At 65.6% G+C, this 111,961-nt stretch carries 102 protein-coding genes (1 of these 102 running past the window's edge); 58 read left to right on the top strand and 44 right to left on the bottom strand.

Going from position 1 to position 111,961, the window contains the following annotated elements:
* The first annotated feature begins 15 nt into the window (after positions 1-15).
* On the top strand, positions 16-207 hold the full coding sequence (locus ACNJYA_RS31985; RefSeq protein WP_036013862.1) for a hypothetical protein: 192 nt from the start codon (positions 16-18) through the stop codon (positions 205-207).
* Between the two features lie 226 nt (positions 208-433).
* On the opposite strand, the gene ACNJYA_RS31980 is transcribed toward ACNJYA_RS31985, so the two are convergent.
* Positions 434-886 carry a nuclear transport factor 2 family protein gene (locus ACNJYA_RS31980; protein WP_172785960.1) on the bottom strand — a complete coding sequence of 151 codons (453 nt, stop codon included), beginning with the start codon at positions 884-886 and terminating at the stop codon, positions 434-436.
* A gap of 154 nt (positions 887-1,040) precedes the next feature.
* Here ACNJYA_RS31980 and ACNJYA_RS31975 point away from each other — a divergent pair, with 154 nt between their 5' ends.
* Together ACNJYA_RS31975 and ACNJYA_RS31970 are read left to right on the top strand one after the other, a co-directional pair.
* Entirely contained in the window at positions 1,041-1,727 is a 687-nt protein-coding gene (locus ACNJYA_RS31975; protein ID WP_439401312.1) for an HAD family hydrolase, read from the top strand.
* A 106-nt stretch (positions 1,728-1,833) separates the two neighbouring features.
* Positions 1,834-2,679 carry a DeoR/GlpR family DNA-binding transcription regulator gene (locus ACNJYA_RS31970; protein WP_172785859.1) on the top strand — a complete coding sequence of 282 codons (846 nt, stop codon included), beginning with the start codon at positions 1,834-1,836 and terminating at the stop codon, positions 2,677-2,679.
* Between the two features lie 3 nt (positions 2,680-2,682).
* Here ACNJYA_RS31970 and ACNJYA_RS31965 read toward each other — a convergent pair whose 3' ends face one another.
* Complete coding sequence (locus ACNJYA_RS31965; protein WP_260380364.1) at positions 2,683-3,099, bottom strand: type II toxin-antitoxin system VapC family toxin; 417 nt, start codon at positions 3,097-3,099, stop codon at positions 2,683-2,685.
* On the bottom strand, positions 3,099-3,350 hold the full coding sequence (locus ACNJYA_RS31960; RefSeq protein WP_197949300.1) for a type II toxin-antitoxin system prevent-host-death family antitoxin: 252 nt from the start codon (positions 3,348-3,350) through the stop codon (positions 3,099-3,101). The genes ACNJYA_RS31965 and ACNJYA_RS31960 overlap by 1 nt, the downstream gene beginning before the upstream one ends.
* A gap of 288 nt (positions 3,351-3,638) precedes the next feature.
* Between ACNJYA_RS31960 and glpD the strand changes: the two genes are divergently transcribed.
* The 15 genes from glpD (at position 3,639) to amaB (ending at position 21,819) form a co-directional block, all read left to right on the top strand.
* A complete protein-coding gene (gene glpD / locus ACNJYA_RS31955; protein ID WP_212259019.1) occupies positions 3,639-5,189 on the top strand; it encodes a glycerol-3-phosphate dehydrogenase in 1,551 nt (516 codons plus the stop codon).
* The gene (locus ACNJYA_RS31950) at positions 5,186-6,262 is read left to right on the top strand and encodes an ABC transporter ATP-binding protein (RefSeq protein ID WP_212259020.1); all 1,077 of its coding nucleotides are present in this window, start codon (positions 5,186-5,188) and stop codon (positions 6,260-6,262) included. The genes glpD and ACNJYA_RS31950 overlap by 4 nt, the downstream gene beginning before the upstream one ends.
* Before the next feature lie 14 nt (positions 6,263-6,276).
* Positions 6,277-7,362: an ABC transporter ATP-binding protein gene (locus tag ACNJYA_RS31945; RefSeq protein ID WP_439401311.1), complete on the top strand. Its 1,086-nt coding sequence runs from the start codon at positions 6,277-6,279 to the stop codon at positions 7,360-7,362.
* Entirely contained in the window at positions 7,362-8,336 is a 975-nt protein-coding gene (locus tag ACNJYA_RS31940; RefSeq protein ID WP_212259022.1) for a carbohydrate ABC transporter permease, read from the top strand. The genes ACNJYA_RS31945 and ACNJYA_RS31940 overlap by 1 nt, the downstream gene beginning before the upstream one ends.
* Entirely contained in the window at positions 8,336-9,142 is an 807-nt protein-coding gene (locus tag ACNJYA_RS31935; RefSeq protein ID WP_172785866.1) for a carbohydrate ABC transporter permease, read from the top strand. Before ACNJYA_RS31940 ends, ACNJYA_RS31935 begins: the two co-directional genes overlap by 1 nt.
* A 9-nt stretch (positions 9,143-9,151) precedes the next feature.
* Positions 9,152-9,481 carry a DUF2160 domain-containing protein gene (locus ACNJYA_RS31930; RefSeq protein ID WP_439401310.1) on the top strand — a complete coding sequence of 110 codons (330 nt, stop codon included), beginning with the start codon at positions 9,152-9,154 and terminating at the stop codon, positions 9,479-9,481.
* 130 nt (positions 9,482-9,611) lie between these two features.
* A complete protein-coding gene (locus tag ACNJYA_RS31925) occupies positions 9,612-11,354 on the top strand; it encodes an ABC transporter substrate-binding protein (RefSeq protein ID WP_260383734.1) in 1,743 nt (580 codons plus the stop codon).
* 406 nt (positions 11,355-11,760) lie between these two features.
* A complete protein-coding gene (locus ACNJYA_RS31920; protein WP_439401309.1) occupies positions 11,761-13,227 on the top strand; it encodes an FAD-binding oxidoreductase in 1,467 nt (488 codons plus the stop codon).
* 13 nt (positions 13,228-13,240) lie between these two features.
* Positions 13,241-14,326, top strand: a complete 1,086-nt coding sequence (locus tag ACNJYA_RS31915; protein WP_172785869.1) for an ABC transporter substrate-binding protein — start codon at positions 13,241-13,243, stop codon at positions 14,324-14,326.
* Between the two features lie 35 nt (positions 14,327-14,361).
* On the top strand, positions 14,362-15,450 hold the full coding sequence (locus ACNJYA_RS31910) for an ABC transporter ATP-binding protein (RefSeq protein ID WP_439401308.1): 1,089 nt from the start codon (positions 14,362-14,364) through the stop codon (positions 15,448-15,450).
* An 11-nt stretch (positions 15,451-15,461) separates the two neighbouring features.
* Positions 15,462-17,219 carry an ABC transporter permease subunit gene (locus tag ACNJYA_RS31905; protein WP_439401307.1) on the top strand — a complete coding sequence of 586 codons (1,758 nt, stop codon included), beginning with the start codon at positions 15,462-15,464 and terminating at the stop codon, positions 17,217-17,219.
* A 33-nt stretch (positions 17,220-17,252) separates the two neighbouring features.
* Positions 17,253-18,158: a 4-hydroxy-tetrahydrodipicolinate synthase gene (gene dapA / locus ACNJYA_RS31900; RefSeq protein ID WP_439401306.1), complete on the top strand. Its 906-nt coding sequence runs from the start codon at positions 17,253-17,255 to the stop codon at positions 18,156-18,158.
* 12 nt (positions 18,159-18,170) lie between these two features.
* Complete coding sequence (locus ACNJYA_RS31895) at positions 18,171-19,061, top strand: IclR family transcriptional regulator (protein WP_172785873.1); 891 nt, start codon at positions 18,171-18,173, stop codon at positions 19,059-19,061.
* A 6-nt stretch (positions 19,062-19,067) separates the two neighbouring features.
* On the top strand, positions 19,068-20,225 hold the full coding sequence (locus ACNJYA_RS31890) for an alpha-hydroxy acid oxidase (RefSeq protein WP_439401305.1): 1,158 nt from the start codon (positions 19,068-19,070) through the stop codon (positions 20,223-20,225).
* A 28-nt stretch (positions 20,226-20,253) separates the two neighbouring features.
* On the top strand, positions 20,254-21,819 hold the full coding sequence (gene amaB, locus ACNJYA_RS31885; protein ID WP_439401304.1) for an L-piperidine-6-carboxylate dehydrogenase: 1,566 nt from the start codon (positions 20,254-20,256) through the stop codon (positions 21,817-21,819).
* A 109-nt stretch (positions 21,820-21,928) separates the two neighbouring features.
* On the opposite strand, the gene ACNJYA_RS31880 is transcribed toward amaB, so the two are convergent.
* From ACNJYA_RS31880 to ACNJYA_RS31860, 5 genes are all read right to left on the bottom strand, one after another.
* Positions 21,929-23,029, bottom strand: coding sequence for an alkene reductase (locus ACNJYA_RS31880; RefSeq protein ID WP_439401303.1), 1,101 nt, complete (start codon positions 23,027-23,029; stop codon positions 21,929-21,931).
* Positions 23,030-23,209: 180 nt separating this feature from the next.
* Positions 23,210-23,713 (bottom strand): DUF1993 domain-containing protein, encoded by a 504-nt coding sequence (locus ACNJYA_RS31875; RefSeq protein ID WP_439401302.1) that lies wholly within the window; start codon positions 23,711-23,713, stop codon positions 23,210-23,212.
* A 109-nt stretch (positions 23,714-23,822) separates the two neighbouring features.
* Entirely contained in the window at positions 23,823-25,124 is a 1,302-nt protein-coding gene (locus ACNJYA_RS31870) for a lytic murein transglycosylase (protein WP_439401301.1), read from the bottom strand.
* A gap of 92 nt (positions 25,125-25,216) precedes the next feature.
* Positions 25,217-27,157 (bottom strand): glycosyltransferase, encoded by a 1,941-nt coding sequence (locus ACNJYA_RS31865; protein WP_439401300.1) that lies wholly within the window; start codon positions 27,155-27,157, stop codon positions 25,217-25,219.
* Positions 27,154-28,500, bottom strand: a complete 1,347-nt coding sequence (locus ACNJYA_RS31860) for an HlyD family secretion protein (RefSeq protein WP_439401299.1) — start codon at positions 28,498-28,500, stop codon at positions 27,154-27,156. The genes ACNJYA_RS31865 and ACNJYA_RS31860 overlap by 4 nt, the downstream gene beginning before the upstream one ends.
* Positions 28,501-28,789: 289 nt before the next feature.
* Between ACNJYA_RS31860 and htpX the strand changes: the two genes are divergently transcribed.
* From htpX to ACNJYA_RS31845, 3 genes are all read left to right on the top strand, one after another.
* Positions 28,790-29,737: a zinc metalloprotease HtpX gene (htpX, locus tag ACNJYA_RS31855; protein ID WP_439401298.1), complete on the top strand. Its 948-nt coding sequence runs from the start codon at positions 28,790-28,792 to the stop codon at positions 29,735-29,737.
* Between the two features lie 135 nt (positions 29,738-29,872).
* Entirely contained in the window at positions 29,873-30,514 is a 642-nt protein-coding gene (locus ACNJYA_RS31850) for a tetratricopeptide repeat protein (RefSeq protein WP_212259037.1), read from the top strand.
* A gap of 293 nt (positions 30,515-30,807) precedes the next feature.
* The gene (locus ACNJYA_RS31845) at positions 30,808-31,200 is read left to right on the top strand and encodes a DUF3551 domain-containing protein (RefSeq protein ID WP_212259038.1); all 393 of its coding nucleotides are present in this window, start codon (positions 30,808-30,810) and stop codon (positions 31,198-31,200) included.
* Between the two features lie 312 nt (positions 31,201-31,512).
* Here the strand turns inward: ACNJYA_RS31845 and ACNJYA_RS31840 are convergent, their stop codons facing one another.
* Together ACNJYA_RS31840 and ACNJYA_RS31835 are read right to left on the bottom strand one after the other, a co-directional pair.
* Positions 31,513-31,863 carry a hypothetical protein gene (locus tag ACNJYA_RS31840; RefSeq protein ID WP_260380352.1) on the bottom strand — a complete coding sequence of 117 codons (351 nt, stop codon included), beginning with the start codon at positions 31,861-31,863 and terminating at the stop codon, positions 31,513-31,515.
* A 164-nt stretch (positions 31,864-32,027) separates the two neighbouring features.
* The gene (locus ACNJYA_RS31835) at positions 32,028-32,828 is read right to left on the bottom strand and encodes a hypothetical protein (RefSeq protein WP_260380351.1); all 801 of its coding nucleotides are present in this window, start codon (positions 32,826-32,828) and stop codon (positions 32,028-32,030) included.
* Positions 32,829-33,060: 232 nt separating this feature from the next.
* Between ACNJYA_RS31835 and ACNJYA_RS31830 the strand changes: the two genes are divergently transcribed.
* Positions 33,061-33,354, top strand: a complete 294-nt coding sequence (locus tag ACNJYA_RS31830) for an antibiotic biosynthesis monooxygenase (protein ID WP_018648871.1) — start codon at positions 33,061-33,063, stop codon at positions 33,352-33,354.
* Positions 33,355-33,493: 139 nt separating this feature from the next.
* On the opposite strand, the gene ACNJYA_RS31825 is transcribed toward ACNJYA_RS31830, so the two are convergent.
* Complete coding sequence (locus ACNJYA_RS31825) at positions 33,494-34,939, bottom strand: helix-turn-helix domain-containing protein (protein WP_172785886.1); 1,446 nt, start codon at positions 34,937-34,939, stop codon at positions 33,494-33,496.
* A gap of 228 nt (positions 34,940-35,167) precedes the next feature.
* Here ACNJYA_RS31825 and ACNJYA_RS31820 point away from each other — a divergent pair, with 228 nt between their 5' ends.
* The 3 genes from ACNJYA_RS31820 to ACNJYA_RS31810 all read left to right on the top strand — a co-directional run bounded on the left by ACNJYA_RS31820 (position 35,168) and on the right by ACNJYA_RS31810 (position 37,848).
* Positions 35,168-36,802, top strand: a complete 1,635-nt coding sequence (locus ACNJYA_RS31820) for an isocitrate lyase (RefSeq protein ID WP_172785887.1) — start codon at positions 35,168-35,170, stop codon at positions 36,800-36,802.
* A gap of 71 nt (positions 36,803-36,873) precedes the next feature.
* Positions 36,874-37,086, top strand: coding sequence for a DUF4170 domain-containing protein (locus tag ACNJYA_RS31815; protein WP_024341447.1), 213 nt, complete (start codon positions 36,874-36,876; stop codon positions 37,084-37,086).
* A gap of 207 nt (positions 37,087-37,293) precedes the next feature.
* Positions 37,294-37,848 (top strand): hypothetical protein, encoded by a 555-nt coding sequence (locus tag ACNJYA_RS31810; RefSeq protein WP_212259041.1) that lies wholly within the window; start codon positions 37,294-37,296, stop codon positions 37,846-37,848.
* A gap of 121 nt (positions 37,849-37,969) precedes the next feature.
* Here ACNJYA_RS31810 and ACNJYA_RS31805 read toward each other — a convergent pair whose 3' ends face one another.
* The gene (locus ACNJYA_RS31805; protein ID WP_439364355.1) at positions 37,970-38,854 is read right to left on the bottom strand and encodes a metallophosphoesterase family protein; all 885 of its coding nucleotides are present in this window, start codon (positions 38,852-38,854) and stop codon (positions 37,970-37,972) included.
* Positions 38,855-38,946: 92 nt separating this feature from the next.
* Between ACNJYA_RS31805 and ACNJYA_RS31800 the strand changes: the two genes are divergently transcribed.
* From ACNJYA_RS31800 to ACNJYA_RS31785, 4 genes are all read left to right on the top strand, one after another.
* Positions 38,947-39,438 carry an NUDIX domain-containing protein gene (locus ACNJYA_RS31800; RefSeq protein ID WP_172785889.1) on the top strand — a complete coding sequence of 164 codons (492 nt, stop codon included), beginning with the start codon at positions 38,947-38,949 and terminating at the stop codon, positions 39,436-39,438.
* A 48-nt stretch (positions 39,439-39,486) separates the two neighbouring features.
* Complete coding sequence (locus ACNJYA_RS31795; RefSeq protein WP_439364354.1) at positions 39,487-40,638, top strand: hypothetical protein; 1,152 nt, start codon at positions 39,487-39,489, stop codon at positions 40,636-40,638.
* Complete coding sequence (locus ACNJYA_RS31790; RefSeq protein WP_439364353.1) at positions 40,635-41,576, top strand: glycosyltransferase family 2 protein; 942 nt, start codon at positions 40,635-40,637, stop codon at positions 41,574-41,576. The genes ACNJYA_RS31795 and ACNJYA_RS31790 overlap by 4 nt, the downstream gene beginning before the upstream one ends.
* A gap of 97 nt (positions 41,577-41,673) precedes the next feature.
* On the top strand, positions 41,674-42,189 hold the full coding sequence (locus tag ACNJYA_RS31785) for a GNAT family N-acetyltransferase (protein WP_439364352.1): 516 nt from the start codon (positions 41,674-41,676) through the stop codon (positions 42,187-42,189).
* Between the two features lie 167 nt (positions 42,190-42,356).
* Here ACNJYA_RS31785 and ACNJYA_RS31780 read toward each other — a convergent pair whose 3' ends face one another.
* The 6 genes from ACNJYA_RS31780 to ACNJYA_RS31755 all read right to left on the bottom strand — a co-directional run bounded on the left by ACNJYA_RS31780 (position 42,357) and on the right by ACNJYA_RS31755 (position 52,249).
* Positions 42,357-44,735 carry a TonB-dependent receptor gene (locus ACNJYA_RS31780; RefSeq protein ID WP_439364351.1) on the bottom strand — a complete coding sequence of 793 codons (2,379 nt, stop codon included), beginning with the start codon at positions 44,733-44,735 and terminating at the stop codon, positions 42,357-42,359.
* A 145-nt stretch (positions 44,736-44,880) separates the two neighbouring features.
* Positions 44,881-45,285, bottom strand: coding sequence for a DUF2946 family protein (locus tag ACNJYA_RS31775; protein ID WP_439364350.1), 405 nt, complete (start codon positions 45,283-45,285; stop codon positions 44,881-44,883).
* Between the two features lie 143 nt (positions 45,286-45,428).
* A complete protein-coding gene (locus ACNJYA_RS31770) occupies positions 45,429-47,492 on the bottom strand; it encodes a hypothetical protein (RefSeq protein WP_439364349.1) in 2,064 nt (687 codons plus the stop codon).
* Between the two features lie 7 nt (positions 47,493-47,499).
* Complete coding sequence (locus ACNJYA_RS31765; protein WP_439364348.1) at positions 47,500-50,310, bottom strand: DUF4159 domain-containing protein; 2,811 nt, start codon at positions 50,308-50,310, stop codon at positions 47,500-47,502.
* Positions 50,307-51,251 carry a DUF58 domain-containing protein gene (locus ACNJYA_RS31760; protein WP_439364347.1) on the bottom strand — a complete coding sequence of 315 codons (945 nt, stop codon included), beginning with the start codon at positions 51,249-51,251 and terminating at the stop codon, positions 50,307-50,309. Before ACNJYA_RS31760 ends, ACNJYA_RS31765 begins: the two co-directional genes overlap by 4 nt.
* Positions 51,251-52,249, bottom strand: a complete 999-nt coding sequence (locus ACNJYA_RS31755; RefSeq protein ID WP_025038173.1) for an AAA family ATPase — start codon at positions 52,247-52,249, stop codon at positions 51,251-51,253. Before ACNJYA_RS31755 ends, ACNJYA_RS31760 begins: the two co-directional genes overlap by 1 nt.
* Before the next feature lie 266 nt (positions 52,250-52,515).
* On the opposite strand from ACNJYA_RS31755, the gene ACNJYA_RS31750 reads away from it, so the two are divergent.
* The 7 genes from ACNJYA_RS31750 (at position 52,516) to ACNJYA_RS31720 (ending at position 57,777) form a co-directional block, all read left to right on the top strand.
* Positions 52,516-53,127 carry a DUF1285 domain-containing protein gene (locus ACNJYA_RS31750; RefSeq protein ID WP_439364346.1) on the top strand — a complete coding sequence of 204 codons (612 nt, stop codon included), beginning with the start codon at positions 52,516-52,518 and terminating at the stop codon, positions 53,125-53,127.
* 2 nt (positions 53,128-53,129) lie between these two features.
* Entirely contained in the window at positions 53,130-53,801 is a 672-nt protein-coding gene (locus ACNJYA_RS31745; protein WP_212259048.1) for a CoA pyrophosphatase, read from the top strand.
* A complete protein-coding gene (locus ACNJYA_RS31740) occupies positions 53,798-54,061 on the top strand; it encodes a DUF6111 family protein (protein ID WP_172785901.1) in 264 nt (87 codons plus the stop codon). Before ACNJYA_RS31745 ends, ACNJYA_RS31740 begins: the two co-directional genes overlap by 4 nt.
* A 10-nt stretch (positions 54,062-54,071) precedes the next feature.
* The gene (locus ACNJYA_RS31735; protein WP_439364345.1) at positions 54,072-55,328 is read left to right on the top strand and encodes a CCA tRNA nucleotidyltransferase; all 1,257 of its coding nucleotides are present in this window, start codon (positions 54,072-54,074) and stop codon (positions 55,326-55,328) included.
* Positions 55,325-56,095 carry a TSUP family transporter gene (locus ACNJYA_RS31730; protein ID WP_439364344.1) on the top strand — a complete coding sequence of 257 codons (771 nt, stop codon included), beginning with the start codon at positions 55,325-55,327 and terminating at the stop codon, positions 56,093-56,095. Before ACNJYA_RS31735 ends, ACNJYA_RS31730 begins: the two co-directional genes overlap by 4 nt.
* Before the next feature lie 234 nt (positions 56,096-56,329).
* Positions 56,330-57,160, top strand: coding sequence for an outer membrane protein (locus tag ACNJYA_RS31725; RefSeq protein ID WP_439364343.1), 831 nt, complete (start codon positions 56,330-56,332; stop codon positions 57,158-57,160).
* 263 nt (positions 57,161-57,423) lie between these two features.
* A complete protein-coding gene (locus ACNJYA_RS31720; protein WP_025038166.1) occupies positions 57,424-57,777 on the top strand; it encodes a cupin domain-containing protein in 354 nt (117 codons plus the stop codon).
* Positions 57,778-57,840: 63 nt separating this feature from the next.
* Here ACNJYA_RS31720 and ACNJYA_RS31715 read toward each other — a convergent pair whose 3' ends face one another.
* Both ACNJYA_RS31715 and ACNJYA_RS31710 read right to left on the bottom strand, forming a co-directional pair.
* Positions 57,841-58,044 (bottom strand): YodC family protein, encoded by a 204-nt coding sequence (locus ACNJYA_RS31715; RefSeq protein WP_172785906.1) that lies wholly within the window; start codon positions 58,042-58,044, stop codon positions 57,841-57,843.
* A 113-nt stretch (positions 58,045-58,157) separates the two neighbouring features.
* Positions 58,158-59,204, bottom strand: a complete 1,047-nt coding sequence (locus ACNJYA_RS31710) for a hypothetical protein (protein WP_439364342.1) — start codon at positions 59,202-59,204, stop codon at positions 58,158-58,160.
* A gap of 268 nt (positions 59,205-59,472) precedes the next feature.
* On the opposite strand from ACNJYA_RS31710, the gene ACNJYA_RS31705 reads away from it, so the two are divergent.
* Genes ACNJYA_RS31705 through ACNJYA_RS31690 form a run of 4 tightly spaced genes read left to right on the top strand, consistent with a single transcriptional unit; the run spans position 59,473 to position 65,136 of the window.
* Positions 59,473-59,856 carry a hypothetical protein gene (locus tag ACNJYA_RS31705; RefSeq protein WP_172785908.1) on the top strand — a complete coding sequence of 128 codons (384 nt, stop codon included), beginning with the start codon at positions 59,473-59,475 and terminating at the stop codon, positions 59,854-59,856.
* A 51-nt stretch (positions 59,857-59,907) separates the two neighbouring features.
* Entirely contained in the window at positions 59,908-61,608 is a 1,701-nt protein-coding gene (locus tag ACNJYA_RS31700) for an efflux RND transporter periplasmic adaptor subunit (RefSeq protein ID WP_439364341.1), read from the top strand.
* Between the two features lie 6 nt (positions 61,609-61,614).
* Complete coding sequence (locus ACNJYA_RS31695) at positions 61,615-64,734, top strand: efflux RND transporter permease subunit (protein ID WP_439364340.1); 3,120 nt, start codon at positions 61,615-61,617, stop codon at positions 64,732-64,734.
* 30 nt (positions 64,735-64,764) lie between these two features.
* Positions 64,765-65,136, top strand: a complete 372-nt coding sequence (locus ACNJYA_RS31690; protein WP_439364339.1) for a hypothetical protein — start codon at positions 64,765-64,767, stop codon at positions 65,134-65,136.
* Between the two features lie 180 nt (positions 65,137-65,316).
* On the opposite strand, the gene ACNJYA_RS31685 is transcribed toward ACNJYA_RS31690, so the two are convergent.
* The 4 genes from ACNJYA_RS31685 to ACNJYA_RS31670 form a co-directional block, all read right to left on the bottom strand.
* The gene (locus tag ACNJYA_RS31685; protein ID WP_172785965.1) at positions 65,317-66,060 is read right to left on the bottom strand and encodes an HAD family hydrolase; all 744 of its coding nucleotides are present in this window, start codon (positions 66,058-66,060) and stop codon (positions 65,317-65,319) included.
* On the bottom strand, positions 66,057-66,944 hold the full coding sequence (gene hemF, locus ACNJYA_RS31680) for an oxygen-dependent coproporphyrinogen oxidase (RefSeq protein ID WP_439401297.1): 888 nt from the start codon (positions 66,942-66,944) through the stop codon (positions 66,057-66,059). The genes ACNJYA_RS31685 and hemF overlap by 4 nt, the downstream gene beginning before the upstream one ends.
* Before the next feature lie 134 nt (positions 66,945-67,078).
* Positions 67,079-67,711, bottom strand: a complete 633-nt coding sequence (gene queE / locus ACNJYA_RS31675; RefSeq protein WP_172785911.1) for a 7-carboxy-7-deazaguanine synthase — start codon at positions 67,709-67,711, stop codon at positions 67,079-67,081.
* 18 nt (positions 67,712-67,729) lie between these two features.
* A complete protein-coding gene (locus tag ACNJYA_RS31670) occupies positions 67,730-68,188 on the bottom strand; it encodes a tRNA (cytidine(34)-2'-O)-methyltransferase (protein WP_172785912.1) in 459 nt (152 codons plus the stop codon).
* Between the two features lie 279 nt (positions 68,189-68,467).
* On the opposite strand from ACNJYA_RS31670, the gene petA reads away from it, so the two are divergent.
* The 6 genes from petA to ACNJYA_RS31640 all read left to right on the top strand — a co-directional run bounded on the left by petA (position 68,468) and on the right by ACNJYA_RS31640 (position 76,476).
* Entirely contained in the window at positions 68,468-68,998 is a 531-nt protein-coding gene (gene petA / locus ACNJYA_RS31665) for a ubiquinol-cytochrome c reductase iron-sulfur subunit (RefSeq protein WP_172785913.1), read from the top strand.
* Between the two features lie 62 nt (positions 68,999-69,060).
* A complete protein-coding gene (gene fbcH, locus ACNJYA_RS31660; RefSeq protein ID WP_172785914.1) occupies positions 69,061-71,133 on the top strand; it encodes a cytochrome b/c1 in 2,073 nt (690 codons plus the stop codon).
* 242 nt (positions 71,134-71,375) lie between these two features.
* Complete coding sequence (locus tag ACNJYA_RS31655; protein WP_025038157.1) at positions 71,376-72,050, top strand: dienelactone hydrolase family protein; 675 nt, start codon at positions 71,376-71,378, stop codon at positions 72,048-72,050.
* A gap of 116 nt (positions 72,051-72,166) precedes the next feature.
* Positions 72,167-73,369 (top strand): DMP19 family protein, encoded by a 1,203-nt coding sequence (locus ACNJYA_RS31650; protein WP_439401296.1) that lies wholly within the window; start codon positions 72,167-72,169, stop codon positions 73,367-73,369.
* Positions 73,370-73,623: 254 nt separating this feature from the next.
* Complete coding sequence (locus tag ACNJYA_RS31645) at positions 73,624-75,789, top strand: anthranilate synthase component I (protein WP_439401295.1); 2,166 nt, start codon at positions 73,624-73,626, stop codon at positions 75,787-75,789.
* 147 nt (positions 75,790-75,936) lie between these two features.
* Entirely contained in the window at positions 75,937-76,476 is a 540-nt protein-coding gene (locus ACNJYA_RS31640; RefSeq protein WP_011085277.1) for an adenine phosphoribosyltransferase, read from the top strand.
* A gap of 46 nt (positions 76,477-76,522) precedes the next feature.
* On the opposite strand, the gene ACNJYA_RS31635 is transcribed toward ACNJYA_RS31640, so the two are convergent.
* The 11 genes from ACNJYA_RS31635 to ACNJYA_RS31585 form a co-directional block, all read right to left on the bottom strand.
* Positions 76,523-77,557: an RNA polymerase subunit sigma-70 gene (locus ACNJYA_RS31635; protein WP_439401294.1), complete on the bottom strand. Its 1,035-nt coding sequence runs from the start codon at positions 77,555-77,557 to the stop codon at positions 76,523-76,525.
* Positions 77,558-77,599: 42 nt separating this feature from the next.
* Positions 77,600-78,346 (bottom strand): SDR family oxidoreductase, encoded by a 747-nt coding sequence (locus tag ACNJYA_RS31630; RefSeq protein ID WP_439401293.1) that lies wholly within the window; start codon positions 78,344-78,346, stop codon positions 77,600-77,602.
* 164 nt (positions 78,347-78,510) lie between these two features.
* On the bottom strand, positions 78,511-78,843 hold the full coding sequence (locus ACNJYA_RS31625) for a GIY-YIG nuclease family protein (protein WP_212259063.1): 333 nt from the start codon (positions 78,841-78,843) through the stop codon (positions 78,511-78,513).
* Between the two features lie 83 nt (positions 78,844-78,926).
* On the bottom strand, positions 78,927-79,595 hold the full coding sequence (locus ACNJYA_RS31620) for a hypothetical protein (RefSeq protein ID WP_439401292.1): 669 nt from the start codon (positions 79,593-79,595) through the stop codon (positions 78,927-78,929).
* Between the two features lie 62 nt (positions 79,596-79,657).
* The gene (locus tag ACNJYA_RS31615) at positions 79,658-80,410 is read right to left on the bottom strand and encodes a hypothetical protein (RefSeq protein ID WP_172785921.1); all 753 of its coding nucleotides are present in this window, start codon (positions 80,408-80,410) and stop codon (positions 79,658-79,660) included.
* Between the two features lie 208 nt (positions 80,411-80,618).
* Complete coding sequence (locus ACNJYA_RS31610) at positions 80,619-81,833, bottom strand: M48 family metallopeptidase (RefSeq protein ID WP_439401291.1); 1,215 nt, start codon at positions 81,831-81,833, stop codon at positions 80,619-80,621.
* 33 nt (positions 81,834-81,866) lie between these two features.
* A complete protein-coding gene (locus ACNJYA_RS31605; protein WP_212259065.1) occupies positions 81,867-82,427 on the bottom strand; it encodes a LemA family protein in 561 nt (186 codons plus the stop codon).
* A gap of 138 nt (positions 82,428-82,565) precedes the next feature.
* Complete coding sequence (locus ACNJYA_RS31600; protein ID WP_439401290.1) at positions 82,566-83,546, bottom strand: small ribosomal subunit Rsm22 family protein; 981 nt, start codon at positions 83,544-83,546, stop codon at positions 82,566-82,568.
* Positions 83,547-83,692: 146 nt separating this feature from the next.
* Positions 83,693-87,157 carry a chromosome segregation protein SMC gene (gene smc, locus ACNJYA_RS31595; RefSeq protein ID WP_439401289.1) on the bottom strand — a complete coding sequence of 1,155 codons (3,465 nt, stop codon included), beginning with the start codon at positions 87,155-87,157 and terminating at the stop codon, positions 83,693-83,695.
* A gap of 217 nt (positions 87,158-87,374) precedes the next feature.
* Positions 87,375-88,031 (bottom strand): DsbA family protein, encoded by a 657-nt coding sequence (locus ACNJYA_RS31590; protein WP_439401288.1) that lies wholly within the window; start codon positions 88,029-88,031, stop codon positions 87,375-87,377.
* Positions 88,032-88,158: 127 nt separating this feature from the next.
* Positions 88,159-88,656: a DUF721 domain-containing protein gene (locus ACNJYA_RS31585; RefSeq protein WP_212259069.1), complete on the bottom strand. Its 498-nt coding sequence runs from the start codon at positions 88,654-88,656 to the stop codon at positions 88,159-88,161.
* A 174-nt stretch (positions 88,657-88,830) separates the two neighbouring features.
* On the opposite strand from ACNJYA_RS31585, the gene mutY reads away from it, so the two are divergent.
* On the top strand, positions 88,831-89,931 hold the full coding sequence (gene mutY / locus ACNJYA_RS31580; protein ID WP_439401287.1) for an A/G-specific adenine glycosylase: 1,101 nt from the start codon (positions 88,831-88,833) through the stop codon (positions 89,929-89,931).
* Positions 89,932-89,996: 65 nt separating this feature from the next.
* Positions 89,997-90,419 carry a PaaI family thioesterase gene (locus ACNJYA_RS31575; RefSeq protein WP_439401286.1) on the top strand — a complete coding sequence of 141 codons (423 nt, stop codon included), beginning with the start codon at positions 89,997-89,999 and terminating at the stop codon, positions 90,417-90,419.
* 205 nt (positions 90,420-90,624) lie between these two features.
* On the opposite strand, the gene ACNJYA_RS31570 is transcribed toward ACNJYA_RS31575, so the two are convergent.
* Positions 90,625-91,902, bottom strand: a complete 1,278-nt coding sequence (locus ACNJYA_RS31570) for a flavin-dependent oxidoreductase (protein ID WP_439401285.1) — start codon at positions 91,900-91,902, stop codon at positions 90,625-90,627.
* A 126-nt stretch (positions 91,903-92,028) separates the two neighbouring features.
* Here ACNJYA_RS31570 and ACNJYA_RS31565 point away from each other — a divergent pair, with 126 nt between their 5' ends.
* A complete protein-coding gene (locus tag ACNJYA_RS31565; RefSeq protein WP_172785933.1) occupies positions 92,029-92,649 on the top strand; it encodes a glutathione S-transferase family protein in 621 nt (206 codons plus the stop codon).
* 110 nt (positions 92,650-92,759) lie between these two features.
* Here the strand turns inward: ACNJYA_RS31565 and ACNJYA_RS31560 are convergent, their stop codons facing one another.
* Complete coding sequence (locus ACNJYA_RS31560) at positions 92,760-93,683, bottom strand: LysR family transcriptional regulator (protein WP_439401284.1); 924 nt, start codon at positions 93,681-93,683, stop codon at positions 92,760-92,762.
* A gap of 92 nt (positions 93,684-93,775) precedes the next feature.
* On the opposite strand from ACNJYA_RS31560, the gene ACNJYA_RS31555 reads away from it, so the two are divergent.
* The 3 genes from ACNJYA_RS31555 to ACNJYA_RS31545 all read left to right on the top strand — a co-directional run bounded on the left by ACNJYA_RS31555 (position 93,776) and on the right by ACNJYA_RS31545 (position 96,771).
* Positions 93,776-94,219, top strand: a complete 444-nt coding sequence (locus ACNJYA_RS31555) for a nuclear transport factor 2 family protein (protein ID WP_212259074.1) — start codon at positions 93,776-93,778, stop codon at positions 94,217-94,219.
* Between the two features lie 89 nt (positions 94,220-94,308).
* Positions 94,309-94,440 (top strand): DUF1127 domain-containing protein, encoded by a 132-nt coding sequence (locus ACNJYA_RS31550; RefSeq protein ID WP_172785936.1) that lies wholly within the window; start codon positions 94,309-94,311, stop codon positions 94,438-94,440.
* Between the two features lie 321 nt (positions 94,441-94,761).
* Entirely contained in the window at positions 94,762-96,771 is a 2,010-nt protein-coding gene (locus tag ACNJYA_RS31545; RefSeq protein WP_439401283.1) for a HAMP domain-containing methyl-accepting chemotaxis protein, read from the top strand.
* Positions 96,772-96,829: 58 nt separating this feature from the next.
* Here the strand turns inward: ACNJYA_RS31545 and ACNJYA_RS31540 are convergent, their stop codons facing one another.
* From ACNJYA_RS31540 to ACNJYA_RS31530, 3 genes are all read right to left on the bottom strand, one after another.
* Complete coding sequence (locus ACNJYA_RS31540; protein ID WP_439401282.1) at positions 96,830-97,510, bottom strand: glutathione S-transferase family protein; 681 nt, start codon at positions 97,508-97,510, stop codon at positions 96,830-96,832.
* A 126-nt stretch (positions 97,511-97,636) separates the two neighbouring features.
* Positions 97,637-97,963, bottom strand: coding sequence for a hypothetical protein (locus ACNJYA_RS31535; protein WP_439401281.1), 327 nt, complete (start codon positions 97,961-97,963; stop codon positions 97,637-97,639).
* A 103-nt stretch (positions 97,964-98,066) separates the two neighbouring features.
* Positions 98,067-99,197 (bottom strand): site-specific DNA-methyltransferase, encoded by a 1,131-nt coding sequence (locus ACNJYA_RS31530; protein WP_172785940.1) that lies wholly within the window; start codon positions 99,195-99,197, stop codon positions 98,067-98,069.
* 418 nt (positions 99,198-99,615) lie between these two features.
* Here ACNJYA_RS31530 and ypfJ point away from each other — a divergent pair, with 418 nt between their 5' ends.
* Together ypfJ and moaB are read left to right on the top strand one after the other, a co-directional pair.
* A complete protein-coding gene (gene ypfJ, locus ACNJYA_RS31525; RefSeq protein ID WP_260380313.1) occupies positions 99,616-100,554 on the top strand; it encodes a KPN_02809 family neutral zinc metallopeptidase in 939 nt (312 codons plus the stop codon).
* A gap of 153 nt (positions 100,555-100,707) precedes the next feature.
* Positions 100,708-101,271, top strand: coding sequence for a molybdenum cofactor biosynthesis protein B (moaB, locus tag ACNJYA_RS31520; RefSeq protein WP_212259079.1), 564 nt, complete (start codon positions 100,708-100,710; stop codon positions 101,269-101,271).
* Between the two features lie 199 nt (positions 101,272-101,470).
* Here moaB and ACNJYA_RS31515 read toward each other — a convergent pair whose 3' ends face one another.
* Both ACNJYA_RS31515 and ACNJYA_RS31510 read right to left on the bottom strand, forming a co-directional pair.
* Entirely contained in the window at positions 101,471-102,430 is a 960-nt protein-coding gene (locus tag ACNJYA_RS31515; protein WP_212259080.1) for a bifunctional helix-turn-helix transcriptional regulator/GNAT family N-acetyltransferase, read from the bottom strand.
* Positions 102,431-102,493: 63 nt separating this feature from the next.
* Entirely contained in the window at positions 102,494-103,069 is a 576-nt protein-coding gene (locus ACNJYA_RS31510; protein WP_172787523.1) for a glycosyl transferase, read from the bottom strand.
* A 320-nt stretch (positions 103,070-103,389) separates the two neighbouring features.
* Here ACNJYA_RS31510 and ACNJYA_RS31505 point away from each other — a divergent pair, with 320 nt between their 5' ends.
* Positions 103,390-104,229: an RMD1 family protein gene (locus tag ACNJYA_RS31505; RefSeq protein WP_439401280.1), complete on the top strand. Its 840-nt coding sequence runs from the start codon at positions 103,390-103,392 to the stop codon at positions 104,227-104,229.
* Positions 104,230-104,522: 293 nt separating this feature from the next.
* Here ACNJYA_RS31505 and ACNJYA_RS31500 read toward each other — a convergent pair whose 3' ends face one another.
* Both ACNJYA_RS31500 and ACNJYA_RS31495 read right to left on the bottom strand, forming a co-directional pair.
* Positions 104,523-105,704 (bottom strand): acetate/propionate family kinase, encoded by a 1,182-nt coding sequence (locus ACNJYA_RS31500; protein WP_212259082.1) that lies wholly within the window; start codon positions 105,702-105,704, stop codon positions 104,523-104,525.
* A gap of 2 nt (positions 105,705-105,706) precedes the next feature.
* Positions 105,707-108,121, bottom strand: coding sequence for a phosphoketolase family protein (locus tag ACNJYA_RS31495; protein ID WP_439401279.1), 2,415 nt, complete (start codon positions 108,119-108,121; stop codon positions 105,707-105,709).
* Between the two features lie 210 nt (positions 108,122-108,331).
* Between ACNJYA_RS31495 and ACNJYA_RS31490 the strand changes: the two genes are divergently transcribed.
* The 3 genes from ACNJYA_RS31490 to ACNJYA_RS31480 form a co-directional block, all read left to right on the top strand.
* Positions 108,332-109,495, top strand: coding sequence for a PA0069 family radical SAM protein (locus ACNJYA_RS31490; protein WP_439364329.1), 1,164 nt, complete (start codon positions 108,332-108,334; stop codon positions 109,493-109,495).
* A 93-nt stretch (positions 109,496-109,588) separates the two neighbouring features.
* Complete coding sequence (locus ACNJYA_RS31485; RefSeq protein WP_439364328.1) at positions 109,589-110,479, top strand: ribonuclease HII; 891 nt, start codon at positions 109,589-109,591, stop codon at positions 110,477-110,479.
* Between the two features lie 159 nt (positions 110,480-110,638).
* On the top strand, positions 110,639-111,961 hold the 5' portion of the coding sequence (locus ACNJYA_RS31480) for a glycosyltransferase family 39 protein (protein WP_212259086.1). It continues 186 nt past the right edge of the window; 1,323 of the gene's 1,509 nt are visible here — the first part of the coding sequence; the start codon lies at positions 110,639-110,641; its stop codon lies beyond the right edge, outside the window.

Raw genomic sequence — 111,961 nt, 5'->3', positions numbered from 1 at the left:
AGGAATCCACGGACTATGCCGGACAGCTACATCATCGAAGTCGATTCGCAGACCGCAGGTATCGTCGTTCGTTCTTCTGGAGGCTATTGCTTCTTCGCCTCGTCGCACCGCTTCAACCGTCTCGAAGGCCAGCTCTTCCGCAACGCCCGCGAAGCCGAGCGCGCCGCGCGCAGGCTGGTGAACGGCGATGTGAAGGAGGCGGCGTAAGCACCTACCGCCGGTGATTTCGACGCGCGAGGCGTGGTCGGAATTTTTTGCCGAGCGCACCGCTGCCCCTTCTCCCCTTGTGGGAGAAGGTGGCGCAAAGCGCCGGATGAGGGGTTGCTTCAGCAAGCTCACATGTGAAGGGTGGCTCGCGGAGAGAGACCCCTCACCCGTCTCGCCGCTGCGCGGCGAGCCACCCTCTCCCACAAGGGGAGAGGGTAATAAGTCATCACAACTTCGTCGCCGCCCGCGACAACAGCTTCCACTCGTCGCCCTGCTTCTGCCAGTTCATCAGGATGTGAAGGTTGGTCGATACTTTTTTCCCATCGGCCGCCATCTCCTGCTCGCCCAGCCAGTGGAAACGCACGATCGCTGCGGGGCCGACGACCTTGATGGTGGGATCCTTGTATTCGATCGACAGAAACTTGGACTTGCCGTCGGTCGCGTTGGCGATGAATGTCGCCTTGTCCTCGACCTTGCCGCTGGAATGGCTGTAGCTCAGCTCCTCCGCGCACAGCGCGCCGAGCGCCTTGGGATCGGCCGCGATCTGGGCGAGACGGAAGGCATCGACCCTCTTCGCCACGGCTTCCTCGTCTGCCGAAGCGGCGAGCGCCGGCGTCGCGAACGCAAGCGCGGAGACGGCGAGAGTCGAGAGAGCCAGATCGCGTCGGTTGATCGTCATCGTTTCCTCCTTTTTGATCTTGTGGCCAGTGTTGCAGTCGCGCGCGGCTTTGTCGAGCGTCACCTGCTGGTCATGTGGATGCGTCATTGCGCGATCGAGGCCGTATTGATACGCCTTCCGCATCGATGCGTCGCGCATTTGGGAAAGTACGGAAATGATCGAGACCAAACACGATGGAACGGGCCGGGCGTTGTTGTTCGACATCGACGGCACGCTCGCCGACACCGACCCGTTGCACTTGAAGGCTTTCAACCAGGTGCTCGGCCCGCACGGACACGTCTTCGATCACGCACGTTTCTCCCGCGAGCTGCAGGGCTTCGCCAATGTCGCGATCGGCGATCGCTTTCTGCCCCACGAGGCGCCGGAGCGGCGCGCCTTGATCCTCGAAGAGAAGGAGGAGGTCTTCCGCACCCTGGTAGCCGGGCAGATCGCACCGCTGCCGGGCCTGATGGCGCTGCTCGACCGCGCCGATGGCGCCGGCATTCCCATGGTCGCCGTGACCAACGCGCCGCGTCTCAATGCCGAGCTGCTGCTCTCCGGCCTTGGCATCACGCATCGTTTCAGGGCGCTCGTGATCGGCGCCGAGCTGCCGCATGGCAAGCCGCATCCGCTACCGTACCAGGAAGGGCTGCGTTTCGTCGGCGCGAGGCCGGAAAGCTCGATCGCATTCGAGGACTCCCGTACCGGCGTGCAGTCCGCGACGGCCGCCGGCATTCCGACCGTCGGCATCCGCACCAGCCTCAGCCATGCTGACCTGATTGGAGCAGGCGTGGTCGCCTCCGCCAGCGCGTTCGACGATCCGGATCTGATCGCACGTCTTGCAAGCGTCATGGCGTGGTAGGAAATGGCGTCGTGAGAACCTCCATCCGTTAACCGTGATCGGCATCCGCATTGACCGCAGGCGCGAACCGCCGCACCATGCATCATCCTGATGTGAGGCCTTTGCCGTGACCGGACTGACCCATCGCCAAGCCGAAATCCTCAACATCGCGCGCGCCTCCGGCCGCGTCATGGTCGAGGAGCTCGCGCGCCGCTTCGAGGTGTCGGCGCAGACCATCCGCAAGGATCTCAACGATCTCTGTGAGCGGCGTTCGCTGACCCGCATCCATGGCGGCGCCATCATCGCCTCGGGCGTGGAAAACCTCGCCTATGAGGCGCGCCGCTTCGTCGCCGCCGACGAGAAGAAGGCGATCGGGGCGGCCGCCGCCTCGCTGATCCCGAACGGCTGCTCGCTGTTCATCAACATCGGCACCACGACGGAGGAGGTCGCGAGCGCGCTGACCTCGCATGAGGACCTGCTCGTCATCACCAACAACCTCAACGTCGCGATGCTGCTCTACCGCCATCCGCGCATCGAGGTGGTGGTCGCCGGCGGCACGGTGCGGCGCGCCGACGGCGCGGTGGTCGGCTCGACCGCGACGCAGCTGATCGGCCAGTTCAAGGTCGACTACGCCATCATCGGCGCGTCCGCGATTGACGAAGAGGGCGCGCTACTCGACTTCGACTATCGCGAGGTGCAGGTGGCGCAGGCCATCATCGCCAATGCCCGCAGCGTCATGTTGGTCGCCGATTCCACAAAACTTCGCCGCAGCGCGCCGGTGCGCATCGCCCACATCACCCAGATCCAGACCTTTGTCACCGACCAGGAGCTGCCCGAGCGCCTCGCCACCATCTGCCACAGCAAGGGCATCGAGGTGGTCGAGGCGATGCCGAAGGGCGCGGATATCGACGATGCGCCGACCGACGGCCAGGACGCCGCACCGGAAGCCGCGCCAGTGGTGCGGCTGAGATAGCGGCTAAGCGTCGTCCGACGGGTTGAGCAGCGCAACGCCCGTCGGTTTGAAATCCTCTACATTGCGCGTAACAACCGTCAAACCATGAACTAGCGCGGTTGCAGCAATGAGCGCGTCGCGTTCGGCGCGCGGGTTGGGAACGTGAAGTTGTGCGCAACGCCGCGCGACAGCCGTATCGATAGGCAGGATCCGACCCTCGAAGCGAGCCAGAATCTGGCTGTTGATCCAGCTGCGCAAGATGGCACCTTGCGCTGCGTCCCTGCGTTCGATCAGGCGTGCGCCAAGTTCGATCTCGAGAATCGAAATGACTGAGATGAAGAAGTTTGCTGCCGGAATTGCGCCTGCCCAGGCAACGACGTGCCGATCGGCCTTGTCCGGTCGCCTCAATTCGGAAATGACATTGGTGTCCAGCAGGAACATCAGTCGAGATCAGCAGCCCTGAAGATGCCCTCGTCCACGCGAGGCGGATCGAAATCAAAATCCGCGTTCGTCTGCGCCAGAGCTTCCGCAAGGCTCATGTGTCCGCCGGTCAGGCGCAAGTAGTCCTCGATGGTCAGCAGGACATGGGCTGGACGGCCGCGGTCTGTAATGAAAACGGGTCCTTGCGATGCCGCTTTCTTGGCGCCGCTGGTGTCTTGATTGAATTCTCGGCTGGTCAGGGTGGTCACCATCGTCTGAGCCTCCAAGCCGTGGCCATGCTCCGCTTGGGAAGCTATGTAGGAATGTTGCTACATACAAGTGCAAAGACGTGCCGGCCCACTGGCCCGTGCCTGGATGCCGTTCGGTCGAGCTACTTGCCCCAAAATCTGTCCGTCCACCTGCCGATTTCGCTGCCTCAATGCCCACCAAAAAGTTCCGCTTTCGCTTCCTTTCGCCTCTCTTTCATCTTGCTTTCGTTTTCCGGTGTGATCTAATCAAAAGCGAAAGTAACCGCTCGACGAACGGGCGGTCGCCGGGGGATGCGTCTGTTGGAGCGTATTTTCGATCTCGCCATCATTGGAGGCGGTGTTAACGGCTGCGGCATCGCGCGGGACGCGGTGGGCCGCGGTAACACGGTTTTCCTGTGCGAAATGAACGATCTGGCGAGCGGGACATCGTCCTGGTCGACCAAGCTCGTGCACGGTGGCCTGCGCTATCTCGAATATTACGAGTTCCGGCTGGTCCGCGAGGCGCTGATCGAGCGCGAGATCCTCTGGGGCATCGCGCCCCACATCATCCGACCCCTGCGTTTCGTTTTGCCGCATCACGCCGGCCTGCGCCCGGCCTGGCTGCTGCGCCTTGGCCTCTTTCTCTATGATCACATCGGCGGCCGTCACCTGCTGCCGGCGACCCGCTCGGTCGATCTCAAGCGCGATGAGGTCGGTAAGCCACTGATCCCGAATCGCTACAGCCGCGCCTTCGAATATTCGGACTGCTTCGTCGACGACGCCCGCCTCGTCGTGCTCAATGCGCGCGATGCCGCCGACAAGGGGGCCGAGATCCGCACCCGCACCCGCGCCACCGAGATTCGCCAGTCGGACGGCCTCTGGACCGTCAGCATGGTCGACACGCTGACTGGCGCGCGCTCGCAGATCCGGGCCAAGGCGCTGATCAATGCCGGCGGCCCCTGGGTCGAGGACGTGCTCGGCCGCGGCGCCGGCGTGAATGCGAAGGCCAAGGTGCGCCTGGTGCAGGGCTCGCACATCGTCGTGAAGAAGCTCTACGACCACGACCGCGCCTACATGTTCCAGAACGCCGACGGCCGCATCATCTTCGTGATCCCGTACCAGGACGACTTCACGTTGATCGGCACCACCGACCGCGACTATGACGGCGATCCCGCCAAGGTGAAGGCGACGACTGAGGAGATCGAATATCTCTGCAAGGCGGCGAGCGAATATCTGGCCAAGCCGGTCGCGCCCGCCGACGTGGTCTGGACCTATTCCGGCGTGCGCCCGCTCTATGACGACGGCGCCAGCGAGGCCAAGGCCGCCACGCGCGACTACGTGTTCGAGCTCGACACGCCCGGCGGCGTGCCGCTGCTGTCGATCTATGGCGGCAAGATCACGACCTATCGCAGGCTCGCCGAGGAGGCGCTAGAGCGCCTTGCGCCCTATCTGCGCAGCGCGAAGGCGCGCGAGGGCTGGACCGGCAAATGGCCGCTGCCGGGCGGCGACATGAATGTATCCGACATCGACGGCCTGATCGCCGAGCTGCAGCGCGGCTATCCCTTCCTCAGCCATGCGCATGCGCGGCGCCTGGCGCGCGCCTATGGCACCCGCGCCATCAAGCTGCTCGGCGATGCGAAATCGGCAGCGGATCTCGGCCAGGCCTTTGGCGCCACGCTGACCGAGCGCGAGGTCCGCTATCTCATGGCCAACGAATGGGCCGTCACCGCCGAGGACGTGGTCTGGCGCCGTTCCAAGCTCGGCCTGCGACTATCTGCCGACGAGATCGCGGCCCTCGACGACTGGATCAGGAGCCACGCGGTGGCGCAAAGTCCCCTGCTGGAAGCGGGAGGACGTTCATGACCGTGACACTCGATCACGTGACCCGGACCGTCGAGGGCGTGCCGCACATTCGCGACGTCTCGCTGACGCTCGAGAGCGGCACGCTCAACGTGCTGCTCGGGCCGACGCTGTCGGGCAAGACCTCGATCATGCGGTTGCTCGCCGGCCTCGACAAGCCGACCACGGGCAAGGTGTTCGTCAACGGCAAGGACGTCACCGGCGCCGACGTGCGCCAGCGCTCGGTCGCCATGGTCTATCAGCAGTTCATCAACTACCCCTCGCTGACGGTCTACGAGAACATCGCCTCGCCGCTGCGCGTGCAGGGCAAGCCGCGCGACGAAATCGAGGCGCGCGTGGCGGAGGCGGCAAAGCTGCTGCGGCTCGAGCCGTTCCTGAAGCGCACGCCGCTCCAGCTCTCCGGCGGTCAGCAGCAGCGCACCGCGATCGCGCGCGCGCTGGTCAAGGGCGCCGATCTCGTGCTGCTCGACGAGCCGCTCGCCAATCTCGACTACAAGCTGCGCGAGGAGCTGCGGGCCGAGCTGCCGCGCATTTTCGAGGCCTCGGGCGCGATCTTCGTCTATGCCACCACCGAGCCGACCGAGGCGCTGCTGCTCGGCGGCAACACGGTGTGCATGTGGGAGGGCCAGGCACTGCAGATGGGCGAGACGTCGAACGTCTATCGCCGCCCGCGGACTCTGCGTGTCGCCCAGGTGTTCTCCGATCCGCCGCTCAACCTGGTGGGCCTCGAGAAGGGGGATGGCATGGTTCAATATGCCGGTGGCAGCGCTGCACCGGCGTCCGGACTTTATGCCGGACTTCCCGACGGCTTCTATCGCGTCGGCTTCCGCGCCCATCAGCTCGGGCTTGCCAATGGCGAGGCCGACCGTCACGCCTTTCACGCCACTGTCACGGTGACCGAGATCACCGGTTCGGAGAGCTTCGTGCATTTGACCCGCGACGGATCGAACTGGGTTGCGGTGCTGCACGGCGTGCATGAGTTCGAGCCCGGCCAGATGCTCGATGCCGTGCTCGATCCCAATGATGTCTTCGTCTTCGATGCCGCCGACCGGTTGGTCGCGGCGCCGGGCTCTTAACGGGGAGATGCGCCATGGCCCGCATTGACCTCGTCGATCTCGCCCATTCCTACGGCGGCAACGATGCGCCGCAGGAAAGCTTTGCGCTCAAGCCTGTCACGATGACCTGGCGGCAGGGCGGCGCCTATGCGCTGCTGGGCCCTTCCGGCTGCGGCAAGACCACGCTGCTCAACGTCATCTCCGGCATCATCACGCCGTCGCGGGGGAAAATCCTGTTCGACGGCAAGGACATCACACCGCTGTCAACCCAGAAGCGCAACATCGCCCAGGTGTTCCAGTTTCCGGTGATCTACGACACCATGACGGTCGGACAGAACCTGGCGTTCCCGCTGAAGAACCGCGGCGTGCCGAAGGCCGACATCGAAAGGCGCGTCGCCGAGATCGGCCGCCTGCTCGACCTCGAGCCTTATTTGAACCGCAAGGCCACGCGCCTGACCGCCGACGCCAAGCAGAAGATCTCGCTCGGCCGCGGTCTCGTGCGTAACGACGTTGCCGCCGTGCTGTTCGACGAACCGCTGACGGTGATCGATCCCGAGCTGAAATGGCAGCTCCGCTCCAAGCTGAAGGCGCTGCATCGCGAGCTCGATCTCACGATGATCTACGTCACCCACGACCAGACCGAGGCGTTGACCTTCGCCGACACCGTGGTCGTCATGCATGACGGCCGCGTGGTGCAGAGCGGCACGCCGGCCGAGCTGTTCGACAAGCCGGCGCACACCTTCGTCGGCTATTTCATCGGCTCGCCCGGTATGAACATCCTGCCGGCGGAGGTGAGGGGGCGCGAGGCGCTGATCGACGGCCACGTCATCGCGCTGAACCGCAGCTACGACAACCTGCCCGCGGGGGCGACGATCGAAATCGGCGTCCGTCCCGAATTCGTCGAGGTGGTCGCGCCCGCGCCCGGCCTGCTCACCGCCAGGATCGAGCGCATCGACGATCTCGGCCGCATCCGCTTCGCGCGCGTGCGCGTCGGCGACGCCAAGCTCGCGGCGCGTGCCCCCAGCAGCTTCACCAGCGCGGACGGCACCGCCGGGCTGAGATTCGATCCGTCGCACGTCCACGTCTATGCCGACAGCCTTCTGGTGGAGGGAGCCGCCTGATGGACAAGACCGTCAACCAAAAAGCCTGGTTCCTGGTGCTGCCGGTGTTCCTGGTCGTCGCCTTCTCGGCGGTGCTGCCGCTGATGACGGTGGTGAACTATTCGATGCAGGACACCTTCGGCAACAACCAGTTCTTCTGGAACGGCGTCGGCTGGTTCAAGGAGCTGCTCGATCCCTCCACCGATCTCGGCGGCCGCTTCCTCGCCTCGCTCGGCCGCAACCTGTTCTTCTCGCTCGTCATCCTCGCCATCGAGGTGCCGCTCGGCATCGTCGTCGCGTTGTCGATGCCGCGCGAGGGCTGGACCGTCGCGGCCTGCCTCGTCATCCTCGCGCTGCCGCTGCTGATCCCCTGGAACGTGGTCGGCACCATCTGGCAGATCTTCGGGCGTCCCGACATCGGCCTGCTCGGCTACGTCCTCAACGCCATGGGCTTCGACTACAATTACGTCTCCAACGACGTCGATGCCTGGGTCACCGTCATCGTGATGGACGTCTGGCACTGGACCAGCCTGGTCGCGCTGCTCTGCTACGCCGGCCTGAAGTCGATCCCCGAAGCCTATTACCAGGCCGCGCAGATCGACGGCGCCTCGCGCTGGGCCGTGTTCAAGGCGATCCAGCTGCCGAAGATGAACCGCGTGCTGTTGATCGCGGTGCTGCTGCGCTTCATGGACAGCTTCATGATTTACACCGAGCCGTTCGTCGTCACCGGCGGCGGGCCCGGCAATTCCACCACCTTCGTCTCGATCGAGCTGGTCAAGATCGCACTCGGCCAGTTCGATCTCGGCAAGGCCGCCGCGCTGTCGCTGGTCTACAACCTCATCATCCTGATCGTCTGCTGGATCTTCTACACCGTCATGACCAACGCCGGTGTGGAACGCAAAGTCCAGGCGGAAAGCGAGCCGGCGGTGGAGCCCAAACCTTCGGCCGCGCTCAAGCCCGTGCCCGCCCTCAAGCCTAGGGAAGGAGTGGCCTGATGCATTCGATCCCCGGCCGCCGCCTCATCATGGGGCTGTTCCTGGTCTTCCTGCTGCTGCCGATCTACTGGCTCGTCAACATGAGCTTCAAGACCAACAGCGAGATCGTCTCGACGATGACGCTGTGGCCGCACACCCCGACGCTGCAGCATTACAAGCGCATCTTCACCGACGAGAGCTGGTATTCGGGCTACATCAATTCGCTCGAATACGTCGTCCTCAACACCGTCATCTCGATCGCCGTGGCGCTGCCGGCGGCTTACGCCTTCTCGCGCTACCGCTTCCTCGGCGACAAGCACCTGTTCTTCTGGCTGCTGTCGAACCGCATGGCGCCGGCCGCGGTCTATGCGCTGCCGTTCTTCAATCTCTATTCGGCGATCGGGCTGTTCGACACACCCTGGGCGGTCGCGCTCGCGCACTGCATCTTCAACGTGCCGCTGGCGGTGTGGATCCTCGAAGGCTTCGTCTCCGGCGTGCCGCGCGAGATCGACGAGACCGCCTTCCTCGACGGCTATTCCTTCCCGCGCTTCTTCATCAAGATCCTGGTGCCGCTGATTGCGAGCGGCATCGGCGTCGCCGCCTTCTTCTGCTTCATGTTCTCCTGGGTCGAGCTGCTGCTGGCGCGCACGCTGACCTCGGTGCACGCGAAGCCCATTGCCGCGATCATGACGCGCACGGTCTCGGCCGCCGGCATGGATTGGGGCCTGCTCGCCGCCGCCGGCGTGCTCACCATCATTCCGGGCGCGCTGGTGATCTGGTTCGTCCGCAACTACATCGCGCGCGGCTTCGCGCTCGGCCGCGTGTAGGAGGCATCAATGGAATCCATCGCATGGATGGCCTGGACGCTGCCGACGGCGATCTTCTTCGCCGCGCTGGCCTCGACGCTTGCCGTGATGACGTGGCTTGCCGCGGTCTATCCCGAGGCCGAGCGTGTCGGCGTGCTGCGCATCCCGACCACGCGCGGCGACCGCCTGTTCATCTCGCTGATCGCGGCCGCCGTCATCCACCTCGCGTGGATCGGCCTCGTCGGCACCGACGCGATCGCCACGCTGCCGGTCGGCGAGGAGGGGTTTGAGATCTCGAGCCTGTGGCTCGCATCAGGAATTTCGCTGGTCACGGCCGCGCTCATTTTCCGCACGGTCTGAAGCTTGCGAAAGGGACGGCCAGATCCGGGACCAACCCGGGCCTGTATAAAAGTTTGTCGCTGCAACGGAGGAAAACATGCGACAGTTTAGGAGAAGGAAAGGTCCATTGACCAAGAATAGCTTTCTGACCATGTCCAGCGCCGCTGCGATCATCGCAGTGTCGCTCGCCGTCTCGGCGCCGGTTCGCGCCGCCGACGACGCCGTGATCCAGAAGTGGATCGCGGAATTCACGCCTTCGACGCTGTCGAAGGAGGACCAGAAGAAGGAGCTGGAGTGGTTCGCCAAGGCGGCCGAACCGTTCAAGGGCATGGAGATCAACGTCGTCTCCGAGACGATCACGACTCATGAATACGAGGCGCAGACGCTCGCCAAGGCATTCTCCGAGCTCACCGGCATCAAGCTCAAGCACGATCTCATCCAGGAAGGTGACGTCGTCGAGAAGCTGCAGACCCAGATGCAGTCGGGCAAGAACGTCTATGACGGCTGGATCAACGACTCCGACCTGATCGGCACGCATTTCCGCTACGGCCAGACCATTGCGCTGTCGGACTACATGACCGGCGAGGGCAAGGACGTCACCAACCCCATGCTCGACGTCAACGACTTCATCGGCAAGTCGTTCGGCACCGGGCCGGACGGCAAGCTCTACCAGCTGCCCGACCAGCAGTTCGCGAACCTCTACTGGTTCCGCTACGACTGGTTCACCAATGCCGACTACAAGGCCAAGTTCAAGGCCAAGTATGGCTACGAGCTCGGCGTGCCCGTGAACTGGTCGGCCTATGAGGACATCGCCGAGTTCTTCACCAACGACATCAAGGAGATCAACGGCGTCAAGGTCTACGGCCATATGGACTATGGCAAGAAGGACCCCTCGCTCGGATGGCGCTTCACCGACGCCTGGCTGTCGATGGCCGGCAACGGTGACAAGGGCATTCCGAACGGTCTGCCGGTCGACGAATGGGGCATCCGCATGGAGGGCTGCCGCCCGGTCGGCTCTTCGGTGGAGCGTGGCGGCGACACCAATGGTCCGGCCGCAGTCTACTCGATCACGAAGTATCTCGAGTGGATGAAGAAGTATGCGCCGCCGCAGGCGCAGGGCATGACCTTCTCCGAGTCCGGCCCCGTGCCGTCGCAGGGTAACATCGCCCAGCAGATGTTCTGGTACACCGCCTTCACCGCCGACATGGTGAAGCCGGGTCTGCCGGTGGTGAATGCGGACGGTACGCCGAAATGGCGTATGGCTCCGTCGCCGCACGGCTCCTACTGGAAGGAAGGCATGAAGCTCGGCTACCAGGACGCCGGCTCCGCCACGCTGCTGAAGTCGACCCCGCCGGATCGCCGCAAGGCAGCCTGGCTCTATCTCCAGTTCATCGTCTCCAAGTCGGTGAGCTTGAAGAAGAGCCATGTCGGTCTCACCTTCATCCGTGAATCCGACATCTGGGACAAGTCGTTCACCGAGCGTGCGCCGAAGCTCGGCGGCCTGATCGAGTTCTACCGCTCGCCCGCGCGCGTGCAGTGGACCCCGACCGGCAACAACGTGCCCGACTATCCGAAGCTCGCGCAGCTGTGGTGGCAGAACATCGGCGATGCGTCGTCCGGTGCGAAGACGCCGCAGCAGGCGATGGATGCTCTCGCGGCGGCCCAGGACTCCGTGTTGGAGCGCTTGGAGAAGTCCGGTGTGCAGGGCGCCTGCGGTCCGAAGCTGCACAAGAAGGAGTCGGCCGAATTCTGGTTCGCCAAGGCCCAGAAGGACGGCACCATCGCGCCGCAGCGCAAGCTCGCCAACGAGAAGCCGAAGGGCGAGACGGTGGACTACGACACCCTGATCAAGTCGTGGCCCGCCACTCCGCCCAAGCGCGCATCGCTGCAGTAAGCGACGTCTCATAACCACGAAAGGCCGGGAGCAATCCCGGCCTTTTTGTTTTGGTGGTGTGTTGCTTCCACACCCGTCACTGCAAGCGCAGTTCCCAACGACGCGTCTGTTGAGGAAGGCGCCCACCACAACCACGGTGTGGTCCTGGCGAAGGCCACGACCCATAACCACCGAACTTTGTTGTGGCGAACAATGCTGGCCTCGTCGCGCCCAGACAACGCCCACCGGGGAAATGGGTCCTGGCTTTCGCCAGGACGACGCGGGGAGACGGCGTAGTCGACCGCGCCTCCGCTTGACTCCCCATCACATCGAATTCATGATCAGCATAATGCGATTGAAGTAATCGTATATCGATTACTCGCGAAAGCCGTTTGGGCCAGCATTGGCCCGTTCCGGAGGCGGGTGGATGGCATTGATCGAGGCGTTCAGGCAGTTGCTGGGCGACACGGCCGTGCTGACGCGCGAGGAGGATCTCGCGGGTCTGACCGAAGATTGGCGCGGCCGGTTTCACGCGCCGGCGCTCTGTGCGGTCCTGCCCTCGACGACGGAGCAGGTCGCGGCGATCGTCCGTCTCTGTGTCGCCCATGACACGCCGGTGCTGCCGCAGGGCGGCAACACCAGCCTGTGCGGCGGCGCGACGCCGTCGGGGCAGGGCAAGCCGCCTGTGATCGTTGCCCTGACGCGCATGCGCCGGATCCGCTCGCTCGATCCCGTCAACAATACCATGGTGGTCGATGCCGGCTGCGTGCTTGCGACCATCCAGGAGAGCGCGGTTGCCGCCGGCCGGCTTTATCCGGTCAGCCTCGGCGCTGAAGGCTCGTGCCAGATTGGCGGTAATATCGGCACCAATGCCGGCGGCACCGGCGTGCTCCGCTATGGCAATACGCGCGACAATGTGCTCGGGCTCGAAGTCGTGCTGCCGGACGGCTCGATCTGGGACGGCCTCTACGCGCTGCGCAAGAACAACACCGGCTACGACCTCAAGCATCTGTTTATCGGTTCGGAAGGCACGCTCGGCATCATCACCGGTGCGGTGCTGAAGCTACATCCGCTGCCGACGGCGGAAGCCGTCGCCTGGCTCACTGTCGACAGTCCGCATCAGGCGCTCGACGTGCTCGGGCTGTTCCAGGCGGCCTGCAACTCGCGGCTCTCCGCCTTCGAGCTGATGAATGCCAAACAGATCCAGCTCGTGCTGGAGCAGGTACCGGGCCGGCGCTGCCCGGTCGCAGAGATCGACACCTGGCACGTGCTCGTTGAACTCTCCGACACCGGCGATGCAGCCGCGCTCGCGGCGACGATGCAGGCGGTGCTCGAGCAGGCGCTTGAAGCGGGCCTCGTCAGCGACGGCGTCGTCGCGTCGAGCGAGGCGCAGCGCAAGGCGATGTGGCTGGTGCGTCACAGCGTGTCGGAAGCCAACAAGAAGGCCGGCGTCGGCCTGACCTCGGATACCGCCGTGCCGGTCTCCACCGTGCCTGCCTTCATCGACCAGGCCATGGCGGCTGTGCGCGCGATCGTACCGGACCTGCCGTTCATCATCGTCGGCCACATGGGCGATGGCAACATCCATCTCATCCCCTTCTTCAGCTTCGCCGAATGGGACGCGCTGCCGGACCGCGACGTGACTGCGCAGAAGATTCGCCGCGCCATGAACGATGTCGCCAGCTCCTTGCGCGGCACCTTCAGCGCCGAGCACGGCGTCGGGCGCACGCTGACCGGCGAGATGAGCCGCTACAAGCCGCCGGTCGAACTCGCTCTTATGCGGGCGGTGAAACAGGCGTTCGATCCGTCGGGTCTGTTCAATCCCGGCCGCGTTCTGCCGCCGTCATCGGCGCCTGAGGCGGCCCCAATTTCGCCGACCACCGCAACATCGTAGAGAGGGGACTGACATGACCAACGCATCGAAGCTCATTACTTCCCGCCGTCGTCTGCTGCTTGGCGCGGGAGCCGGCGCTGTCGCGCTGGCCGCGCCGTCCGTCTGGTCGCCGTCCCGCGCCGCGGGCAAGCGCATCGTCGTGCGCGACGACGGCGGCATCTACACCAAGGCCTATGGCGCGGTGTTCTATCGTCCGTTCACCGCAGCGACCGGCATCGAGGTCGTCGGCGTGCAGGCCAATGCAGAGCCGGTCGCGCAGATCAAGACCATGGTCGACACCAAGAACTACACCTGGGACATGGCCAAGATCTCCTGGCCCGCGATCGAGATACTGACCACCGGCGGCAAGCAATATCTGGAGAAGCACGGTCTCGAATCCGAGCCGGTCGTCAAGTCGATCCCGGCCGAATTTGCTTCGCCCTACGGTGTTGCCACCAACGTCTACACCACCGTGCTGGCCTACCGCACGGACGCCTTCAAAGGACGCAAGGCACCGCAGTCCTGGGCTGATTTCTGGAACGTGGCGGAGTTTCCGGGCCGCCGCGCCGTGCGCAAGCATCCGTTCGACACGATCGAGCAGGCGCTGATGGGTGCGGGCGTGCCGACCGCGCAGGTCTACCCCTGCGATCTCGACAAGGCCTTTGCCTCGCTCGACAAGATCAAGTCGCAGGTCGCCGTGTGGTGGACCAGCGGCGCGCAGGTCGAGCAGATGCTGACCTCGGGCGAGATCGATCTGCTGCCGACCTGGGTGTCGCGTCCCCAGGCAGCCCAGGCAGCCGGCGCGCCGGTCGAGATCGTCTGGAATCAGGGCATCTGGGGCGGCGACAATTGGTCGATCCTATCAGGCACGCCGAACGCCGATGCCTGCCGCGAGTTCATCAAGTTCGCTTCTGATCCGAAGCGCCAGGCGGCGCTCGTCGAATATTTCCCGGCCGGTCTCACGCAGCCGGAGGCCTTCAACTACGTCAAGCCCGAAGTCGCGAAGAACTGCCCGACCTATCCCGACAACATCAAGGCCGGGCTGAAGATCAACGCCAAATACTGGCTCGACAACCAGGCCGCCGTCATCGAGCGCTTCAACAGCTGGATCCTGGCTTGATCGGCAAGGGAGGCGCCAGCGGATCGGAGCGGCCCATGGTCTCGTCGAGCCTGCGCATTCGCGCGCTGTGCAAGCGCTATGGCGACTTCGTTGCGCTGGCGCCGACCAGCCTCGACGTCGCAAAGGGCGAATTCCTCACCCTGCTCGGCCCCTCGGGATCGGGCAAGACCACGCTGCTCAGCCTGATCGCCGGGCTCGCCCATCCCGACGAAGGGCAGATCCTGATCGACGACACCGACGTCACGCGCAGCCCGGCCTATGCGCGCGACATCGGTGTCGTGTTCCAGAACTACGCGCTGTTTCCTCACATGACGATCGAGGACAACATCGCCTTTCCCCTCAAGATGCGGAAAGTCTCTGATGCGGAGGCGCGCCGGCGTACCGCCGAGGCGCTGGAGACGGTGCGCCTGCCGCACGTCGCAAAGCGTTATCCGCGCGAATTGTCCGGCGGTCAGCAGCAGCGCATCGCGCTGGCGCGCTGCATCGTCTATCGCCCCGCCATCATTCTGATGGACGAGCCGCTGGGCGCGCTCGACAAGAAGCTGCGCGACCAGATGCAGCTCGAGATCAAGCGCATCCATCGCGAGCTCGGCACCACGATCGTCTATGTTACCCACGACCAGGAAGAGGCGATGACCATGTCGGATCGCATCTGCCTGATGAACGCAGGCGCGATCGAGCAGCTCGGCACGCCGCAGGATCTCTACTTCCGGCCGCGCTCGGTATTCGTCGCCGACTTCCTCGGCGAGTCCAACCTGCTCAGCGCCACCGTGCGCGGCGTCGACGGCGAGGGACTCGACATCGTCCTCACCGCGCAGCTTGCGGCCTCGCGCGCGGTCGGCAATGGCTCCCGGTTCGTCGCCGGCGAGCCGGTCAAGGTCATGGTGCGCCCGCAGAACCTCGTGGTCGGCGAGGGCGGCCAGCTGTCCGGCCGGCTTACGGACGTGATGATCAGCGGCAGCCTGACGCGGCTCTACATCGCACCGGAGACCGCGGACCTGCCCCAGCTCGTTGCTGCCCATCCGACCCGCAGCGGAGCGGCGCCTTACGAGATCGGCCAGCGCCTGTCGCTCGGATGGCATGCGGCGGATGCCGTCGCCATCCATGACGGGAAGGGGGGCTGAGCTTGGCTGGCATGCGCGCGAGATCGCAGAGGCTGGCCTGGACGCGGGCCGCAATGGGCGCGCCGCTGGTGCTGCTGCTCGTGCTGTTTCTGGTCTATCCCGTCGGCCAGCTGCTGTTGCTCAGCGTCTACGGCGACAATGGCTTCACGCTTGCGCAATATCGCCAGCTCTTTGCTTCGTCGGTCTATCTCGACGTTCTCCTGATCACGCTCAAGATATCGCTGGCGACCACGCTGGTCTGCGTCGTCACCGGCTATCCGATCGCCTATCTGATCTCGGTCGTCGGCAAGGAGCGTAAGGCAACGCTGCTGTTCTGGGTGCTGCTGTCATTCTGGACCAGCTTTCTCGTTCGCGCCTTCGCCTGGATCGTGCTGCTCGGCCGCAACGGCGTCATCAACAAGCTCCTGCTCTCGCTCGGCATCATCTCGAGCCCCGCGAGCCTGCTCTACAATTTCGGCAGCGTCCTGGTCGGTATGGTCAATGCGCTGCTGCCGCTCGCCGTGCTGACCATGCTCTCGGTGATGGAGAACATCGACCGCACCCTGCCGCGCGCTGCCGCCACGCTCGGAGCGCGACCGGGCATGGCGTTCTGGAAGATCTATTTTCCGCTGTCGTTGCCCGGCGTTGCCGCTGCCGGAATCATGGTGTTCGTCACGGCGATCGGCTTCTTCATCGTGCCGGCGCTGCTCGGCGGGCGCCGCGAGACCATGATCACCCAGCTCATCATCGACCAGGTCCAGCAGACCATGAACTGGGGCTTCGCCGGTGCGATCTCGGTGCTGCTGCTGGTCGTCGTGCTCATCGTCTTTGCCGCCTATGACCGGCTGCTCGGCCTGTCGACCATGACGGGCGTATCGGCACCGCGCAATGCGAAGCCGTCGCCTCTTTCGGCCCCGGTCGTGCGGGCGGGCGATGCGCTGCTGACGCTGCTCGGCGCGATCTCCGACCGTATCGTTCTGCTATGGCCGTCACGCGGTCGCGACCGCAATCTCGATCAGGCCGGCATGGGCTTGCAGGCTTTCGTCTGGACCATGCTGCTCATCATCAGCGCCCCGACGATACTGATGATCCCGCTGTCATTCGGCACCGGCGGTCTGAATTGGCCGCCGCAGGGCTTTACCCTGCATTGGTACGAGACGGTGCTGAATTCGCCGGTCTGGACCCAGGCCATGCTGCGCTCGCTGCTGGTTGGCATCGGCACCGGTCTGCTCGCCATGCTGATCGGCACGCCGGCCGCGTTCCTGCTGGTGCGCAGCGATATCCGCGGCAAGGCGGCGTGGCTCGCCTTCATCCTGTCGCCGATCGTGGTGCCGCGCATGATCATCGCGGTCGGCCTGTTCTACGTGTTCGCGCGCATGGGTCTCGTCGGCAGCGCCGTCGGCCTCATTCTCGGCCACACCGTCGTCGCCGTGCCTTACGTGGTCATGACCATGATGGCCGTGCTGCGCAATTATGACACGCGGCTGGATCAGGCTGCGCAGAGCCTCGGGGCGCGCCCGGTCGCGACGCTGCGTTTCGTCACCTTCCCGATCCTCGGCGCCGGGATGATGTCGTCTTTCCTGTTTGCGTTTGCGACCTCGTTCGACGAGCTGACCATCGCGCTGTTTGCCACCGGCGGCCTCAATGCGACGTTGCCCAAGCAGTTCTGGGACGAGGTGACGCTTCAGGTCTCGCCCTCGATCGCCGCCGTCTCGACCTGTCTGTTCGTTTTCATGGGGCTTCTCATCTTCGTGGCCGAACGCCTGCGCCGGCGCGCCGCCGCAAGATAGAAGCGCCACCGTCCAACCAGAGGTTCTCAAGTCATGCTCACTGCCAATCGTCTCCGCGGCCTGTTCCCGGCCATTCCGACCCCGGTCAAGGCCGACGACACCATCGATGCCGGCGCGGTCTCTTCCATGTTCACCTGGCTCAACAAGCAGGGTATCGACGGCGTGGTGCCGCTCGGTGGTACAGGCGAATACGGTGCGCTGGCTAGATCCGAGCGGATCAAGATGGCCGGTCTGTCGGCGAAGGCGATGGCCGGCAAGGGACCCGTCATCGCAGGCGTGCTCGACACCGGCTTCCACGATGCCTTGCAGGCGGGCCGTGAATTCGCAGCCGAGGGCGTGGACGGCCTGCTGGTTCTTACGCCATACTATACCAACCCGACTCAGGCGGGCGTTCGCGACTATTTCCTGCGCTATGCCGATGCCTCGCCGGTGCCGATCCTGATCTACGAGATTCCCTATCGCACCCGGATCGCGATCGAGCCCAAGATCCTGCATGAGCTCTCCAGGCATCCCAACATCATCGGCATGAAGGCCTGCAATCTCGACATGTACCATTTCCTTCAGGTCGTGGCCGGCGTCGACGAGAGCTTTGCGGTGCTGAGCGGCGAAGACAGCCTCTTTCCGCTGCATCTCGCCGCGGGCGCCAGGGGCGGCATCATCGTGACCGCGTGCCTGTTGCCGCGCGCCTGGCGTCAGATCTTCGAGACGGCGACCGCAGGCAAGACGGCGGAGGCCCTGAGCCTGCATCGCCGCCTGATTCCACTGATGAACATGGCGTTCGCCGAGACCAATCCGGGACCGATGAAGGCCGTGATGGACATGGTCGGCGTCGAAGCACCGCGGATGCTGGCGCCGCTGGTGCAGCCGGCGCCGGCCCTGGTCGCCGCCTTGCGTGCCGAGCTCGGCCGGCAGCTGGCGATCTCGGAGGGCATCGCATGAGAGGATGGCAGCATGGCGCGTAGCAGCCGCGTGAGCGGCGGCCGGCCTGCGAAGGCAAAGGCCGCCAAGGTAGGCGACAAGACAAGCGCAAAGTCCGCGGCGAAGGCGACTGACAAGGCGGACGAGCCGCGCTCGTCTCTGTTCGTCGGCTCGACCGAGAAGGCGTTCCAGGTTCTGCATGCCTTCGACGGGCCACGGCGCTTCATGACACTTGCCGATATCGCGCGGGCCGCCAATCTCGATCGCAGCGCTACGCAGCGCCTGGTCTACACGCTGGAATCGCTCGGCTATCTCAAGCGGGTTGAGGGCACGCGCAACTACGGGCTGACGTCGAAGGTGCTGCAGTTCTCCCACAGCTATCTCAAGGCCAACGAGCTCATCGACAAGGCCTCGCCCTATCTTCTCGAGATCAGCCGCAATCTTGGCGAGACCTGTAACCTGCATGAACTCGACGGCCACGAGGTCGTGTTCGTGGCGCGCTTTCCCGGCCAGCACCTGATCCATATCGACTTCGTGATCGGAAGCCGGCTGCCGGCATACTTCACGGCTTCCGGCATAGCCATCCTGGCGGCTCTTCCTGAGGCAGAGCAACAGGAGCTCTTGAAGCGTACGCGGCTTGAGCCACTCACGCCTTACACGATTACGGATCCGGATAAGCTCATGAAGCAGGTGCACCTCGCCGCCAAGCGCGGCTATTCGATCCAGATCAACCAAAGCGTCATGGGCGATATTTCCGTTGCGGCGCCGATCATCGACGAGCACGGACGGGCCATCGCCGCGGTCAACATCTCCGTCCCCACGACGCGTTGGACCACGGAGCGTGTCGAAGCCGAACTCGTTCAGCATGTTCACGTTGCCGCAACCTCGATCTCGAAGTCCAAGTTCAAGCGCTACGCGGCCTGAACGCCGATGCCGATGCTCCTCAATGCCAGCGACTATCGCCGCCGAGCGCGACGGTTCCTCCCGCGCGGCTTGTTCGAGTACATTGATCGCGGCTCGGAGGACGAAACGGCATTGACGCGCCTGCGGGCCTCGCTTGACGCCATTACCCTGCTGCCCGCGGTACTGACGGGGCGCGACCGGCGCGATCTCGACACGGTGTTGTTCGGCCGAAGGCTCGCCGCGCCCCTCGTCGTCGCGCCAACTGCGCTCGCCGGACTTGTTTCGCATGATGGGGAGACGAAGCTTGCCCGCGCGGCCTCGCGCGTCGGCATTCCCGTCTGCATCTCGACGCAATCGGTGACAACCGTGGAGACGATCCGGCGCGGCGCGCCGGATGCGCTGCTCTGGTTCCAACTCTATGTCTGGCGCGATCGCGCCCTGACCGCGCGCCTCCTGGAGCGGGCGAGCGCCTGCGGCTGCGACAACCTGCTCGTCACGGTCGATACGCCGGTCTCGCCGAAGCGGGAGTATAATGAACGCAACGGTTTCGGTATTCCTTTCAAACCGCGGCTGCGCAGCATGCTCGACGTGTCACTGCATCCGAGTTGGCTGTTCGGGGTTCTGGCGCGCTATTTGGTGAGCGAGGGCATGCCGACCTACGGCCATTATCCGGAAGCGTTCCGCACCGCCATCACCCGCGCTGACATTGCCGAATCGGTCCGGATCGAGCCGCGGCTGAGCTGGGACGACATGTGCTGGCTGCGCGAGATCTGGCCGGGCAAGCTCACCATCAAGGGCGTGCTTGCGGTGGAGGACGCCGAAAGGGCAGTCGAGATCGGCGCCGACGGCGTCGTGGTGTCGGTCCATGGCGGCCGCAATCTCGACTGTCTGCCGGCTCCTGCAGACTGTATTCCGGCGATTGTCGGCGCCGTGAAGGGGCGTCTGACGATTCTGGCCGACAGCGGCGTCCGGCGCGGCACCGACGTCCTGAAGTATCTGGCGCTCGGCGCGGAAGCCGTGCTTCTCGGCCGCTTGCCGCTGTGGGGGCTTGCATCCGGGGGAGAGGCGGGCGCCGAAGCCATCCTGCGCATGGTCCTGCGCGAGATGGATACCGCCATGGCTTTCCTGGGAGCGCATTGCGTTCCGGCCTTGCGGAATGGGCGCGCGAGTGAGCTACGGAACTAAGTTCAACTGCAACATTTGGAAAACCGCCATGTCCGTCAAATCAGCACCGCAGACGCATACCGCCAATGCCGATCTCGCCGGCGAAGTCGACAGGCTTCTCGCCGAGCTCGGCGTCAAGCGCTCCGACTATACGGAGGGCGCCCTCATGGTTCGTACGCCGATCACTGGCGGGATCATTGGCCGCGTCGCGGAGATCGGCGCAGCCGAAGCTGCCGGCGTGATCGAACAGGCACACGCGGCGTACCTTTGCTGGCGGCTGGTGCCGCCACCCAAGCGAGGGGAGCTCGTGCGGCTGTTCGGCGAGGAGCTACGTACCAGCAAGGCGGCTTTGGGCCGACTGGTGTCGATCGAGGTCGGCAAGATCGTCTCCGAAGGCCTTGGCGAGGTTCAGGAGATGATCGACATCTGCGATTTCGCGGTCGGCCTGTCGCGGCAGCTCTACGGACTGACGATCGCAACCGAGCGCGGCGAGCATCGCATGATGGAAAGCTGGCATCCGCTTGGCGTCACCGGCATCATCTCTGCGTTCAATTTTCCGGTCGCTGTGTGGGCCTGGAACGCAGCCCTGGCGCTGGTGTGCGGCAACAGCCTCGTCTGGAAGCCGTCCGAGAAAACACCGCTGACTGCGCTTGCGACCCACGCCCTTTTTGAGCGTGCGGTCAAACGCTTCAACGAGGCTGGCGGGGATGCGCCGCAGGGGCTCGCGGCGGTGCTGTTCGGCGGCCGTGAGATCGGCGAGGTGCTCGTCGACCATGCGAAGGTGCCTCTGGTCTCGGCAACCGGGTCTACAGCAATGGGACGCGCGGTCGGTCCGCGGCTCGCCAGCCGGTTCGCCCGGGCGTTGCTCGAGCTCGGCGGCAACAATGCGGCGATCGTCGCGCCGACGGCCGACCTCGACCTCACGCTGCGTGGCGTTGCCTTTGCCGCGATGGGAACGGCGGGACAGCGTTGCACGACGTTGCGTCGCCTGTTCGTCCACGAGAGCATCTACGACAGCTTTGTGCCGCGCCTGAAGCGGGCCTATGCGTCCGTCACCGTCGGCTCTCCGCTGGAAGGCGGTAACCTGGTTGGTCCGCTTATCGACGGCGCGGCCTATCACGCGATGCAGCGTGCGCTCGAGGCTGCGAGCGCTGCCGGAGGTCAGGTCCAAGGTGGCGAACGCATTGCCATCGAAGGGGCCGCCGACGCTTACTATGTCCGCCCGGCGCTGGTCGAGATCGCGGCGCAGACCGGACCGGTTGAACACGAGACCTTCGCGCCGATCCTCTACGTGATGAAATATCGCGATTTCGACGCCGTGCTCGAGTTGCACAACGCCGTTCCGCAGGGGCTGTCGTCGTCCATCTTCACCAATGATCTGCGCGAAGCGGAAACATTCTTGTCGGCGCGTGGCTCTGATTGCGGCATTGCCAACGTCAATATCGGCCCATCCGGCGCGGAGATCGGAGGCGCCTTCGGCGGCGAGAAGGAGACCGGCGGCGGCCGCGAGTCCGGATCCGACGCGTGGAAAACCTATATGCGGCGAGCGACCAACACCATCAATTACGGCCGCACGCTCCCGCTGGCTCAAGGCGTCAAGTTCGACGTGGTATGACCGGTCCAAAAGTGCATCTGGCGCGCATACGCATCGCCGTGCGGCTATGCGAGGCCGGCGCGTACTGTCATGCCCCGCGTTGGCGGGGCATGACAGTGATTGCGTGGACCTACTCCGCCGGCTCGGCCGCCAGCGTCGGGTAATCCGTATACCCCTTGGCGCCGCCGCCGTAGAAGGTATTCTTGTCCCAGTCGTTCAGCGTCGCCCCCTGCTTCAGCCGCTCGACCAGGTCGGGGTTGGAGATGAACGGCTTGCCGAAGGCGATGAGGTCGGCGGCGTTGGCGGCCAGCACCTTGGTCGCGAGGTCGAAATCGTAGCCATTGTTGGCGACGTAGGCGCCACTGAAGCGCTTGCGCAACGACGCATAGTCGAACGGCGCGACGTCGCGCGGCCCACCGGTGGCGCCTTCGACCACATGAAGATAGACCAGCTTCAGCGCGCTGAGGCCGTCGACGATGTGATCGTACAGGGCCTGCGGGTTGGAATCCGAGATGTCGTTGGCCGGCGTCACCGGCGAGATGCGGATGCCGGTACGATCGGCGCCGGCCTCGGCGACGACCGCCTTGGAGACCTCCAGCATCAGCTTCGCGCGGTTCTCGATCGAGCCGCCATAGGCATCTAGGCGCTTGTTGGTGCCGTCCTTGGCGAACTGCTCGAGCAGATAGCCGTTGGCGCCGTGGATCTCGACCCCGTCGAAGCCGGCTTCCAGCGCGTTCTTCGTGGCGCGCTTGAAGTCGTCGATGATTGCAGGGATTTCGGAAAGCTCGAGCGCGCGCGGCTCGGAGACGTCGGCGAAGCCGCCGTTGACGAAGGTCTTGCCCTTGGCGCGGATCGCGCTCGGCGCCACCGGTGCCGCGCCATTCGCCTGCAGGTCGACATGCGAGATGCGGCCGACATGCCAGAGCTGGATGAAGATCTTGCCGCCGCGTTCATGCACCTTGTCGGTGACCTTGCGCCAGCCAGCGACCTGCTCCTTGCTATAGATGCCGGGTGTGTCCTGGTAGCCCTGACCTTGTTGCGAGACCTGGCTCGCCTCGGTGATGAGGAGGCCCGCGGACGCGCGCTGGGCGTAATAATCGGCGGCGAGCGGACCGGGCACGAAGCTGCCGGGTACGGCGCGGTTGCGCGTCAGCGGCGCCATGACGAGGCGGTTGGCCAGCGTGATCGGGCCGAGCTTGTAGGTCTCAAACAATTTGGTCGAACGGCTCATGGGAATGCTTCCAGGCGGTGAGAGGTCTCGAACACTTGTGCATCGCGACATCAGGCGCAAGGGATGAGCCATACGGAAAGTGCAGGCGAGCTACGCGGCAGCGTCCGCGTAGCATAATTCATGTGCAATTTCGGCGGCGACAGCGGATTTCCGCTGTCGCGGCCGTGGCGATTTCACAAATCAGTTCGCGCCCATGAAATCGCGCTTGCCGATCTCGACGCCGTTGTGACGCAAGATGCCGTGGGCGATCGCTGCGTGGAAATAGAGGTTCGGCAGCGAGAACGAGCTCAGGAATTGCTGTCCCGTCATGGTGATGGTCTTGCCGGGGCCGACCGGAAAGGTGACGTCCCTGGCTTCGGCGCCCTCAAACTGCTCAGGCTTGAAGGATTTGACGTAGTCGATCGTCTTCGCCAGCCGCTGCTTCAACTCCGCAAAGCTCGTTTCGGTGTCGGGCGTCGAGGGGACCTCGCTTTGCGTCAGCCGCGCGCAGCCTCTGGTCGGATAGTCGCTGACCAGCTGGATCTGCCGCGACAGCGGCAGCATGTCCGGGAAGAGGCGCGAGCCGAGCAGGACGCTCGGCTCGATCTTCCTGGCCGCGCAATGCGCCTCGGCCTTGGTAAGCAGGCCGATCATGCTGTTCAGCATTTGCAAATAGGCGGGGACGACGGCGTCGTAGAAGGACATGTGATGCTCTCTTCAATGAGGGAAAACTCAGGAGGAAACCTGAGCCACTCACATGGGAGCCTCATGGAATAATACAAATCGTGGAAACGGCTTGTGCGGTGCGAAAATTCTACCGTACCGTCGCCTGTGGCTGGGCCTGCGCCGTGCCGCCGCGCATGCGCGCGAGCAGCTCGGCGGTCGGCCAGGAATCCGCCGGCAGGCCGTATTTGACCTGCATCGCCTTCACCGCGGCGCGGCTCTGCTGCCCCAGCACACCGTCGACCTTGCCGACGTTGAAGCCGGCGCGCACCAGCAGCTGCTGCAATTCCTTGAGCTCGTTGAATGGCAGTTGCGCGACCGGCGCCGCCGGCTTGCGCATCGGCGCGGCGCCGGCGATGCGCGAGGCGAGATAGCCCGCGGTGGTCGAATAGATCAGCGAGTTGTTCCACTCGGTGTAGGCGGCGAAATTCGGATAGGCCATGAAGGCCGGCCCGAAGCGTCCCATCGGCAGCAGCACGGACGCTGCCAGATTGTCGTTCGGCAAAGGGCGGCCGTCGGGATAAGTGACGCCCAGTTGCGCCCATGTCGAGCGCGGCTCGCGCACGGAAAGATCGGTCTTCTCCCACGGCAGGTTCGGCGGCACCTTGATCTCCTCCAGCCACGGCTCGCCGCGCCGCCATTTCAGTCCGTTTGCGATGTAGTTCGCGGTCGAGCCGATCACGTCGGCTGGCGAGCGCAACAGATCGCGGCGTCCGTCGCCGTCATAGTCGACGGCGTAGTTGACGTAGTGCACGGGCAGGAATTGAGTCTGGCCGAGCTCGCCGGCCCAGGAGCCGATCATCTCCTCGGGATGCAGATCGCCGCGGTCGATGATCTTCAGCGCCGCGATGGTCTCGTTCACGAACATCTCCGAGCGGCGGCAATCATAGGCCAGCGACACCAGCGATTTCAGCGTCGGCAGGTTGCCCATGTTGGCGCCGAAATCGCTCTCGAGGCCCCAGAACGCGGCGATCACGGCGGGCGGCACGCCATATTCCTTCTCCGCGCGTGCGAACGCCGCGGCGTATTGCTTGATGTGCTGCTGCCCGTTCTGCATGCGATAGGGCGCGGCCATCCGGCCGGCAAACTCGGTGAAGAGCTGGCCGAACACGCGCTGGCCGCGGTCGCGGTTGACGATGCCCTGGTCGTAGACGAGATAGGGCGATGTGTCCGCGATCGTCCGCTGCGACACGCCGGCGGCGATGGCCTGCTGCTTCACGTCGGCGAGGAAGCGATCGAAGCTCGCGCCGTTATGGCATGAGGCCGCGCGCGGCGACGGCGCACTGGCCTTGGGCGCCGCGGGTCTTGCGGGCGGCGGAGCGAACTGGGCAGAGGCGGTGGCGGAGCATGCGAGGAGCGCGACGGCCGCGATCGCGAATCGGGTCTGGAGCATGGGGGTTCCGGCGGGGAGGGCAGGCGTGGATTCGCCCGAAGTCTAAAGCATGATCCGGAAAAGTGCGATGCGGTTTTCCGAGAAGATGATGCCTATCCAAACAGCCGCATCAGCAGCGCCTTGCCGACCGGGAGCGCTTTGACGCCCTGATAGGCGCGCACATATTCGCCGGCATAAAACGCCCTGATCGCGTGCACGCGCGTGTCCAGGCCCTCCTCGAACCGCACCGCAAATCCGTCCGTCGTCCGCCGCACTACCATCGCCGCGATCGAGCGGCCATAAATCCGGCATTCGATCGTGCTGCCGGGCCTCGGCGGATCGGGATCGATCAGGCGGGCCCCGGTGATGGAGATGTCGGCGAGCCGCGCGAGATGGGACCTGCCATCCTGGCGCAATAGGACCGATTCATTGCGATTGAACCGTTCCGCCTTGCGCTTGCGCGGCTGCTCGATGCAGACGAAGCAGACCACGGTGAGAATGAGCGCGTTGTAGAGGCTCCAGGCCAGCGCCAATCCGCCATAGGCGATGTTCTCGCCGCGCAGGTGCAGGATGAAGGCGTAAGCGATGGCCGCAAGCGTGATGAGGAGGGCGGTGCCATAGAGACGCAGCAGCGGCCATTCGACGAAGCGCCTGTCGCGGTCGCCGCCTTTCGCGGTGACCTTGAACTTGTGTCCTTTCGGCTTCAACAGGCCGGTCGCAACCGCCTTGAGCACGGCGGGCGCCGCGATGAGCTGCGAAACGTCCGTCATCATGGCGAGCGAACGGCCATGCGACAGCCAGGCCATGGTGAGACTGTTCCAGACATAGAACGGCAGAAAGATGCGCAATAGCTCGGTCAGGTCGGCCCGGACAGCCTTGATGCCGAACAGCAGGAACAGCCAGGGCACCACAAGGCCGGCCACCTTCGAGGTGTAGACCGCGGCCCAGCTCATGAAGGCGTCGACCAGCGAGAGCCGGTCGATGAAGGCAAGCTTCGACTTCCGCGAGAGCGGTCCGCTGCGGCCGCGTACGATCTGCATCAAGCCGAGGCACCAGCGCGCGCGCTGGGTGATGTATTCCTTCAGGCCTTCGGGCGCGAGCCCGATCGTCAGGCGCTCGTTGAGATAGATCGTGTTGAGGCCGCATTCCTTCAGGCGCAGGGTGACGAGGTAGTCTTCGGTCACCGAGTCGGTCGGAAATCCGCCGATGTGCACCAGCCCGGCGTAGCGAATGAGGGATGAGGTGCCGCAGCAAAACGCGACGCTCCACGCATCCTTCGCCGGCATGAGGATGTCAAAGAAGAATCGTTGCTCGTCGGGCCAGACGTCAGTCGCGGCAAGATTGGTCTGGATCGGGTCGGGATTGATGAAGTGCTGCGGCGTCTGCACCACCCCGACCGACGCATCGTCCATGAGCGAGATGGTGCGCGCCAGGAAGTCCGGCCGCGGCACGAAGTCCGCATCGAGAATGGCGACGAACTCCGGCCGCTCCGGCAGCGCGCCGACATGCTTGAGTGCGTGGTTGATATTGCCGGCCTTGGCGTGCCGGTTGTCCGGCCGCGTCAGATAATGGCAGCCGAGCTCGCCCGACAGGCGCCGCAGCCAGGGCCGTCTTCCGTCGTCGAGCACCCAGACGCGATAGTTGCCGTAGTCCATACCGGTCGCGCCGATGATCGTGCGCTCGAGGATCGATCGTTCCTCGTTGTAGGTGCAGATGAAGACATCGATCAATGGTGCGCGCGGGTCGGTGGCGCGGTCGTCGATCCTCGCCGCGCCGGTGCGGTCGCGCGTCCGGCTCAGGAACAACAGCGATAGCGCGACCGCGACCAGCGAGGCCGCCTCCAGCAGCATGAAAGGGTAACCGATCACGGCGTCGACAGTCAGATGCGGTGGCGGGAGCGTCGACGTGACACGCCAATGAAGATAGCGCAGCAGCAACGCCACCGATACGACGGCCAGGAACGAGCGCGCCATCGTGCTGTCGCGCCTGAGCAGCGGCACGATCGCCATGAACGCGCCGAGCGCAATCATGCCGGGCGTCAGCGCCGTCGTCACGGCGTGGTCTCGTGCCGGGCGAACACGACACGGCCAGTGCGTCCGACGGTGCAGGCGCGGGCCGCGGCATCGCGTGATGCCACGGTCACGCGATAGGGCTCCTTGCTCAGCGCATCCGGATTGATCGCGAGATTGGCGGGCGCGCCGGCGGCGCCGGTCAGATTGACCACGCGGCCGGAGATCGGCTCGCCGCCATCATTCGGCTCGAAGGTGGCGCGATCGCCGAGCTGCAAGCGGTTGTAGACGTTCTCGGTGACATTGGCGGTGATGACGGCGCCGCTGCAGTCGAGCACTTTGAGCAGGGGCTGACCGGCCTGCACGTCCTCGCCCGGCGAGGTCATCATCTCCCAGACCGGTCCTGCGACGGGTGTCGTGATGTTGGCTTCGGACAGATCGGCGAAGCGGACCTCTTCCACGATGATCTCGTTGGCGAGCCAGGCGATCTCAGTGTCGGTGCGTGCAAGATCGGCCTCGAGGTCGCCGGCGCGCTGGCGCATCTCTTCCTCGCGCTGCACCGAGCTTGGCCGGTCGTTGTAGCTGTCGCCGAGGAAGGAGCCGTTCTGTGCCGCGGCAAGCTCGACCTTGGCCGCGTCCAGCCGCTTGCGCGCGCCGAGCTCGGTCTGTTGCGAGACCGAAAGCTCGCGCGACAGCCGCGCCAGCTCGACCGTCGAGACATTGCCGGATTTCGCCAGCGAGGAGGCGCGCTCGACAGCGGCGCTGGCCTCGTCCCGCCGCGCGGCCGCCGCCTCGATCGAGGTCTGGATCTCCGCAATGCGCGCCTCGAGCTGGAGCACGCGCCCCTCGCGGAATTGGGTGGCCTGCCGCGCAAGATCCTTTTGTGCGGCCTTCGCCGAGGCAAGCTTGGCGGCAAGGCTCGGCCGTTCGTTTTCAAGGCGCGCTTTCTGCCGCCGGAGATCGTCGAGCCGGGTCCGATCGCTGCGCGAGTTCACGACGCGCAGAACCACGGTTCCGGCTTCGAGCTTGGCCTGGTCGCTGAAGCGCTGAGCAGCCGCCACACGGCCGCCGATCGGCGTGCGCAAGGTGACGAGGCGGGAATTCAGCACCGCCTCGACGCTCGAATGCTCCCAGATCGCGCGCAGCGGCAGCCAGCCGAACACGGCGATGATGGCGAGCCCGATGGCAATCTTGGCCCCGCGCCGCAGATACAGCCGGCGGCGTTCTGGTTCCGGCGCAGTCTGCCCATCGGATTGGTGGCCGGCTTCGTCGTGGGCGAACAGCTGCTCGTGCAGTGCCTCCTGCAAGCCCTTCGCGTCAGTCTTGCTCTCGTTAGGGGAGGGAGTGGATGTAGGGTCGACGGAAGCGGCGCGTGAGCGGTCCATCATGACGGTCACCTTGCTGACGAGATGCCAACGGAACCGGTCAATGCACAAAACCGTGCGACGTGCCCGGTTACCGCGGATTAAGCCAACCCCGCGCTTTCCAGGTTGCTAAGTCTCCACGTGTGTTTTTGCACAAATCCCCGTCAAGGTTTAGCGGGAGTGGAAAGGCTGGCCGCACCTGCGATGGATCTGCGGCCCGGCGACGCACGAACCTTGCGGTCGTCGGCGGCATTCATACTTCGGGGGAGCCGGCCAGAGGCTCGCGCCCGCGGCCGCTCCAGGAGAGACGGCCATGAACTATCTTCGTACCGCAATGCTGCTCGCAGGCCTGACCGCCCTGTTCATGGGCGTCGGCTATCTGATCGGCGGCGCCTCGGGCGCCATGATCGCGCTCGTCATTGCCGCCGCAACCAATCTCTTCACCTACTGGAACTCCGACCGCATGGTGCTGTCGATGTACGGCGCTCATGAGGTCGATCGTTCGACCGCGCCGGAGCTGGTCGGCCTCGTCGCCGAGCTTGCCAGCCGTGCCGGCCTGCCGATGCCGCGCGTGTTCGTAATGGATGAGTTCCAGCCCAACGCGTTCGCAACCGGCCGTAATCCGGAAAACGCCGCCGTCGCCGTCACCACCGGTCTGATCAACCAGCTCAGCCGCGAGGAGCTCGCCGGCGTCATCGCGCACGAGCTCGCGCACATCAAGCATCACGACACGCTGCTGATGACTATTACCGCGACCATTGCCGGCGCGATCTCGATGCTCGCCCAGTTCGGCATGTTTTTCGGCGGCCACCGCGACAACAACAACGGTCCGGGCATCATCGGCTCGATCCTGTTGATGATCCTCGCTCCGCTCGGCGCCATGCTGGTGCAGATGGCGATCAGCCGTACCCGCGAATATGCCGCCGACAATCTCGGCGCGCGCATCGTCGGACAGCCGATGTGGCTGGCCTCCGCGCTGGTGAAGATCGAGGGTGCCGCGCACCAGGTGCCGAACGTCGAGGCTGAGCGAAACCCTGCGACCGCGCACATGTTCATCATCAATCCGCTGTCGGGTCATGGCGTGGACAATCTGTTCGCCACCCACCCCTCGACGCAGAACCGCGTCGCCGCGCTCCAGCAACTCGCGGCCGAGCTCGGCGCGCGTGCGGCGCCGTCGGTCGGCGCCAACGAGAACTATCCGCCGCGCGGTCCCTGGGGGCGCTCCTCTTCACGCGGATCTTCACGTGGTCCTTGGGGCTGACGGAACCGGCAAGGATTTGCGGCCGGCTTTGTGATCTGGCGCACACAGGGGCGTCCCGACCGGTGTTAACACCTCGGCATGACCATTTCTTCGAAAGGGGATGCGTGGCCGGCCCGCCGCCTGCCACCGTCGAAGATGACCAGATTTGCCGTACCATTGCTGATCGTCCTTTGCGTGCTCGTCGGCTTGTCCACGCACATGGTCGTCAATTGCGGCGACGAGGACGATCCCGACATCTGCTCGGCCGTGATCGGCTTCTCGCCGTTGCGCGGCTCGCTGATCGCTTTCGCCTATGCGGGGCGCGGGCGGATCGCGCTGCGTCACGGCGACTTCAGGCGGGCGATCGCCGATTTCGACCAGGCCATCCACCTCAATCCCAACCGCGCTTCGCTCTATCGCGACCGGGCGCTGGCGCGCCGGCAGAACGGCGACCTCGAGCTTGCCATTGCCGATTACGACGAGGCGATCGCGCATGATCCCAAGCTCGCCGCACCCTATCACCAGCGCGGTCTCGCGCTTGCCGCCACCGGCGATCTCGACCGCGCCATCCTGAGCTACAGCACGGCCGTCCGCCTCGATCCCTCCGATGCGCAGGCCCGTCTCGATCGCGGCCTTGCGTTCCTCGCCCGCGGCCAGGCCGACGACGCTCGCGCCGATTTCGAGGCCGCGCTGGCGCTGCCCGCCGGCAAGGACGCTCACGCGCGAGAGGCCGCGCGCGCCAAGCTCGCGGAACTCGCCAGCGCCGAGCCGACACAGGTTGCCGCGCCGCGAAGGTGAGGGGAGTCTCTCCGCGACCCCGGAATCGTAGGGTGGGCGAAGGCGCACTTCGCGCCGTGCCCACGATTGTTTCAATACGACAACAGACGCGTGGGCACGCTTCGCTCTACCCATCCTACGATGCGTCTGTAGGACAGTTGGCTTGCCGTATAGCGGCGCGACAGGTGAGAGATGCGAGAGCACGACTGTCGGCTGCCTGCTGCGCGCATGAACCAACTGGGCTAATATGAGTTGGATCTCTACTGTCCGGGGCCAGAGTGCATCCGTGTCGTACGCGCTTGGAGGAGCTTCCAATGTGCAAATGGGCTTTGACGATTTTGACCGTGGGTATCGCCCTGACAGCGGGAGACGCTCGGGCTCAAAGATATGACCCGGCTTTTCCCGTTTGCTTGAACGTGGTTTCTCGCGGAATGACCCCTTACTACCGATGCAGCTTCACGACGATGGACCAATGCAGGGCATCGGCAAACGGTCAGATGTGCGTCCTCAATCCGTATTACGCCGGTGCGGCAGCCAGAGGGAACTCTCGGCGTCATCATCGCCAGACCTACGCGCCACCGAGGCCGCCGATCCAGTACCGGGCTGCACCATATAATCAGTTCAATGAACCCTATTATGGAGCGTCCCAAGGCTACGCGCCTGGCGAGAAACAGCGATTTCTCGACAGCTTGAGGCGATACATGTGAGGATGTCGCTCGACTGTGTTCGAGCAGCACATGCTAAAGCATGATCCGGAAAAGTGTGCAGCGGTTTTCCGAAAAGATCATGCTCAATCAATAGCCTAAAGCGCGATGACGATTCATCCTAATCGCATCGCGCTTTAGGGCGGGAGGAATCGTTGAGGTCGCGGCCGGCCCGATTGCAGCGGGCACGCGGGAGCGTGTCGCAAACGCGCAACGCGGCGATCCGATCAAGCCAGAGATGATAAGGTAGACAGGCCGGCGAGCCTCCAGATCGCCAATCCCGCGGCGGCGATCGGGGAGGCGCAACGACAACGACTACGTCTTCTTTTTCGCTTTCGCTTTCTTTGCGGCCTTCTTCGCCGGCTTCTCGTCCTTTGCCTTCTTCTCCGCCTTCACAGTAACAGGCGTGCTGGCGGCCAGGCGCATCGATCGCGCGTAGCTGTCGGCGACGTTGTCGGCGGACATCTGCAGGCGCTTGGCGGCCGCATTGGCCTGCTCCATGGTGGCCTTGGCCATCATCTTGAAGCGCTCGCCGGTCTCCTTGCCCTTGGCCTTGGCCGCAAGGCTGTTGAAGCGATCCCGCCGCTCCTTGGCACGGGTCATCAGGCCCGTATGCAGCTGTCTGGCCAGTTGCCGGATCACGACATCCAGGTCGGCGTCCGCCATGTTCTCTCATCCCCTTCGAAAAACGCTATCGATGCGGGCGGGACTATGCAGATCGGACCCCGCCTTGGCAATTCCCGGCGGTGCGTCATCCGCAGCTTCCGGCGTGCGAAACAAAAAAGCCGCGCTGTTCGCGCGGCTCTTTGGCTTGGCTTGGCGCCTTCCGCTCACTTGAGCGAGGCGACCGGGCCGTTCGAGGCTGCCGGCTCGGGGTCGAAACCGAACACGCCGACCAGGTATTTGTAATAGTCCGGCATCTTCTCCTTGAGCGCCTCGCGCGACTTCGGATCGTGGAATTCGCTTTTGCCGGCCAGGAAGATGCTGGCGGTCACCGCAAAGAATTCCATGGGATTCTTCATCGCATAGGATTCCTTGGGCAGGAGATCCTTGGACTTGGCCAGGGCGTAATAGGCGATCACGCCCTTGTTGGCGTAGCCGTCGGGCAGCAGCCGCGCGTGATAGGCATGCAGCAGCTCGTGCAGCAGCACGGCCTCCTTCTCGTAGCGCATCATGTCGGGCCGCAGCATGATCACGCCGAGCCCGGAATCGACCGCGAGGTCGACGGCATTCGGATTGGTCCAGCGCTGCTTGGCAGGATCCCACACCGTCAGCGTCCGCGGCACGCGGCGCTCGACGTTGGGGGCGACGCGGCCGTAGCAGGCGGTTGCGGCGCCCTCATCGAGGCAGGCGAGCTCGCTCGCGATGATCGGCACGGTGCGGAAGAAGCGCAGCACGCGGGGCGACAGGCCGGCCGCTTCGACGGCGTCGATCTGCTGCTTCAGATTGTCGGTGAGCTTGTCGACGTCCTTGCGGTCGGAATTCTCCGACAGGTCGAACATGTAGCCGCGATAGCTCTGGAAGCCCGGCGGCAGCGACTGCGCCGCGTCGGCATCGAGCGACCCGGCACGGGACGGATTGGCGAACAGCGCGCCGACGATGGTTGCGGTCAGCAGCAACGCAATGCGCATGATGAACCCCCTGATGTCACTTCGCCCGGCAGATTAGGCCGCCCTTGTTTGCGAAAAGTGAGTGCGGCGAGACTAAGGCGCTGATGTTGAGGCGTGCTTAACCGTTGGTTGCAGATCGCGGAGATGGATTAGGAGAGGATTAACCAAGCGTGGATCGGCGGCACGGTTCGGCGTAACATCCGCCTCCGGGCAACAGGCCCGGAAGTCCAGACAGCCGGAAGGGGAGGATGCCATGTATGCCGCCATCCGTCAGGCCAAGGCGAAAAGCGGGAGCGCGGAAGAGCTGACGCGCCGCATCAAGGACGGTGCCGTTCCCATCATCAGCGACGTCGAGGGTTTCCGCGCCTATTACGTCGTCTATGCCGGCGACGACACGGTCACCGCGATCTCGATCTTCGACAAGTTCGAGCAGGCCGAGGAGGCGAACAAGCGCGCCATCGCCTGGATCGAGAAGGATCTCGGCCCGCTGCTCGCCGGCGACGCGCGCGCCGTGGCGGGGCCGGTGATCGTGCATACGCTGGCGTGACTTCGCGTCATTGCGAGGAGCCCGCGACAAAATTGCGAAGCAATTTTGCGCAGGCGACGAAGCAATCCAGGCTGTCACGGCGGAGACAGTCTGGATTGCTTCGCTTCGCTCGCAATGACGAGGAGGCATCTGCGTCCCCTCACAACTCCCGCGCATTCGAGAACGCAAAGCTCGACACCCGCCGCGTCGTCTCGTCCAGGATCAACGTGCGCGTGATCGGCGGCTCGGCGCGCTGGGCGCAGTTCTCGCGCTCGCAGAGGCGGCAGTTGACGCCGATCGGGGTGCCCTCGGCCTTCTCCAGGTCCATGCCGGTGGCGTAGGTCAGGCGCGCGGCGTGGCGGATCTCGCAGCCGAGGCCGATGGCGAAGCGCGGCTGCGGCAGCGGATGCGGCGCGACGGGGCGGCGCACCATCTGCGCGATCGAGAAATAGCGCGTGCCGTCGGGCAGCTCGATCACCTGCTTGAGCAGGCGATCCGGCGTGTCGAAGGTCGAGTGCACGTTCCAGAGCGGACATGTGCCGCCGAATTTCGAGAACGGGAACGTGCCGGAGGAGAAACGCTTGGAGACGTTGCCGGCATTGTCGACGCGCAAGAGGAAGAACGGAATGCCGCGCGCGTTCGGCCGCTGCAGCGTGGTGAGGCGGTGGCAGACCTGCTCGAAGCCGGAATTGAAGCGCTGTGCCAGCACGTGGATGTCGTAGTTCAGCGCTTCGGCGGCCGCGAGGAACGCCGGGTAGGGCATCATCACGGCGGCCGCGAAATAATTGCCGAGGGTGATCCGGAACAGCCGGCGCGGCGCGTCGTCCAGCGGGCCGGCACGGCCGATGATTGTCTCCAGGGCCTGCGCGCATTCCCCCAAGCCAAGCTGGAAGGCGAGCTGGAATGCGCGGCCGGGCGGATCGACCAGCTCCGAGATCAGCAGCTGACGGCGGTGACGGTCGAAGCGGCGGAGCGTCTCGCGCATCACGTCGACCGGCATGATGCGGGTCTGGATCGAGTGCTTCTCACGCAAGCGCGCGACCAGCGCGGCGTACAGCCCTTCGGCGGGCACGTTCAGCTCGTCGCGCAGGTTTTCCGCGGCCTGCTCCAGCTCCGGAAAATAGTTGCGGTTGGCCTCGATCAGCTCGCGCACGCGCTCGACCGGATTGGCTTCAAAGCGCGTGCCGACGTCGCGGTCGGCCATCTGCGCCGCCGCCAGCGTCTCGCCCTGGCGCGCCTCGGTATAGGCGGCGTAGAGCCGCTGCAGCGCATGGGTGACGCCCGGGCAGAGCTCGGCGAGGTCGCGCAGCTCCTGCTTGGGCACGTCGATCTGCCGGAACAAGGGATCGGAGAAGATCTCGTTCAGCTCGGCGAAGAAGCGGTCTTCGTCGGCGGTGGCGAGATCGCGCAAGTCGAGGTCGTAGGTCTCGGCCAGCCGCAGCAGGATCTGCGCCGTGACCGGGCGCTGGTTCCGCTCAATCAGGTTGACATAGCTCGGCGAGATCCCGAGCCCCTCGGCGATCTGGGTCTGCGACAGCCCCAATTGCTGCCGGATCCGCCGGAAGCGCGGGCCGACGAAGAGTTTCTTGCCGGACTCGGCGGGCATGTCTCAGATCTCCAGGCTCATCAAGGTCAGAACCGCTGACCTATGTTTTTACAAGATTTACAAAATAACATCTATTACACGTTCAGATGTTACATGACATCATCAATAAAAAACAAGCCATCTATACGAACTTTGTCTTTTCGCGTTTACCTCCTGACACGCATCTCGCAATGCATTGTCAAGAATGTCGATGGCCGTCCTGCCATCGTCAGCGAAAGGATCAGGCACATGAACTACCAGCCCCGCGGCATCAGCACCCTCCAGGGTCCGTCCTCGTATCAGGACGAGGTCAAGGCGGCTCAGGCGCTCCTCGAGACCCAGCCGACCTGGAATGGCGTGTCGGCCGAGGCCGTCGCGCGCATGCGCCTGCAGAACCGTTTCAAGACCGGCCTCGACATCGCCCGCTACACCGCGGCCGTGATGCGTGCCGACATGGCCGCCTATGACAAGGATCCGACCAAGTACACGCAGTCGCTGGGCTGCTGGCACGGCTTCATCGCCCAGCAGAAGCTGATCTCGGTCAAGAAGCACTTCGGCGGCAAGACCGACCGCACCTATCTGTATCTCTCGGGCTGGATGATCGCGGCGCTGCGCTCCGAGTTCGGTCCGCTGCCCGACCAGTCGATGCACGAGAAGACCTCGGTGCCGGCGCTGATCGAGGAGCTCTACACCTTCCTGCGGCAGGCCGATTCGCGCGAGCTCAACGACATCTTCCGTCTGCTCGACAAGGCGCGCAAGGAAGGGGACAAGGCCCGCGAGAAGGAGCTGATCGAGAAGATCGACAACTTCCAGACCCACGTCGTCCCCGTCATCGCCGACATCGATGCCGGCTTCGGCAACGCCGAGGCGACCTATCTGCTTGCCAAGAAGATGATCGAGGCGGGTGCCTGCGCGCTGCAGATCGAGAACCAGGTCTCCGACGAGAAGCAGTGCGGTCACCAGGACGGCAAGGTCACCGTGCCGCATGACGTCTTCCTGGCGAAGATCCGCGCCTGCCGCCACGCCTTCCTCGAGCTCGGCGTCGAAGACGGCATCGTCGTGACCCGCACCGACTCGCTCGGCGCCGGCCTGACGCAGCAGATCGCGGTCAGCCACAAGCCCGGCGACATCGGCGACCAGTACAACAGCTTCCTCGATTGCGAGGAAATCACCGCGGAGAACGCCAAGAACGGCGACGTCATCATCAACCGCAACGGCAAGTTGATGCGCCCGAAGCGGCTGCCCTCCAACCTCTACCAGTTCCGCCCCGGCACCGGTGCAGACCGCTGCGTGCTCGATTGCATCACCTCGCTGCAGAACGGCGCCGACCTGCTCTGGATCGAGACCGAGAAGCCGCATATCGAGCAGATCGCGAGCATGGTCGACCGCATCCGCAAGGTCGTGCCGAATGCCAAGCTCGCCTATAACAACTCGCCGTCGTTCAACTGGACGCTCAACTTCCGTTGGCAGGTCTACGACGCGATGAAGGAAGCGGGCCAGGACGTCAGCAAGTACAACCGTGCCGAGCTGATGAAGGCGGAGTACGACGACACGCCGCTGGCGAAGGAAGCCGACGAGCGCATCCGCACCTTCCAGGCGGATTCGGCCAAGCGCGCCGGCATCTTCCACCACCTGATCACGCTGCCGACCTATCACACGGCGGCGCTCTCGACCGACAATCTCGCCCGCGAGTATTTCGGCGAGCAGGGCATGCTCGGCTACGTCAAGAACGTCCAGCGCGCCGAGATCCGTCAGGGCATCGCCTGCGTGAAGCACCAGAACATGGCTGGCTCCGACATCGGTGACGACCACAAGGAGTACTTCGCGGGCGAAGCTGCCCTGAAGGCGGGCGGCGCCCACAACACGATGAACCAGTTCGGCTAACGGCGGATCGGACCGGTCTGGAAGCCAGCTTGGAGTCCAGGCCGGTCACGCACCTCAACAGGAGACTGACAATGACCAAAGGCAGCAATTTCTGGGTGATCGGCGGCGAGTTCGGCTCGATGAACTTCCACAAGCTCGTCGAAGGCTCGGCCCAGGTCAAAGGTCCGTTCAAGACCCGCAAGGAAGCCGAGGACTGCTGGCGCGAGGTATCGGAAGAGAGCCGCCACAAGGCCGGCGTCCGCTTCTCGATCGTTGAAGAGCCGCAGCGCGCCCCGGCAGCCTGATCGGCAGCTGCCGAGCTGAAACAATCTGAAACAAGAAGACGTCCAAGGACGGATGGTCCCATCCAGGCCTCAAGCCTGGGTGGGATCGTCTGCTTTTGGCACAGGCGAAACGGCTGTGGGCGCCGTAAGTCTCTGGAATTGTGGGCCTTTGCGGAGGGTTTGGTTGCTGATAGGTTAATCGGGATAAAGTCGAGGACGAGGCCGACAATGTCAGAGCCCGAGACCAGCGGGACCCATCCCGGCCAGCCGCGCCCGGTGCGGCTGCGCGATGCGCTGCTGCGCGCGCGGATCGAGGCGGCCGACCGGACCGGCGTCGTCGTCGATCTGCGCGACGCCGAGGTGGCGCGGCTCGAGATCCTCAACGACGCGCTCGATCCCCTGTTCGCGCAGGTGCCCGATCAGATCGACCTGTTCGACCGCGGCATCAGCCAGGGCGATACGCCGCGGCTCTGGATCGACGTCGTCGCCCACATCGTGATGGGCCGCGACAAGCGGATGTACCGATTCGTCCAGGACACCCGCTTCGGCCGCATCGTGCTCGCCGAATCGCACGACACCGCAATGATCGTCGAGGCCGTCACCGACTATGTCGCGCGCCGCATGATCGAGCGCGAGCGTGCGATGGTGATCGCGCCCGAACCGCAGGCCCCGGCCGCCGCGCCGCCGCGCCGCTCGCGCCTCTGGCCGTTCGTGTTCGGCTTCGTGCTCGGCGCTGCCGCGTTGTTCGGGCTCGCAGTGCTCGCGGTCTTGCGGAACTGGTGAGGCTCTCTCCGCCGTCATTCCGGGGCATGCGCAGCATGAGCCCGGAATCCATCGGGCAGCAGCGCATGGCGATGAATGGATTCCGGGCTCGCGCTTCGCGCGCCCCGGAGTGACGGAGACCTCAAATCAACCGCACATGCTTGATCTGCCCGATCTGAAATCCAGCCCCGAGGCTTCGCACCGTCTGCTCGCAGCGCCAGCCGGCATTGTCCTTCTCGATGGTGAACAGATTGTACGCCGCCGCGGGATAGCGTCCGTGCGCGAGCGCGGAGGCCGAGGGCACGCCGAGCGCGGGAATGTTGCCGTTCGGACCCTCGAACCACATCGTCGAATGAATGTGATCGTGCCCGTGCAGGACCAGCTCGACGCCGTGGCGCTTCAACAGCGCCAGCAGCTCCGGCGCGTCGGTCATCCGCTTCGCCCGCGCGCTGGATTTCAGCGGATGATGCACCAGCAGCACGCGGAAGACGTCTTCCGCCGCGAGCCGCTTGAGCACCTCCGCAAGCGCAGCGAGCTGATCGCGCCCGAGCGTGCCGGTCGCCATCAGCGGCAGGGTCGGCACCGCCGTGGACAGGCTGATCAACGCCAGCGGCCCGCGCCGGCGCACCGCGGGGAAGGCTGCACCGCCGGGTGTGTCCGCGGCGATGTAGTGCAGGAACGTCTCGCCGAAGCGATGCCGCGTCGCGCTGACATAGGCGTCGTGATTGCCGGGAATCGCGGTCACGCGGTCGGGCGGGCCGACGCTTTCGAGCCAGGCCAGCGCCGGCGCGAACTCCGCCTCCAGCGCCAGGTTGACGAGATCGCCCGTCACTGCGATGTGGTCGGGCGCCTGCGCCTTCATGTCGGCAACGAGCGCATCGAGCACCTCGCGGCGCTGGTACTTGTGGCGGTTGCGGGTCCAGTTGACATAGCCGAGCGCGCGCTTGCCCGCGAGCTCGATCAGCCGCGGCTTCGGCATAGGCGCCAGATGCGGATCGGACAGATGGGCCAGCGTGAAGGGAGTCATGGCGCGCGAATGCCTCGCTATTGCTCCGCTGTAATGGCAAGGTCGCGCGCGTCGCGCAAGCAGGGCCCGAGCAGGGGCGTCGAGGAAGCCTGATGGGAGAACGTCTGAACCGAGCCCGACGGAAAGCCGAGCCGCTGCTGCGGCGGGTCTTCCACGTCTATTTCCTGCTCGTCCGCGGCATGACGCTGGGCGTGCGCGCCGTGGTGCTGGATGCCGACAATCGCGTCTTCCTGGTCAGGCACAGCTACGTCAGCGGCTGGTATTTGCCTGGCGGCGGCGTCGATTTCGGCGAGACCATGGAAGAGGCGCTGCGGCGCGAGCTCAAGGAGGAGGGCGACATCGACCTGACCGGCGAGGCGATCCTGCACGGCGTCTTCCTCAACAGCCACGTCTCCCGCCGCGACCACGTCGCGGTCTACGTGGTCAGGCAGTTCAGGCAGGATCGCGTCCCTGAGCCCAACCGCGAGATCGTCGAATGCGGGTTCTTCGACAATGCCGCGTTGCCCGAGGGCACCACGCCCGGCACGCGGCTGCGGATCGCCGAGGTGCTCGGTGGCAAGCCGTTGATTGCGACGTGGCGCTGAGGGCGGCCTGTGCTAGTAACCCGCTTGACGCGCGCCACGGAAGACCGGATGAAAATTGCCAAGCTCGCCTTCGGCCTGATCTGTATTGCGATCCTCGCCAGCAACATCGTCACGATGTCACGCTGGAGCGAGGCACGCGGGGTCTATGACGACATCTGCTATCTCCGCCAGGCGCATCTGTTCCAGCGCCTCGGCATCGGTGGGCTCAACACCAATGCCCACCTGGACTACGACCAGTATTTCGAAGGCAAGCTGAAGCAGATCGCGTTCGCCGAATGGCAGGACCCGCTGCGCTGGCCGTGCCACAACCCGATGCCGAGCGGCAAGGTCGTGATGCAATATCCGCCGGGCACCGGCTTCCTGCTGGCGCTGTTTCCCGAAGGCAACCAGGTGGTGCCGCTGTACATCGCCGCGAGCCTGATTGTCTGCGGCCTCGCGCTGACGGGCATTGCCATGGCACGCACGCTGCCTGCCATCGTCGGCGCCGGCCTGTTCGGCGCGCTTGCCGTCTATCTCATGATCAACCCGGCCAAGGCGAGCTATTCGATCGCGCCGACCATGGCGCTCTGCGCGGTCGCGGGATTCCTGACCGCGTTGTGGCTGACCAGGGAGAAACGCAGCGTGCTGCTGATTGCGCTGGTCGGCCTCCTGCTCGGTGCCTCCGTCAATTTCAGATTGCCGAATGCGCTGCTCGCGGCCGGCTATGCCATCTATCTGGCCCTTGCGTTCCTGCGAACACGGACGCTGTCAGGCTTCGCGCAGGGGCTCGGCTTCGGCGTCGCTGTCCTCGCCGGCATGGCCCCGACCCTGGTTGCGCAGGCCATCAATGCCGGCAGCCCGCTGGCCACGACCTATGGCAGCGCCGACGTGGTCGCGCCGGCCTTCGACCTTGCCGTGCTCGGCCATTATCTGCGCGACATGCAATTCGTGCTGATCGTGCTGGCGATCGGCACCACGGCCTTTCTGTTGCGGGTAGGCGAGGGCAGCGTGCGGCAGGTGGCGCTCGTCGCCGCCGCCAATCTCGTCGTCAACCTCGGCTTCTTCCTGAGCCATCCGATCTTCACGCCCTACTACATCGTGCCGATTGCGATGCTCTCGCTGTGGAGTGTCGCGTTCGCATGGCTGATGCAGCCGGAGCAGGCACGGCAGGCCACGCCGCTCGGGCGCGAGCCGACAAGCCTCGGAGTGCCGTCGCGATGACCTCAGCGCAGTTTCGCATCGCCGTGCTGGTGCCCTGCTACAACGAGGAGGCCGCGGTCGCGACCGTCGTGGCCGATTTCCGCAAAGCGCTGCCCTCGGCGCAGATCTACGTCTACGACAACAATTCGCGCGACCGGACCGCCGAGGTCGCGCGCGAAGCCGGCGCGATCGTGCGCAGCGAGCGCCGGCAGGGCAAGGGCCACGTCGTGCGCCGCATGTTCGCGGACGTCGAGGCCGACGTCTATGTGCTGGTCGACGGCGATGCGACCTACGATGCGCCGAGCGCGCCGCGCATGATCGACAGGCTGCTCGACGATCATCTCGACATGGTGGTCGGCCTGCGTGTCGATCAGGTCCAGGCCGCCTATCGGCTCGGCCATCGCACCGGCAACCGCATGCTGACCGGCTTTTTGTCCTCGACCTTCGGCCACGCTTTCAAGGACATCCTGTCCGGCTACCGGGTGTTCTCGCGCCGCTTCGTCAAATCCTTCCCCGTCCTCTCCGACGGTTTCGAGATCGAGACCGAGCTTGCGGTCTATGCGCTGGAATTGTCGCTGCCGGTCGCCGAGGTCGAGACGCCCTATTACGCGCGCCCCGAAGGCTCGTTCTCCAAGCTCAACACCTGGCGCGACGGCTTTCGCATCCTCGGCACCATGCTGAAGCTCTACCGTTCCGAACGGCCGTTGCGCTTCTTCACGGTGATCGGAATCCTGCTGGCGCTGGCCTCGATCATCCTCGCGATCCCGATCGTGATCACTTTCATCGAAACCGGGCTCGTGCCGCGCCTGCCTACCGCGGTGCTGTCGATGGGCCTGATGATCATGGCCCTGCTGTCGGTGTCATCAGGGCTCGTGCTCGACACGGTGACGCGAGGGCGGCGGGAGATGAAGATGCTGACCTATTTGTCCCAGCCGGCGTCGAACCGGGACGCAGGCTGAGGCAGGCCTGCAGCTCGCTCCGCTGGGGAGAGGCCAGGCCCGGCACCGATGGCGCCCATGGACCTCCGCAGGCGCAAGTGCTACTCCGCGAATTGACATGAACGATCTCTCACTGACCATCCTTCCCGAAGCCGCCGGCGACGCCCAGGCCATCGAGCGGCTGCACGAACGCACCTTCGGCCCCGGCCGCTTCGTGCTGAGCGCCTACCGGATCCGCGAGCACGTCGACCATCTGCTCGATCTGTCCTTTACCGCCCGCATCGGCACGCTCCTGGTCGGCTCCGTCCGGCAATTGCCGATCCTGATCGGCGACACGCCGGCGCTGCTGCTCGGGCCGCTCACCGTCGAGCCGCCGTTCCGCGACCGCGGCATCGGCCGTCAGTTGATGGAGCGCGCGGTGAAGGACGCCAAGGCGAAAGGTCACCGCCTGGTGCTGCTGGTCGGCGACGAGGCCTATTACAGCCGCGTCGGCTTCAAGCCGGTGCCGAAGGGCCGCGTCACCATGCCAGGTCCCGTCGATGCCGCCCGCATCCTGGTGTTCGAGCTCGTCGACGGCGCCTTCGAGGGCGTGTCGGGCGCGGTCGGCCCCGACTGGAGCAAGGCGCGGAAGTAGGAGTGGCGCGTAGCCCGGATAAAGCGCAGCGCAATCCGGGAAGGTCTCCCCGCGACGCGAGACCCCGGATTACACAGGCTCAGCGAAGCAATCCAGAATCTTTCTGCGGTGGCAGTCTGGATTGCTTCGTCGCAAGGGCTCCTCGCAATGACGGTGTTTGTCGTCACCTAGAACTTGAAATTCGCGAACGCCCGCACGCCGATGCCGGGCATCAAGACCTCGTCCTTGGTGTAGGACACATGGTTGCGAATGTTCTCGTTGAGGAGATTGTTGCCGACGATGCCGGCCATCATCTCGCGCGCGCCGAACCAGTTGCGGTCGAGCTTGGTCTTGTAGCTGACCTCGGCCTTCAAGAGATTGTAGCCCGCCGTAGGCGTCTCCGCGATCACGGCGACGTTGTTCTGCGCGAAGGCGTGCAACAGGTTGACGCGCATCAGCCAATTGTCGTCGCGCCAGAACACGCCGCCGCCCATGCGCACCGGCGGAATCCGCGGCACGTTGGTGCCGTCGGAGAAGGTGGCGCGGACCACGTCGAGCTGGTTCTCGATGCCCCAGATGCCGCCCTGGAACGCGCCGATGTCCAGCTGCGACTGGAATTCGCCGCCACGGAAGTTCGCATTGCGTTGCGAGTAGACCGCCTGGTTCAGCTCGGCCCCCGGCGTGCCGCAGGACGCAAAATCGTCGTCGCAGCTCACGCCGGTGAGGCGGCGATAGATGAAATTGTCGAAATGCGTGTAGTAGACCGTCGCCTCGAACCGGAACGGCCCCGTCGCCCTGCGGACGCCGAGCTCGATCGATTTCGCGGTCTCGATCGTGAGGTTCGGATTGCCGATGTCGAAAGTCGCGGTCGCATCATGGCCACCGCGGGAGAACAGCTCGGCTGCCTTCGGCGCGCGCTCGACATATTGCGCGGTGATGCTGCCGACCATTCCGCCCGGCAAATCCTGCAGCAGCCCGATGCTGCCGCTCTTCGGCGTGAAGGACGGGTTGCGCGCGATCGCCGCCTGCGGCGTGCCGTCGGGCAGGTAATCCGCCGGGAAGTTCGGCGTCGTGCCGTGCAGCTCGACATGCTCGATCCGGCCGGCGATCTGCGCCCGCGTCGCTTCCGAGAACTTGAACTCGTTGAAGGCGTAAGCCGCGACGCGCGTGTTGGTGTTGGGATCCCACAGCCCGTTGAACAGCGTGCCGGGATTGTCGGGGCTCGGCGCGCTCAATTCCTGGTGCCCGACCTGGAAGCCCAGCGCCGTCGTCACTTCGGCGAAGCGCGCGTTGAACGGCATCAGCTGCACCTCGGTGCGGATCTCCTGCTCCTTGTTGGTGAAGGTTTGCCGGATGCCGTCGCTGTTGAGGTCGGCGGGATCGGCAAGGCCAATCTCGTTGTGCCGGTAGTCGGTCGCGCCGGCCCAGAACCGGATCGTATCGATCGCAGCCGCGTCGGGGCGGTACTCGCCCTTGACGTTGATCTTGGTCTGGTGAGCGTCAATCCGCGTCTTGTGGTCGGCGCCGTCGATGCCGGGGATGTGGTAGAGCGAATCGTTCTGCGTGATCGATGCGCCGATATAGCCGCCCTGGAAGAAGTACGAGCCGCCGATCGATGCGCCGTCCGAGCGCGTCGCCGAGTTCGGCTGGCGGCCGTTCACGGGGCGCGACTGGTCGGTCAGATAGGGATAGCTCGGGATGTAATAGTCCGAGGTGGCGCGGCCATAGGCGTCGGCATGGAAGGCAAAATTGCCGCCGCCGGCGTCGAGCAGCACGCCGCTCTCGATGCCGCGGTCGACCGAAGAGAACGCGGTGCGCGTCTCCGCGGTGACGCAGGGCGACGTCGCAGCGTTCGCGAGCGGGGCCTTAGTCGGCAGGCCGTAGGCCTGGAACGACGGCGCGCAGGAGGGCAGCGCGTCCGGAATCCGGTTGTTGGTGGCGCTGACCACGCCGCCGATCGAGGTCGAGCCGTAGCGCAGCGCCGCCGGCCCGCGCACCACCTCGACCTGGTTGGTCGCGAGCGGATCGATCGGGACGAAATGATCCTCGCCGAGGTCGGAGGCGCCGCCGCCATTGGTGCCGTTCTCGACGATGCCGACGCGGTTGACGTCGAGACCCCTGATGATCGGCCGGCTGGAGGCGCCGGGCGCGAAGCTCGATCCGGTGATCCCGGGCTTGGAGAACAGGAGATCGCCGAGCTGGCCGCCGCCCTCGCGGCGGATCTCCTCGTTCGGCACCACGGTGACGGTGGCGAACTGGTTGGTCACGACAGGTAAAACGCCCTGCTGGGGCGCGGCGGGCACGGGCGCTGCCGGCGCCGCTTCCGCCGTCTGCTCGCGGCTGCGCACCCGCGCGGTCCGCGTGCCGCGGCCTGCGCTGCGCGACGGCACCGCTCGACGCACGATCGGGCTCGGCGCCGTCACGGTGACGGCGGGGATCTCGGTCGACGATTTGTCCTGTGCCGGCTGTTGCGCCGAGTCTTGGGCGAACGCAGCTGTAGCGGCGGCGCCGAGCAGGAGCAGGCTTGCTCCGCCAAGGCGCTGCGCGCGTCGCAATTGAAATGACATGGTCCTGATTCCACCCAGGCGCCGTCCGGATGATGCTCTGCTGATCGGAGGCGGCCTGCCGTCGCTATGCGACGGAATTCGACTTCAACTTCTCCCAGGCACTTGCCGATGCACGGCGAGGCTGGGCGTGATCAAGCGTTGGAGATCAGGAAACAGGAGGGGCGCGCGGCTGGAACGCCGTGCCGGCCGATGTCAGATGAGCGAACTCGGCGTCGAGGGTGCGCTGGAGCAGCTCGATCGCCTGCGGCAGCAACAGCACGGGCGGCGTCGCCGACACGATTGTGCCCGCCATCGCGATGATGGCGCAGATGGCACAATTATCTTCGCCCGAATGCTCGCGGTCAGGGCCGGCCGGCGACTGCTTCTGCACCGCGGCGCGGTCGATCGCAGCAACGCCCTTGGTGCTGTCGGTCTGCTCGGCTGAGGATTGAGCAAGCGGCGCGGCCTGCGCAAACCAATGGCTGTGGCCGAATGTCAGCGCGAGCTGCACCAGCATCGCGAACAACGCGAGCCGGGCGCCGTGCCTGCTATTCGACCGGAACCACTTCATCTGGAAACGCCACCCCCACACCGGAGCGTCAATCCCAGGACGCCGCGATGTTATAGTATAACATCGCCCGATCGGTTCACCGATGTCAACGGCAGCCGGGATCGGCGCATGCAGGCCGCCCAGCCGATGTGTCGTTCGGGCAACTAGCGTCCCTCGCGGACCCACGTCGCCGCAAACGCGCCGAGCAGCAGCAGAAGACCGATCAGGCCGGAGAAGATCGGCAGCACGCCGACGCCCTTGACCACGCTGGCGTCGCGCATCCGCACGCCCATCCAGCCGTCGCCGTGGAACATGCCGACCGAGCGAACCGGCAGGATGCGCGGCAGCTCGACGCTCGAGCCAGCGGCCACACGCACGGCATCGCCGCCCGTCGCCTGTGTCAGCGGCTTCAACGTATCGACCGTGGAGGTGACTTCCGAAAACTCCTTCGGATTGGTCGGGCCGACATTGATCAGCGCCTTCAGCGTGCCGTCGGTGGCCTGCCACAGGCCGAGCTCGTTGGCCGGCAGGCTGGCGCGCCACTCGCCGGGATCGCCGGGCGAGAGCGTCAGATCCTGCGACACGCCCGACGGCGAGGTCACGCTGACAGGCTGGACGCTGTCCGCCATGGTCTGGCGCACCACGACGAGGTCCTTGCCCTGCACCTGGAGGCGCAGCGCTTCTTCGTCGAGATCAGGCTGCTTCATCAGCCAGTGCGACATCCGCCGGAGCAGGTCGAGATGCGGGCCGCCGCCCTCATAGCCGCGCGCCCACAGCCAGATGTGGTCGGACAGCAGGAGCGCGACGCGGCCCTCGCCGAAGCGCGACAGGAACAGCAGCGGCTTGCCGTCGACGCCGGTCATGACGGGCGGGTTGACCGCGTTGCGGGTGTCGACGGTGCGGAAGAACCGGCTCCAGCGCGGCGGCTCGCTGGCGGAGCCTTCCAGCCCGCGCGTGACGGGATGACGTTTGCCGATGTCGGACAGATGCGCATAGAACGGCTTCTCGGTGACGCCGACGGGCTCGGCCGGCAGCACCGAATCCAGCGGCGTGCGCCAGATGCTGCTGTTCGAGGCATAGTCGGGGCCGGCCGAGACCAGCACAGCGCCGCCTGCGCGCACATAACGCGCCATGTTCTCGAAATAAGGGATCGGCAGCACGCCCTGGCGGGCGTAGCGGTCGAAGATGATCAGCTGGAATTCGTTGATCTTCTGCTGGAACAGCTCGCGGGTCGGAAATGCGATCAACGACAATTCGTTGATCGGCGTGCCGTCCTGCTTCTCCGGCGGGCGCAGAATGGTGAAATGGACGAGGTCGACGCTGGCGTCGGACTTGAGCAGATTGCGCCAGGTGCGCTCGCCCGAATGCGGCTCGCCCGAGACTAGGAGCACGCGCAGCTTGTCGCGCACGCCGTCGATGGCCACCACGGCGCGGTTGTTCACCGGCGTCAATTCGCGCTCGAGCGGCGAAGCCTCGATCTCGACGATGTTCGGCCCGGCATGCTTGATGTCGACGTCGACGCTCGCGGCCTGACCGCTCGACAGCGTGCGCTCGTTGATGACCTCGCCGTCGCGGCGGACCGTGACCCTGGCACGCTCGCCGGAAACGCCCTGGTCGTCGAGGCGGTAGGAGATGGTCTGGGTCTGCCCGACGATGCCGAAGCGCGGTGCGGCGGTGATCGCGATGCGGCGGTCGCGCTCGTCCTTCTGGCCGGTGACCAGCGCGTGCACCGGCGCCTGGAAGCCGAGCGCGGCTGTGTTCGCCGGAATATCGTGGACGCGGCCGTCGGTGATCAGGAACGCGCCGGCGACGCGGTCGACCGGGACGTCCGCCAAGGCCGAGGCCAGTGCCCCGAACAGTTTCGTGCCGTCGGTCTCGCCGTCGGCCTGTCCGGCGTCGACGACGCGGACCTCGAGGCCCTTGATCTTCTTCAGGCTGTCGACCAGCGCCTCCTGCGCTTGCGCAGCTTCGCGAGTGCGGTTGCCGAAGTTCTGGCTCGGGCTCTTGTCGACGACGATGGCGGCGACCGAGGTGAGCGGATCACGGTCCTCGCGCGTGAAGGAGGGATTCGCGAGCGCCAGCAGGAACAGCGCCAGCGCGGCCACGCGCACCGCAGCGCCGCGCGCGCGCGCCAGCAGCAGCACAAGCGCAATGACGACGATCGCGGCGAGCGCGAGCCACAGCACGATCGAGGGAACAAGCGGTGTGAACGCGATGCCGTAATTCATGTCGATCCTATTGCCCCAGCCGTTCGATCAGCGCCGGCGCGTGCACCTGGTCGGCCTTGTAGTTGCCGGTCAGCGTGTACATCACGATGTTGGCGCCGGCGCGGTAGGCGAATTCGCGCTGGCGGGGGTCGCCGCCGGTCACCGGCAGCATGGCCTGTCCGTCGGGCCGCACCGCCCAGGCGCCGGCCAGGTCGTTCGAGGTGATGATGATCGGCGAGACGCCGTCGCCGCCGCGCGCCGGCCGCTGCGCGCTCTCATCGTCCTCTTCGCGCGGCAACGTCTCGACCCAGGTCTGGCCGGCCGTGAAGCGGCCCGGGAAGTCGCGCAGCAGGTAGAAGGTCTTGGTCAGCACGTGCTCGCGCGGCACCGGCTCGAGCTCGGGCACATCGAGCGAGGACAGGATCTCGCGCAGCGTCTGCATGGCCGGGGTCTGCGCCGCGCCGTTCGCGCCGGGCGGTGCCTCGATCGCGTCGCGGGTGTCGAACAGCACGGTGCCGCCCTGCTTCATGTAGGCGTCGATCCTGTTGATGGCGTCCTGTGGCGGCTTCGGCGCGCCCGGCACGATCGGCCAGTAGATCAGCGGGAAGAAGGCGAGCTCGTCGCGCGCGGGATCGACGCCGACGGGATCGCCGGCCTCGAGCGCAGTGCGCTGGGCCAGGAACAGCGTCAGCCCGTTCATCCCGGCCTTAACGATGGAATCGACGTCGGCATTGCCTGTCACGACATAGGCGAGGCGAGTCTGCGATACCGACTTCATCGCGAACTCGTCCGTGACGCCGTCGGCGCGCGACGGCGCCGGCGAGAGCGCCGCGAATCCCGCGAGCAGGGCGAGCACGATCGTCGCGGGCGCGGCGCGACGGCGCAGCAGCGCGGCAATCCCGCCGCCGAGCACCGCGACGATGATGGCGTCGATCAGGAACAGCGCGAGCGCCGTCGACAGCAGCCAGCCGCGCAGGTCGCGCGGCTCGGCATTGGTGTAGGTGGCGTGCCGGGCGCGCAGGCTCGCGGTGTTCAGTGCGGCGATGCGGTCGGCGCTGGCAAGCGTGTTCACGGCGAGCGGTCCTTCTGCCGGACCGTAGAAGCCGGGCGGATGATCTGATGTGGCGCGGTCGCGATAGTCCGCGGGCAGCGGCTTGGCAGTCGCGGGCGGCGGACCGAACGCGCCAAATCCGTCGAGGATGTGCAGCGGCGCCACCGTCTCAGTGGTCGCTTCGCTGGCAACGCCGGCGCCGGGCTTCGCCGTATAGCCGGACATGTCGACGACCCGCCGCAGCATTTCGACGAAGGTGCCCGACATCGGCAGATCCGACCAGCGCATGTCGGCGCTGACGTGGAACAGGCTGACGAGGCCCTTGCCGCGATGCTCGCCGGTGACGAGCGGCGTGCCGTCTTCCAGCGAGGCCCAGCTCTTGGTGGCGAGCACGGCGTCGGGCTCGGCCAGCACCTGGCGGCTCACGGTGACGTCCTTGGGGACCGCGACGCCGGCAAACGGGCCGTCGCCCGCGAAAGAGGCGAGATGCTGCGGCTTCTCCCAGGTCAGGCTGCCGCCGAGCGTGCGGCCGCCCTTGCGCAGCTTGACCGGCACGAGGTCGTCCTCCGCCTGTGCCAGCCGGGGCCCAGCGAACCGCACCAGCACGCCGCCCTGGTCGACCCAGGCATTGAGGCGTTCGCGCAGCTCGGGGGCGATGGTGCCGACATCGGCGAGGATGATCATCGGCAGCTTCTGGTCCAGAAACTGCGTGATGCCCTGCTGCGGCGAGCCCTTGTCGGCGAGCCTGACGTCGGCGAACGGGGCCAGCGCGCGGGTGAGATAGAAGGTCGGCGCCAGCAGCGGCTGCGCGGTCTCGCTGGTCGCGCCCGAGACGATGCCGATGGCGCGGCGGCGCCAGCGCTTGTCGAGCAGCTGCACCGCGCCGGCCGAGCGTTCGCCGGAGATCTCGAGCCGCGTGATGTCGTTGCGCAGCTCGACCGGCAGGTCGAACGCCGCTTCGGTTTCCTTGTCCTGCGGACCGAACGAATAACGCGCTTCGCCGATCGGGGATGCCTTCTGGTCCAGCGCGCGCACCGTGCCGACCGCAATCCCGCCATCGGTGCGCAGCACCTTCACCGTCATCTTCGCCGCGGCGTTCTCCGCGGCGACCAGGGCCAGCGGCGAGGAGGCGCCGCCTTCGAACACGGTCAGGCTGCGGTCGCCGATGGTCTTGCCGAGGCCGGCCACGAAGTCCTCGCCGCGGCCGGTGTCGACGCCGTCGGAGAGCCAGGCGATCTCGCAGTCGCCGGTGACCTTGAGGAAACGGTCGACCGCGGCCAGCGTCTCGACGCGGTCGATCGAATAGGGCTTTGGCGCGAGTTGCCGCAGCGCGACGCGCGCCGCCCCTGCCGGCATCAGGGTGATGTCGCGGTTCGGCTCCGAGAGCGGCACCAGCGCGATGCCACGGCCGTCATTGTCGGCATTGGCGATCAGCTCGTCCGCGGTCCTGATCCTGACGTCCCAGTGCGATGCGGCGCTCCAGCCGTCGTCGAACATGATCATCAGCGGCGCCTTGCTGCCGGCGAGGCCCGTTTGCGGATTCCAGATCGGGCCGGCGGCGGCGAAGATCACCAGCGCGGCGGCGAGCAGGCGGAGGGCGGTCAGCCACCACGGCGTCCGCGAGGGCGTCTCTTCCCGCGGCGTGATGTCGAACAACAGCCGCGTCGGTGGAAACTCGATGCGGCGCGGCCGCGGCGGCATCACGCGCAGCAGCCACCACAGCACGGGCAGGCTGATCAGGCCGATCAGGAGCAGCGGTTGCGTGAAGGCGAGCGGCAATCCCATCATGCGGCCGGCCCCGCCTTGATCGTCGTGGTGCGTGCGCCCGACTTGCTCACCTGCATGCCGGCATGCAGGAACAGCAAGAGCTCGGCGGCGGAGCGGTCGGTGGCGTGCGTCGTGAACAGCCAGTCGAGCTTGCCCGTCTCGGCGCGGATCTGGTCGCGGTGCAGCGCGAGGCGCGCGGTGTAGTCCTGCGCCCAGCTCTCGGCGCGGCCGGCGGTGATCACGCCAAAGCCTTCCGGCTCGACGAACTCGACGCGGCCGGAATAGGGAAACGATTCCTCGGCGGGATCGACCACCTGCACCATCGTGCCGTGGGCGCCCGAGCCGGAGAGGCCGGCGAGCGTCGTGCTGATCTCGGAGATCGGCGACCAGAAATCCGACAGCACGATGATCTCGGCCAGCGCGGCCGGAACGAAGGACGGCGGCAGGCTGAGGCGGTCGGCATCGTCATGCAGCATCGCCTGCGCCATCTTGTCGATGACGCTGCGGCTTGCGGTCGGTGGCATCAGTCCGGGAATGCCGACGCGCTCGCCGCCGGCGACGAGCAGCTCGGCCAGCGCGAAGGCAACGATCAGCGTCCGCTCCAGCTTGGACTCGCGCGCGGTCTTGGAGGCGAACGCCATCGAGGGCGAGCGGTCCGGCCAGATCCAGACCGTGTGCGAGGCTTCCCATTCCAGCTCGCGCACATAGAGATGGTCGTCGCGCGCCGAGCGGCGCCAGTCGACGTTCTGTGCCGGTTCACCCGAGACGAAGCGGCGGTACTGCCAGAAATTTTCGCCGGAGCCGGCGCGGCGCCGTCCATGCAGGCCGTGGATGACGTTGGCGGCGATGCGGCGGGCCTCGAGCACCAGGCGCGGCAACGAAGCGGCGAGCGTGCGGCTTTCGCCATCGGCACGTCGGATCGCCAGTATCTCCTTCGCTGCCCGCCCGTTCTCTGCTGCCATCAACCGATCCGTGTCTTCAATTGCCGGATCACGTCCGGAATCGTGCGGCCTTCGGCGCGCGCCTGGAACGTCAGCGCCATGCGGTGCTTCAGCACGGGCTCGGCAAGGTCGAGCACGTCGTCGATCGAGGGCGCGAGGCGCCCGTCGATCAGCGCCCGCGCGCGCACCGCCAGCATCAGCGATTGGCTGGCGCGCGGGCCGGGGCCCCAGGCAATGAACTTGCCGGCTTCGCCGGCGTCCGGACCCGGGCGGGCCGAGCGCACCAGCGACAGGATCGCCTCCACCACGGAATCGCCGACCGGCAGGCGCCGGATCAGGCGCTGCGCGGTGATCAGCGCATCGGGCGTCATCGCGCCCTTGGCCAGCGTCTCCTCCGCGCCCGTGGTTTCGAACAGGATGCGGCGCTCGGCATCGCGGTCGGGATAGTCGACGTCGATCTCCATCAGGAAGCGGTCGAGCTGCGCTTCGGGCAACGGATAGGTGCCTTCCTGTTCCAGCGGGTTTTGCGTCGCGAGCACGTGGAAAGGTTTCGGCAGATCATGGCGCGCACCGGCAACGGTGATGTGCTGCTCCTGCATCGCCTGCAGCAGCGCCGATTGCGTGCGCGGGCTCGCGCGGTTGATCTCGTCGGCCATCAGGAGCTGCGCGAACACGGGACCGGCAATGAAGCGGAAGGCGCGCCTTCCCGCGGTGCTCTCGTCCAGCACTTCGGCGCCGAGAATGTCCGAGGGCATCAGATCGGGCGTGAACTGGATGCGCTTGGCGTCGAGACCGAGCGTGACGCCGAGCGTCTCCACCAGCTTGGTCTTGGCAAGGCCCGGCACGCCGATCAGGAGCGCATGGCCACCGGAGAGGATGGTGACCAGCGTGTTCTCGATCACGCGATCCTGACCGAAGATGACGGAGGCGATCGCGTCCTTGGCCGCGCGAACCTGGCTCGACACCTGCTCGGCCGAACGGACGATCCCGTCCTCGAGTTTCTCGACACTCTCCGCCATTCGCTTGCTCCTTCAGCCTGCCACGCGGCTTGCTTGCATCGTGAGCCTGTCGCGTCAGGTCATCACGCCAGATCATGGGCCCATGCTAGACTTGCAGGAAGGCCATGTATTCGTTGAATTAACCTATCCCCACCTTATCGGCTTCGGGGTATGTACGGCATCACGAAGTGGCGACCTCCACACCGGACTAATCCGGGTGGAACCGAGCGCCAATCGACAACGTAGACCTGCACCAATCGTGCCAAATGACAAAGTCAGGGCAAACCATGGCGAACCAAGGGCAGAGCGCCGATCGCGGTCTTGAAGGGCTGACTGCCGCCGCCAAAAGCGCTGCCAATGCCGAAGGCGCCAAAAAGGGCCTCCCTCCGGTGCATCTGTGGAATCCGCCGTTTTGCGGCGATCTCGACATCCGAATCGCCTCCGATGGTACTTGGTTCTATCTGGGGACGCCAATCGGGCGTCTTGCCTTGGTGCGGCTGTTCTCGACCATTCTCAAGCGCGAGGGCGACAAGCATTTCCTGGTCACGCCAGTGGAGAAGGTCGGCATCCGCGTCGATGATGCGCCATTCATGGCGGTCGAGATGCAGAAGGACGGCGAGGACAGCCATCGCGTGCTGCGCTTCCGCACCAATGTCGACGACTGGGTCACCTGCGATGCCGCGCACAGGCTGCGCTTCGAGCAGGCGGCGGACGGCGGACTGACGCCGTACTTGCATGTTCGCGCCGACCTCTGGGCCAAAGTCACGCGCGCGCTCTATTACGATCTGGTTGACATGGGCGAGGAGCGGATGGTCGATGGCCTGCCGATGTTCGGTGTCGAGTCGGCCGGCGAATTCTTCGCCATGGCCGACGCAGAGCAGGTGAGGGCGGCGCTTTGAACTTGAACAACCTTATCCTGACGAACGAGCCCGTCGCGCTTGGCGCTGCGGATTTCTTCGCCCGCTCCCGGGCGAGGCTCGGCTTCGACGTGCCGCCCGGCCTCTACGATCCCAACATCATCCCCGCCTCGGGCGATCCCGGCACCGACAAGATGCTCGAGATCATCGCGCGCGAGCAGCCGGTGCGCCCGGCAGCGGTCCTGATCGCGGTGGTCGACCATCCCGAGCCGACCATCCTGCTGACGCAGCGCTCGGCGCATCTCAACGACCATGCCGGCCAGATCGCGTTTCCCGGCGGCAAGATCGACGCCACCGATGCCTCGCCGCTGGATGCGGCGCTGCGCGAGGCCGAAGAGGAGGTCGGGCTGTCACGCGACTTCGTCGAGCCGCTCGGCTATCTCGATCTCTACGGCACCGCCTTCGGCTTCCGCATCCTGCCGACGGTCGCGAAGGTCAGGCCGGGCTTTTCGCTCAGCATCAACCATTCCGAGGTTGATGATGCGTTCGAGGTGCCGCTATCCTTCCTGATGAATCCGGTGAACCACCAGGTGCACAGCAAGGAATTCCGCGGCACGCCGCGATCCTATTACGCGATGCCGTTTGCGGAACGCTACATCTGGGGTGCGACGGCCGGAATGCTGCGTGTGCTGTATGAGCGGATCTATTCATCATGATCCGGACGGTTCTGACCGAGATCGGAATCTTCCTCATCCCGTTTGCCGTCTATGCGCTGTTCCTCGCCGCCACGCGCTCCGGCCTGTTCGCGCGCTCGTCCTGGCCGGTCGCGATCGTCGCGCGCCTTGCGCTGGCGGCGATCGTGCTGGTCATCGCCGGCCTGATCGGGCTTGCGCATTTCTCCGGCGCGCCGCCGGATTCGACCTACGTCCCCGCCCATATCGAGAACGGCAAGCTCGTGCCGGGCGTGGAAAAATAGGGGCCGGCCCATGAGCGCGGAGCCTTTACTCGCCGATGCGCCCTGGCTGACCGCAGGCGGGACCGCGCGCGTCCTGGCGCTGCTCGGCACCGATGGCGAGGAGGCGCGGGTGGTCGGCGGCGCCGTGCGCAACGCGCTGCTCGGTCTTGCGCCTGGCGACATCGACATCGCGACCACGGCGCTGCCGGACGAAGTGCTACGGCGTGCCAAGGCTGCCGGCATCAAGAGCGTGCCGACCGGCATCGACCACGGCACCGTCACGCTGGTGATCGACGCCCACCCCTATGAAGTCACGACGCTGCGCGAGGACACCGAGACCTTCGGCCGCAAGGCCAAGGTCGCGTTCGGCCGCGACTGGGTGAAGGATGCCGAGCGGCGCGACTTCACCATGAACGGCCTGTCGGTCGATGCGCGCGGCGTCGTCTACGATTATGTCGGCGGCATCAACGACGCCAAAGCGCGGCGCGTGCGCTTCATCGGCGATCCCGACCAGCGCATCGCCGAGGATTATCTGCGCATTCTGCGCTTCTTCCGCATCCACGCCGCCTTCGGCGCCGGCGAGCCCGACCGCGACGGCTATCTCGCCTGCATCCGGGGACGCGCGGGCCTGGCGAACCTGTCGGCCGAGCGGGTGCGCATGGAGATGCTCAAGCTGCTGCTGGCCGGCGGCGCCTCCGCGGCGGCGCTCGCCATGGCCGAGGGCGGATTGCTGCAAACGCTGATCGGCGGCGTCGTCTATACGGGCCCCCTGGAGGCGATGATCGCGATCGAGCGCGAGCTCGGCCTCAGCCCCAGCAGCACGCGGCGCCTCGCCGCGCTCTCGGTCGCCGTCACCGAAGACGCCAAGCGCCTCGCCTTGCGCCTGCGGCTCTCCAATGCCGAGGCCAAGGCGCTGGATTCGATGGGGCACCGCTGGTGGCGCTTCGCCACCAAGGACGAAGCCAAGGCACGGCGCTTGCTGTACCGGCTCGGGCCCGAGCGCTATCACGATCGCGTATTGCTGGGCTGGGCCCGCGCCGCCGCTGACGTGCAGTCGCCGCGCTGGCGCGCGCTCGCCGAGTTGCCGCAGCGCTGGACTGCGCCGAAATTTCCGCTGAAGGCCGCCGACTTCATTGCGCGCGGTCTCGCCGAAGGACCCGCGCTCGGACATGTGTTGACGCTCGCCGAGGACGCTTGGCTCGCGGCGGATTTCCCATTAGAGCAAGCCGCACTCGCTGCCATCGCCGATCAAGCTGTCGCCCGCGTCACGCGCGACCAGAAAGATTGACCATCGTCTCAGGCTTCGCCGATATCTCGCTTCTGCAGCTTCTGCTGGTCGCAGCAATGGCGTTGTTTGCTTCGATCATCGGCGGTCTCGCCGGCTACGGCACCGGCGCGCTGATGCCCTTGGTGCTGGTGCCGATGGTCGGTGCCGAGCCCGTCGTGCCGATCATCGCGATCTCCGCGATGCTGACCAATGCGAGCCGCGCGCTTGCCTATGTCCGCTATGCCGACCGCCGCCGCGTGCTGATCGTGCTGGCCTGCGCCGCGCTGACCACCGCACTCGGCGCCTATGGCTACACCCGCCTCACCAATGCCGGCGCCGCGCTCGTGATCGGCACCATGCTGATCCTGAGCGTGCCGCTGCGCCGCGTGCTCCGCCGCCGCGCAGTGAAGATCGGCGACGCCGGCCTTGCCGCCGGCTCGGTCGGTTACGGCGTCCTGGTCGGCGGCACCTCGGGCTCCGGCGTGATCCTGCTCTCGCTGTTGATGGCCGCAGGGCTCGAAGGCGCCGCCGTGATCGCGACCGATGCGATGATCTCGCTCGGCACAGGCCTCATCAAGATCTCGGTGTTCGGCCTCGCCGGCGCCGTCACCGCGCAGGTGCTCGCCTTGGCGCTGCTGATCGGCGGCATGGCCGTGCCCGGCGCGTTCCTCGCAAAGGCCTTCGTCGAACGGATGCCGGTGCAGATTCACACGGCGATCCTCGATGCCGCCGTGATCACCGGCGGGCTGGTGATGATCTCGGCAGCGGCGAGGCAGCTCTTGGCGTAGACGACGCCGGCTGAAATGGCGTTCTTGGCGTCTTAGGAGCAATTGACGTCGCGACAATCTGAGCTGCGTCGCGTCAGGCGAACTTCGCGCGCTACGCTGTGTTCCCGATGCTACAGCCGCAATGCAAGATCACCTCTATAACTCGGCTCAAGCGGACGGCCGGTCATCGGCGGTTTGACGAGTGCTCACGCGGCAAGGCGCCGCCTTGTCACGCGCACAACGTTGAGGGAAGTTATGAAGTCCATCGTCTCTGCTGTCCTTCTGGTCTCGGCTCTGTGTCTGTCCCAGGGCGCCGTCGCGGCCGACCTCGGCAGGGCTTACACCAAGGCGCCGCCCGCGCCGGTCGCATTCAGCTGGACCGGTTTTTATGCCGGCGTGCATGGCGGTTATGGCTGGAGCGATCCGACCGCGACCTTCGATCCGGGCGCGCTCGCAACCGGGACGGTCCCCGGCTATGTCGTCACGGGTGGCACGGGGCCGTTCTCCCTGGATGTGAGTCCCAAGGGTGGCTTCGGCGGCGGCCAAATCGGCTATAACTGGCAGTCCGGCACGTTTGTGTACGGTCTGGAGGCGGATGTCAGCGGCGCAGCCATCAAGGAGACGGCGAGCCGCCCCTTCAGCGTCACTGGAACGATCGGCGGCGACAATGGCGCCTTCACCGGCGTATTCAATCTCAAGCAGGAAATCGATGTCTTCGGCACGGTCCGCGGACGTCTCGGATACGCGGCGAACAATCTCTTGATCTACGGTACCGGTGGCTTCGCCTGGGGCCACGTCAAGAACAGCATCTTCACCTCCAATCTCGCCACGCCGAATATTGCCAATTTCAACGGCTTCTTCCCGGCCCTGACGCGAAGCGCGTCCTCGTCGGAAGTCCAGGTGGGTTTCTCCGCGGGTGGCGGCCTTGAATGGGCTTTCGACCCGCGCTGGACGTTCAAGGCCGAGTACATCTACATCAATCTCGGAAAGTCGAACGGCAATGCTCTTGCATTCCCCGGAGCGTCCTTCACGGACACCGAGGTTCAGCTTCATACCGCCAAGGGCGGCATCAACTATCGGTTCTGATCCGGCCGACATCAGCTCGGAGGATGGGTTTCGCCCTTGCGAAACCCATCGCCTCCATCCTGGTCATCATTCACGCACCGCCGGTGCGGCGAGCAGCATCCCTGATGAGTTTCGTAAGGGCTCTCCCATTCTACGCGCGGGTCGCGTAGAACCACATTCCGCCACGTCGCAGTCTCGTGTTCCCAAACAGGGTCGTGCTATCCCTTCCAGGAGGGTAGCCGGTCACCATATTCGGGCTGGAAGTCGTCACCTGAGGAAACGCGATGAAAGCCCCCGCAAATCTCGCCGAGAAGCTCGCAACGTTCACCGATCGCTTCTCCCCGCGAACCGTCGCGACCTATAACGACAACGACATCATGGTGGCCAAGCTCGAGGGGCCATTTCATTGGCACAAGCACGAGGACACGGACGACTTCTTTCTCGTGCTCAGCGGGACGCTCGACATCGAGCTGCGGGATCGCACGGTCACCCTCAACCCCGGCGAGGTCTTTGTCGTGCCGAAGGGCGTCGAGCACCGGCCGGTGGCGCATGGGGAAGTGCACATACTCTTGATCGAACCGACGGGGACACCGAATTCGGGAGACAAAGCCACGGCGGCGCCTCGTATCCTCGTCTGATCAACCCGCGCCCGTCATCAGGGGAAGAGCGCGGCTCTCACGAGAATGCGGTCCGAGAAGTGCCTACTCCTCGTCATCATCTTCGTCTTCGTCGTCCTCGTCGTCCTCTTCCACCTGCACGAGCACGGCGAGCGGCAGCGTCTCGCGGAACAGGTCGCCTTCCATGCCCATCCACAGGCACAGCACCTCGTTGTCCTTCACCTCCGCGACGGTCAGCGGCTGACCGCCGGATTTCAGCATCACGACATCGCCGGCCTTCAGATCCATGGATTGTCCTTTCGGGTTGATCGACAGGGCCGACGCTAACAGGCCGTCATGACAGGCCGATCACGCCGGCTGCCGGTGCCGAAAAGTATCCGCCGGTGTCCTCGCGGTACGCCTCAGCTGCGCTCGCTCGTAGCCGGCTGGTTCGGCAGGCACTGGTTGCTGAAATAGCCGATGGCATCGCGCGCGAAAGGAACATGGCAGAAGAAGCCGGTGGGACGGTATCGCACCCTGATGCGGTCCAGCTGCGCCATGGTCAGCGTCATGAACGCGTCCAGCCGGCGGGCCTGAAGCTGCAGCCTGTGCTCGTTGCTGTCGCGCGGCTTATCGAGCTTGCGATCATTGGGGCCGTCGTTGCCGGAGGCCGGAGCTTGCAACGCATTAGGCCCGCCGCGGAGCACCTCGAAGCAATGGTGCATCACCAGGACGTGGTGCTTGGCGCTCCACCAGTTGATGGTCACGACCTTCTGCAACGCATCGATCTCGCCATCCGCCCGCCTGGCACAGAGGTTGACGTAGGACTTCAGCCCATTGGCCGTCGGGTCGTTGCACAATTCGTCGCTGGGGCGTCCGGGATCGGCGCCATTGTAGATCGCGCCTCTGAACTGGGGGAGATTGGCTTCTGACTCGCAATCGAAATTATACTTGGTGAGCAGCGTTGCCGTCAGGGGATCCTGGTCCAGCGTGTGCTCTGCGGCCGGATCGCGCCCGAGGTCGCTGGGCCAGTCGATGTAGATCTCCGCCTTGCGCGCGAAGATGGCGCCGTTCCGCCGCAGCGACGTGCGCGCCTTCCAATAGTCCGACAGCGAGTCGAATGTTTTGGAGTCCACCGGGATGAAAGCGGGGGTTGCCTGCGCCTTCAGCGAGCCGAACTGCTCGCGCAGCATGGTCTCCTGCTGGATCTGCACGTCGGCGAAGGCATTGGAGATCTCGAGGAAGGTGTCTGTCGCCTTCTGCATGTCCGCCTTGGCCTGCTCGCCGACCTTCTGCTCATAGGAATTCAGATACTGGAAATATCCGCCCAGAAAGCCGGTCAGCAGGGTCACGGCCGTCAGTCCCTTGGTGACCGAGAGGCGGCTGTCCCAGGATTGAATTCTCTGCCAAAAGCCCGGCTCGCTTGCGGCCTGCGTGCGCGCTGCTTGGTCCGGAAGGTCCTGCTTCATTGTCGCCTCCAACTCACCACGCCCCGTGGCACGAGGCTACCGCAATCCCGGATTGCGGCTTGTGAAGCATTTCACTTCAAGTGAGGCAGGCGGGCTGCCGGATGTCGGGCGTCGGCAGCTCGTGGAGCGAGCGAGGAGGGTGTCTGGACCACCTCCCACGCGATGCGTCCGCGCGGAACGTCGCCTTGAATTCGCGGTCGGCATGACCTAGTTTTTCGACGTGCTGCACGGCGTCCTCCACCATCTTCGTCAACTCGCCAGAACGGCCATGTTCGTGGCGATATCTGCGTTCGTGCTTCAGGTCTCCCTGATTTCGGTCTCGCAGGTGAAGGCGGCTGTCGGCGACATGCCGATGCCGTCCGTCATGCTCAGCGGTTCCCTGCATTTCCACGATCAACTGGCAGGCCACGTGCATTCCCACGCCGGTGACGACGCCGAAGGCCACGTCCATGACGGGCCGGATCACGACGACGACGGCGCTCCAGGCGTGGCCTGGGACATGTTTGGCACCTCGATCGCCTCAGCGCAGGTCGTTCACCTGCCCAGCGCCTTCGAAGTGCTCGGCGCCATGGACCTGCCGCTCGCGCGGGCCATTGTCGGGGTGCGCCCCGAGGGACTCGTCCGGCCACCAAGTACCTTCAGCATCGCGTAGTCCCGGCGGCGTTTCGGCCGCCGCCTTTTCGCATGTCTGAAGGATCTTTCGATGTTCATGAATCAGCGCTGCCCGAAAGGGCGGCTCACAAGTCTTGGGCTGGCCGGCGCTGTCTGGTTGGCAAGCCTGTTCTTGGGTGTCTCGGGGGCCTTTGCCCATGAAGGGCACGATCACGGCGACGCCGAGAAGACGCCGGTCGTGTCCTCGGCATATCCAAGAATTGCCGCGCGCTCCGAGCTCTACGAAGTCGTCGGCATCCTGAAAGACGGCAAGCTGTCGATCTTCGTTGATGATGCAGTGACGAACGAGCCGGTTTCGGACGCCGCCTTGCAAGTCACGATCGGCGATTCCGACCCGATCGACGCATCAAGCCGGGAGGATGGCGTTTACACCGCCCCGATTCCGAACGGCATACCGCCCGGATCGGTCGAGGTGATCTTCTCGATCAGCGCCGGCAGGGGAAATGATCTGCTGGTCGACTCGTTCACGCCGCGTGCAGAGGTTCGGCCCGCGGCGCAGAAGCACGAGCACGGCTGGCTGCTCTCGAACCGAGCGGCCATCGCGGCCTCCATGCTCGCCGCCTTGGGGTTCGGCCTTCTCTTCGCCTATTGGAAGCGGCGTGGCCGCGGCATGGCCGCCTCCATGTCCGCCGTGATGGCAGGGGCCTTCGTCATTCTCGCGGCCATCATGTTCGGCGAGGGCCGGACGAATGCAACGCAACCAAATCCGCCGGATGCTCCCGCATTGAGCGACTCCCCGCGGCGCCTGCAAGACGGCACCGTCTTCGCGGCCAAGCCGACGCAGCGTCTGCTCGAGGTACGGACCGCTGCAGCCGAGCCGCAGACGATTCATCCCGCCGTCACCCTGATCGGCCGTGTCATGGCCGACCCCAACCGCAGCAGCATCGTGCAGAGCATCTACGGGGGCCGCGTGGTTCCGGGCGATGACGGCATCCCTCGCATCGGGCAAACCGTCCGCAAGGGCGATCTGCTCATTCGGATCGAGCCGCATCTGCCAATCGCCGATCGCACGACGATCCTCGAGAAGGTCGGCGAAATCGAGCAGCTGATGGCAATCACGGAGAACAAGCTGCGGCGTCTCCGGCCGCTGGCCGAACGCGGCGCGGTGCCGCAAGGCCAGGTGAATGACCTCGAAAGCGAATTAGAGGGCCTGCGGGCGCGCCGCGAAGCCGTTCGCAATTCCCGCACCGGGTTCGAGGAGCTGCGGGCATCGACCGACGGCATCATCACGTCATCCAGGGTCGCGCCGGGCCAGGTCATACAGCCGCAAGACGTCCTGTTTCAGATCGCAGACCCTCGCAGCCTTTGGGTCGAGGCACTCGCCTATGACGAAATAGGCTTGAAGCAGCCCGAAGCCGCAACGGCAATGGCCGCAAACGGGCAGCAGATCGCGCTGAGCTTCGTCGGAACGAGCCGGGCGCTGCGCCAGCATGCGTCCGTGGTTCAGTTCGCCATTCCGGAGCCACCAGCAGGTCTCAACATCGGTCAGCCGTTGAATGTGATGGTCCAGACCGGAGCGCCCGCGTCCGGCCTGATCGTGCCGCGCAATGCCGTCGTTCGAAGCGGCAACGGCGAGAATATCGTCTGGCTGCACACCGGGCCCGAGCGCTTCGAGCCCCGGCCGGTTCGCGTGGTGCCGGTGGACGCAGCCCGCGTCATCGTGGCCGCCGGTGTCAACGAAGGCGAACACATCGTCGTTCGCGGCACCGACCTCGTCAACCAGATCCGGTAGCCGACCATGTTCAAGCTCATCGTCCAGACAAGCTTGCGCAATCGCCTGTTCGTGCTGGCGGTCGCCGCCGCGCTGGTCGGCTACGGCCTGGTCGTCCTGCCGAGCGTTTCGGTCGACGTCCTGCCGGACATCAACCGTCCGACCGTCAACATCTTGACCGAGGCAGAGGGATTGGCGCCCCAGGAGGTCGAGCAGCTGGTGACGTTCCCGATCGAGACGTCGATGAACGGCATGCCCGGCGTCATCCGCGTGCGCTCGGTCTCGGGCGTTGGTCTGTCGGTCGTCTATGTCGAGTTCGACTGGGGCGTCGAAATCTACCGCGCCCGGCAATTCGTCTCGGAGCGGCTGGCGCTGATCCGCGAGCAATTGCCGGCTCCGGCCAATCCCCAGATGGGCCCGGTGACCTCGATCATGGGCGAGATCATGCTGATCGCGCTGACGAGCGATGGCACGGCTTCACCCATGGATGTGCGCGAGATCGCTGACTTCGTCGTCCGGCCGCAACTCCTCGCCATTCCCGGCGTCGCCCAGGTGATACCCATCGGCGGCGAGGTCCGCCAATACCGCGTGACGCCGAACGTCGCCACCATGCAGGCGCTCGGGGTCACCCACGATCAGATCGAGCAGGCGGTCGCAAGGTTCGGCACCAATAGCGGCGGCGGCTTCGTCGACCAGCATGGCCGCGAATATCTGATCCGCAATGTCGGTCTCACCAGGCGTATCGAGGACCTCCGCAACACCGTCGTCGTCACCCGCGGAGAGCAGCCGATCCTGCTGAAGCAGGTTGCCTCGGTTGATTTTGCCGCGCGGACCAAGCGCGGTGACGCCGGATATGACGGCAAGCCCGCCGTCATCGTCAGCGTCATGAAGCAGCCGGCTGCGGATACTGTGGCCTTGACGCGCAATGTCGAGTCCACGCTGAAGGACCTGCAACGCACAATGCGCGGCGGGATCAACGTCGCCAACGTGCAGTTCCGGCAGGCCACCTTCATCGAAACGTCGATCGGCAATGTCGAGCGCGCCCTGGCCGAGGCCGCAATCGTCGTAGCAATGGTCCTGTTCGTCTTCCTGATGAACGGTCGCGCCGCGTTCGTCTCGCTGACCGCCATTCCAATATCGATCCTGGTGACGGTCCTGGTGTTTCGCGCCTTCGGCCTCACGATCAACACCATGACGCTGGGCGGCCTCGCCATCGCGATCGGCGAGCTGGTCGACGATGCCGTGGTGGACGTCGAAAACATCCTGCGGCGCTTGCGCGAGAACGCTGCGTCGGGCACGCCGCGTCCTGTCCTCGACGTGATCTCCGGCGCGAGCCAGGAGGTTCGTTCCAGTATCGTCTATGCAACGATGATCATCGTTCTCGTCTTCGTGCCGCTGTTCGCCCTTCCGGGAATCGAAGGGCGGCTGTTCACGCCGCTTGGCGTGGCCTATGTGGTCTCGATCCTCGCTTCGCTCTTGACCTCGATCACGGTGACGCCGGTGCTGTCCTACTATCTGCTTTCGGGACGAGCTGATTCAGGTGACCGCGAGAGCTTTGTCGTCACGAAGCTGAAGCAGGCCAATCGGCGGGTGCTCGGCTGGGCCTTCGAGCGGCAGGGCCTGGTGCTGGTCTTCGTTGCCGCTGCGGTCGCGGTGGCGGGCTATGCCGCGAGCCAGATGCCGCGCAGCTTTCTTCCTCCCTTCAACGAGGGGACGCTGGTCCTGTCGCTGCAGTACAATCCAGGCATTTCGCTCGCGGAATCGAACCGTCTTGGCCTATTGGCGGAACAGTTGCTCGCAAAGGTGCCCGAGGTGAAATCGGTCGGGCGCCGCACCGGCCGCGCCGAGCTCGATGAGCACGCCGAAGGCGTGCACTACAGCGAGATCGATGTCGATCTCACACCGTCCAAGCGCCTGAAGGCGGACATCTATGCGAGCATCCGGGAAGTGCTGTCCGCGCTGCCGGCGTCGGTGGCCATCGGACAGCCGATCAGCCATCGCCTCGATCATCTCCAGTCGGGTATTCGTGCCCAGATCGTGCTCAAGATCTTCGGGCAGGACATCGAGATGTTGCGGCGGCTGTCCGAAACGGTGCGCCAGCGTCTGTCGACGATCCCGGGTCTGGTCGATCTCCAGGTCGAGAAGCAGGTGCTGATTCCGCAAGTGCGGGTCCAAATCGATCATGCCCGCGCCGCTCTTCACGGCCTGACGCCGGCTGCGGTCACACAGGCACTCGACGCGCTGTCCAATGGCCGGAAGGTCTCCCAGATCGTCGACGGCAATCGCCGTTTCGATGTCGTGATGCGCCTGTCGGAGCAAGACCGTTCGACAACGGGACTGCACAATTTGCTCATCCCGACCGGCTCGGAGTTCGTCCCGCTGAGCGCTTTGGCCGACATCGTCGAGACAGACGGGCCGAACCAGATTCAGCGTGAGGGGACCCAGCGCAGGATCGTCGTCTACGGCAACGGGGACGGACGCCGCGACATCGCCGATATCGCTGCCGACATTCAGAGGTCGGTTCGCGAACTCGATTTCCCGCAAGGCTACACGACCAGCCTCGAAGGCGCGTTCCAGGCCCAGCAGGAGGCGTCCTGGCGCATCGGCATTCTGTCGCTGGCGTCGATGGCGATGATCTTCGTCGTCCTCTACAGCCGCTACCGGTCGATCGCACTGGCGCTGATCATCATGGGCGGTATTCCGCTCGCCCTGATCGGCAGCGTCGCCGCGCTAGAGATCTCCGGGCAGCCCTTGTCGGTGGCCTCGATGATCGGCTTCATCACCCTGGCCGGCATCTCGGCGCGCAACGGCATCTTGAAGATCTCGCACTACATCAATCTCGCCATCCACGAAGGCGAGCGTTTCGGGGCCGGGCTGGTCATTCGAGGCAGCATGGAGCGCCTCAGTCCGGTTCTGATGACGGCGCTTTGCGCCGGATTGGCGCTCACGCCGCTCTTGATCGGCGCGGACGAGCCGGGCCGGGAAATCCTGCACCCCGTGGCCGTGACGATCTTCGGCGGCCTGCTCAGCGCCACGGTTCTCGACACAATCGTGACCCCGATTCTGTTTCTGATGTTCGGCCAGCAGCCGCTGCAGCGGCTGGTGGCCGGACACGCCGCAACGTTCACCCCCGCGGAAGCCTATTGATACGCGCGGAAAACCAAAGAGGAGCCCGCAATGAGAACGTATATCGGCCTCGCCATGACCGCTGTGATGATCGCGACGCTGGATGTTGCCGCGGCGCAGACCAAGGGCAGCAACGGCGGCCCCGTGGTCAAATCGCAAGGGCATCCGATCGAATTCGTCAGCAAGGGGACGGACATCGTCTTTTACGTTGGCGACGACGATGGATCGCCGCTTTCGACGAAGGATATGCGCGGACGCGCAACGATTCAGGATGGCGGCAAGACGGTCACCGTTGCGCTTGCGCCGGCCAATCCCAACATGATGACGGGAAAGCTGCAGGCCGAGTTGTCGCCGAAGGCGATCGTGGTGTTCTCCGGCAGCTTGCACGGTCATTCGCTGACCGCGAGATACGCTGCGCAATGATTGTTGCGCGAATGGCGTGCCACCCGCAAGCGCACCGCCGCGGAGGTCGCGACCATGACATAATACCCCTGTTTTGCCCGACGGATCAAACAGATTTCGTAAAATCCGTAAGCCCTTGATTTTGCAGCAGCCGGCTACTGTGCATGGGGTTGTTTTCGCAATTTTGTTTTGGGCCCTCGATCATGCCCGGTCGGGCAGCAGTTCACCGAGCGAGCGGATGATGCGGTCGGGCTTGACCGTCGAGCCCTCCGGCAGGCCCTCGCCATGCACGTCCATCCAGATCGCATAGATGCCGAGACGCTGCGGCGTCACGACTTCCCATTCCAGATTGTCGCCGATCATCCAGGTATCTCCGGCGGTGACGCCGAGCGCCTGCATCGCGTGCAGATAGGCGCGCTCCTCGGGCTTGCCGAAGCCGTGCTCGCCTTCGATCTGGATGTGGTCGAAGCGATGCGCCAGCTCGAAGCGCTCGACCTTGGCGCGCTGCATGTCGGCGGCGCCGTTGGTGACCAGCGCGAGCTTGATGCCGAGCGCCTTGAACCGGTCGATCGCCTCATGCGCGCCGGGAAAGACGAACATCTCCTCCTCGCGATAGGCGGTGAAGCGGTCGGCGAGGCGAATGGCGAGGTCGTCGGGCAAAGCGCGGTGGCCTGCGGCCGCGAGCGCGGCGAAGCCGCCCTTCACCGTCAGGTGCCGCGCCTCGGCGAGCTTCATCCGCCACGCTGCTTCCGCATTGGCCCAGAAGTTTCGCGCGAAGGCCAGCACCGCGGTTGCGACCATCGGCGGCGGCAGCGGGGCGAGTTCTTCGGCGAATTCGGCCGTGATCGTGTTCCAGGCGATCTCGGGCCGGCCATAGGCCGACAGGATGGTGTCGTCCATGTCGATCAACATCGCGCGCGGAAGCGGCGGCAGCACGGCGTTCATGGCCACTTCACCTCCGGCGGCAGCGACGACAGGATCGAGTCCACATTGCCGCCGGTCTTCAGTCCGAAGATGGTGCCGCGGTCGTAGAGCAGGTTGAACTCGACATAGCGGCCGCGTCGGATCAGTTGCTCCTCGCGGTCCGCAGCCGTCCAGGCGCTCGCGAAATTGCGCCGCACGATCTCGGGATAGATCTTCAGGAAGGCGCGGCCGACATCCTGGGTGAAGGCGAGGTCGGCGTCCCAGTCGCCGCTGTCGTGCCAGTCGTAGAAGATGCCGCCGATGCCGCGCGCCTCTTTCCGGTGCGGCAGGTAGAAATACTCGTCGCACCACTTCTTGTACTTGTCGTAATCGGCAACGCCGCTCGGCTGCGCGCAGGCCAGTTTCATCGCGGCGTGGAAGGCGATGCAGTCGGGATCGTCCTGCGTCCGCCTTCGCTCCAGCACCGGCGTCAGGTCGGCGCCGCCGCCGAACCAGGCCTTCGTGGTGACGACGAAGCGCGTGTTCATGTGCACGGCGGGAACGTTCGGATTGCGCATGTGCGCGATCAGCGAGATGCCGGAGGCCCAGAATTTTGGATCCTCCGCAGCGCCGGGGATCTGGGCCCGGAATTCGGGTGCGAACTCGCCGTGCACCGTCGAGCAATGCACGCCGACCTTCTCGAACAGCCGGCCGTGCATCATCGACATCACGCCGCCGCCGCCGGCCGCGCCAGAGTGGTCGGTGCGCTGCCAGGGCGTGCGCTTGAAGCGGCCGGGCTCGCCCGGATGGAGGCTTTGCGGCGCGTCGTCCTCGAGCCGCTCGAAGCTCGCGCAGATGTCGTCGCGCAGGGCTTCGAACCAGGCGCGGGCGCGGGCCTTGCGGTCTTCGATCGTCGTGTCGTCCATCTGCATTCCCGGTCGCTTACCACGTGGAGTGTGCCGTAGGGTGGGCAAAGGCGCCCTTGCGCCGTGCCCACGTCTCTTACCGTCATCTTGAATCGTGGGCACGCTCCGCTTTGCCCACCCTACAAAATCATTTCCTATCTGATGCCGAGCGATTTGTGCGTCTGCACGCTGAGCCGCCATTGCGGATGGTGCAGGCAGTAGTCGATCGCGCGCGCGGTGTTCTCGATGACTTCGGGCCCGTCCATCGGCTGCAGCGAGAAGCGTTCGAAGGCGAGATCCTCGAATGCTTCGGGCATCGCCAGCGCCTGCGGATAGACCAGCTTCAGCTCGTGGCCGCGCCGCAGCACCAGCTCGCTGCCGCCCTTGGGGCTGACACAGATCCAGTCGAGCCCATCAGGGGCTGCGATCGTGCCGTTGGTCTCGACGCCGATCTCGAAGCCTCTTGCGTGCAGCGCGTCGATCAGCGCAGCGTCGACCTGGAGCAGCGGCTCGCCGCCGGTCAGCACCACGTAGCGGTTGGCGGCAGCCGCTGTCCATTGCGCGGCGATGGTATCGGCGAGTTCCGCGGCCGAGCCGTAGCGCCCGCCGAGCGTGCCGTCGGTGCCGACGAAATCGGTGTCGCAGAACTTGCAAGTTGCCTCGCTGCGGTCGGCCTCGCGGCCGCTCCAGAGGTTGCAGCCGGCAAAGCGGCAGAACACCGACGCGCGCCCGGCATGGGCGCCTTCGCCTTGCAGGGTCAGGAAGATTTCCTTGACCGCGTAACTCAAGCCTCTCTCCTCAATCTCTCAAACTTGCGGGTTCCGGGTTTGCCGCAGCGCCTCGCCGGCGGCCATGGCCACGCTCATGGCCACATTGAGCGACCGCAGCCCCGCGTTGATCGGGATCACCAGGCGCGCATCGGCGGCCTCGACGACCGCGTCGGTGACGCCGGCGCTCTCGCGCCCGAATAGCAGGATGTCCGAGCTCTGGTAATGAAAATCGCGGTAATCGGTGGCAGCCTTGGTGGTGAACAGCAGCAGCCGCTGGCCCTGGCCTGCGCGCCAGTCCTCGAATGTCGCCCAGGAGACGTGGCGGGTCAGCCTGACATGGTCGAGGTAGTCCATTCCCGCCCGGCGGAACAGACGGTCGGACACGGGGAAGCCCGCGGGTTCTATGATATGGGCATCGAGCCCCAAGCAGGCACAGAGGCGAAGAATCGTGCCGGTGTTCTGGGGGATGTCAGGCTGGAAAAGCGCGATCTGCATGGGCGGCGGCGAGTTGGCTTGCGGGCGCAAAATGTCTCAATAAAACATCGCCCGCCCGGGAATTCGTGCATTGCACGCTCCCACGCCGTTAGCGGGCTTGCGCTCGCCCGGCAAGGGTGCCAATAGAACGATTCTGGACTGCTGTTTCACCCGTTTAGAGGTGAACAAGCCAAGTTCTGCCGCCGCGGGGGGCCGCGGGCGCCGGCAGCCTTTCCGGGGACCTCTTGGGCGCCCCTCGGAGCGGTTCCACCGGTAGCACAAGAAGAAAGGGTTGGAATCGTGACGACAGCGTCTTCGGCGGACCATCCGACACGCCGTGATTTCTTATTCGTTGCAACGGGGGCAGCTGCAGCAGTAGGGGGCGCGGCCGCGCTCTGGCCCTTCATCTCCCAAATGAATCCGGATGCCTCGACCATCGCCGCCGGTGCGCCGATCGAGGTCGATCTCAGCCCGATCGCGGAAGGTCAGGACATCAAGGTGTTCTGGCGCGGCAAGCCGATCTACATCAGCCACCGCACCAAGAAGCAGATCGACGAAGCGCGCGCCGTCAACGTGGCGAGCCTGCCCGATCCGCAGTCCGACGAGGCCCGCGTCAAGTCTGGTCACGAGCAGTGGCTGGTCGTGATCGGCATCTGCACCCACCTCGGCTGTATCCCGATCGCTCATGAAGGCAGCTACGACGGGTTCTTCTGCCCCTGCCATGGTTCGCAGTACGATTCGTCCGGCCGCATCCGCCAGGGGCCTGCGCCCTCGAACCTGCCGGTGCCGCCGTACCAGTTCGTTTCCGACACCAAAATCCAGATCGGCTGAGCTTCGGATCTTCGTCCGAAGCTTCGCGCCGTCTCGTCGTACTATTTCCTCAGGATCGCATCATGAGCGGACCATCCGACTACCAGCCGAGCAATCCGGCCCTGCAATGGATCGAGCGGCGTCTGCCGATCTTTGGTCTCATCCACTCCTCCTTCGTCGCCTATCCCACCCCGCGCAACCTGAACTATTGGTGGACCTTCGGCGCCATCCTCTCCTTCATGCTCGGGATGCAGATCCTGACCGGCGTGATCCTGGCGATGCACTACACGCCGAACGCCGATCTCGCCTTCAAGTCGGTCGAGCTGATCGTCCGTGACGTGAACTACGGCTGGCTGCTGCGCAACATGCACGCGGTCGGCGCCTCGATGTTCTTCGTCGCCGTCTACGTCCACATGTTCCGCGGCCTGTACTACGGGTCTTACAAGGAGCCGCGCGAGGTGCTGTGGATCCTCGGCGTCATCATCTACCTCCTGATGATGGCGACCGGCTTCATGGGCTACGTGCTGCCGTGGGGCCAGATGAGCTTCTGGGGCGCCACCGTCATCACCAACCTGTTCTCCGCCATTCCCTATGTCGGCGAGAGCATCGTGACGCTGCTGTGGGGCGGCTATGCGGTCGGCAACCCGACGCTGAACCGCTTCTTCTCGCTGCACTATCTCTTGCCGTTCGTGATCGCGGGCGTCGTCGTGCTGCACGTCTGGGCGCTGCACGTCGCCGGCCAGAACAACCCTGATGGCGTCGAGCCGAAGACGGAAAAGGACACGGTGCCGTTCACGCCGCATGCCACCATCAAGGACATGTTCGGCGTCACCTGCTTCATGCTGCTGTACGCCTGGTTCATCTTCTACATGCCGAACTATCTCGGCGACGCCGACAACTACATTCCGGCGAACCCGGGCGTGACGCCGCCGCACATCGTGCCGGAATGGTATTACCTGCCGTTCTACGCGATCCTGCGCTCGATTCCGAACAAGCTCGCGGGCGTCATCGCGATGTTCGGAGCGATCATCATCCTGTGCTTCCTGCCCTGGCTCGATGCCGCCAAGACGAAGTCGTCGAAGTACCGTCCGCTCGCCAAGCAGTTCTTCTGGATCTTCGTCGTGGTCTGCATTCTGCTCGGCTATCTCGGTGCGCAGCCGCCGGAGGGCATCTACGTGGTCGCCGGCCGCGTCCTGACGGTCTGCTACTTCGCCTACTTCCTGATCGTGCTGCCGCTGCTCTCGCGCATCGAGAAGCCGCGGCCGGTGCCGAACTCGATCTCGGATGCCGTGCTGGCCAAGACCGGCAGCCGGTCGACGCCGATGGTCTCGACCGCGATCGTGCTGGCGCTCGCCGGTTCGCTGTTCGCGGGCTCGATCGACAGCGCGAAGGCGTCCGAAGGCAGCGACACGCCCCCCGGCAACAAATGGTCGTTCTCGGGCCCTTTCGGTAAGTTCGATCGCGGCGCGCTGCAGCGCGGCCTGAAGGTCTACAAGGAGGTCTGCGCCAGCTGCCACGGCCTGTCCTACATCGCCTTCCGCAACCTCGCCGAGCCCGGCGGGCCCAGCTATTCCGTGGCGCAGGCGGCGGCCTTCGCCTCCGAGTATAAGGTCAAGGACGGTCCGAACGATGCCGGCGACATGTTCGAGCGGCCGGGCCGGCCGGCGGACTATTTCCCCTCGCCGTTCCCGAACGAGCAGGCCGCGCGTGCGGCGAACGGCGGCGCGGCGCCGCCCGACCTGTCCCTGATTACCAAGGCGCGCTCCTATAAGCGCGGCTTCCCCTGGTTCATCTTCGACGTCTTCACCCAGTACCAGGAGCAGGGGCCCGACTATGTCGCCGCGGTGCTCCAGGGCTATGAGGAGAAGGTGCCGGAGGGCGTCACCATCCCGGAGGGCTCGTACTACAACAAGTACTTCCCCGGTCACGCCATCAAGATGCCGAAGCCGCTCAGCGACGGCCAGGTGACCTTTGACGACGGCGCGCCGACCACGGTCGCGCAGTACGCCAAGGACGTCACCACCTTCCTGATGTGGACCGCCGAGCCGCACATGGAAGCGCGCAAGCGCCTCGGCTTCCAGGTCTTCGTGTTCCTGATCATCTTCGCGGGCCTAATGTACTTCACCAAGAAGAAGGTCTGGGCCGACTCGCACTGAGCGGCTTGGCGCGAAACGAGAATGAAGAAGCCCCCGCAAGGGGGCTTTTTTGTTGAGCCGTCATTCCGGGGCGATGCGTAGCATCGAACCCGGAATCCATTCATCCACCAGCTCCGCGGCCCAATGGATTCCGGGCTCGCGCTATCGCGCGCCCCGGAATGACGAGAGTGTGGATTGCGTCACACCCCCGCACCCGCCAAAATACCGCCAACCGATCCCCCAGAAACTCACCGGAGGACACCATGGGAACCAGCATCACCTTCAAGCGCCCGGACGGCAAGGACGCCTCGGGCTATCTCGCCAACGCCGCGCGCGGCAATGCGCCGGGCGTGGTCGTGATCCAGGAATGGTGGGGCCTGTCGGACCAGATCAAGGGCCTGTGCGACCGCTTCGCGCTGGCCGGTTTCGACGCGCTGGCGCCCGATCTCTACAAGGGCAAGGTGGTGCCGTATCACGATACGGACAGCGCCAACAAGGAGATGAACTCGCTCGACTTCATGGACGCCACTACGCAGACCGTCCGCGGTGCCGCGCAATATCTGTCGCGCAACGGCGCCAAGGTCGGGCTGACCGGCTTCTGCCTCGGCGGCGCCGTCACCATCATCGGCGCGACCAAGATCCCGGAGCTCGCGGCCGGCGTCGTGTTCTACGGCATCCCGCCCGAGCAGGCCGCCAAGCCCGCCGACGTCAAGATCCCGCTCCAGGCCCATTTCGCCAACAAGGACGATTGGTGCACGCCGGAGCTGGTCAATGGTTTCGAGAAGGCCATGAAGGCGGCCGGCAAGTCGCTGGAGCTGTTCCGCTATGACGCCGAGCACGCCTTCGTCAACGAGCAGCGCCAGGCCGTGCACGACCGCGAAGCCGCCGAACTCGCCTGGGGCCGGGCGACGGAGTTTTTCCGGAAGCATCTGGGGTAGCAGCAGCAGTGGTGCGGGTCGATCTGCGCACGTGTTGCAATCGCTATTGATAACAGCTCGCTGCAATCATAGGCTGCAGCCGTGTAGCCCTTCGCTACGCGACTGTGGAGGGGGTGATGATTGTGGATGGTCGGTTGACGACGGTTGTTTTGCCTCGCGAGCGGCTGGACGCGCCCGAGGACCCTGAGAAGGCCGAATATCTAACCCACGCGGTGGTCGACTACGTCAACCAAATGCAACGCGTCGGCGTGTACTCCGGACGTGAACTGCCCGCTGTGGCCATGCAGGCCTATCACGCAGACTACTATCTCGCTCAGGTCAACAACGGCGGTCACAGCCAGTTCATCGGTAACACGGGCGTTTCGTTGCTTCCCACGACGTCTGGCGATGCGCTCGCCGGACTCGAGGCGATGGGAGCGAGCGCGCAACATCGTATATTGCAGGAAATGATCGCCTGGGTAGGGGATAATCCCCAAGAGAGCGTGCAGCAGAATGGCTTCGAGAACCGAGCCTCGGCGCTCGATGCGCTTGATCGTCGCTTCTATGAAGCAGAACGACAGCAACCAATGAAACAACTTGCAGCCCGATGGATCGCAAGCTGGCCCGAATTGCATGCTGTCGCTCAGGAACAGTATGCCTCCGAAATCGAACGGCTTGCGCAACTTAACCCACATCTGTCGCAACGTCGGATCTGGCTGAGCGTTCGCCACATCAGCTCTCAGATCACCGACCGCCTGCAGCTCACGATCGCCGCCGCGTGCGGGGCGGTGAGGCCTGACCCGGAGCTCAAGGTTCAGGCGTTCGCGGGAAGCAATATGGATGCTGAAGGGGTGCAGGGCATTGCCATTGGCGTCAAGACTGACAAGGGTTCGCGCCTGTGCGTTTACGAGGAGGCGGGTGGAGAACTTTACGAATTCGGCCCAGGCAGCCAGAGCCCGAAGCCGTCGGACATGCATGAAGTATTGAAGAGCTTTCCGCCCACACTGGTGGGCGCGCGGTTGTCGACGGTAGGCGCTGACACGATCCGGAATTTCTTGAGAGTTGCCGAGCAAAATCTGGCGGCCGAGGCCATCGACCTGCTGTTGCGAAAGTTGGATCTGGATCCGGCCGCGATGATCACGGCGCTACGCGTGAGCGACGATCATGCCACATGGTGTGCGGTCACAGGAAAGACAGGTGTTATGGTTGAAACCTTGGCTGACCGTAGCAATGTCGTCGAACCCGACGGTGAACTTCCGCTCACGGTAACGCGAGCCGAGATCGAGCGTCATGCTTCGGACGCGGCCATAGGGCGCGACAGCCTGCAGATGCGGGCTTGAAGCGGCTGAGACCTGGCCGTCGCCATTTTGGCGATTGAAGCCGCCCCAGCCACCCTTGACGCCGCCCTCGCGCCATGGTGAGTATCCGCCCATGAGCACCGCCGTCCGCCCAGCCCGTCTTTGGTGGCGCACCTCCTAAAGAGGTGGCCGGTGCGATTTCATTTCTCAAAATCGCTAGAGGTCGCCACGCAGTGCGGCGGCCCGATCGTTTGTCCTGTGTGGCGTTCCCTCGGCAAGTTTCGTAAGAGGACGACATGAACAGGACAGTCTTTGCCCTCCCGGCCAGAAGTGAGTACGCGACGCGCGCGGGGCTTGCGATCACGCGCGTGGCGGAGCAATTTACCGGCGGCGCCAGCAGGCTCGACGACCTCATCAGCCTGCTCGACCGCCGCCGCGGCGTGGTGCTGTCCTCGGGCACGACCGTGCCCGGCCGCTACGAGAGCTTCGACCTCGGCTTCTCCGATCCGCCGCTCAAGCTCGAGACAGTCGGCGTCAATTTCAAGCTGGAAGCGCTGAACGCGCGCGGCCAGGTGCTCATCGCCTTCCTCGGCGACGTGCTGCGCGAGCCCTGCGTGGTGATCTCCGAGAAGACGGCGACGCGCCTTGCCGGCCACATCATCCGCGGCGATGCCCCGGTCGAGGAAGACCAGCGCACGCGGCGGGCCAGCGTGATGTCGCTGGTGCGCGACCTCGTCGCCGCCTTCTCCGCCAATGATGATGGCCTGCTCGGCCTGTTCGGCGCCTTCGCCTACGACCTCGTCTTCCAGATCGAGGACCTCGTGCAGAAGCGTCCGCGCGAGCAAGACCAGCGCGACATCGTGCTGTACGTGCCCGATCGCCTGCTGGCCTATGACCGCGCCACCGGCCGCGGCGTGGTGCTCACTTACGATTTCGCCTGGAAGGGCAAATCCACCGAGGGCCTGCCGCGCGAGACCGCCGACAGCCCGTACCTAAAGACGCCGCGCCAGGGCTTTGCCGATCACGCGCCCGGTGAATATCAAGCCACCGTCGAGACGGCGCGCGCCGCCTTCGCCCGCGGCGATCTGTTCGAGGCCGTGCCCGGCCAGCTTTTCGCCGAGCCCTGCGACCGCTCGCCGGCCGAAGTGTTCCAGCGGCTCTGCGTCATCAACCCGTCGCCCTATGGCGCGCTGATGAATCTCGGCGAGGGCGAATTCCTCGTCTCCGCGTCGCCCGAAATGTTCGTGCGCTCGGACGGCCGCCGCGTCGAGACCTGCCCGATCTCGGGCACGATTGCGCGCGGCCTTGATGCGATCGGCGATGCCGAGCAGATCCGCCAGCTCCTGAACTCGGAGAAGGACGAGTTCGAGCTCAACATGTGCACCGACGTCGACCGCAACGACAAGGCGCGCGTCTGCGTGCCCGGCACGATCAAGGTGCTGGCACGTCGGCAGATCGAGACTTACTCAAAGCTGTTCCATACCGTCGATCACGTCGAGGGCATGCTGCGCCCCGGCTTCGACGCGCTCGATGCCTTCCTCACCCATGCCTGGGCGGTCACCGTCACGGGTGCGCCAAAGCTGTGGGCGATGCAGTTCGTCGAGGACCACGAGCGCTCGCCGCGGCGCTGGTATGCCGGTGCGATCGGCGCGGTGAATTTCGACGGCAGCATCAACACCGGCCTCACCATCCGCACCATCCGCATGAAGGATGGCCTCGCCGAAGTGCGCGTCGGTGCCACCTGCCTGTTCGATTCCGATCCCGCCGCGGAAGATCGCGAATGCCAGGTCAAGGCCGCCGCGCTGTTCCAGGCGCTGCGCGGCGATCCGCCGAAGCCGCTCTCGACCTTTGCGCCCGATGCCACCGGCTCGGGCAAGCAGGTGCTGCTGATCGACCACGACGACAGCTTCGTGCATATGCTCGCCGATTATTTCCGCCAGGTCGGCGCCAGCGTCACCGTGGTCCGCTATGTGCATGCGCTCGACATGCTCAAGCAGAAGAGGTGGGATTTGCTGGTGTTGTCACCCGGCCCCGGGCGCCCTGAGGATTTCGGGATCAAGACAACAATCGACGCGGCGCTGGAGAAGAAGCTGCCGGTGTTCGGCGTCTGCCTCGGCGTGCAGGCGATCGGCGAATATTTCGGCGGCGAGCTCGGCCAGCTCACCCATCCCGCCCACGGCCGGCCCTCACGGGTGCAGGTGCGCGGCGGGCGGCTGATGCGCAACCTGCCGAACGAGATCGTCATCGGCCGCTATCATTCGCTCTTCGTCGAGCGCGACAGCATGCCGGAGGTTCTGAGCGTCACCGCCAGCACCGAGGACGGCGTCGCCATGGCGCTTGAGCACAAGACCCTGCCGGTCGCCGGCGTGCAATTCCACCCGGAATCGCTGATGTCGCTCGGCGGCGAGGTGGGGTTACGTATCGTCGAAAACGCGTTCCGGCTGGATGCTGGGGCGAATTGAGTATGACCGTCATTGCGAGGAGCCCGCGACAAAATTGCGAAGCAATTTTGCGCTGGCGACGAAGCAATCCAGGCTCTTGCCGCGGAGAAGATCTGGATTGCTTCGCTTCGCTCGCAATGACGGTGGAAAAGCCAGAGTGAGATAACCATGACCTTTGACCACGATCTGAAGGCGAGCGTCCGCACCATCCCGGACTATCCCAAGCCCGGGATCATGTTCCGCGACATCACAACCCTGCTCGCGGATGCGCGCGCGTTCCGCCGCGCCGTGGACGAGCTCGTCAATCCCTGGGCCGGCAACAAGATCGACAAGGTCGCCGGCATGGAGGCGCGCGGCTTCATCATCGGCGGCGCGGTGGCGCACCAGCTCTCGGCCGGCTTCGTGCCGATCCGCAAGAAGGGCAAGCTGCCGCATACCACGGTGCGCATCGCCTACTCGCTCGAATACGGCATCGACGAGATGGAGATGCATGTCGACGCGATTCAGCCCGGCGAGCGCGTCATCCTGGTCGACGACCTCATCGCCACCGGCGGCACCGCGGAAGGCGCGGTGAAGCTGCTGCGCCAGATCGGCGCCAACGTCGTCGCCGCCTGCTTCATCATCGACCTGCCCGAGCTCGGCGGCGCCGCCAAGCTGCGTGCGATGGACGTCCCGGTGCGGACCTTGATGACGTTCGAGGGGCATTGAGCGTGCTCGCCGCTACGGCGAGAGCCCGCGGCAAGCGCAGACCTGGCTAGGGCGGCGGCAAGCCGAAGGCCGGAAACAGCTCGGGCCCGAGCGGCCCCAGATAGACCGTCAGCGAGGCGATCCGGCCGTCCGCAGGCTCGATGACATGCAGCGAATGGGCGCGCCATGCCGGATCCTGATGGGTGCGCGCGTAGACACCGACAGCCGGCTGGCCGTTGGCGCCGATGGCGACCGCTCGGAAGCCGGCAAACCTGGTCCAGATGGTCTCGAAGAAAGCCCGAATGGCCGCGCGCCCCTGATACCACTCCCGCCATGGCGGCATGCTAAAGGTGGCGTCCTCCCGCAAGAGTTCTATGAAGCCGTCGAGATTGGCGGCCTGCCAGGTCTGCATGTAGCGCTCGAGCAGCAGTCCCTCCTCTCGGCTGGTCTGCGATCGACGGCGGGGACGTCCCTCGGGATATCGCGCCGCGAGGGTTGCGCGAGCCCGCTGCAATGCGCTGTTGATCGAGGCCGTCGAGCCGCCCAACAATCGCGCCGTTTCGACAGCCGACCATCCCAGGACGTCGGAAAGCAGCAGCGCGGCCCGCTGCCTGGGCGGCAGATCCTGGATGGCCGCGACGAAGGCGAGCTGCACGGCTTCGCGGGTCTCGTACCGTGCTTCCGGACCGGGCGTGTCGTCGGCGACGGCGGGAAGCTCCGCATCCGGGTAAGGGTCCAGCCAGGCAAGCTCGGCTGCGGGGCCGCCCGTGGCCCGCCCCTGCGAGGGAGGCTGTCCGGGCTGCTGGAGAAAGCGATGCGCCCTGGTCCTCGCCTTGAGAGCGTTGAGGCAGCTGTTGGTGGCGATCGTGTAGAGCCAGCCGCGGACCGAGCCTCGCCCGTCGAACTCCGACCGCGCGCGCCAAGCTCGCAGAAAGGTCTCCTGTACGAGGTCGTCCGCCTCGTGCAGCGATCCCATCATGCGGTAGCAGTGGAGCTTGATCTCGCGACGGTGGGCCGCCGTGAAATGCTCGAAGGCCAGTCGATCGAGGAGCGGCTGGCCTGGCTCGCCCAATGGCTCGAAAGGGCCAGGAGGGCCTGTCATGCTGGGCCTGCAGTGCTGAATTCGATCTGCATTCTGTGTGCCTCAGGCCGCCGGCGCAAGTCCGCTCCCGCTCACCATGAAGGAACTGCCCTCCGATGTCCCGGTGGCCAGGGCAACCACCGCCCTTCCCACATCGGCCGGCGTTTGCATGTCGGTCATGCCCGCGAGAACGTCCGCGGGCTGGATGCCCAGATAGCCGGCATAGCCGTCGACGCCGCCCTTGCCCACGCGGGTGCCGGGCATGATACGCATGGGGGCCAGGTCCATGAAGCGCAGGCCCAGTCTGAGCCGATCCGACTCCTTCTGGCAATGACCCGCCAGGAAGATCTGCGCGCGCTTTGCCCCCGCATAACCGCCGGCAAACGGCGGTCCGCCGCTGAAGGCCGCGCCACTGGAGATCTGGACGATCCGTGTTCCCGGCTTGAGCGGACCTCGCAGCGCCGCCCTGCAAAACAGGAACGACGCCTTGACGTCCGTTTCCCAGTTGGCGGAGAAGGCCTCCCAGGTCAGGTCCTGTATAGGCGCGCTGGGGGCAAGTGAGCCCGCGCAGATCACCAGGACGTCCGGCGCCAGCGCGGCGAAAACCTGCCCCGGCGCTGTATCCTGCGTCGCGTCGGCCGCAAGGGTTCTCAACCTCGGCGTCTCGTTCGCCAGCTCGGTCAGGGCTGCTGCTTCGCGGGCGACGGCCAGGACCGTCGCTCCCTCGCCGAGGGCGGCTTCCGCGATTGCGCGGCCGACGCCGCGGCTGCCTCCTACGACGACGACATTTTTATCTTGCAACGATCCCATGGATTACCCCCCTGTCCGGGCCACCCGGATCATTCCGGCGCGCCTATGGATCAGGACAGCGCAGGCGGGCCAAAATCATCGGTGCGCCAAAGAAAATGTCAGGCGATCGACACGGCCCGCGAAAAGCGCCGATAGGGTGCGCGGCTGGTAGTGAACGTGGCCGACTAGATCGCTTCGGCGTTGAGGTCCGACCGCCAATGCAGCATGCGGTCCTTCAGCAGCGCATCGCGGATGTAGCTCGTTTCCTCCTCGTCCAGCCGCTCGCACTCGGCGAATGTCAGGCCAGTGGCGCCATGCGCGTTCCACGCCGCTTGAAGGGCGCGGCAGGGATGCCCGCCCTGGCGCAGCGTGAACCAGATCCGGTTGGCGACCTTCTCGAGATCAAACGCCTGCCCGACCCAGGCTTCGCCTGTCGCCACGCAGCGGACGACGTAGATGCCGACGGCGGTCTTGCGCTCCTTGTAGGCGGCAATCGCGGCCTTTCGGTCGATGCTCATGGGCTTGGTCTCGCGAGGAAGGGTGTCACGCGAGGTCATACAAGCCGCCGGGCGGTCGGTCAATATTGCCCGGGTAAAATAAATCAGGACCGTTGCAGGATCAGGCTGAGCTCGAGCTCGCGGAAGGCGAGGTAGTTGCGCCGGATCCACTGATGCAGCTCGGTCGAAGAGTCCTTCTCCTGCCGCAGATAGCCGGTGAAGGAGAAATTCAGCCGGTCGATATACGTCTTCAGGAAACCCGGCAGCGCCGGCAGGCGGAACAGCCGGCCACCTCCCATCGCCGGCGGCAGTTCGCCGCGAACGACATATTCGTTGTCCACCGTGACCAGGTTCATCCGCGGGATCTGCGCGCGCAACGTCTCGTGGGCGCGGGCCGAGACACGGTCGGTGTCGGCGACGAACAGGATCTGTGGTGCCACATGCCGGCGCGCCGCCTCCTTCAACAGGCCGATCTCGTCGGTCATCTTGAAGAACTCGTCGAAGGCGTGGAAGCCGAGGTCGATGACCTTGGCAACACCGTCATCGACGATGACGCGGTCCATCAGCTGCATCTTGCCGTAAGTGTCGATCACGTCGGCGGTCTCGGTCACCTTCGGCAGGTAATCGAGCAGCGACGGCTCCTTCAGATTGACGTCGAAGGCCGCGACGTTGCCGTTCTTGAGCAGCAGGAATTCTGTCAGCAGCCGCGCCAGCAAGGTCTTGCCGACCTGCGGGCGAGGCGAGCAGATGATGTAGACGGGCGTTGCGGGCATCGACAGCCATTATCTGGGCCAACTCACTGCCCAATCCAGCCGTATCCGCCCGGGGTCCGCAACTATTTTTCGCTGTTGCGGGTAACGGATTTCGAACCAACGATGTCGGTCAGGCGGATGCGGTCGAACTCGCTCCAGACGTTGGCCAGCCAGTGCCGGACATAGCCGCGCAGCACGAACGAATAGTTCGCAGCCTCGTCGTTGATGCCCTTGTTGGCGACGAATTTCAGGAACGGCACGGAAGACACCTCGACCTGCTCATAGGCCATTTCGTTGAGCTTGGGGATGGTCAGCTCGGTCGCGTCCTTGATGCGGTGGAAGTATGAATTGTAGGTCGCCTGGTCCCATTGGAAGAACTGGGTGTCGTTGATGAAGTTCTTCACCAGGAAATATTTCGCGCCGGACATGAAGCCCGCGGTCTCCGCGATTTCCTCCAGCGAGGCGATCGAGGGTCCGAGGATGTGGAACACCGCGAAGGTGATCTGGCCCGCCTTGGCGGCGTCGAGGAAGCCAATGTCGCGCAGCGAAGCCAGCGCCGGCGAGAGCAGGCCGGCGCGGACGTCGATGACGGTGACCGAAGGGCTGACAGCGTTGAGCGTGTCGAAGATCTTCATCTGGTCGGCCGTCGTCGTCATGTCGACGATCTCGGTGATGTCGGGGTGGAAGCGCCTCAGGGTTCCGCGCGGAGACTCCGTGTCGAACGCCCGCGTCGGCACGTTGTTGGCCGAGAAATAATCGAGCAGTGTGCGCGATACCGTGGTCTTGCCGACCCCGCCCTTGTCCGCGCCCACCACAACCACTGCCGGCTTTGCCATTGCTGTCCCCTAACGCGCGCCCCCGATCGCGAGGTCGCAATCGGCCGGGCCCCAAATCGATGTCCGAAAAGACGTCCCGAGTCTGCTGTTGGGCGCGAACATGGCAGAAACAAGGGAGAATTCAATTCCTTGCGCTCCAGTCACGGCAATTCCCGAGGATATTCCCGATTGCCGGGAAACCTGCCGCATGAAGCGGCAAATCACGTCATCAGTGACGGCCCCACGGTCCCATCGGATTGGCTGCCGGGGCTCCAGAGGGGCTGGGCGCGGGAACGGGCGGCGGATTGGCGGGAGCGGGTGCATCGCTCCACGGCCCGTGCGAGAGCGGCGGCGGACCGTCCTGCGCCTCGGCCGGTTCGGTCTCGGGCTGTTCCGTCTCTTCGGTGGGGTCCGGCAGCGGACCGGGGTCATGGCCGCCGGCGAACTTGACCAGGGCGTCGACCCGGGACTGCACGGACGGGTGGGTCGCGAACAGATCGGCAAAGCCCTCGCGCGGATTGTCGACGCAGAGCTCCATCACCGCCGAGGTCGCGCCCGGCAGCTCGCCGCGATTCTCGATCTTGCGCAGCGCCGAGATCATGGCATCCGGATCTTTGGTCAGCTCGACCGAGCCGGCGTCGGCGAGATATTCGCGTGACCGCGACAGCGCGAGCTTCACCACCTGCGACAGCAGCCAGGCCAGCACGATCAGCACGATGGCGATGATGATGACGATGATCGCACCGCCCCCGGAGCTCTTGCTGTCGCTCGAGGACGAGGACGACCGCGAGGACGAGGAGGAGCCCGAGGACCAGGAGCCGCCGGAGCCGGAGCTCCAGTTCAGATTCGTGAACAGGCGGAAGAACAATTCGCCGAAGAAGCCGACCACGCCGGCGATGATGACGGCGACCACCATGAGCTGCACGTCGCCGTTCTTGATGTGGGTCAGCTCGTGGCCCAGCACCGCTTCGATCTCCTTGTCGTTGAGCGCATCGAGGAGACCCGTGGTGACCGTGATGGAATATTGCCGCGGATTGAGGCCGGTCGCGAACGCGTTCAGCGCCGGGCTCTCCATGATCTTCAGCTTCGGCATGGTGATGCCACGCGAGATGCAGAGGTTTTCTAGCAGATTATAGAGCCGCGGCTCTTCCTGCCGGGTGACGTCGTGGCCACCGGTCACGGCGTCGATCATCGACTGGTGGAAGAAATAGGCGATCGCGACCCAGCCGATCGCCGCAACGGTCGCGAAGGGCGCGGCCTTCAGCAGGTCGGAGAACGCCCGGGTCAGATAATAGGCGACCGTGCCGTTGCCGTTGATGACGACCTCGGCCACCAGCGCGCCGGCATAGACCAGCACGTAGACCAGCGCGAAGAGACCGGCGAGCAGCAGCATCGAACGAAACTTGTTCGAGGCGATGTGCGTGTAGAGACCATACGCGGCCATGACGCGGGTGCCCTGCCGGCCTATCGGCTCAAATCAGAACTTCACCTGCGGCGCCGCCTCGACCTCGGTGCGGCTGGCGCCGAGATCGAAGAAGTCCTTCCTGGTGAAGCCGAACATGCCGGCGAACAGAGCTGCGGGCATCTGCTGGATGCCGGTGTTGTATTCCTGGACTGCGTTGTTGAAGAAGCGGCGGCTGGCTGCGATCTTGTTCTCGAGGTCGGAGAGCTCGGATGCGAGCTGCTGGAAATTGGCGTTGGCCTTGAGGTCCGGATAGGCCTCCGACAGCGCGATCAGCCGGCCGAGCGCGCCGGAGAGCTGGGTCTCGGCCGCGGACACCTGCGCCGGGCCCTGCGCCGACATCGCCGAGTTGCGCGCCTTGATGACGTCGTCGAGCGTGCCGCGCTCATGCGAGGCATAGCCCTTCACGGTCTCGACCAGGTTTGGGACCAGGTCGTGGCGCTGCTTGAGCTGCACGTCGATGTCGGCAAAGGCCTGGCCGACGCGCTGGCTCAGCGCCACCAGGCGGTTGTAGGCGCTGAAGGCGAACAGCACGAGGACGACGATGACGCCGAGAACGATCCAGCCGGTCGACATGAAGAACTCCTGAAGAGGGAAGAAGGCGGGCGCTAGGGTAGACCAAATTGACGCGGGATGAGAGCCCGGCGCGGAGGGAAGGTAAGACTTGGTCGGATCAGGAACGGCCCGAGTTCAAGGCAGGCCCGGCCGGCGAAATTAACTTTCGGACATGACGGCATCGCCCCAGCGCCAGCGCCGCGCGTCGGCATAGGCCGCCTTGTCGCGCCGCGGGACTTTTGCCGGCGCAACCCCAGCCTCCGTGCAGAGCTTGGCCGTGATCTCGGCCTTGCCGATGTCCGGCGGCGCCAGCACGCGCGCGGCGCGGCTCGCGGGCGGGGTGCGGGTCAGTGCGACGTAGATGAAGCGCTCGTCCTCGAACGGCACCTCGGCGCCCTTGATCTGGCGGTGCGCCTGCGACCGCGGCAGGCGCTGGCTGAAATGGCACCAGTCGGGGGCGATGAGCGGGCAGGGCCTTTCGTGCGGGCATGGCGCGGCGACGAAGGCGCCAGCCGCGATCAACTGCTGGCGCAGCGCGAGGATGCGGGCATAGCCGGCGGGCGTGCCGGGCTCGATCACCACCAGCACGTGGCGCGCTTTGGCCCACATCGCTTCCGCGAGCTTGCGCTGATCGGCCTCGCCGAGCTCATTGATGACGTAGCTGGCGATGACGAGATCGGCTTGCGAGACTTCAGCAAGATTGCCGTTGGCATCGCCGGGCAGATAGCGGCAGTCCGCGAGGCGGGTGCTGTCGCGTGCGAGTTCGAGCGCGAGCCGGCTCAGCGTCGCATTGGCGTCGAGCAGCGTGAAGTCCTGCAGCGAGGGAAACGCCTCTGCGGCAGCCCAGCTGGCCGTTCCCGGGCCTGCGCCGACGTCGAGCAATGTTTCGGGGGCGAGATCAGGCGCGATCTCAGTGAGCGCATTGAGGCTGGCCGCCACCGCCGCGTAGGTCGCGGGCATGCGCGCCAGCGCATAAGCGAGCGCATCGGCTTCGGACTTGATCGTGCCGGAGCCGCCACCGGCGCGATAGGCGGTCGAGATTTTTTGCGAGCGCTGTGCCGCGTCGGTGCGGGAGAAGCCCTGGAGCTTGCCGTCGAGCGCGGCCTTCAGTTCAGCGGGGAGGGTGGGGGCGATCATCATCCGCGGTCATGCCCAGCGCAGGCGGGGCATCCAGTACTCCGAGACAGTGCCGTCAACCGAGAAGGCGTACTGGATCAGTCCGCTCCAGTGCGCAATTTGCGCACAAGGCGGATGATGACGTCAATGGGTGTGGCGCGAGCGTAAGCTCACGCCACGTTCTGGTCGAGAATGTCCACGGCCTCGGCGAGGCTCACCGACACCAGCTGCGAGACGCCGCGCTCGGCCATGGTGACGCCGAACAGCCGGTTCATCCGCGCCATGGTGATCGGGTTGTGCGTGATGATGATGAAGCGGGTGTCGGTCGAGCCAGTCATCTCGTGCAAAAGGTTGCAGTAGCGTTCGACGTTGTGGTCGTCGAGCGGCGCGTCGACTTCGTCCAGCACGCAGATCGGCGAAGGGTTGGTCAAGAACACCGCGAAGATCAGCGCCATCGCGGTCAGCGCCTGCTCGCCGCCCGAGAGCAGCGACAGCGTCTGCGGCTTCTTGCCCGGCGGCTTGGCGATGATTTCGAGGCCGGCTTCCAGCGGGTCGTCGCTCTCGATCAGGTGCAGCGCGGCCTCGCCGCCGCCGAACAGCTCGACGAACAGGCGTTTGAAGTGGTTGTTGACGACGTCGAACGAGGTCAGGAGCCGCTCGCGGGCTTCCTTGTTGAGGCTCTGGATGCCTTGGCGCAGCCGCTTGATGGCTTCGACCAGGTCGTCGCGCTCGGTGACGAGGCCGGTGTGCTGGGTCTCGACCTCGCGCAGCTCTTCCTCGGCGCGCAGGTTGACGGCACCGAGCCGCTCGCGGTCGCGGCGCATCTTTTCGAGGTCTTCCTCGATCTCGTGCAGCGGCGGCAGCTCGGCGCCGGGCTCGATCTCGGCAAGGCCGGCGACGGCCTGCGGCTCGACCTCGAGCATGTCGCGGATCTCGCGCTCGATGTCCTCCAGCCGGCGGCGGGCGCCTTCCATGCGCTCCTCGGCGCGGGCGGTGGCCTCGCGGGCACTCGACAAGGCTTCGAGCGTCAGCTTGGCGACACGGTCGGTCTCGGCCATTGCGGTTTCCGCGGTGGCGAGCGCGTCGGCGGCCATGCGGCGGTCGTTCTCGGCGTATTCGATCTCGGTGATCAGCGCGCTGCGCTTCTCGGCGAACACGGCGGGGGCGTTCTCGAGCTCGCTGCGCTCGATGGTGAGCTCGGCGATACGGGCCTGGATGGTGTCGATGTGGGAGGCCGCGCTCTCCTTGCGGTTCTGCCACTCGGTGCGTTCGGCGAGGATCGCCTGCACGCGGCGGTCGGCGAGCTCGGCTTCGCGTGCCAGCGCCTGCGCCTCGGCGCGGACCTGGGCGGCCATGCGGCGGCGGCCTTCGATGTCGCTGCGGACCGCGGCGAGCTGGGTCTCGGTGTCTTCGCTCGACGGCAGCTCGCCGATGCCGGCCTCGGCATATTCGTAGGCGGCCTCGGCTTCGGCGCGGTCGGCGGCGAGGCGGCTGTGCGCTTCCGACAGCGTCGCCTTGCGCGCGGCATGTCGGCTGATCTCGCGTTCGGCATTGGCATGGCGCTCGCGCGCGACGTTCAGCTCGCGCTGCGCGGCACGCCAGGCTTCGCGGCTGGCGCCTTCGGTGCTGGCTGCCATCTGCAGCTCGGACTCGGCGTTCTCCAGCGCCTGGCGCTTGATCTGCGCGTCGATGCGAGCCTGCTCCAGCTCGTTCTCGATGTCGACGAGGCGGGCGCGCTCGGCAAGGCGCCGTGCCGCGCCGGTCGGCGCATGCGCGGCGGCGACGAAGCCGTCCCAGCGCCAGACGTCGCCCTCGGGCGAGACCAGCCGCTGGCCGGTTTTGAGCTGCGACACCAGCTCGGCACCGCGCTCGCGCGGGACGACGCCGATCTGCGCCAGGCGGCGCGCCAGCTCGGCCGGCGCCTGCACATGGTTGGAGAGCGGAACGGCGCCTTCGGGCAGCTCCGGATCGCCCTCGGTGTGTCCGACATTGGTCCAGCGCATCGGCGCCGACGGGTCGATCGGCGCATCGAGGTCGTCGCCGAGCGCAGCGCCGATCGCTTTTTCAAAGCCCTTGTCGACGGTGATGCCGTCGATGATCGGCGGCCACAGATTCTTGGTCTCGCCGTTGACGATCTTGGAGATCGTGCGCGCCTCGGTCTCGAGCCGCTGCACGCGCTTGTCCGCTTCGACCAGCGGCGAGCGCGATGATTCCAGCGTCTGGCGTGCCGCGACATGCGCAGCTTCGCTCGCCTGCGCCGCAGCTTCGGACGCGGCCAGCGTCTGCTCCGCGGTCTCGACCGTCGCGGTCAGCTCGTCGAGATCGCCGAAGCCGCCGGTCTCGGCGGCAAGCTTCTGCTCTTCCGCGGTGACGTTGGCGATCTCCTGGTCGAGACGGGCGAGCTTGTCGCGGTGGGTGCGAACGTTGGCTTCGAGCTGGTTGCGCTTGGCAGTGAGGTCGGCGAGCGCGGTGGTGAGCTCGGCGAAGCGCTGCTCGGTCTCGGTCAGCACCGCCTCGGCTTCGGCGACGCGCTCGTCGACGCCGGAGCGTTTCTCGACGCGCGACTTGATCTCTTCCTTCAGCTCCGCATCTTCCGCGTCGAGCCGCTGCAGCGCGACGTCGGCATCCATGGTCTGCTGCTGGGCGCGCGAGATGTCGCCCTCGAACTGGGCGAGGCGGCGCTCGAGCTCGGCGACGCGCTCCTTGGCGCGCTCTTCCTCACGGTCGAGCTGCTCGCGGGCATTGGTCAGGCGCTGCAGCCCGGCCGCGGCGCGCGCTTCAGCGTCGCGCAGCGCCGGCATTTCGGCGGCGCGGATCGCCTGGATGCGGGCGGCCTCGGCCTGGTGCTGGGTGCGCTCGGCCATCTCGCGCACGGCGAGGTCGTGGGTCTGGCCGGATTCGTTGACGTCCGCATGGGCGCCGATCCAGCGCAGATGGAACAGCGTGGCCTCGGCCTTGCGGACCTTGGCCGCGACCTCGCGATAGCGCACGGCCTGGCGGGCCTGCTTCTTCAGGCCTTCCATCTGGCCGGAGAGCTGGCCGATCACGTCCTCGACGCGGGTGAGGTTGGTTTCGGCGGCCTTCAGACGCAGTTCGGCCTCGTGACGGCGGGCATGCAGGCCGGCGACGCCGGCGGCGTCTTCCAGCACACGGCGGCGCTGCTCGGGCTTGGCCTGGATGATCTCGCCGATCTTGCCCTGGTGGACGAGTGCGGGCGAGCGCGCGCCGGTGGCGGCATCGGCGAACAGGATCTGCACGTCGCGGGCGCGCACGTCGCGGCCGTTGATGCGGTAGACCGAGCCGGCCTCGCGTTCGATGCGGCGGGAGATTTCCAGAAGCTGGCTGTCGTTCATCGCCGCCGGCGCGGTGCGATCGGCATTGTCGATCGTCATCGTCACTTCGGCGTGGTTGCGCGCCGGACGGTTGCCGGAGCCGGCGAAGATCACGGCGTCCATGTCGGAGGCGCGCAGCGACTTGTACGAGGTCTCGCCCATCGCCCAGCGCAGCGCTTCGACGAGATTGGACTTGCCGCAACCGTTGGGGCCGACCACGCCGGTCAGGCCGGGCTCGATGACGAAGTCCGTGGGCTCAACGAAGGACTTGAAGCCGTGAAGTCGCAGGCGGGTGATTTTCATAAGCACGCATCTCTGTTGGCAGGCGCGAATCCCCCTGCCGGGACAATACCATGGAAGGCAATGTCGCTATCCGGGCGAGTCGCGCGAGGCGCCTCATGCGGCTGGACAATGGCCGCGGTGCGCCGCGAGGGCAACCGGCGAAAGCCGCTTTTCCCAAGGGATTTATGCCGGGAAAGATACGGCTTTCGAGATGCGAATCAGGATCTTGACGAGCGAATCAGCTCTTCAGAAGCGGGTTGATCTTCTTGGCGAACTCCTCGAACGAGGCCTCGCCCTTGATCTTTTCGCCGTTGATGAAGAAGGTCGGCGTCGAGTCCACCTTGAGCACGTCGCTGGCGTATTTCTGGTCGGCGGCGATCTTGTCGAGCAGCGCCTGGTCCTTCAGGCAGGCTTCGACCTGCTGCTGGGTGAGGCCGGCCTGCTTGCCGATCCGCGTCAGTGTCTCGGTGGTGTTCTTCGTCACCCAGTCGTTCTGCTGGCGAAACAGCATGTCGGTGACCGCGAAGTATTTCGGCGCGTCGTCCTTGGCGATGCAGCGCGACAGCATCGAGCCGGCGGCGGCTTTGATGTCGAGCGGGAACTCGCGGAAGATGTAACGCACCTTGCCGGTGTCGATGTATTCCTTCTTGATCTTCGGGAACACCTGCTCGTTGAAGGCGGCGCAGTGCGGGCAGGTCATCGAGGCGTATTCGGTAATGGTGACGGCGGCGTCCTTCGGGCCGAGCGCCATGTCGGGCAGCGACACCGGCTTGGCCACATCGGCGGCCGACTGCGCCATCGCGTCCGAGATGAACCGCAGCGGCGAGAGCCCGGTCAGCGCTGCAAGCCCGGTCAGCGACAGCATCGTGGTGAAGGCGCGGCGGGTGATGATCAAGGTCGGCTCCCGGGATTGGCAAGGTTCGCCCGAGGTTCCGGCTCGGACGGCCTGTCGCTAGCTTGAAACGTCGTTTGAGGCAATGGCGGGCGCTGCGGACAGGTCCAGTTTGGCCGCGGAATGAGGCTCAATTTCGCTTGATGGCGGCCCCGAGGCGCGCCAGCGCCGTCTTCAGTTCTTCATCATCGATGTCGGTCAGGGTCTCCGCCACCTTGGCGACGGCCTTGGGGTCCGGCGGGCCGGGCCGCTTCCGGGCCTGCGGCCGCGACAGCGGCGCCTGGCGGAAGGCGAGCTTGCCGACCGCGCTCCAGCCGAAGAAGCGGTTGACCCGCTCCAGGATCACGTCGGCCGAGTGCTGGATCTCCAGCGCCATCGGCCCCTCGACCCGCAGCACCAGCGTTGCCGGCTCCTGCGGCTGCCCCTCGACCGGCCGCGGCCATTGCATCTTGAGCGGCTCGGCATGGGCCGCGATCTCGGGACCTGCAATCTGCGCCCACCGCGTCACCAGCTCGCGCGCCGCAAAGCCCTGCTTGGCATAGGCCTCGGCGAAGACGTCGTCGAGCAGGATCCCGAGCGGTTTTGCGCTGATGGGGCCGGGCTTGAAGATGGGACCGGATTTGGACATGGGGCCTTATAGCACTTTGGACGTCGGGCCACAGACCCCCCGAGGCCCGTCATGGCCGGGCTTGTCCTGGCTTGTCCCGGCCATCCACGTTCTTGCTGCGAAGAAAGACGTGGATGCCCGCGACCAGCGCGGGCATGACGTGGAGAGGCCAGTGCATTGCCGTTACAGTGAGGAATGAGCCCCAGATCCGTACGCAAGCCGAAGTCGGAACCTTCTCAGCCGGAGACCTCATCGCGCCCGGTCGCGCTCCTGCAATGGTACGACCGTCACCGGCGCCGACTGCCCTGGCGCGCCGCGCCGGGCGAGGCGTCCGATCCCTATCGCGTGTGGCTGTCCGAGATCATGCTCCAGCAGACCACGGTGAAGGCGGTCGGCCCCTATTTCGAAAAGTTCGTCGCGCGCTGGCCAGACGTCACCGCGCTGGGACGCGCCTCGCAGGACGACGTGCTGCGGATGTGGGCGGGGCTCGGCTATTATTCGCGCGCACGCAACCTCCATGCCTGCGCGGTCGCGGTGACGCGCGAGCATCGCGGCGTGTTTCCGGATACCGAGGAGGGGCTGCGCGCGCTGCCGGGGATCGGGCCCTATACGGCGGCGGCGATTGCGGCGATCGCGTTCGACCGCCGCACCATGCCGGTCGACGGCAATATCGAGCGCGTGGTGTCGCGGCTGTTCGCCGTCGAGGAGGAGCTGCCGCAAGCCAAGCCGCTCATCCAGCAACTTGCCGCGACGCTGCTGGCGGATTCTCGCGCCGGCGACAGTGCGCAGGCGCTGATGGATCTCGGCGCCTCGATCTGCACGCCGAAGAAGCCGGCCTGCTCCCTGTGTCCGTTGAACGAGGACTGCACGGCGCGCGCGCAAGGCACCCAGGAGACGTTCCCACGCAAGGCGCCGAAGAAGAGCGGGACGCTCAGGCGCGGCGCCGCTTTCGTGGTCACGGGCGGCGACGAGCTGCTCGTCCGCTCGCGGCCGGAAAAGGGCCTGCTCGGCGGCATGACGGAGGTGCCGGGCTCGGACTGGCTCGCCGGCCAGGACGATGCAGCGGCGAAGCAGCAGGCGCCGGAGCTGAAGGGATTGTCACGCTGGCAGCGCAAGGTGGGCGTCGTCACCCACGTCTTCACGCATTTTCCGCTGGAGTTGGTGGTCTATACCGCGAAGGTGGAAGCCGGCACCCGCGCTCCCGAGGGCATGCGTTGGGTGCCGATCGCAACCCTGGCCGGCGAAGCGCTGCCGAACGTCATGCGCAAGGTCATCGCGCATGGTTTGGGTCTCTAGGATCCATCCTGCTGACAGCAGGCTGTCAGCAGCCTTGCGCTAACAGGGAGCAAAGGAGATATCGCATGGTCAAGACCGCGCTCGATAACTTCCGTAGGCCGCCCTGCGCCGAGCTGCTCGGCTGGCGCCTGCTCGATGCCCGCCCGCAGGAGGGCTGGATCAAGCTCGGTTTCGAAGGCAAGCCGGAATTCTGCAACCCGGCGGGTTTCATCCAGGGTGGCATGCTCTCGGCCATGCTCGACGACACCATGGGTCCGGCGGTGCTGGTGATGAGCGAGGGCCAGCTCTACACCACCACGATCAGCATGACCGTGAATTTTCTCAGCCCCGCAAAGCCCGGCCCGATCATCGGCGAAGCCAGGGTGACGCAGCTCGGCAAGACCATCGCCTTCGTCGAAGCCAGGCTGATGACGGAGGACGGCACCGTGCTGGCGACGGCAAGCGCCAGCGAGCGCCTGCTGGAGGCGGCGAGGGTGGTCGGTAAATAGATTCTCCGCGGGAGCCTCTTCCCTTCTCCCCTTGCGGGAGAAGGTGGCGCGAAGCGCCGGATGAGGGGTATCTCTCAGCGAATTCAAATGCGAGTTGGACTCGCGGAAACAACCCCTCACCCGAGTGAGTCTGCGTTGACCAGCGCCGCGGCCCTCTCCCGCAAGGGGAGAGGGCGCATCAACGTGCATCTCGCTCTTTGGAGTATCATGCCTTCAGGCGTGCGTCTTTGCTCACGATAGGCGGCTTCGCATTCAGCGCCTCGACCTGGAAGCCTGCGACGCGCTTGTAGTTGGCGGCGATGTCCTCCAGCTCCTGCTGCGACAAGACGTCGGTGACCACGTTGTAGCCATCGGGCGCGCGCTCCTCGACCAGCTGCATCACCTGCTCGGGGCCGTTCTTGCGGTTGAGCAGGACGAGGTCGGTCGTCGCGGGACGCCGCTCGGCTTCATAGGCGAGCAGTGCCGCCTGCGTCGGGCCATGCGCCAGGATTTCGCGCGTGATGACGCGCGCGTCGAGGATCGCCTGCGAGGCGCCGTTCGAGCCGATCGGGTACATCGGATGCGCGGCATCGCCCATCAGCGTGACCTTGCCGAAGGTCCATTGCGACACCGGATCGCGGTCCACCAGCGGATATTCATAGGCGTGCGGGCAGTTCCTGATCAGGGCGGGCACGTCGAGCCAGTCGAACGTCCAGCTTTCGAACCAGGGCAGGAACTCTTCCAGCCGCGCGGTGCGGTTGTAGTCCTCGCGCCGCCACTGATAGGTCGGCGGCATGTGCCGCTCGGCGACCCAGTTGATGAGGTGGTTGCCCGCCGCATCCGGTTCTTTCGAGATCGGATAGCAGACGAATTTCAGGATCTCGTGGCCGGCCATGATCATGGTGCGGCCCGTCAGGAAGGCCTTTGCCGGCGTGACGCCGCGCCAGAGGATGCGGCCGTTCCAGATCGGCGGGCCTTCGTTCGGATAGAGCTTTTCGCGCGCGGCGGAATGGATGCCGTCGGCGGCGATCAGGATTGCGCCCTCGTACGTGCCGCCGGCCTTGCCGGTCGCCCTGTCGACGAAGTCGGCGCGCACGCCGCCCGCCGTCTCGCTCCAGCCGGTCAGATGATGGCTGGTGAGGATGTTGTCACGGCCGAGCCGCTCGACAGCGGTGTCGAGCAGGATCTGCTGGAGCGTGCCGCGATGAATCGAGAATTGCGGCCATTTGTAACCGGCCTCGAGGCCGCGCGGCTCGCTCCAGATCGGCTTGCCGTGCTTGGAGAAATAGGCGAGCTCGCGCGTCCGCACGCCGCTGGCGTCCAGCCTGTCCAGCAGGCCGAGCTCGATCAGCTCGCGCACCGCATGCGGCAGCACATTGATGCCGACGCCGAGCGGCTTCAGTTCCGCGACGCTCTCGAACACTTTCACGGGAACGCCGATTTGATGCAGGCTGAGCGCAAGCGTGAGCCCGCCGATGCCGCCACCGGCGATGAGTACGGTCATGACAAATCCCCCTCCGATTGACGGCGTCTTCGCACAGCCAGGCGGCCGTGGGCAACTGCGAACAGGCCGCCTATGGACGGCGCGGCGGTGGACCGTTAACCTCCGGTTTTCCCCATGAGGTCCGACATGCTCAAGCTCTACTACGCCACCGGCACCTGCGCGCTCGCCACCTACATCACCCTGGAAGAGGCCGGCGCCGACTACACCGCCGAACGGCTGAGCTTCAAGGACAACCAGCAGAACAGCCCGGACTATCTCGCCATCAACCCGAAGGGCCGGGTGCCGGCGCTGGTCACCGACCGCGGCGTGCTGACCGAGACGCCGGCGATGCTGGCCTATCTCGCGCAAACCTTCCCCAAGGCGAAGCTCGCGCCGCTCGACGATCCCTTCGACTTCGCGCAGGTGCAGTCGTTCAACTCCTATCTCTGCTCGACCGTTCACATCAACCACGCCCACAAGATGCGCGGCGCGCGCTGGGCGACGGAGGAGAGCTCGTTCGCCGACATGAAGGCGATGGTGCCGAAGACCATGGCCGCCTGCTTCAAGCTGATCGAGCAGAAGATGTTTCGGGGCCCCTGGGTGATGGGCGATCAATACACGGTCTGCGATCCCTACCTCTACACGCTCTCGACCTGGCTCGAAGGCGACAGCGTCGACATCAATGCGACGCCGAGGATCGCCGATCACTTCAAGCGCATGACCGATCGTCCCGCGGTGAGCAAGGTGATGGCGGCGCAGAAGGCGTAAGGCCGCGCGGCTGTCGTAGCTCTTGTAGGGTGGGCAAAGGCGCAGAGCGCCGTGCCCACCATCTTCCCAAGATTGCAACAGAAGTGTGGGCACGCTCCGCTTTGCCCACCCTACGGGAGCTTCCGCCTGGCTTGCTCCAGCTCCCGCCCGGTCTCCAGCATCAGCCGCCGCAGCCAGATCGAGCCGGGATCCATCTGCGCGCGCGTCGGATGGAACATGAACTGCTCGTCGATCCCGGGATCGAGCGGCGGCGTCACCGCGACGACGCCGAGCTGCTGCGACAGCGCGGCGATCAGCCGGCGCGGCACGAAGGCGACGAGATCGGTGCGCGCGGCGACGTGCAGCGCTTCGAGATAGCCTGACACCACCAGCGAAACGTGCCGCTCGATGCCCTTGGCTCGCAGCCAAGTGTCGATCAGGTCCTCCTGCTGGCCGCGGATGATGACGCCGACATGGCGCGCGGCGAGGAAGGTCTCGCGCCGCTTCAGCTTCGCGGCCATGGGGTGGCCGCGCCGGACCGCAAGCGCATCGCTGTCGGTATAGAGCAATTGCCGGTGAAAGCCCTTGAAGGCATTGCCGATCGAGATCACGAGGTCGATGGTGCGGGCGAACTCGGCGTGGAAGATTGCCGGTCCCCGCCACGGCACCACGTCGATGCGGACATTGGGGGCAAGGCGCGTGACTTTCGCCATCAACTTCGGCATCAACAGCTCGACCGCGAGATCCGGCATCATCAGGCGGAATTGCCGCTCGCTGCGCGCGGCATCGAAGTCGTCAGGCACGAACAGCCCGCGCACCTGGTCGAGCGCCTGCGCCAGCGGTGCGCGCAGGGCCTGGGCCCGGAGCGTCAGCTCCATTCGTGCGCCCGTGCGCACCAGCAGCGGATCACCGAAGATGTCGCGCAGGCGCTGCAACGCGTGGCTCGTCGCCGGCTGGGACAGGCCGATCCTCATGGCCGCGCGGCTGACATTGGCCTCGCGCAGCAATGCGTCGAGCGCGGTCAACAGGTTGAGGTCGAGCGAATGCAAATTCATGAGGTGAATAGATATCATATTTCATATCGATTTGAAGAATGCCGTCGGCCCGGCGATGATCTCCGCGTTGTCACCACGAGGAGAATGCCGCCATGAACGCGAGCGCCAACAAGAAACTGCTGCAGGATATCTTTGCCGCGGCCGCCAATCCCGATCCCGCCGCGCGCGACCGCGCCCTGTTCACCGCAAGTCTCGCCGACGACGCCAAATGGGTCGTGACGGGGCAATATTCCTGGTCGCGCACCTTTGCCGGCAAGGAGGCGATCCTCAAAGATCTGCACGGCTATGTCCGCACGCGCCTGCGCGACCGCACGCGCACCGTCGCCCATCGCTTCATCGCCGATGGCGACATCGTCGTCGTGGAAGCCAAGGGCGACAACGTCACGCCCGAGGGCGCACGCTACGACAACGACTATTGCCTGGTGTTTCGCCTGGAGGACGGCAAGATCAAGGAGATCCGCGAGTACTGCGACTCGGTCCTGACCGAGAAGGCGCTCGGCCCGTTTCCGCAAGCTCCCGCGAGGGCGGCGAGCTGACTGGCTTGAGCACGATCTGGTCTGCCGGCTGGCGCCTTTCGTTTCGGCCTGCGAGGGTCGCATCGGTCTGGCGCAAGCTGGCGGAGTTCATGCGGCTCCGGCGAGAGCACGCGCGGATTCATCGCCAGCTCGCCGCCATGAGCGAGCGGGAGCTTCTGGACTTCGGAATGACGCGGTCGGAGATTTCGTACGAGCTGAAGAAGCCTCTCCGATGGACATAGCGCAATACAGGATGCAGCCTCGGACCACCGGCGTCAGTGCGGGTGGTCCGGAAGCATCCCTGACGAACGGCATGCATCGGTCTGCATGGCCCGGCGCATTCGCATGCGGCTTTGCATAGCTGCCGACAAAATCAGCAGATTTGCTGCGGGCCGAGACCGCGCGCGCGAGGAATTTGAAGGTTCAATTAAGAAGTGTCCCCCATTGTGTCGCGGTGCAGCGTAGGCCGCCAGTGGCGCGGCGTGCGGCTGTCGGAGTGGCCGTGACAATCGCCGGAGTTGTTCGGTCCCTCGAATTCACATGCATCTGGGTGGACAGTGGGAATGCCGAAATTTCGTTTGCGGATCAGGGGACGCCTGTACGCAGGCTTCATGGCCCTGGTGGCGGTCGGTCTCGTGATGGCGGTGGTTGCCGTCTGGAATTTGCGGGACGTGCAGGATCAGGTCGCAAGACAATCCGCCCTCTCGGACAGCACGGCGCGGGTGCTGGAAATATCGGCCCATTTGCAGGCGATTCAGCGCGCCAATTTGCGCTACGTCTACGACGCCAACGAATCCGCAATGAAGGAGGCGCAGGAGCGGGAAACCGCCGCGACCGAGCTGCTGCGGGTCGGCGCGCAGGGGACGCTGTCCGAGGAGCGGCGCGCGCTCTACAACGGCCTGATCGACGACATCGCCAAAATGCGACGCCTGCGTGACAATCTCGGCGACGCTGTCAACGAGACGAGAACGGGCAAGGCGACGCTGCTGCCGAGCGGCGAGGAGCTGGCCACCAAGACGGGCAAGCTCGTCGACGTGGCGCGCGCCGCCGTCGATGAAGATACCGCTTCCCTCGTCGCCGATCTCGAATCTCGCATCCTGCTCGTGCGGATCGCAAACTGGCGTTTTCTGGCGCTGCGCGATACCCAGGGACCTGCGACCTTCAGGGCGAGCGTGGACAGGGCTGCGCAACGGCTCGCGGCGCTCGAAAAGAGCCCGCAGGCGGCGGAGCTGCGAGCTGCGCTCGCGCCGGTGAAGACTTCGCTCGCCCTCTACAAGTCGGCGTTCGAGGCGACGTCGGCCGCGATGCTTCAGGCCGACGAGATCTACCACAAGAACCTCGCGCCTCTCATCGTCGACAGCATCGGCAAGCTCAAGACCGCGGAAACGACCTTGAAGAAGGACTATCAGGACTCGCGGAACAACGCCGAAGCCGTGCTTGCGGGAACGACGACGGTTCAGGAGATCGCAGGCATCCTCGCCATCCTGTTCGGCGGCATCGTCGCCGTCCTGATCGCACGCAGCATCGTCGGTCCGCTGACCTCGATGACGCAGGCGATGGGGCGGCTTGCCGGCGGCAATCTCGAGGTCGAGATTCCCGGGCGCGGCAAGGCCGACGAGATCGGCGACATGGCGAAAGCGATCCAGGTGTTCAAGGACAACATGATCGAGACCGAGCGCATGCGCGCCGAGCAGGCCGAACTGGAGACGCGGCAGGCCGAGAGCCGCAAGGAAGACATGGCCAGGCTCGCCGATCAGTTCGAGCAGGCGGTCGGCGAGATCGTCAACACGGTGTCGTCGGCATCGAGCGAGCTCGAAGCCTCCGCGGGCACGTTGACCACGACCGCCGCGCGGGCCCAGGACCTCTCGACGGGGGTCGCCAGCGCCTCGCAGGAGGCCTCGGCCAATGTGCAGGCGGTCGCCTCGGCGACCGAGGAGCTTTCCTCCTCGGTCTCCGAGATCGCCCGCCAGGTGCAGGAATCCGCCCGCATCGCCACCGAGGCTGTCGGTCAGGCGAGCCGGACCAACGAGCGCGTCGGCGCCCTGTCCAAGGCCGCCGCGCGGATCGGTGACGTCGTCGAGCTGATCAGCACCATCGCCGGCCAGACCAACCTCTTGGCGCTGAACGCCACGATCGAGGCGGCGCGTGCGGGCGAAGCCGGCCGCGGCTTTGCTGTGGTCGCGACCGAGGTCAAGGCGCTCGCCGAGCAGACGGCCAAGGCCACCGGCGAGATCGCCCAGCAGGTCTCCGGCATCCAGGCCGCGACCGAGGAGTCGGTCGGCTCGATCAGGGAGATCAGCGGCACCATCGAGCGGCTGTCGGAGATCTCGTCGACCGTCGCGGCCGCGGTGGAGCAGCAGGGCGCGGCGACGCAGGAGATCTCCCGCAACGTCCAGCAGGCGGCCCAGGGCACCCAGCTCGTCTCGTCCAATATCGGCGACGTGCAGCGCGGCGCCTCCGAGACGGGCTCGGCCTCCTCGCAGGTGCTGTCGGCGGCGCGTTCGCTCTCGGCCGACAGCAACCGGCTGAAGCAGGAAGTGGCCAAGTTCCTGCGCTCGGTCCACGCCGCCTGACGTCTCGAACGCCAAAGGCCACGCGCATGCGCGTGGCCTCGAGAGCGGCGCGGCGCGATCAGGCCACCTTGGTCGTCATGTGCTTGAACATGTTGGCGCGCGCTTCGTCGTCCATTTCGGCCTTGAAGGTGAACTTGTCCTTCAGGGCGATGGCGCGCGCCGCCGCCGGGCGCGCCGAGATCTCGTCGAACAGCCGCTTCACGTTCGGGTATCGCGCAAAGGCGTCGTCGCCGAGCTTGAACGGCACCATCCGCGCCCAGCCCCACAGCGCCATGTCGACGATCGAATAGCTGTCGCCGACCATGTAGCGGCGGCCTTCCAGGTGGCTGTCGAGAACCTTGTAGTGGCGGTCGGTCTCGTACTGGTAGCGGTTGTGGGCGTAGTCGTGGTTCTGGTCCTTCGGTGCGAAATGCTTGAAGTGCACGGCCTGACCGGAAAAGGGCCCGACGCCGCTCGCGACGAACATCAGCCACGACAGCAATTCGGCGCGGTTGGAGGGGAGGAATTGGCCGGTCTTCTCGGCGAGATAGAGCAGGATGGCGTTCGAATCGAACACGATGGTGCCGCCATCGTCGATCGCCGGCACCTTGCCGTTCGGATTGATCTTGAGGAATTCCGGCGTGAACTGCTCGCCCTTGCGGGTGTCGATCTTCACCGGCTCGAAAGGCAGGCCGGATTCTTCGAGATAGAGCGCGACCTTGGTCGGGTTAGGTGATCCATTGAAATAGAACTTGAGCATCAAGCATCTCCCCGGTGTCTATGGCCGCGCGCGGACGCGGCGTCGTTGGGCGAGCCTGTCTTGCCTGAACCTCGTCGGAGAGAGCAACCGGCGAGTTTGCCGGGCGGTGTCTGCGCGGTACGCAGATCAGGCGGCGTAACAGAGGCCGATTGCCGCCGCGATGACCATGGCCGCGCCCACGGCCTCTAGCCGCAGGCCGAGCCGGGCGGCGAGATGCATGTCGGAGGCCCGCGCCGCGCGCTCCGAACCGCGCGCATAGCCGTGAACGATGACGTCTTGGTTGAAAGTATCGTGGGCCTCGTTGCTGCTGGCGAGCCCGACGCAGATCACGAGCACGCCGAACAGCGCCAGGCCGAAAAACCCGAGCAGCGCGATCAGGAACATCGGAAACATGCCGATCAGGAAGATCGGCAGCAGCGGCACCAGCAGCAATGTCTCGGACTGTCGTCGCATGGCGAGCCGGCCCGTCAGAACGTTTGGACAGGGTGATCCTAGTCCCGAATGAGCACGTCGTTGATCAACACTCCGTCATTCCCGGGCGGGCGACGGCGGAAAACTACTCCGCCGCCATGCCGGCGCGGATCTCGGCGCGGAGCTCGTCGATCAGCTTGAGGCCCTTCTTGGTCTCGACGTGCCAGAAGGTCCAGCCGTTGCAGGCCTGCGCGCCTTGCGCCACCGCGCCGATGCGGTGGATCGAGCCGACCTTGTCGCCGAGCATGATGGCGCCGTCGGCGCGCACCAGCGCCCCTAGCTTCTTCTTGGCGTCGAACAATTTGGTGCCGGGCATGATCATGCCGCGCTCGATCAGCTCGGAGAACGCAACGCGCGGTGCCTCGCGCGCGGTCATGAATGGGGCAAGGCTCTCTTCCGGCAGCGGCTCGACCTTGGCGATCCGCGCCTCGGCGGCCTTGGCGTAGGTCTTGTCGCGCTCGAAGCCGATATAGGAGCGGCCGAGGCGCTTGGCGACCGCACCGGTGGTGCCGGTGCCGTTGAAGGGATCGATCACGAGATCGCCGGGCTTGGACGAGGACAGCAGCACGCGCGCCAGCAGGCCTTCCGGCTTCTGCGTCGGATGCACTTTCTTGCCGTCGGCGCCCTTGAGGCGCTCGTCGCCGGTGCAGAGCGGGATCAGCCAGTCGGACCGCGCCTGCACGTCCTCGTTGGCGGCCTTCAGCGCCTCGTAGTTGAACGTGTAGCCCTTGGCTTTTTCGTCACGCGCGGCCCAGATCATGGTCTCGTGCGCGTTGGTGAAGCGGCGGCCGCGGAAATTCGGCATCGGGTTGGTCTTGCGCCAGACGATGTCGTTCAGCAGCCAGAAGCCGAGGTCCTGCATGATGGCGCCGACGCGGAAGATGTTGTGATAGGAGCCGATCACCCAGATGGTTGCCGACGGCTTCATGGCGCGGCGTGCGGCGAGCAGCCAGGCGCGGGTGAAATCGTCATAGGCGGCAAACGAATCGAACTTGTCCCAGTCGTCGTTGACGGCATCGACATGGGATTCGTCGGGGCGCTTGAGATCGCCCTTGAGCTGCAGATTGTAGGGGGGGTCGGCAAACACCAGGTCGACACTGGCTGCCTGGAGCTTCGACATCTCGGCGACGCAATCGCCGAGGATGATGCGATGCGAAGGGGACTCAAAATTTGTGCGGGGCGCCCTTGCAGACGCCCCGCGACGCGACTCTACCATGACTCAAGAACTCTGACTCAGGCGACGCTGTCGGCGACGCGGGACCAAACAACCGACTGACCGTTACATTGAAGGGGCAAAGTAAAAATCGACTTAACCCGCCGCTTTCGTGAGCAGTCCTCGCATCATCCTTCGTGCATGAGTTGTCGTGTGCGTTCGCCTTGTTTTACAGTGTATTTCGCGCTCGCGCGGCTCGCGGGATCGATCGTGGCGGCAAAAAGGCCGTAAATTTCTCTCGGAAAAAACTGCTCGGCCCTCGGAAAAATTTGCTGGCGTCGACAGGCTGTCGCACTAGGCAATTTTTGCCGGCCACGATATTGATAAAAGCAACGGAAATTTTACGTATGTGGCGCGTTGAGCTTTCGCGTTTCCGTGCGCCGTCGAAACTTAAATCAGGGACCCCAGAGGAAAGGCCGCCATGCGCTACGATGACTTCCGCCGCAGCGACGACATCGAGGATCGTCGCGACGAAGGTGGCGGCTTTGGCGGCGGGGGAGGCGGGTTCGGCCTGCCGATGGGCGGCGGCGGGCTCGGCATCGGCACCATCATCATCCTCGGCCTGGTCGGCTACGCCTTCGGCATCGATCCCCGCATCCTGATCGGCGGCGCCGAGATCCTCACCGGCGGCGGCCATGCGCCGAGCTACCAGACCGATCGCCAGGCCTCCTCCGGCAAGCGCGGCGCGCCGACCGACGAGATGGGCAGCATGATCTCCGGCATCCTCGGCGAGATCGACGATCGCTGGACCGAGATCTTCCAGGCCAGCGGCCAGACCTATACCGGTCCGAAGATCGTGCTGTTCCGCAACGCCACCAACGGCGGGCGCTGCGGCATGGCGCAGTCGGCGATGGGCCCGTTCTATTGTCCGCCCGACCGGACCATCTTCCTCGACACCGGCTTTTTCCGCGAGGTCGAGACGCGCTTCCGCGGCTGCTCCGGCAAGTCGGCGTGCAATTTCACCACGGCCTACATCATCGCGCATGAAGCCGGCCATCACATCCAGAACCTGCTCGGCATCATTCCGCGCGTGACGCGGCTGCAGCAGCAGGTTGGCTCGAAGGCCGAAGCCAATGCGCTCCAGGTGAAGGTCGAGCTGCAGGCCGACTGCCTGTCCGGCGTCTGGGTCAACCGCGAGGCGAAGAAGCGTCCGAACTTCCTCGAGCCCGGCGACATCGAGGCCGCGCTGAGCACGGCGAGCGCGATCGGCGACGACACGCTGCAGCGCCAGGCCACCGGCCGCGTCGTGCCCGACTCCTTCACCCACGGCTCGGCGGCGCAACGCAAGCAATGGTTCATGACCGGCTACCAGCAGGGCACGGTCCAGGCCTGCAACACGTTCGGCGCCGGAGGGTTGTAGGCGAGGACTTGCCCCGGACGCTGCGCAGCACGAAGTGATGCGCTGCAGAGCCGGGGCCCACATTGCCGGTCTCCCAAGCCTCCGAAATGGGTCCCGGCTCTGCGACGCACCGCTGACGCGCTGCATCGCGTCCGGGACACGAAAGAAGCGCAAATGGCCTCCATCGACGAATCCAAACAATTCATCCCGCTCAACATCGCGGTGCTCACGGTGTCCGACACGCGCGCGCTGGCGGATGACAAGTCCGGCCAGACCCTCGCCGACCGTCTCACCGCCGCGGGCCATCATCTCGCCGCGCGCGAGATCGTTACCGACGATGTCGAGGCGATCCGCGCCGTGATCCGCCGCTGGATTGCCGATAGCGGCGTCGACGTCGTCATCACCACCGGCGGCACCGGCTTTACCGGACGCGACGTCACGCCGGAGGCGATCGAGCCGCTGTTCGAGAAGCGCATGGACGGCTTCTCGATCGCCTTCCATCTGCTGAGCCACGCCAAGATCGGGACATCAACGATCCAGAGCCGCGCCACGGCGGGCGTCGCCGGCGCGACCTACATCTTCTGCCTGCCCGGCTCGCCCGGCGCCTGCCGCGACGGCTGGGACGGCATCCTGGCGGCCCAGCTCGACTACCGCACGCGCCCCTGCAACTTCGTCGAGATCATGCCGCGGCTGGACGAGCATCTGCGCAGGCCGAAGGCGCAGGGCGCGACGGTGTGATTGCGGACGATGATGCTTTCTTCCCTTCTCCCCTTGCGGGAGAAGGTGGCGCGAAGCGCCGGATGAGGGGTATCTATCCGCTTGCACTGATGCTCGCGGAGACATACCCCTCACCCAAGCGAGTGTGTGTCCGCCACCGGAGATGCCCTCTCCCGCAAGGGGAGAGGGCGCAGCAATGCGCATCGCGCCCGCACCGAGATCAGAGATCCAGCTCCCACGTCTCTCCGACCAGGTCGGCACCAAAGCTGCGATGCGGCTCGGTCGCGACCAGCTTGAATCCCGTACTCTTGTAGATCCCGCGTGCGGCAACGAGGATGCTCTGCGTCCACAGCGTCATCTTGCTGTAGCCGCGTTCGCGAGCGCCCTGGATGCATTGCTCGACCAGTGCGCGGCCGACACCGAGGCCCCGTGCTTTCTTCTCCACCTGCAACAGGCGGAGCTTGGCGATCTCGTCCGTGGCCTTGACCAGGAACACCGAGCCGACCGGCTCGCCGCCGACCTCCGCGATCCAGCAGTGCTCGCGCGCGGCGTCGTAATTCCTGATGAACTGCGCGCAGATCTCGGCGACCAGCGCCTCGTAGCTGATGTCCCAGTTGTAGTCCGCGGCGTAGGCGGCAGCCTGGCGGGAGACGACCCAGCCCATGTCGCCGACGCGATGGCTGCGCAGCATGAAGGACGCGGGCTGGCTTCGGCGTTGCTCCAGCACGGCCTCGATGGTCGCCATGGCCTGTGTGAGCCGCGTGGCATCGCCGGGCGAGAGCTGAGCCAGCATCGCGGCGACCTCGTTTTGCGAGCTCAGGTTCAGCTTGGCGAAGGCCTGCCGGCCCTTGGCGGTGAGGCTGAGCTGGTATTGCCTGCGGTCCGCGGGCAGGGGCTTTCGCGTGATCAGCCCCTTTTCGTCGAAGCTCTGGACGATGCGGCTGAGATAGCCGGGATCGAGACCGAGCTCGCTGCCGATCTCTTTTGCCGCAAGGTCGTCGCGATGGGCGAGTTCGTAGAGCACCCGCGCCTCGCTGAGCGAGAACGGGCTCTTGCCGAGGTGCTGGTCGAGCACACCGAGCTTGCGGGTGTAGAAGCGGTTGAAGGCGCGGACCGCCGCCACATGGTCGCCCGTGACCTGTTCGGCCACGGCGCTTGACGGCGAAGCTTTCGATAGCATGGGATCACCTCGATATTTGCCATTGTCAATTAATTATTTGACGTTGGCAAGTAGCTCGGCGCTTCAGCCGACCATGACGATCCGGCTGCGCAGCATGGTCCTGGACGACCGGCCGAGCCGCCGGAGCAGCCGCGCCTCGGAATGGCGGGCGTGGGGCGGGTAGCCGCCGATCCGGTCGTAATGATCACGCGCAATCAAAAGTCCCTGATCGCCCAGCGGACCGACGAGCTTTCGCGCCACGGCCCAGAGGACGTCGCGCAACGCGGTATTTCCGTAAGGCGAGCGCGCATAGCGGAACACCGCCGCACGATCCCGGCCACTGGTGGCGACGGCCTGGATGAACTGGGTGGTCTCCTCGATCCAGCCGGTTTCCAGCACGGCACCGGCAGGCAGGAACATCAGCCATGGCGACCGGGCCTGGAGCGCGCCGGCGGCAAGCGCGGCGCCTTGCGAATGACCCTCGAAGCCGATGAAACGGCAGCCTGCGACGTCGGCAACGCGCTCGATGACCCCGTTGCGCGTGCCGTCGACCAGAAGCACTTCCCGGATCACGCCGGCGGCCGCGCCGGGGACCAGCGCGGCGAGGGTTGCGACCGCCGTCTGCTCGACGCCTTCGGTCGGGATGATGACGCTCAGCATGATTGAGGCTTCGGTGTCTGCACTTCGGGAGAAGCGTAGTGTTGCAATGATGTTGTCATAGACCCGTCGCGCTGCCGAGTGCAACTTTCGGACGGCTCTTCGGCGTGCGATGGTAAACTGCGGCCAGTTCATAGCAGCCAAATGTGTCCGGCGCGGGTTGGCAATATTGCCGAATGTTTCGGCACAAGCCGATCCTGACGGTATTAACCCGGAGCTTCATGGCGGCATTCGCCGTGCGGGCCGTCGGTTTCCTCGGACGAGGCGGCAGCTTGGGGAAGGTCGAACGAAATGCGTGATCTCGGTGCCGGGAGAGACCTTGTATGAACGCCGATCAACTCGCCGTTAACGCGGCGCCGACGTCGCCGAAGCAGGAGGCCGCGCCGACCTTGCGGATCCGGGCGCTGATGCTGGGCGAGCGCATCAATGCATCCAGCCTCGAGATCGGCACGCTGGTGTCCTCGACGCCGGCCGCCTTCCGCGTCCATGCCGGCCTTGCCGTGATCTTTCGCTACGGCGTCGTCGTCTTGATCGGGCTGTTGCCGTCCGAGGAGAAGGTCCTCGTCGATAACCTGAAATCGCGCGTGACGGGAGAGCTCAGCCCGTACGAGGAGGAGATCGCGCAGGCGCAGCTCTGCAACGAGGAAGCCGCCGAGACGATCCAGCCGGGCGGGCCGATCTGCCTCGCCAAATTCTCCGACGACCGGCTGCTGCTGGTCGCGGATGCGCTTGCCAAGAGCACGTCGCTGGCGCGCGACGAGCGCCGCGTCGCCGCGGTGTTCGACGTCATCGAACCGTTTGCACGGGAGCTCGCCGAGCACGGCCGAACGCCGCGCCGGCGCAAGGGCATTCTGCAATTGATCGGCAACGCGCTGCTGGTGCAGCAGCGCGTCGCCGGCCGCGTCGCGGTGGCGGAGAAGCCCGACGTGCTCTGGGAGAAACCCGAGCTCGACCGGCTCTATTCCCGTCTCGAGGACGAGTACGAGCTGAAGGAGCGCCTCGACACGCTCGAGCACAAGCTCGCCGCGGTGTCGGAGACCGCCAACGCACTGACCGACATCATCGACACCCAGCGCTCGCTGCGCCTCGAGATCGCGATCGTGGTGCTGATCGTGATCGAGATCGCGATGGGGTGCTTTCAGATATGGTCGGGGACGCACTGAGAGCGGGAATCTATTGCCGGCATGATAGGACAGTACGATTGATCTGCGCGGCCGCCGCATTCTTCGTCATTGCGAGCGCAGCGAAGCAATCCAGAATCCCGCCGCGGAACCAGTCTGGATTGCTTCGCTTCGCTCGCAATGACGGCTTGGCTGATACCACCCGCTGGTCGGATGAGCGATCATCGTCTGCAGAATCGTAGGGTGGGCAAAGGCGCACTTGCGCCGTGCCCACCGGCCATCGGTGGGCACGCTTCGCTTTGCCCACCCTCCGACACTCCCTTTTCGGCTGGAGCTCACATCGCCCGCAGCACCGCTGCGCAATGCCGAGCGATCATCAGTTCCTCGTTCGTCGGAATGACGAATACGTCGACAGTACTATCGGCGCCGCTGATCTGCTCGCGTGCTGTTTCGTTCGCCGCTGCGTCGATTCGTATGCCGAACCACCCAAGCCGCTCGCCGATCGCGCTGCGGATCTCCTTTGCATGCTCGCCGATGCCGCCGGTGAAGATCAGGCAGTCCAGGCCGCCGAGCGTGGTCGCCATCATCGCGACCTGCTGCGCGGCACGGAAGGTGAAGAGATCGACGGCCTCATGCGCCGCAGCCTCGTGGCTTGCCAGCAGCGTGCGCATGTCCGCAGAGATGCCGGAGACGCCGATGAGCCCGGACTCGTGATAGAGCAGGTGCTGGACCTCTGCGACCGGCATGTTCTCGTGCTGTTGCAGATAGAGCAGCACGCCCGGATCGATCGCACCGCAACGCGTGCCCATCACGAGGCCGTCGAGCGGCGTGAGCCCCATCGTGGTGTCGATGCTGCGGCCATCGCGCAAGGCGCAGAGGCTGGCGCCATTGCCAAGATGTGCGATGATTGTGCGCTTTGCGACGAGCTCCGGCGCGATCTCGGCCAGGCGTCCCGCGACATATTCGAACGAGAGGCCGTGAAAGCCGTAGCGCCTGACGCCACGCGCCTGGAATCGCCGGGGAATGGCGAAGCGGTTCGCCGGCGGTGCGAGGCCGTGGTGGAAGGCGGTGTCGAAACACGCGATCTGCGTCAGCCCGGGCCGGATCGCCGCGAGCGTGCGCACCGGCGCGAGGCAGCGCGGCTGGTGCAGCGGCGCGAGCGGCGTCAAGGCCTCCAGCTTCGCTATGATGTCGTCGGTCAGGACCACCGGGCCTGAATGATCCGGCCCGCCGTGAACGATGCGGTGGCCGACGGCCCGCAGGCTGCGTCCACCGAACCGGTCCTCGATGAAGGCGAGCACGTCGGCGAACAGATGGCCGCCGGCTGCCTCCGGCGTCTCCTTCCTCGTCTCGAACAGGTCTTCGCCCGTGGGGCCCTTCACCACCAACCGGGGTTTGGCTTCGTGCTCGTCCAGCAGGCCCTTGCAGAGCAGGGCAGGCTCGGCCACCGCGACATCGAACAGGCCGAACTTGATGCTCGACGATCCCGAGTTGAGAACGAGGACCGCGTCCGTCATCGCTAGTCGCCGGCCTCGGTCGGCGTGTTGCCGCCGGCTCTGTTTTGCCAGACCCAGTCGCGGATCTCAGGCATGTCCTCGCCATGCTCGCGGACATAACGGGAATGTTCGATCAGTCTGTCGCGGAATTGCTGCTTCACCTGCGCGGCCTTCGTCGCCAGTCCCGGCACGCGTTCGATGGCCTCGATCGCGAGATGGTAGCGGTCGAGCTCGTTGAGCACGACCATGTCGAAGGGCGTCGTCGTGGTGCCCTCCTCGGCAAAGCCGCGCACATGCATGCCGGCATGGTTGGTGCGGTTATAGGTCAGCCGGTGGATGAGATAGGGATAGCCGTGATAGGCAAAGATCACAGGCTTGTCGCGCGTGAACAGGCTGTCGAAGTCGCGGTCGGACAGACCGTGCGGATGCTGCTCGCGCGGCTGCAGCGTCATGAGGTCGACGACGTTGACGACGCGGATTTTCAAATCCGGCATCGCCTTGCGCAACAGGTCGACGGCGGCGAGCGTCTCCAGCGTCGGCACGTCGCCGGCGCAGGCCATCACCACGTCGGGCTCGCCCTTGCCGTCCTCCGTTCCCGCCCAGGTCCAGATGCCGATGCCGGCAGCGCAATGCGTCGCGGCGTCCTGCATCGAGAGCCATTGCGGCGCCGGCTGCTTGCCGGCGACGATCACGTTGACGCGGTTGTAGGTGCGCAAGGCATGATCGGCGATCCACAACAGCGTATTGGCGTCCGGCGGAAAGTAGATGCGGACGATGTCCGCCTTCTTGTTGGCGACGAGATCGACGAAACCGGGGTCCTGATGGCTGAAGCCGTTATGGTCCTGGCGCCAGACATGCGAGGTCAGGAGATAATTGAGCGAGGCGATCGGACGCCGCCACGGCAGCTCGCGCGTCACCTTCAGCCATTTGGCATGCTGGTTGAACATGGAATCCACGATGTGGATGAAGGCCTCGTAGCAGGAGAAGAAGCCGTGCCGTCCCGTGAGCAGGTAGCCCTCCAGCCAGCCCTGGCAGAGATGCTCGCTCAGCACCTCCATTACGCGGCCGTCCTGCGCGAGGTGCACGTCGTAAGGCTCGGTCGGCTCCATCCAGACGCGTTCGGTGGCTTCGAACACGGCGTCGAGCCGGTTCGATGCCGTCTCGTCCGGGCCCATGATGCGGAAGTTTCGATGCTGGGCGTTGAGGCGAACGACGTCGCGCAGGAATTTGCCGAGCTCGCGCGTCGCTTCCGCCACGACCTCGCCGGGTTGCGGCACCTCGATCGCGAAGCTGCGGAAGTCCGGCAGCTTCAGCTCCTTCTTCAACACGCCGCCATTGGCATGTGGATTGGCGCCCATCCGCCTCGTCCCTTCCGGCGCGAGCGCCTGAAGCTCGGCAATGAGCGCGCCGCCTTCGTCGAACAGTTTTTCCGGCTCGTAGCTGCGCATCCAGTCTTCGAGCACCTTGAGATGCGCCGGGTTCTCGCGGCAGCCTGCGACTGGCACCTGATGGGCACGCCAAAAACCCTCGACCTTCTTGCCGTCGACCTCCTTCGGGCCGGTCCAGCCCTTCGGGCTGCGCAGCACGATCATCGGCCAGCGCGGCCGCTCGACGCGCGTGCGGCCGTCGCGGGCATGTTGCTGGATCGAGCGGATGCTGGCGAACGCGACGTCCAGCGCATCGGCCATGGCCCGGTGCATCAATTTGGGATCGTCGCCGCTGACGAACAGCGGCTCGTGGCCGAGCCCGCGGAAGAGGTCGCGGATCTCCGCGTCTTGCATGCGTCCGAGCACGGTGGGGTTGGCGATCTTGTAGCCGTTGAGATGCAGGATCGGCAGCACTGCGCCGTCATGGGCGGGGTTCAGGAACTTGTTGGAGTGCCAGGACGCAGCGAGCGGCCCGGTTTCGGCCTCGCCGTCGCCGACCACGCAGGCGACGATCAAGTCCGGGTTGTCGAATGCCGCGCCATAGGCGTGCACAAGCGCATAGCCGAGCTCGCCGCCTTCGTGGATGGAGCCCGGCGTTTCCGGCGCGGCGTGGCTCGGGATGCCGCCGGGGAAGGAGAACTGTCTGAACAGCTTGCGCAATCCGTCCGCATAGCGCGCGATGCTAGGATAGATCTCGCTGTAGCTGCCTTCGAGATAGGTGTTGGCGACCATGCCGGGGCCGCCATGGCCGGGACCACAGACATAGATCACGCTGACGTCGAGCGCGCGGATGACGCGGTTGAGATGGGCATAGATGAAATTCAGGCCCGGCGTGGTGCCCCAATGTCCGAGCAGACGCGGCTTGATGTGCTCGGGCCGCAGCGGCTCGCGCAGCAGCGGATTGTCGAGCAGGTAGATTTGCCCGACCGAGAGGTAGTTGGCGGCGCGCCAATAGCGATCGAGCAGATCGAGGTCGCTGCTCGCTTCGGCCGTTTTTTGTTGGATTGTCATGTTCCTGCCGACCTTCACTTCGCGATCGTCACCAACCCGGTTCCGCGGTGATCGATCCGTCGGGCATGAAACGGGATGGGCGTGACGGCCGTGTTGCGTGAGGTCAAAGGCGGACGCGCGAAGTTTGGGCAGCTCTACTGTGCATGGGGTTGTTTTCACGATTTTTGTTTGTGTTCTTGATTTGTTCCTATGTCGTGCTATCTTGGCTGCATGAGTCCAGCATCCTCTCATGCTCTCAAGCACCCGCCGGTCACGGCGCCCTCCGAGCCGGCGGGTGCGCCTTCAGATTTCCCCGAGCTTGGCGTCGCCATCGACCGCGCGCGCAGGCGAGGGCGGGGCGCTCAATCCAACGCCAGCGGCCGCTTTGAGGCCGAGGCGCGCGTCGCTTTCGATGACGGCTGGCAGAGCCTGGACGAGCTGCCGCCGTTCAAGACCACGGTCGCCATCGACACCTCGCGCAAGGTGATCACCCGTAACGATTCCCCCGACATCGGCTTCGACCGATCGATCAATCCGTATCGCGGCTGCGAGCACGGCTGCGTCTATTGCTTCGCGCGGCCGACCCACGCCTATCTCGGCCTGTCGCCCGGGCTCGACTTCGAGTCGAAGCTGTTCGCCAAGCCCGATGCTCCTTTGCTGCTCGAGAAAGAGCTTGCGGCCCCCGGCTACGAGCCGCGGATGATCGCGATCGGCACCAACACCGATCCCTACCAGCCGATCGAGCGCGAGCGCAAAATCATGCGCGGCATTTTGGAAGTGCTGGAGGGCGCCGGGCATCCCGTCGGCATCGTCACCAAGTCGGCGCTGGTGCTCCGCGACATCGACATTCTCCAGCGGATGGCCAAGCGCAACCTCGCCAAGGTCGCGATCTCGGTCACCTCGCTCGATCCGAAGCTGGCGCGCACCATGGAGCCGCGGGCCTCGACGCCGCCGAAGCGGCTGGAGGCGCTCAAGCAGCTCTCGGAGGCCGGCATCCCCACCACGGTGATGGTCGCGCCCGTGATCCCTGCACTGAACGATTCCGAGATCGAGCGCATCCTCGATGCCGCGGTCCATGCCGGCGTCAAGGAAGCCGCCTATGTGCTGCTGCGGCTGCCGCTGGAGGTGCGCGATCTCTTCCGCGAATGGCTGATGGCGAACTATCCGGACCGCTATCGCCACGTCTTCACCCTGATCCGCGACATGCGGGGCGGGCGCGACTACGACGCCAAATGGGGCGAACGGATGAAGGGCACGGGACCGATGGCCTGGACCATCGGCCGCCGCTTCGAGATCGCCTGCGACAGGCTCGGCCTCAACAAGCGGCGCTCCAAGCTGACGACGGACCACTTTGCGCGGCCGAAGCGGAACGGCGATCAGCTCAGCCTGTTCTGATTGGCGGTGGGCGTAGGGCGGCCGGCCTGAATAACGGGAATATCCTGGGTTCCCGGTTGCGCTGGCGAAGCCCCCTGGCGCACGATCCCGGCCATGATTCGGGACAAGGTCGCCAAAACCCCAGCCAAAGACGCGCCCAAGAAGCAGGCCGCGAACAAGGCTGCGCCTGACAAGGCGGCGAAAGCGCCTGTGGCCAAGACGGCTGCAGCCAAGACGCCTGCAGCCAATGCTGCGAAGGTTGCTGCCCCCGGCAAGAAAGGCATCATCGCCGTCGCTCCCCCCAGCTTCCGCCGCGAGCGCGCGCTGATCAAGCGCGGCGTCTGGCCGGTCGCGGGCTGCGACGAGGCCGGCCGCGGCCCGCTGGCAGGTCCGGTGGTGGCCGCCGCGGTGATTCTCGACCCCGACCGCATTCCGCGCGGCATCGACGATTCCAAGCGCCTGACCGCCGAGGAGCGCGAAAAGCTGTTCGACAAGATCTGCGCCACCGCGCAGGTCTCGGTCGCCGTCGCGTCGCCGGCGCGAATCGACCGCGACAACATCCTGCGCGCCTCGCTGTGGGCGCTGAAGCGGGCCGTGGTGGCCCTGCCCGAGGCGCCCAGGCACGTCTTCGTCGACGGCCGCGACCGGCTCGATACCGCATGCGATTGCGAGGCGGTGATCGGCGGCGACGGTATCGTGCTGTCGATCGCCGCGGCCTCCATCGTCGCCAAGGTCACCCGTGACCGGCTGATGTGCGCGCTGGCGCAGGACTGCCCCGGCTACGGCTTCGAGCAGCACAAGGGCTACGCCGTTCCCGAGCATCTCGACGCGCTCGATCGCCTCGGCCCCTCCATCCACCACCGCAGCTTCTTCGCCCCCGTTGCCGCCGCCCGCGCCAAGCACATGCCCTGGACCGTCGAGCCGGTGCAGGACCTGTTCTCGGTGACCGAGGTCGAGGTGCACGTCGAGGCGAGCGTCGAGATCGACGCCTCCGTAAATCTCTAGCTGATCCTCCGACGGCATCCGCGCGTCATGGCCGCGCAGGCGGGACAAGCCCGGGCATGACGATCCGCGGCGGTTGCCACAACCCGTGACGCCCTTTATCAAAACAGAGGTGAGCGAATAGGGCCGGCTGGACGGGTTGGCTGCACCTTCGGACGTTGCATGCGGTTTACCTCCCTGGTCATCGAGCTCATTCGCGCCCGGCCGCGGCTGATCGTGTGGATCGCCGTGCTGCTGCAGGCCGCTATGTGGCTGTTCGTGGCGCTGGTGTTCTACCGCAGCCCGCCCGGCACCCTCGCGGCCCTCTTGGCCTTCGGCAGGGAATACCAGGTCGGCACTGATCTCGGCCCGCCGCTGCCGGTCTGGCTCGCCGACATCGCCTATCGCGCCGCCGGCGGCCACATGTTCGGTGTTTACGTACTCGCCGAACTCTGCGAGATCGCGACATTCATCGCGCTCTATCATCTCTCCCGCGCCGTGGTCGGCTCGCAGCAGGCGGTGCTCGCCGTGCTCCTGACCATGACGGTGCTGGCGTTCTCCTCCTCGGCGCTGGACTTCGGCCCGCTGATCCTGGCGCGGCCGCTCTGGGCGCTCTTGCTGCTGCACTCCTGGCAGATCATCGGCCAGCGCCGCGGCAATGCCTGGTTCGCCTGGTCGATCGAAGCCGGCCTCCTGCTGCTGACGACGCCCGCCGCGATCTTCCTGCTGCTGCTGATCGTCGTCTTCGCGGTCTCGACCGCCGGCGGTCGCCGGACGCTGCGCGGGCTCGATCCGCTGTTCGCGCTGATCGTGGTCGCCGTGCTGGCGCTGCCCTATGCGGTCTGGCTGATGCGTGCGGAGACGCTGACGCTGCCGGCCTTGCCGCAACTCGCCGAGCTCAACGTCCGCGCGCTGCATGCGGCCTGGCTGTTCGGCGGGCTGGTGATCGGGGCGGCAGCGATTCCGGCGCTGACCTTTCTCAACACCGGGGTGGTCGCCGGCAAGGGCGAGGAGCCGCCGATCATCTACCGCCCGCCGGTCGAGCCGCTCGCGCGCAACTTCGTCTATTTCTTCGCGTTCGCTCTGCCGCTCGGCGCGGTGCTGATCTCCGGCGTGCTGGGGCTCGATTCCGTGGTCGGCGGCCCCGGCGTCGTGCTGATCATGTCGGGGCTCGCCGTGGTCGTCGCGGCCGGCGATCTCATCGCGATGCGTCGCGCGCGGATGCTGCGTATGGTCTGGGCCGCCGCCGTCGCCGCGCCCGCCGCCGGCGTCGTGCTCGCCATCCTGTTCCTGCCCTGGACGGGCGCCAACGAAATTGCGACCTCGATGCCGGCGCGCGCGATCTCTGATTTCTTCGACGAGAGCTTCGCCCGCCGCACCAACCATCGCCTGCGGGCCGTCGCCGGCGAAACCCAGCTCGCCAGCCTGATCGCGCTGCATTCCGGCCGGCCGCATCTGTTCATCGACGCCGACCCCGCGCGTACGCCGTGGATGAACCCGACCAAG

This window comes from Bradyrhizobium sp. BLXBL-01 (assembly GCF_051853025.1).
Classification (GTDB): Bacteria; Pseudomonadota; Alphaproteobacteria; order Rhizobiales; family Xanthobacteraceae; genus Bradyrhizobium.
This window is presented reverse-complemented; position numbering and strand designations above follow the sequence as displayed.

What these genes read in the sequence shown, in the direction of transcription:
- ACNJYA_RS31940 (WP_212259022.1), top strand. Translation starts at nt 7,362, where the DNA reads ATGGACAAGACCGTCAACCAAAAAGCCTGGTTCCTGGTGCTGCCGGTG.
- ACNJYA_RS31630 (WP_439401293.1), bottom strand. Translation starts at nt 78,346, where the DNA reads ATGGGATCGTTGCAAGATAAAAATGTCGTCGTCGTAGGAGGCAGCCGC.
- ACNJYA_RS31560 (WP_439401284.1), bottom strand. Translation starts at nt 93,683, where the DNA reads ATGAATTTGCATTCGCTCGACCTCAACCTGTTGACCGCGCTCGACGCA.
- ACNJYA_RS31945 (WP_439401311.1), top strand. Translation starts at nt 6,277, where the DNA reads ATGGCCCGCATTGACCTCGTCGATCTCGCCCATTCCTACGGCGGCAAC.
- ACNJYA_RS31950 (WP_212259020.1), top strand. Translation starts at nt 5,186, where the DNA reads ATGACCGTGACACTCGATCACGTGACCCGGACCGTCGAGGGCGTGCCG.
- glpD (WP_212259019.1), top strand. Translation starts at nt 3,639, where the DNA reads ATGCGTCTGTTGGAGCGTATTTTCGATCTCGCCATCATTGGAGGCGGT.
- ACNJYA_RS31495 (WP_439401279.1), bottom strand. Translation starts at nt 108,121, where the DNA reads ATGACAATCCAACAAAAAACGGCCGAAGCGAGCAGCGACCTCGATCTG.
- ACNJYA_RS31875 (WP_439401302.1), bottom strand. Translation starts at nt 23,713, where the DNA reads ATGTCCTTCTACGACGCCGTCGTCCCCGCCTATTTGCAAATGCTGAAC.
- ACNJYA_RS31685 (WP_172785965.1), bottom strand. Translation starts at nt 66,060, where the DNA reads ATGAACGCCGTGCTGCCGCCGCTTCCGCGCGCGATGTTGATCGACATG.
- ACNJYA_RS31510 (WP_172787523.1), bottom strand. Translation starts at nt 103,069, where the DNA reads ATGCTGAGCGTCATCATCCCGACCGAAGGCGTCGAGCAGACGGCGGTC.
- ACNJYA_RS31535 (WP_439401281.1), bottom strand. Translation starts at nt 97,963, where the DNA reads ATGCGACGACAGTCCGAGACATTGCTGCTGGTGCCGCTGCTGCCGATC.
- ACNJYA_RS31830 (WP_018648871.1), top strand. Translation starts at nt 33,061, where the DNA reads ATGTATGCCGCCATCCGTCAGGCCAAGGCGAAAAGCGGGAGCGCGGAA.
- ACNJYA_RS31840 (WP_260380352.1), bottom strand. Translation starts at nt 31,863, where the DNA reads ATGGCGGACGCCGACCTGGATGTCGTGATCCGGCAACTGGCCAGACAG.
- ACNJYA_RS31825 (WP_172785886.1), bottom strand. Translation starts at nt 34,939, where the DNA reads ATGCCCGCCGAGTCCGGCAAGAAACTCTTCGTCGGCCCGCGCTTCCGG.
- ACNJYA_RS31920 (WP_439401309.1), top strand. Translation starts at nt 11,761, where the DNA reads ATGGCATTGATCGAGGCGTTCAGGCAGTTGCTGGGCGACACGGCCGTG.
- ACNJYA_RS31715 (WP_172785906.1), bottom strand. Translation starts at nt 58,044, where the DNA reads ATGGATCTGAAGGCCGGCGATGTCGTGATGCTGAAATCCGGCGGTCAG.
- ACNJYA_RS31860 (WP_439401299.1), bottom strand. Translation starts at nt 28,500, where the DNA reads ATGATGGACCGCTCACGCGCCGCTTCCGTCGACCCTACATCCACTCCC.
- ACNJYA_RS31605 (WP_212259065.1), bottom strand. Translation starts at nt 82,427, where the DNA reads ATGTCGACCGGCTGGATCGTTCTCGGCGTCATCGTCGTCCTCGTGCTG.
- ACNJYA_RS31800 (WP_172785889.1), top strand. Translation starts at nt 38,947, where the DNA reads ATGGGAGAACGTCTGAACCGAGCCCGACGGAAAGCCGAGCCGCTGCTG.
- ypfJ (WP_260380313.1), top strand. Translation starts at nt 99,616, where the DNA reads ATGCGCTACGATGACTTCCGCCGCAGCGACGACATCGAGGATCGTCGC.
- ACNJYA_RS31755 (WP_025038173.1), bottom strand. Translation starts at nt 52,249, where the DNA reads ATGGCGGAGAGTGTCGAGAAACTCGAGGACGGGATCGTCCGTTCGGCC.
- ACNJYA_RS31905 (WP_439401307.1), top strand. Translation starts at nt 15,462, where the DNA reads ATGCGCGCGAGATCGCAGAGGCTGGCCTGGACGCGGGCCGCAATGGGC.
- ACNJYA_RS31530 (WP_172785940.1), bottom strand. Translation starts at nt 99,197, where the DNA reads ATGGTAGAGTCGCGTCGCGGGGCGTCTGCAAGGGCGCCCCGCACAAAT.
- dapA (WP_439401306.1), top strand. Translation starts at nt 17,253, where the DNA reads ATGCTCACTGCCAATCGTCTCCGCGGCCTGTTCCCGGCCATTCCGACC.
- ACNJYA_RS31690 (WP_439364339.1), top strand. Translation starts at nt 64,765, where the DNA reads ATGAGAACGTATATCGGCCTCGCCATGACCGCTGTGATGATCGCGACG.
- ACNJYA_RS31720 (WP_025038166.1), top strand. Translation starts at nt 57,424, where the DNA reads ATGAAAGCCCCCGCAAATCTCGCCGAGAAGCTCGCAACGTTCACCGAT.
- ACNJYA_RS31645 (WP_439401295.1), top strand. Translation starts at nt 73,624, where the DNA reads ATGAACAGGACAGTCTTTGCCCTCCCGGCCAGAAGTGAGTACGCGACG.
- ACNJYA_RS31975 (WP_439401312.1), top strand. Translation starts at nt 1,041, where the DNA reads ATGATCGAGACCAAACACGATGGAACGGGCCGGGCGTTGTTGTTCGAC.
- ACNJYA_RS31915 (WP_172785869.1), top strand. Translation starts at nt 13,241, where the DNA reads ATGACCAACGCATCGAAGCTCATTACTTCCCGCCGTCGTCTGCTGCTT.
- ACNJYA_RS31620 (WP_439401292.1), bottom strand. Translation starts at nt 79,595, where the DNA reads ATGCCCGCAACGCCCGTCTACATCATCTGCTCGCCTCGCCCGCAGGTC.
- ACNJYA_RS31765 (WP_439364348.1), bottom strand. Translation starts at nt 50,310, where the DNA reads ATGATGGGATTGCCGCTCGCCTTCACGCAACCGCTGCTCCTGATCGGC.
- ACNJYA_RS31985 (WP_036013862.1), top strand. Translation starts at nt 16, where the DNA reads ATGCCGGACAGCTACATCATCGAAGTCGATTCGCAGACCGCAGGTATC.
- ACNJYA_RS31640 (WP_011085277.1), top strand. Translation starts at nt 75,937, where the DNA reads ATGACCTTTGACCACGATCTGAAGGCGAGCGTCCGCACCATCCCGGAC.
- ACNJYA_RS31600 (WP_439401290.1), bottom strand. Translation starts at nt 83,546, where the DNA reads ATGATGATCGCCCCCACCCTCCCCGCTGAACTGAAGGCCGCGCTCGAC.
- ACNJYA_RS31500 (WP_212259082.1), bottom strand. Translation starts at nt 105,704, where the DNA reads ATGACGGACGCGGTCCTCGTTCTCAACTCGGGATCGTCGAGCATCAAG.
- amaB (WP_439401304.1), top strand. Translation starts at nt 20,254, where the DNA reads ATGTCCGTCAAATCAGCACCGCAGACGCATACCGCCAATGCCGATCTC.
- ACNJYA_RS31925 (WP_260383734.1), top strand. Translation starts at nt 9,612, where the DNA reads ATGTCCAGCGCCGCTGCGATCATCGCAGTGTCGCTCGCCGTCTCGGCG.
- ACNJYA_RS31880 (WP_439401303.1), bottom strand. Translation starts at nt 23,029, where the DNA reads ATGAGCCGTTCGACCAAATTGTTTGAGACCTACAAGCTCGGCCCGATC.
- ACNJYA_RS31810 (WP_212259041.1), top strand. Translation starts at nt 37,294, where the DNA reads ATGTCAGAGCCCGAGACCAGCGGGACCCATCCCGGCCAGCCGCGCCCG.
- ACNJYA_RS31610 (WP_439401291.1), bottom strand. Translation starts at nt 81,833, where the DNA reads ATGGCCGCGTATGGTCTCTACACGCACATCGCCTCGAACAAGTTTCGT.
- ACNJYA_RS31555 (WP_212259074.1), top strand. Translation starts at nt 93,776, where the DNA reads ATGAACGCGAGCGCCAACAAGAAACTGCTGCAGGATATCTTTGCCGCG.
- ACNJYA_RS31935 (WP_172785866.1), top strand. Translation starts at nt 8,336, where the DNA reads ATGCATTCGATCCCCGGCCGCCGCCTCATCATGGGGCTGTTCCTGGTC.
- ACNJYA_RS31725 (WP_439364343.1), top strand. Translation starts at nt 56,330, where the DNA reads ATGAAGTCCATCGTCTCTGCTGTCCTTCTGGTCTCGGCTCTGTGTCTG.
- ACNJYA_RS31650 (WP_439401296.1), top strand. Translation starts at nt 72,167, where the DNA reads ATGATTGTGGATGGTCGGTTGACGACGGTTGTTTTGCCTCGCGAGCGG.
- ACNJYA_RS31570 (WP_439401285.1), bottom strand. Translation starts at nt 91,902, where the DNA reads ATGACCGTACTCATCGCCGGTGGCGGCATCGGCGGGCTCACGCTTGCG.
- ACNJYA_RS31785 (WP_439364352.1), top strand. Translation starts at nt 41,674, where the DNA reads ATGAACGATCTCTCACTGACCATCCTTCCCGAAGCCGCCGGCGACGCC.
- ACNJYA_RS31850 (WP_212259037.1), top strand. Translation starts at nt 29,873, where the DNA reads ATGACCAGATTTGCCGTACCATTGCTGATCGTCCTTTGCGTGCTCGTC.
- smc (WP_439401289.1), bottom strand. Translation starts at nt 87,157, where the DNA reads ATGAAAATCACCCGCCTGCGACTTCACGGCTTCAAGTCCTTCGTTGAG.
- ACNJYA_RS31485 (WP_439364328.1), top strand. Translation starts at nt 109,589, where the DNA reads ATGATTCGGGACAAGGTCGCCAAAACCCCAGCCAAAGACGCGCCCAAG.
- ACNJYA_RS31930 (WP_439401310.1), top strand. Translation starts at nt 9,152, where the DNA reads ATGGAATCCATCGCATGGATGGCCTGGACGCTGCCGACGGCGATCTTC.
- ACNJYA_RS31615 (WP_172785921.1), bottom strand. Translation starts at nt 80,410, where the DNA reads ATGGCAAAGCCGGCAGTGGTTGTGGTGGGCGCGGACAAGGGCGGGGTC.
- htpX (WP_439401298.1), top strand. Translation starts at nt 28,790, where the DNA reads ATGAACTATCTTCGTACCGCAATGCTGCTCGCAGGCCTGACCGCCCTG.
- ACNJYA_RS31965 (WP_260380364.1), bottom strand. Translation starts at nt 3,099, where the DNA reads ATGTTCCTGCTGGACACCAATGTCATTTCCGAATTGAGGCGACCGGAC.
- ACNJYA_RS31585 (WP_212259069.1), bottom strand. Translation starts at nt 88,656, where the DNA reads ATGTCCAAATCCGGTCCCATCTTCAAGCCCGGCCCCATCAGCGCAAAA.
- ACNJYA_RS31750 (WP_439364346.1), top strand. Translation starts at nt 52,516, where the DNA reads ATGGCGAACCAAGGGCAGAGCGCCGATCGCGGTCTTGAAGGGCTGACT.
- ACNJYA_RS31490 (WP_439364329.1), top strand. Translation starts at nt 108,332, where the DNA reads ATGAGTCCAGCATCCTCTCATGCTCTCAAGCACCCGCCGGTCACGGCG.
- ACNJYA_RS31760 (WP_439364347.1), bottom strand. Translation starts at nt 51,251, where the DNA reads ATGGCAGCAGAGAACGGGCGGGCAGCGAAGGAGATACTGGCGATCCGA.
- ACNJYA_RS31980 (WP_172785960.1), bottom strand. Translation starts at nt 886, where the DNA reads ATGACGATCAACCGACGCGATCTGGCTCTCTCGACTCTCGCCGTCTCC.
- ACNJYA_RS31895 (WP_172785873.1), top strand. Translation starts at nt 18,171, where the DNA reads ATGGCGCGTAGCAGCCGCGTGAGCGGCGGCCGGCCTGCGAAGGCAAAG.
- ACNJYA_RS31845 (WP_212259038.1), top strand. Translation starts at nt 30,808, where the DNA reads ATGTGCAAATGGGCTTTGACGATTTTGACCGTGGGTATCGCCCTGACA.
- ACNJYA_RS31635 (WP_439401294.1), bottom strand. Translation starts at nt 77,557, where the DNA reads ATGACAGGCCCTCCTGGCCCTTTCGAGCCATTGGGCGAGCCAGGCCAG.
- ACNJYA_RS31795 (WP_439364354.1), top strand. Translation starts at nt 39,487, where the DNA reads ATGAAAATTGCCAAGCTCGCCTTCGGCCTGATCTGTATTGCGATCCTC.
- ACNJYA_RS31705 (WP_172785908.1), top strand. Translation starts at nt 59,473, where the DNA reads ATGTTCGTGGCGATATCTGCGTTCGTGCTTCAGGTCTCCCTGATTTCG.
- ACNJYA_RS31655 (WP_025038157.1), top strand. Translation starts at nt 71,376, where the DNA reads ATGGGAACCAGCATCACCTTCAAGCGCCCGGACGGCAAGGACGCCTCG.
- ACNJYA_RS31835 (WP_260380351.1), bottom strand. Translation starts at nt 32,828, where the DNA reads ATGCGCATTGCGTTGCTGCTGACCGCAACCATCGTCGGCGCGCTGTTC.
- ACNJYA_RS31540 (WP_439401282.1), bottom strand. Translation starts at nt 97,510, where the DNA reads ATGCTCAAGTTCTATTTCAATGGATCACCTAACCCGACCAAGGTCGCG.
- ACNJYA_RS31960 (WP_197949300.1), bottom strand. Translation starts at nt 3,350, where the DNA reads ATGGTGACCACCCTGACCAGCCGAGAATTCAATCAAGACACCAGCGGC.
- ACNJYA_RS31505 (WP_439401280.1), top strand. Translation starts at nt 103,390, where the DNA reads ATGAACGCCGATCAACTCGCCGTTAACGCGGCGCCGACGTCGCCGAAG.
- ACNJYA_RS31890 (WP_439401305.1), top strand. Translation starts at nt 19,068, where the DNA reads ATGCCGATGCTCCTCAATGCCAGCGACTATCGCCGCCGAGCGCGACGG.
- ACNJYA_RS31770 (WP_439364349.1), bottom strand. Translation starts at nt 47,492, where the DNA reads ATGAATTACGGCATCGCGTTCACACCGCTTGTTCCCTCGATCGTGCTG.
- moaB (WP_212259079.1), top strand. Translation starts at nt 100,708, where the DNA reads ATGGCCTCCATCGACGAATCCAAACAATTCATCCCGCTCAACATCGCG.
- ACNJYA_RS31870 (WP_439401301.1), bottom strand. Translation starts at nt 25,124, where the DNA reads ATGCTCCAGACCCGATTCGCGATCGCGGCCGTCGCGCTCCTCGCATGC.
- ACNJYA_RS31625 (WP_212259063.1), bottom strand. Translation starts at nt 78,843, where the DNA reads ATGAGCATCGACCGAAAGGCCGCGATTGCCGCCTACAAGGAGCGCAAG.
- ACNJYA_RS31780 (WP_439364351.1), bottom strand. Translation starts at nt 44,735, where the DNA reads ATGTCATTTCAATTGCGACGCGCGCAGCGCCTTGGCGGAGCAAGCCTG.
- ACNJYA_RS31700 (WP_439364341.1), top strand. Translation starts at nt 59,908, where the DNA reads ATGTTCATGAATCAGCGCTGCCCGAAAGGGCGGCTCACAAGTCTTGGG.
- ACNJYA_RS31815 (WP_024341447.1), top strand. Translation starts at nt 36,874, where the DNA reads ATGACCAAAGGCAGCAATTTCTGGGTGATCGGCGGCGAGTTCGGCTCG.
- ACNJYA_RS31710 (WP_439364342.1), bottom strand. Translation starts at nt 59,204, where the DNA reads ATGAAGCAGGACCTTCCGGACCAAGCAGCGCGCACGCAGGCCGCAAGC.
- ACNJYA_RS31670 (WP_172785912.1), bottom strand. Translation starts at nt 68,188, where the DNA reads ATGCAGATCGCGCTTTTCCAGCCTGACATCCCCCAGAACACCGGCACG.
- ACNJYA_RS31545 (WP_439401283.1), top strand. Translation starts at nt 94,762, where the DNA reads ATGCCGAAATTTCGTTTGCGGATCAGGGGACGCCTGTACGCAGGCTTC.
- ACNJYA_RS31775 (WP_439364350.1), bottom strand. Translation starts at nt 45,285, where the DNA reads ATGAAGTGGTTCCGGTCGAATAGCAGGCACGGCGCCCGGCTCGCGTTG.
- ACNJYA_RS31805 (WP_439364355.1), bottom strand. Translation starts at nt 38,854, where the DNA reads ATGACTCCCTTCACGCTGGCCCATCTGTCCGATCCGCATCTGGCGCCT.
- ACNJYA_RS31575 (WP_439401286.1), top strand. Translation starts at nt 89,997, where the DNA reads ATGGTCAAGACCGCGCTCGATAACTTCCGTAGGCCGCCCTGCGCCGAG.
- ACNJYA_RS31910 (WP_439401308.1), top strand. Translation starts at nt 14,362, where the DNA reads ATGGTCTCGTCGAGCCTGCGCATTCGCGCGCTGTGCAAGCGCTATGGC.
- ACNJYA_RS31515 (WP_212259080.1), bottom strand. Translation starts at nt 102,430, where the DNA reads ATGCTATCGAAAGCTTCGCCGTCAAGCGCCGTGGCCGAACAGGTCACG.
- hemF (WP_439401297.1), bottom strand. Translation starts at nt 66,944, where the DNA reads ATGGACGACACGACGATCGAAGACCGCAAGGCCCGCGCCCGCGCCTGG.
- mutY (WP_439401287.1), top strand. Translation starts at nt 88,831, where the DNA reads ATGAGCCCCAGATCCGTACGCAAGCCGAAGTCGGAACCTTCTCAGCCG.
- ACNJYA_RS31565 (WP_172785933.1), top strand. Translation starts at nt 92,029, where the DNA reads ATGCTCAAGCTCTACTACGCCACCGGCACCTGCGCGCTCGCCACCTAC.
- ACNJYA_RS31550 (WP_172785936.1), top strand. Translation starts at nt 94,309, where the DNA reads ATGCGGCTCCGGCGAGAGCACGCGCGGATTCATCGCCAGCTCGCCGCC.
- ACNJYA_RS31735 (WP_439364345.1), top strand. Translation starts at nt 54,072, where the DNA reads ATGAGCGCGGAGCCTTTACTCGCCGATGCGCCCTGGCTGACCGCAGGC.
- ACNJYA_RS31740 (WP_172785901.1), top strand. Translation starts at nt 53,798, where the DNA reads ATGATCCGGACGGTTCTGACCGAGATCGGAATCTTCCTCATCCCGTTT.
- ACNJYA_RS31695 (WP_439364340.1), top strand. Translation starts at nt 61,615, where the DNA reads ATGTTCAAGCTCATCGTCCAGACAAGCTTGCGCAATCGCCTGTTCGTG.
- fbcH (WP_172785914.1), top strand. Translation starts at nt 69,061, where the DNA reads ATGAGCGGACCATCCGACTACCAGCCGAGCAATCCGGCCCTGCAATGG.
- ACNJYA_RS31790 (WP_439364353.1), top strand. Translation starts at nt 40,635, where the DNA reads ATGACCTCAGCGCAGTTTCGCATCGCCGTGCTGGTGCCCTGCTACAAC.
- ACNJYA_RS31820 (WP_172785887.1), top strand. Translation starts at nt 35,168, where the DNA reads ATGAACTACCAGCCCCGCGGCATCAGCACCCTCCAGGGTCCGTCCTCG.